Raw genomic sequence first — 112,703 nt, 5'->3', positions numbered from 1 at the left:
CGCCTGCATTCGGGGACAAGGATTTGCTGGCTGATGTTATGGACTAATCTGCTACCCCTTTTTTATTTGTCTGACAAAACCTTCTTTTTTTATGTCATTTTCCGCTGAATTTATGTACGCAATTACTGTAATTCTGCGGTGTGATGCCGCTCTCCTATGGAGAATCAATTTCCCGCTACAACTAACACCAGCACGGGTATCAATCCTTGGCTTTTAAGGTAATACCTTGTTTTACGGCTAAATTACAAAGAATCGTTCGATTTTACCCTACATAAAAGAACGCTAAAGCTGGAGTTAACCATGCACAAATTTACTAAAGCGCTGGCAGCCATCGGTCTGGCTGCCGTTATGTCACAATCCGCTATCGCTGAAACCATGAAGCTCGGTTTTCTGGTGAAACAACCGGAGGAACCCTGGTTCCAGACAGAATGGAAATTTGCCGATAAAGCCGGGAAAGATCTGGGTTTTGAGGTCATTAAAATTGCGGTGCCGGACGGTGAGAAAACCCTGAACGCCATCGACAGCCTGGCGGCGAGTGGGGCAAAAGGCTTCGTTATTTGTACCCCGGACCCGAAACTGGGTTCAGCAATCGTTGCAAAAGCGCGTGGGTATGACATGAAGGTGATCGCCGTGGACGATCAGTTCGTCAACGCGAAAGGTAAGCCAATGGACACCGTACCGCTGGTGATGATGGCGGCCACGAAAATTGGCGAGCGCCAGGGGCAGGAGCTGTATAAGGAGATGCAAAACCGCGGCTGGGATGTGAAGGAAACGGCGGTGATGGCGATTACCGCTAATGAACTGGATACCGCGCGTCGCCGCACATCCGGCTCGATGGACGCGCTGAAAGCTGCGGGCTTCCCGGAAAAACAGATCTATCAGGTTCCAACGAAATCCAATGATATTCCCGGCGCATTCGATGCCGCTAACTCTATGCTGGTTCAACACCCTGAAGTGAAACACTGGCTGATTGTCGGCATGAATGACAACACCGTGCTGGGCGGCGTGCGCGCCACCGAAGGTCAGGGCTTTAAGGCGGCGGACGTTATCGGCATCGGCATTAACGGTGTGGATGCGATCAGCGAACTGTCAAAAGCGCAGGCGACAGGATTCTACGGCTCGTTGCTGCCCAGCCCGGACGTACACGGCTATAAATCCAGTGAAATGCTCTACAACTGGGTAACCAAAGATGCGGAACCGCCAAAATTCACTGAAGTGACCGACGTGGTGCTGATCACCCGTGACAACTTCAAAGAAGAACTGGCGAAAAAAGGTTTAGGCGGCAAGTAACACAAATGCCGGATGGCGACGCGAAAACGGCTTATCCGGCCTGCGAATTGCGTATTCAGTAGGCCGGATAAGGCAACGCCGTCATCCGGCAAAATCCTGACTCACGGAGACGTTATGCAACAGCCCACCCCATATCTCTCATTTCGCGGCATCGGGAAAACGTTCCCTGGCGTTAAGGCGCTGACGGATATCAGTTTTGACTGTTATGCCGGTCAGGTGCATGCGCTGATGGGCGAAAATGGCGCCGGGAAGTCCACACTCTTAAAAATTCTCAGCGGCAACTATGCGCCAACCACGGGATCGCTGGCGATCCGTGGGCAAGAGATGACCTTTGCCGACACCACGGCTGCACTGAATGCCGGTGTCGCCATTATTTACCAGGAACTGCACCTCGTGCCGGAAATGACCGTTGCGGAGAATATCTATCTCGGCCAGCTCCCGCATAAAGGGGGGATTGTTAACCGGACGCTGCTCAACTACGAAGCCGGCCTTCAGTTACAACATCTGGGGATGGATATCTCCCCGGATACCCCGCTGAAATACCTCTCGATTGGCCAGTGGCAAATGGTGGAGATTGCGAAAGCGTTAGCGCGTAACGCCAAAATTATCGCTTTCGATGAACCGACCAGCTCGCTCTCCGCCAGGGAGATCGAGAACCTGTTCCGGGTAATTCGCGAACTGCGCAAAGAAGGGCGCGTCATTCTGTATGTGTCGCACCGTATGGAAGAGATCTTTGCACTGAGCGATGCCATTACCGTGTTTAAAGATGGCCGCTACGTTAAAACGTTTACCGATATGCAGCAGGTTAACCATGACGCGCTGGTTCAGGCGATGGTTGGGCGCGATCTCGGCGATATCTACGGCTGGCAGCCTCGCGCCTGTGGCGCAGAGCGGCTGCGGCTGCAAGAGGTGAAAGCGCCGGGCGTTCGCGCGCCTGTCAGCTTATCCGTACGCAGCGGCGAAATTGTCGGCCTGTTTGGTCTGGTTGGCGCCGGGCGCAGTGAATTAATGAAAGGGCTGTTCGGCGGAACGCGCATCACCGGAGGGCAGGTGTTCATTGATGAGCAGCCCATTGATATCCGCAAACCGGCGCACGCGATTGCGGCAGGCATGATGCTGTGCCCGGAAGATCGCAAAGCGGAGGGGATCATTCCTGTGCATTCGGTTCGCGACAATATCAACATCAGCGCCCGGCGTAAGCATGTGCTGGGCGGGTGCCTGATCAATAACGGTTGGGAAGAGAGCAATGCCGAACACCATATTCGCTCCCTCAATATAAAAACGCCAGGTGCTGAGCAACTCATTATGAATCTCTCCGGGGGGAATCAACAGAAGGCGATTCTGGGACGCTGGTTATCGGAAGAGATGAAGGTCATTTTGCTTGATGAGCCGACGCGCGGTATTGATGTCGGCGCAAAACACGAGATCTACAACGTTATTTACGCTCTGGCGGCGCGCGGTGTGGCCGTGCTGTTTGCCTCCAGCGATCTGCCGGAAGTTCTTGGTGTTGCCGACCGTATTGTGGTGATGCGTGAAGGTGAGATCGCCGGTGAATTACTTCACGAACAGGCGGATGAACGGCAGGCCCTGAGCCTTGCTATGCCTAAAGTCAGCCAGGCTGTCGCCTGAGTAAAGGAGAGTAAGATGTCTTCTGTAACTACATCCGGTTCTGGCGCACCTAAGTCGCCGTTTAGCTTCGGGCGTATCTGGGATCAATACGGCATGCTGGTGGTGTTCGCCGTCCTGTTCCTGGCGTGTGCGATCTTTGTGCCTAACTTTGCCACGTTCATCAACATGAAGGGGCTGGGGCTGGCGATTTCGATGTCGGGTATGGTGGCGTGCGGGATGCTGTTTTGTCTGGCGTCCGGCGATTTTGACCTCTCCGTCGCCTCGGTGATTGCCTGTGCCGGCGTCACCACCGCGGTGGTCATCAATATGACCGAAAGCCTGTGGATTGGCGTGGCGGCCGGGCTGCTGCTGGGCATACTCTGCGGACTGGTGAACGGTTTTGTTATCGCGCGTTTAAAGATCAACGCCCTGATTACCACGCTCGCCACGATGCAGATTGTCCGTGGTCTGGCCTATATCATCTCTGACGGTAAAGCGGTAGGGATTGAAGATGAGCGCTTCTTCACCCTCGGGTATGCCAACTGGTTTGGGCTGCCTGCGCCGATCTGGTTAACGGTAGGGTGCCTGGTTATCTTTGGTTTATTGCTGAATAAAACCACGTTTGGCCGCAATACGCTGGCGATTGGCGGGAATGAAGAAGCGGCGCGTCTGGCCGGGGTGCCGGTAGTACGCACGAAGATCATTATCTTCGTTCTCTCCGGGCTGGTGTCGGCGGCGGCGGGGATTATCCTGGCGTCGCGTATGACCAGCGGCCAGCCAATGACCTCCATTGGTTATGAACTGATTGTGATTTCAGCCTGCGTATTAGGCGGTGTCTCCCTCAAGGGAGGCATCGGAAAAATCTCATATGTGGTCGCGGGGGTGTTGATCCTGGGGACGGTGGAAAACGCCATGAACCTGCTGAACATTTCCCCCTTTGCACAGTACGTCGTGCGCGGCTTAATCCTGCTGGCAGCGGTAATCTTCGACCGTTACAAACAAAAGGCGAAGCGCACCGTTTAATGAAATAAACCGTAACTATTTAGTTTAGCTCCTCCCAATAGCCAGCCGCTACCCCGGCTGGCTATTGTCTTTCTAAATGGCGAGCAGCGTCACACTGTCTATACTTACATGGCTAATGGGGCCGATCCGCGCGCCTCAAAAACGATGATTAAGGAGGAGAACAGGGTGGCAGAACCGTTAACCGTATCCCCCGAACTGTCCGCAAACTATGCTTATTTTTTCGATCTTGATGGGACGCTGGCGGAGATTAAACCACACCCGGATCAGGTGGTGGTGCCGCACAATATTCTCCAGCTGTTACACCGCCTCTCGACGCATAACGCAGGGGCGCTGGCATTGATTTCAGGGCGCTCAATGGCTGAACTTGATGCGCTCTCAGCCCCCTTTTGCTTTCCCCTCGCCGGGGTGCATGGGGCGGAACGCCGTGACATCAATGGTAATACCCATATCGTGCGCCTTCCGCAGGCGATAGCACGCGATGTCAGCGCGCAGCTGCACGCCGCGCTGGGAAATCTTCCAGGGGCGGAACTGGAAGCGAAAGGCATGGCCTTTGCGCTGCATTACCGGCAGGCGCCGCAGCATGAGGCGACGTTGCTGGCGCTGGCGCAGCACATTACGCAGAAATGGCCACAGCTTGCGCTTCAGCCGGGTAAATGCGTGGTGGAGATTAAACCGAAAGGCGCGAACAAAGGGGAGGCCATTGCCGCGTTTATGCAAGAAGCGCCATTTGCAGGGCGTATCCCTGTCTTTGTGGGCGATGACTTGACGGATGAGGCGGGCTTTGACGTCGTCAATAATTTGGGAGGGATTTCAGTCAAAGTGGGTGCCGGGGCGACCCGGGCAACAGGACGTCTGGCAGGCGTTCCTGAGGTCTGGCGCTGGCTGGAAGAAATTAACAATCCACAACAAGAAAAAAAATTAATGAATGACAGGAGAGATGGCTATGGGTCGTTTAGTCGTAGTATCTAATCGAATTGCTCCCCCGGATAATAAAGGCGGCGCGGGTGGCCTGGCAGTTGGCGTACTGGGCGCATTGAAAGCGGCGGGCGGATTGTGGTTCGGCTGGAGTGGCGAGACGGGCAACGAGGATAAGCCGTTAAAAAAGGTCACACGAGGCAATATGACCTGGGCGTCTTTTAATCTGAGCGAGCAGGACTACGAGGAATATTATTGCCAGTTTTCGAATGCGGTCTTATGGCCTGCCTTCCATTATCGACTCGATCTGGTGCAGTTCCAGCGCCCCGCGTGGGAAGGGTATTCACGGGTGAATGCGCTGCTGGCGGATAAGCTGCTGCCCTTACTGAAAGATGACGATATTATCTGGGTTCATGACTATCATTTATTGCCGTTTGCCAGTGAATTGCGCAAGCGGGGCGTGAATAATCGCATCGGCTTTTTCTTGCATATCCCTTTCCCGACGCCGGAAATTTTCAATGCTTTGCCGCCGCATGATACGCTGCTGGAACAACTGTGTGATTTTGACTTACTGGGATTCCAGACGGAAAACGACCGCCTGGCGTTTCTGGACAGTCTGTCAAGTCAGACCAGAGTAACCACGCGCGGCAGTAAGAGCCATTCGGCATGGGGGAAATCCTTCCGCACTGAGGTCTATCCTATTGGCATTGAACCTGACGAGATCGCACAACAGGCTTCCGGGCCGTTACCGCCGAAACTGGCGCAGCTAAAAGCGGAGCTGAAAAATGTGCAAAACATTTTTTCCGTCGAGCGTCTGGATTACTCCAAAGGATTACCGGAGCGTTTCCAGGCGTATGAAGCGCTGCTGGAGAAATACCCCCAGCACCACGGGAAAATTCGCTATACGCAAATAGCGCCGACCTCGCGCGGTGAAGTGCAGGCTTATCAGGATATCCGCCACCAACTGGAGACGGAAGCAGGGCGTATCAACGGTAAATATGGACAGCTTGGCTGGACACCGCTCTACTATCTTAACCAGCACTTTGATCGCAAGCTGCTGATGAAGGTGTTCCGCTACTCGGATGTCGGGTTAGTGACCCCGCTGCGGGATGGCATGAATCTGGTCGCGAAAGAGTTTGTCGCCGCGCAGGACCCGGCAAATCCCGGCGTTCTCGTTTTGTCGCAGTTTGCCGGTGCGGCAAATGAGTTGACGTCCGCGCTCATTGTTAACCCTTATGATCGGGATGATGTGGCCGTAGCGCTCCACCGCGCGTTGACCATGCCGCTTGCCGAACGCATTTCACGCCACGCGGAAATGCTTGAGACGATTATTAAAAATGATATTAATCACTGGCAGCAACGGTTTATTCGCGACCTAAAGGATGTCGCGCCACGTAGCGCAGAAACGCTGCATCGCAATAAGGTCGCCACCTTCCCAAAGCTTGCCTGACGCCCGCTAATCACCGGCAAGCGGAACCAGCAATACATCAACTTCACTGGCGCTAACGACACTTTTCGCTGAGCAGGACGCTCGCGAAAAGAAGCTGTGATTATGATTGCCGCAAATGACCAAATCCACCTGCTGCTTACGACACACATCCAGAATATGCGCGCTTAACTCCCCGTAAGTAATGAATGTTTGTTCAATCGGGTAGTCTGCCTTCGCACTCAGTTTGTCGAGAAAATCCTGCGTCTCTTCATGCATCACCTCCCGCAAATCTTCCAGCATGGGGGCGGCGAATTGATTATACAGCTCGGGATCAGAGGCGAGGGTAATCAGGCTAATGCGGGCATTGACGGGACGAGCAATGGAGACAGCTTTCGCTAACAGCTGCTGACTTTCGGGGGTAACGGCGACGGCGACAAGAATATGCGTATAGCTCATAACTCGCTCCTTATTGCAAGAATATGAGGTTTCTTCTTCAGCTTTACTCTGTTTAGTCGAATTCTGCAATGTTTTCCTGTGACGATAGTGTGAAGGTTATCATAATAATTCATTAATTATTCTTATAAATGGAATAGTGGCATAACGCACATTGTAAACGTTATTACGCGCTTTAACTTAAATCGACCAATTATGAAAACAAAATGTTAATTACGATGTAACAAAAATTAACTTGTTATGCATCATAGATACCGTCTATTGGTTAACCCTGCTTAATATTTAAGTGGTTGTTTAGAAACGATTAAATTATTTTATGTCCCCGGCAGGAATATTCAGGAAGGGGGATATTTTCAGATGTTATTTTAACGGTGCTAAACATAACGCATGAGTGATTATTTACGCACATATTCGTGTATCTGGAATAGAAAAACTGAACGAAAGGCTAAAAAATAATCAAAATAAAAGTTCAACTGATGGATTTATGTTAAGTATTTGGATGATTTATGTGATCTGGGTCACATATTTCTCAAATTCGCAGCCCGGCTCCGTTGTATGTGTTCGTGCTGACGAGTAGAGTTGCGTCGAATTAGGAAAAATCTTAGGCATTTTGTAATAAATCATGTAAACGTGTAAAAACCTGACACCCCATTAAGGGGGGTTTTACTGTATGCATCGGTGCCTGGGCGTGGCTATGCATTTGACCTTTTTGCTTTTTTTACCGGGGATTCCCGGCGACATCACGGGGTGCGGTTACACCGCATAAAAATAAAGTTGGTTATTCTGGATGGGAACAATGCATACATCCGAGTTGCTGAAACACATTTATGACATCAATCTGTCATATTTACTCCTTGCACAGCGTCTGATCGTTCAGGACAAAGCATCCGCGATGTTCCGCCTTGGTATCAGTGAAGAGATGGCGAACACGTTGGGTACTCTGACTCTTCCACAAATGGTTAAACTGGCCGAAACGAACCAGCTGGTATGTCATTTCCGTTTTGACAACCACCAGACAGTTACCCAGCTGACCCAGGATTCTCGCGTTGACGATCTTCAGCAAATTCATACCGGTATCATGCTTTCAACACGCCTGTTACACGATGTGAATCAGGCCGATGATGCGGCGCGTAAGAAAAGGGCTTGATGATGAGTGAAAAAAGCATTGTTCAGGAAGCTCGCGATATCCAGTTAGCGATGGAATTGATCTCTTTGGGCGCCCGTTTGCAAATGCTGGAAAGCGAAACGCAGTTAAGTCGTGGTCGCCTCATCAAATTATACAAAGAGTTACGCGGCAGTCCTCCGCCAAAAGGTATGCTTCCTTTTTCAACGGACTGGTTTATGACATGGGAGCAAAACATTCATGCCTCCATGTTTTGCAACGCCTGGCAGTTCTTACTCAAAACCGGTCTGTGCAGCGGTGTGGATGCGGTCATTAAAGCGTACCGTCTGTATCTGGAACAGTGCCCGCAGGCGGAAGACGGGCCATTGTTGGCGTTAACGCGCGCATGGACGCTGGTGCGTTTCGTGGAAAGCGGGCTGCTTGAATTATCGACCTGTAATTGCTGTGGCGGGAATTTTATTACCCATGCGCATCAGCCTGCGGGGAGTTTTGCCTGTAGTTTGTGCCAGCCGCCGTCCCGCGCAGTAAAAAGACGTAAACTTTCCCAAAATGCTGCCGATATTATTCCACAACTGCTGGATGAACAGATCGAACAGGCTGTTTAACCGATACGGTGTGGACAAACACTCCAGCAGCGGTAAGTAATTACCGCTGCTTTTTTTTGCCTTGCCGACGTGTTATTCGCCCGACTGTACATCCTGTTTTAGTCAACAGCGGAAGGATGATGTCGTGCTTATCTTATTAGGTTACCTGGTAGTTCTCGGTACAGTTTTCGGTGGTTACATGATGACCGGCGGACACCTTGGAGCACTCTATCAACCGGCTGAATTCGTCATCATCGGTGGTGCGGGGATCGGGGCATTCATTGTCGGTAACAACGGCAAAGCGATCAAAGGGACGTTAAAGGCGATCCCGTTACTGTTTCGTCGTTCGAAATACACAAAAGCGATGTACATGGATTTGCTGGCGTTGCTCTATCGCCTGATGGCCAAATCGCGCCAGCAGGGGATGTTCTCGCTGGAACGTGACATTGAAAACCCGAAAGAGAGTGAAATTTTTGCCAGCTATCCGCGTATTCTGGCCGACGCGGTCATGCTTGATTTTATCGTCGATTATCTGCGCCTGATCATCAGCGGCAACATGAATACCTTTGAAATTGAGGCGCTGATGGATGAGGAAATTGAAACCCACGAAAGCGAGGCGGAAGTTCCTGCCAACAGCCTGGCGCTGATGGGCGATTCATTACCGGCATTTGGTATCGTTGCGGCGGTCATGGGGGTTGTCCATGCGCTGGCTTCCGCCGATCGTCCGGCGGCTGAACTGGGGGCGCTGATCGCCCATGCGATGGTGGGGACATTCCTCGGGATTTTATTGGCCTATGGGTTTATCTCGCCACTCGCCAGCGTGCTGCGTCAAAAGAGCGCTGAAACCACCAAAATGATGCAGTGCGTAAAAATCACACTGCTTTCTAACCTGAACGGTTATGCGCCGCCGATCGCCGTCGAATTTGGTCGTAAAACATTGTATTCCAGCGAACGTCCTTCGTTCATTGAACTGGAAGAGCACGTACGCGCAGTGAGAAACCCGAACCAGCAGCAGACGACGACCGAGGAAGCATGAAGAATCAGCCCCATCCAATTATCGTCGTAAAACGGCGGAAACATAAGGGTCACGGCGGGGCGCATGGCTCCTGGAAAATTGCTTATGCCGACTTTATGACGGCGATGATGGCTTTTTTCCTCGTCATGTGGCTGATTTCTATCTCCAGTCCTAAAGAATTGATTCAAATTGCCGAATATTTCCGTACGCCGCTGGCGACAGCGATAACGGGCGGACATCGCATCGCGAACAGTGAAAGTCCGATCCCCGGCGGCGGCGAGGACTACACCCAGCAGCAGGGTGAAGTGAACAAGCAACCCAATATTGATGAACTGAAAAAGCGTATGGAGCAGAGCCGTCTGAGCAAATTGCGCGGCGACCTGGATCAGCTGATTGAGTCCGATCCCAAACTGCGCGCATTGCGGCCGCACCTGAAGATTGACCTGGTTCAGGAAGGGCTGCGCATTCAGATTATCGACAGCCAGAATCGCCCGATGTTTAAGACGGGCAGCGCGGAGGTTGAACCTTACATGCGTGACATTCTGCGTGGTATTGCGCCGGTGTTGAACGGTATTCCTAACCGCATCAGCCTTTCCGGTCATACGGATGATTTCCCGTACGCCAGCGGCGAACGGGGATACAGCAACTGGGAATTGTCGGCCGACCGCGCCAATGCCTCGCGTCGCGAGCTGGTGGTTGGCGGTCTGGATGATGGAAAAGTATTACGGGTGGTAGGCATGGCCGCCACGATGCGTCTGAGCGATCGCGGTCCTGATGACGCCATCAACCGCCGTATAAGTCTGCTGGTGTTGAACAAGCAGGCAGAAGAGGCCATTTTGCATGAAAACGCTGAAAGCCAGAATGAGCCGGTAAGTGTCTTACAACAGCCAGCGGCACTCCCGCCGGTAAGCGTTCCCACATCGCCACCAGCCAATCCGAGGTGATAGCGTGAGCATGGATATTAGCGATTTTTATCAGACATTTTTTGATGAAGCTGACGAGCTGTTGGCTGACATGGAGCAGCACCTGCTTGATTTGGCGCCTGAAGCCCCGGACTCTGAGCAACTGAATGCCATTTTTCGTGCGGCGCACTCCATTAAAGGCGGCGCAGGTACTTTCGGCTTTACCGTTTTGCAGGAAACAACCCACTTGATGGAAAACCTGCTGGATGAAGCCCGGCGCGGTGAGATGCAGCTCAATACCGACATTATCAACCTGTTTTTGGAAACGAAAGATATTATGCAGGAACAGCTCGACGCCTATAAAAGCTCGGAAGAGCCGGATGCCGCAAGCTTCGAATATATCTGCAACGCGTTACGTCAGTTAGCGCTCGAGGCGAAAGGGGAAACCGCTCCGGCGGTGGTTAACGCTGCCAAACTGAGCGTCGTCGACGGTACGGCGATACAGGAAGAGGCAGTCGCACAGGAAAACAGCGCGGAAGAGAGCAAACTGCGCGTGGTTCTTTCGCGCCTGAAAGCCAATGAAGTCGATCTGCTTGAAGAAGAGTTGGGCAACCTGGCCACCTTAACGGATGTGGTGAAAGGCGAGGATTCGCTGTCCGCGACCCTCGACGGCACGATCGCGGAAGATGACATCATTGCGGTGCTCTGCTTTGTGATTGAAGCCGATCAGATAGCCTTTGAGACGGTCTCCTCAGCCCCGGTCGCGCAGGTCGAAGAGCCTGTTGCTGTGGCAACTACGCCGCAACCGACCGCAGTGGTTCCTGTTGCCAAAGCCGCCGCCAGCGAACCGCAGTCCGGGCGCGCTGAGCGTGAAAAGCCGGCCCGCGAGCGAGAGTCAACCAGTATTCGCGTGGCGGTTGAGAAAGTAGACCAGTTGATCAACCTGGTCGGCGAACTGGTGATTACTCAGTCAATGCTGGCCCAGCGTTCTAATGAACTGGACCCGGTTAATCATGGCGATCTCATCACCAGCATGGGTCAGTTACAACGTAACGCCCGCGATCTGCAAGAGTCGGTGATGTCGATTCGTATGATGCCGATGGAGTACGTCTTCAGCCGCTTCCCGCGTCTGGTGCGCGACCTGGCGGGTAAACTGGGCAAACAGGTCGAACTGACCCTCGTCGGCAGCTCGACGGAACTGGATAAAAGTCTGATTGAACGCATTATCGATCCATTAACCCACCTGGTGCGCAACAGCCTCGATCACGGTATCGAGATGCCGGAAACACGCCTTGAAGCCGGGAAGAATGCGATCGGTAATCTGATCCTCTCCGCTGAACACCAGGGCGGCAATATCTGCATTGAAGTGACCGATGACGGCGCGGGGCTGAACCGCGAGCGCATTCTGGCGAAAGCTGTCTCTCAGGGGATGGCGGTCAACGAAAACATGACCGATGAAGAAGTGGGCATGTTGATTTTTGCGCCGGGCTTCTCCACCGCCGAGCAGGTGACGGATGTTTCCGGTCGCGGCGTGGGCATGGATGTGGTGAAACGTAACATCCAGGAGATGGGCGGCCACGTTGAAATCCAGTCGAAGCAGGGGACGGGCACCACCATTCGCATTCTGCTGCCGCTGACGCTGGCTATTCTGGACGGGATGTCCGTCCGCGTGGCGGGCGAAGTGTTCATTCTGCCGCTGAATGCGGTAATGGAATCGCTGCAACCGCGTGAAGACGATCTGCACCCGCTGGCCGGAGGCGAGCGCGTACTGGAAGTGCGCGGCGAGTATCTGCCGCTGGTGGAACTGTGGAAAGTCTTTGATGTCGTTGGCGCCAAAACTGAAGCTACGCAGGGCATTGTGGTGATCCTGCAAAGCGGCGGTCGCCGTTACGCACTGCTGGTTGATCAGCTTATTGGACAGCACCAGGTGGTAGTGAAAAACCTGGAAAGCAACTATCGCAAGGTGCCTGGCATTTCTGCGGCGACGATTCTGGGCGACGGCAGCGTGGCGCTGATCGTTGATGTCTCCGCATTGCAGGGTTTAAACCGTGAACAACGTATGGCGATCACAGCCGCCTGATTGAGTGAGAAAGGTAATTATATGACCGGTATGAGTAATGTAACCAAACTGGCCGGCGAGCCGTCAGGTCAGGAATTCCTGGTATTTACACTGGGAGATGAAGAGTACGGTATCGACATCCTGAAAGTGCAGGAGATCCGTGGCTACGATCAGGTCACGCGCATCGCCAACACGCCTTCTTTTATTAAAGGGGTGACGAACCTGCGCGGCGTGATTGTGCCGATTGTCGATCTGCGCGTGAAGTTCTGCCAGGGCGACGTTGAGTATAACGATAACACGGTGGTCATCGTGTTGAATCTGGGACAACGCGTGGTAGGGATTGTGGTGGACGGCGTGTCTGACGTGCTGTCGCTGACGGCGGAGCAAATTCGCCCGGCGCCGGAGTTTGCCGTTACCCTGTCTACGGAATATCTGACCGGTCTGGGCGCGCTTGGCGAACGTATGTTGATCCTGGTGAACATTGAGAAACTGCTGAACAGCGATGAGATGGCGCTGCTTGATATCGCCGCTTCCCACGTTGCATAACCGTTGACTGCCCGTGCCGGATGGCGCTTTGCTTATCCGGCCTACACATGACTCATCGCCGTATGTAGGCCGGATAAGGTGTTTACACCGCCATCCGGCAAATACATTACCCCACTAACTGCTGCGGAACGCGTTCTTCCGCGTCCTCTTCCAGCAAACCTTCATTCTGCGCCAGCATCGCGGTGGCAATCCCGTTTCCTAACACGTTAATGGCGGAACGTCCCATATCAAGAAAATGGTCAATCCCCATCAGCAACAAAATGCCCGCCACCGGAATATTGAAGCTCGGAATCGTGGCGGCCAGCACCACCAGCGCAGAACGCGGCACGCCTGCAATTCCTTTTGACGCCAGCATCAGCGTCAGCATCAGCACCGTAATTTCCGCAAAAGAGAGATGAATATTATAAGCCTGCGCGATAAACATCGACGCGAAAGAGCAGTACACCATTGAGCCGACGAGGTTAAAGGAGTAACCAATAGGCAGCACAAACGACACGATGTTACGTGAGCAGCCAAACTTCGTCAGTTGTTCCAGCGTTTTCGGGTAAGCGGCTTCAGAGCTGCTGGTAGTAAAGGCGACCAGCACCGGATCTTTCAACATGCTGACTAACCGGAACACCTCTTTTTTCAGCACCATATAGCCCACGGCCAGCAGCACCAGGCAGGTCAGCAGAATCGCCACATAGTAGCCGCCGATAAACGACGCGTAGTTAAGCAGAATCCCCAGCCCCTGGGTGGCGATCACCGAGGAGATCGCGGCAAAAATGGCCAACGGCGCAACGTACATCACGTAGCCGGTCACCTTCAGCATAATATGTGAAACCACATCCAGGGCGGCGACCAGCGGCGCGTTGAATTTCTCGCCAAGCGACGCGCCGCCAATACCGAAGAACATGGAAAACACGACGATCTGCAAAATTTCGTTATTGGCCATCGCCCCGGCAATGCTGGTCGGAATGGTGTGCGACAGGAATCCTTTTAAGCTCATGCCGCCCACCGCAAGTCCGGTGTCGACCGATTCTGCCGGAATTGCCAGATTCAGACCGCTGCCCGGATGCTCAATCATCACGATAAACAGCCCCACCAGAATGGACAACACGGAAGAACTGATAAACCAGACCATCGCTTTACCGCCAACGCGGCCGATAGTGGCGGTTTCGCCCAGACGCATGATGCCCACGGTCAGCGTGCTGAAGACCAGCGGAGCAATCACCATTTTAATGAGCCGTAAGAAAATATCGGTGAGGAGCGTGATGTTATCAGACCAGGCGGCGATCGCCTCCTGTGACGCGTAAGAGTGAATCACCGCGCCTGACAGGATGCCTGCCAGCATGAAGATCACGATAAATAACGTGAGTTTGTTTGCACTTGCCACTGAAAAGCCCTCTGGCTGGATTTAACATGTTGTTGTCAGTAACGCTTTTGTTTTATTTATTGAGTCGCACTGAAATATTCATCATATAAATTGAATTAAAGCGCAGGGGGATACAACTATTTTTTATTATTTATTCATTTTGTTGTGTTCTGACGGCTGTGCTTATGTGATCAGAGTCACATAAGAATCGTTTTTGTCGGCAAAATGCAAACTGTCCAGGAAGGTGATGAATGTTAATATAATGATAATAATGATGTTTTTCTGTCAATGTCTGGTTGCCGCCCCAAAACCGCCAGCCGCGATCTGCCGATCGGCGCTTCCTGCTTCTATTTCCTTTTCGCAAATGTAAAGTTCTCTTCTCTGGTGCCGATAACGTTGATAACTCGTTTTCAGGAAGGTGCCTTATGTTTAACCGTATCCGCGTTGTCACAATGCTGATGATGGTGCTGGGGGTTTTCGCACTGCTACAGCTTGTTTCCGGTGGTCTGTTGTTTTCGTCATTACAGCAGAACCAGCAAAGTTTTGTTATTTCAAATGATTTACGCCAGCAGCAGAGCGAACTGACCTCGACATGGGATCTCATGCTGCAAACGCGTATTAACCTGAGCCGTTCTTCGGCCCGCATGATGATGGATGCCTCTAATCAGCAGAGCAGCGCGAAAAACGACCTGCTGAAAAACGCCAAAAGCACGCTGGAGCAGGCGGCAACGCATTATGCCAACTTCAAAAATATCAATCCGCTGCCGGAGATGGCGGAAGCCAGCGGCAATGTGGATGAAAAATACCAGCAATACCATGCGGCGCTGGCGGAACTGGTTCAGTTCCTCGAAAACGGCAACATGGATGCCTACTTCGCGCAGCCAACCCAGGGGATGCAGAACGCACTTGGCGAAGCGCTGGGCAAATATGCTGGCGTGAGCGAAAAACTGTACAGCAAGGCGTTTGATGAGAGCGCGCGTGACTACCATTTTGCTCAGTGGCAATTGGGTATTCTGCCCGTTGTCCTGGTGCTGATTCTGGTTGTGGTGTGGTACGGCATTCGTCATACCTTGCTGAATCCGCTGGCGCGAGTGATTGCCCATATTCGTGATATCGCCAGCGGCAACTTGACCAATACGCTGACCGTCTCCGGGCGCAATGAGATCGGCGAACTGGCGGGAACCGTTGATCATATGCAGCGTTCGCTGATAGAGACGGTGACTCAGGTACGTGAAGGGTCTGACGCCATCTATTCCGGTACCAGCGAAATCGCTACGGGCAACACCGATCTTTCCTCCCGCACCGAGCAGCAGGCGTCGGCGCTGGAAGAGACGGCTGCCAGCATGGAACAGCTCACCGCGACGGTGAAACAGAACGCCGACAACGCCCGTCAGGCGTCGCACCTGGCGCAAAGCGCCTCCGACACTGCGCAACACGGTGGGAAAGTGGTGGATGGCGTGGTCAACACCATGCATGAAATTGCCGACAGCTCGAAGAAAATCGCCGACATCATCAGCGTTATCGACGGCATTGCATTCCAGACCAATATTCTGGCGCTGAACGCTGCGGTTGAAGCCGCGCGCGCCGGTGAGCAAGGGCGCGGGTTTGCGGTGGTGGCAGGGGAAGTGCGTAACCTGGCGAGCCGCAGCGCGCAGGCGGCGAAAGAGATCAAAGCGCTCATTGAAGATTCCGTTTCGCGGGTGGATACCGGCTCCGTGCTGGTGGAAAGCGCCGGTGAAACGATGAGAGACATTGTCAACGCCGTGACCCGCGTGACGGACATCATGGGTGAAATCGCGTCGGCTTCCGATGAGCAAAGCCGCGGGATCGATCAGGTGGCGCTGGCCGTCTCTGAGATGGATCGCGTCACGCAGCAGAACGCCTCGCTGGTGCAGGAGTCGGCGGCCGCAGCGGCCGCGCTGGAAGAGCAGGCCAGCCGTTTAACGATGGCGGTATCCGCGTTTCGTCTGGCATCTCGTCCATTAACTGTAAAAACAGACCTGAATACAACCGCAGCGGCGCCGCGTACAGCGCAACCGCGCCAGCTTGCAACTGAACAAGATACTCACTGGGAAACATTTTGATCGTCTTTTAATCGTGGCCTTTGCCGCCTAATGGGAGCGTTGATGTTTAATCGTATTCGAATCTCGACCACGCTGTTTTTAATCTTGATCCTCTGCGGTGTTTTGCAGATTGGCAGTAATGGCTTGTCATTTTGGGCATTTCGCGATGGTTTTCAGAGTCTGAACCAGGTTGAGCAGAGTAATCAGCAACGCGCAGCATTGGCGCAAACACGCGCCGTTTTATTACAGGCCAGTACCGCGCTGAATAAAGCCGGAACGTTAACCGCGCTGAGCTATCCACCCGAGGATATCAAACAGCTGATGATCACCGCCCGGGAAAGCCTGGCGCAGTCCGGCGTTGTGTTTAAAGGTTTTATGGCGACAGAGGCGAGTACGGAAGAGGGGAAAGCGTTACAGGCCGCCACGGAAAAAAGTTATACGCAGTGGTATAGCGATCTGGAGCATCAGGCCACCTGGCTTGAAAGCAACCAGCTGTCGGATTTTCTGACCGCGCCGGTACAGGCATCGCAGGACGCCTTTGACGCCAACGTCACTACCTGGCAGCAGAATATCAACCATGTTCTGGAGACGGCCAGCGAACAGGGAAAAGACAATTATCACCGCTCGGCGATCATTTTTATCACGATGGTGATCGTCGCCGCGTTGTTAACCACCGGGGCGCTGTTCTGGTCACGCAAAATGATTGTTCAGCCGTTGGCGATTATCGGCAGCCATTTTGACAGCATTGCGGACGGAAACCTGGCGCGGCCGATCGCCGTGTATGGGCGCAACGAGATTTCCGCTATTTTCGCCAGCCTGAAGGCCATGCAGCAGGCGCTGCGCGAAACGGTCAGCGACGTGCGGCAGGGCAGTTTAGCGATGCATACCGGCATTTCGGAAATCGCGATGGGCAATAACGATCTGTCGTCGCGTACCGAACAGCAGGCGGCGTCGCTGGCGCAAACCGCAGCCAGTATGGAGCAGCTAACGGCAACGGTCGGGCAGAATGCCGATAACGCCCGTCAGGCCTCCGGTCTGGCGAAAAGCGCGGCGGATACCGCGAAAAAAGGCGGCGACCAGGCTTCGCGTATGGCCAGCACAATGCAGGATATTGCTGCCAGTTCGCAGAAAATTGGCGACATCATCGGCGTTATCGACAGCATTGCGTTTCAGACCAATATTCTGGCGCTGAATGCGGCGGTCGAAGCGGCGCGGGCCGGTGAGCAGGGGCGCGGTTTTGCCGTTGTCGCAGGCGAAGTGCGTAACCTGGCGAGCCGCAGCGCACAGGCCGCCAAAGAGATTAAAGGATTGATTGAAGAGTCCGTAAACCGTGTGCATCAGGGATCGCAATTAGTGGACACCGCCGCGAATACCATGACGGAGATCGTCAGTTCGGTAACCCAGGTGAACGACATTATGGGCGAAATCGCCTCGGCCTCCGATGAACAGCGCAGAGGAATTGAGCAGGTGGCGCAAGCCGTCAGCCAGATGGATCAGGTGACGCAACAAAACGCCGCGCTTGTCGAAGAAGCCGCCGCCGCCACCGATCAGTTAGCGAACCAGGCAGACCATCTCTCTGCCCGTGTCGCGGTATTTAAGCTTGAAGAGCAAGTCGTAACACAACAAGAGTCGGCGCCGCCGCAAGCGGTACCCGTTGTATCCTGAATGTGATTGAGAAGGCGCTATGACATCATCGCTGCCCACCGGGCAAACGTCATTATTGTTACAGATGACACAGCGCCTCGCGCTGTCTGACGCGCATTTTCGTCGGATATGTCAATTAATCTACCAGCGCGCGGGAATCGTGCTGGCGGACCACAAGCGGGATATGGTTTACAACCGGCTGGTCCGTCGCCTGAGAACGCTGGGGCTGGATGATTTCGGCCGTTATCTCAGCATGCTGGAAGCCAACCAGAACAGCGCTGAGTGGCAGGCTTTTATTAACTCATTGACCACTAACCTGACGGCCTTCTTCCGTGAAGCGCATCACTTCCCGGTACTGGCGGATCACGCGCGTCGCCGCAACGGGGAATACCGTGTGTGGAGCGCGGCGGCCTCTACCGGAGAGGAACCCTACAGCATCGCCATTACGCTGGCGGATGCCTTAGGGATGGCGCCGGGGCGCTGGAAAGTTTTCGCCAGCGATATCGACACCGAAGTGCTGGAAAAGGCGAGAAGCGGGATTTACCGTCAGGACGAGTTGAAAACGCTGTCGCCACAACAGTTGCAGCGTTATTTCATGCGCGGTACAGGCCCGCATGAAGGGCTGGTGCGCGTGCGACAGGAACTGGCTAATTACGTTGAGTTTTCCACCCTCAACCTGCTGGATAAACAGTACAACGTTCCCGGGCCATTCGACGCGATATTTTGCCGTAACGTCATGATCTATTTTGATAAAACAACGCAGCAGGACATTCTGCGTCGTTTTGTTCCACTCCTTAAGCCTGACGGACTGCTGTTTGCGGGTCACTCAGAAAACTTTAGCAACCTCGTGCGCGACTTTAGCCTGCGCGGACAGACGGTGTATGCGCTAAGTAAGGACAAAGCATGAGTAAAATCAGGGTGTTGTCGGTTGACGATTCAGCGCTGATGCGCCAAATCATGACCGAAATTATTAACAGCCATAGCGATATGGAAATGGTGGCGACGGCGCCCGATCCGCTGGTTGCCAGGGATTTAATCAAAAAATATAACCCCGATGTGCTGACGCTGGATGTGGAAATGCCGCGCATGGACGGTCTCGATTTTCTTGAGAAACTGATGCGCCTGCGTCCGATGCCGGTGGTTATGGTCTCCTCTCTGACCGGGAAAGGTTCAGAGGTGACACTGCGTGCGCTGGAACTGGGGGCGATTGATTTTGTCACCAAGCCTCAGTTGGGCATTCGCGAGGGGATGCTGGCGTACAGCGAGATGATCGCAGAGAAAGTCCGCACCGCGTCACGCGCTCGCCTGGCGGCGCATAAGCCGATGGCTGCGCCTGTGACGCTAAAAGCGGGGCCGCTGCTCAGTTCTGAAAAACTGATCGCGATTGGTGCCTCGACGGGGGGAACCGAGGCCATACGTCATGTGCTGCAACCGCTGCCGCTTTCCAGTCCGGCGGTGATCATCACCCAGCATATGCCGCCCGGTTTTACCCGTTCGTTTGCCGAGCGGTTAAATAAGCTCTGCCAGATTAGCGTGAAAGAGGCGGAAGACGGCGAACGCGTGCTGCCAGGCCATGCCTACATCGCCCCCGGCGACAAGCATATGGAGCTGACGCGCAGCGGGGCGAACTATCAAATCAAAATTCATGACGGGCCGCCGGTTAACCGCCATCGCCCGTCAGTGGATGTGCTGTTTCATTCGGTCGCGAAACATGCGGGGCGCAATGCGGTAGGGGTCATCCTTACCGGTATGGGCAACGATGGCGCGGCCGGAATGTTAGCGATGCACCAGGCTGGCGCCTGGACTATCGCGCAAAACGAAGCAAGTTGTGTGGTGTTCGGCATGCCGCGCGAGGCCATCAATATGGGTGGCGTGAGCGAAGTGGTCGATCTTAGCCAGGTAAGCCAGCAGATGCTGGCGAAAATCAGTGCCGGACAGGCAATACGTATTTAACGAGGAGTATTTTTTTATGGCGGACAAAGAGCTCAGATTTCTGGTTGTGGATGACTTTTCCACCATGCGTCGCATCGTGCGCAACCTGCTAAAAGAGCTGGGTTTCAATAACGTCGAAGAGGCCGAAGATGGCGTTGACGCACTGAACAAATTGCAGGCAAGCGGCTTTGACTTCGTAATTTCTGACTGGAACATGCCCAACATGGACGGTCTGGAACTGCTGAAAACGATTCGCGCTGATGGCGCAATGGCGTCATTGCCGGTGCTGATGGTGACCGCAGAAGCGAAGAAAGAGAATATTATTGCGGCTGCGCAGGCGGGTGCCAGCGGCTATGTGGTGAAACCGTTCACTGCGGCGACGCTGGAAGAGAAACTCAACAAAATCTTTGAGAAACTGGGCATGTGAGGGTCTGAGTATGATGCAACCACAAATTAAACCTGTTGATGAGCATTCAGCAGGGGACATCATTGCGCGCATCGGCAGTCTGACCCGAATGCTGCGTGACAGCCTGCGTGAACTGGGGCTGGATCAGGCGATAGCAGAAGCGGCGGAAGCGATTCCTGATGCGCGCGATCGTCTGGACTATGTTGTACAGATGACGGCGCAGGCGGCGGAACGTGCGCTGAACAGCGTTGAAGCCTCTCAGCCACACCAGGATGAAATGGAGAAGGGCGCCAAAGCGCTGACCAAACGCTGGGATGAGTGGTTCGAAAACCCGATTGAACTCGCCGACGCCCGCGAACTGGTTACGGATACGCGTAAATTCCTCGGTGATGTGCCGGGGCATACCAGCTTCACCAATGCGCAACTGCTGGACATCATGATGGCGCAGGATTTCCAGGATCTCACCGGTCAGGTTATCAAGCGCATGATGGATGTGATCCAGGAGATTGAGCGTCAGCTGCTGATGGTATTGCTGGAAAACATCCCTGAGCAAAATTCACGTCCGAAACGCGAGAATGAAAGCCTGCTCAATGGCCCACAGGTCGACACCACCAAAGCCGGCGTTGTCGCCAGCCAGGATCAGGTGGATGACCTGCTGGATAGCCTCGGGTTCTGATGCGGTAAGGTATCCTCAGGTTGTGCAGACAACCTGAGGAACGTTTAGCGCAGATCCATTTTTACCGTCACATTGCCCTCAAATTCGCCGGGCGCTGGCGTTGCGCTGGTCGTGCTCACCGGTGCGGCTTTGATGTGTACCGCGCCGTTACCTTGCTCATCCATCGTCACCGGAAATTCAAAGGTGCCGTCCAGCGCAACATTTTGGTTGTCCTCACTAAAGATTCTCACTCCCAGGTCGTCTCTGCCGAGCATTTTGGCTATCAGGGGATCGCTGCTGTCTACAACCCCCTGGTCGGCGCTGAGCGTTAGCTTGATTCTGTCGGTATTTCCCACGGCGTTGCCGTCGCAGTGGTAAGAGATATCAACGTTTTTCAGGGCGTAGCCTTCAGGAGGCTGACCCCTGGTGACAAACTGTTTACTCACAATTTTCCCCAGATCAACCTCAATGGTGCTTCCGGCATTAATCGTACAGCTCAGCGGGGCAGAGAGTGAGCCACTCAGCCAGATATTTGATACGTGCTGTGCGCTGCCAGCGTCGCAGCTTCCTGAGCCAAAATAGAGACAGGCGTAGTTTTGCACGAGTATCGTTGGGGGAATGACTTCGATACCGAGAATGGGCTTTTTGATATAAAACGTGGCGGCGATAACATTCCATCTGAACGTTCGCTTCGCGGGGGCGGGCGTGCCAGGATGGGTGCTGTCGCTACAGACGCTAGCGGAACCTTCGGTGGGTTTCATTGACTCGATCACTTTCCCCATCGACGACACCGGCGTCGGATACTGGTTAATGTTGATCTGAATCAGGCCGGTACCGTCCAGAGAATTAACGGCATCGCTATAACCTGCAACATCAATATCTATGTTTTCAGTCAGATAACCGTACCCGGCGATACCGGCATTAAGCGGGCTTCCGGCCAGCGTCAATTCCATTATTGCCGTTGATTCAAACAGATTGCCAGGGCATGTGCAGTTTGCCGCCATTTCAACGCCGTTCCCGACAATATGCTCATCAAATTTAACAATATTGTTGGCCGTGTTGTCGTTTGCGTTGATTTCGTTGCTGAACGTGACGCTGTAATACTGTGGCGCGGTAAAGCAGTCACGCAGAATGGTTGCGGACTGGGCTGTTGCGGACGCCATCAGGCAAAGACCTGCTGCGGACAATGAAAGACGTGCGTATTTTCCCATTTTACTTAACATTTTGCGGTTCCTGCTGACAAGTCGCGCTGAGGTAATGGATGCCGGTCGGGCTGACCGCGTGGTGTTCGCGATCCAGCGTGATGTGGGCTGTGCATTGTTGATCCTGTGAATTTCCCCATTTGACGCTTAACTGAACGTCGTCGGCGACCCCGGCCAGGTAAAGCGTACCCGTATCATCCACGATGCCGCTGATGGCGAGGGCGTCGACCGTCGCCATCGCGCCAAAAGGCACCGTCATGCCATTCGGGCGGGTTAATTTTATGAGCGTGCGATAGCCGACATGCGCATCAAAAGCGGCGGAAACGGCGGCATTGCGCGAAGGAATCACCGTCACGGCGGTTTCACTGGTATCAACGTCCTCCGGCAGGCTGCTGGTGTCGACGCGAATCCGGTTTTCCTGATAGGGGCTTAATGACGGGATGATGGCGTTGCCTTGCCAGTCAGTCTGAATGCCGCGCTGGTTTTGGAAGCGTACGCCCGATGCGCCGTTGGCGTTGACGATAGCAAACTGACTGCCTAAAGGCTGAGCCAGCGTGACGCCGTGTGGATGGGCGACAATCGCACCGCTGACGCCGTAACTCAAGCGCTGCGTATCGTCAGAGGAGGTGTAGTAACCCGCATTGAGGTTGGCGTATTGTGAGCGATAGCTACCGTATACGCTGCTGGTGTCTGCGCCGTCATGGTTGGAATGGCTCTGCTGGAAGGCGTAATTCAGGCGTTCATCGTCCAGCAGCGTACCGTTTAACCCGATATTTTGCTGGGTGTAGCCATGCTTGTTATTGCTGATGTTATAGCTGCTCCAGGCCCCCGGTAGCCACTGACTTAACGGCACGCTGAAGCCGAAGGCGATCATCTGGTCGCTCTCTTCGCCGTTGCTTTTGCTGTAGGTATAAGCAAGGTGGATGCTGATATTTTTAATCGTGGTATTCAGGCCCGCCGAAATACTGCGCTCTTTGTAGGCGGTGCCCCAGTAATCCTGCTGATAACCGTTCAGGTAAAGGCTGGCGCCGGACACGTTCTGGCTTATGCTGGCCTGAATCCGGTTGCGTTTGTTAAAGCGAAACAGCAGATCATCTTCATGATCGTCGTACTTTTGATTCGCGTCGGCGAAACTGTAATAACCACGGGTAGAGTAGCGGTAGCTGGCCAGCGTAAAGTTTGTCTCCGTGGTGTCAATTTTCCCGGAGTAGAGCAGGCGATAAGACTGGCCGGTGTGCTGAGTGTCATCATCAAGCCGGGTTTTCGCCAGCGTCACATCGGCGGAAAGCGACCCGACGATGCCAAGGGAGAGGCCAGCCCCGCTGTTCATCGCCTGATAATCCTGCGCGGCGGTCACGCCGCCGAACAGCGTGACGCTATTGTTCAGGCCATAAATGAGGCTACCCTGCACGAAGTCCGGTTCATTTCGTTCGCTCCCGCTGTCTGCGCGATAGCGACCCGCGGTAACTTCATATTTCATATGTCCAGGACGCTGCATCACGGCGACGCTGGAATAAGGCTGGGTAAAGTGGCGCTCTGTGCCATCGGCCTCTTTTACCGTGACTTCCAGATCGCCGCTGTTGGTCGTGGAATAAAGGTCGTTAATTTCAAATGCGCCGGGCGCGACGTTTTGCTGATAGATGAGATAACCGTTCTGACGTACCGACACTTCGGCGTTGGAGCTGGCGATGCCGCGAATCACCGGCGCGTAGCCGCGCTGGCTGTAAGGCAGCATCTCTTCATCAGAGGTGATATTGACGCCACGGTATTGCAGACTGTCAAAAACGTCGCCCCGGGTGTTGCTTTCTCCCCCGGTAAACTGCGCTTTCAGGGCGTCAATATCGTGCTGCAAATAGGTGTTGATGGTTTCCCAGTGATGGCTGCCGTCAGTGTCGCTCCAGGTGGCGTAATTGCGCAGCCGCCAGCCGCCGATATTGGTGCCGCTGCGCATATTCAGGTACTGGTTAGTGGTGTTGTTTTGCGTGTCGTCCTGGTTTTGTGAACCGGAAAAGGCGTAGTCGACAAAGGCAACGGGGACGCCGTCATCCCAGCGTGACGGATCAATATAGCCTTTACCCGTGCCGGCAATGGCGGCCTGCGGGATGCTAAGGCGCAGCGTCATAACGGAGAAATCGAGCGTTGCCAGCGCCTGTGGGATGTACGCGCTCAGCGGTTCAGGCAGTGGCTTCGCCGCATTGAGTGCGGCTAATTCAGGATATTTATCGACCGCCACGCCCCATTTTCTTAGCATATCCGGCGTGAGCTGCGGCGTCAGTTCGCCGCCAGGCGTGCCGAGGTAGGTGATATCCGCATCATCCAGGCGCACATCGTTAATCATGACCCGGGAAGCGTAGACGCCGGGCAATTGCGCACTGGATTTAGAAAATAAGGAAAGATCGATATCCTGCTGCGTCAGCATATTCCCCTCCAGCGCAGAAGGCGAAAAGCGATACTCGCGCGCGTTCGCGACACAGGAAGAGACCAGCAACATACCGCCAAGGCAACGCACCAGCGGGGTGAGTCGCTGACGTAAAAGAGGTGGGCCAAAAGCCATAAGGTGGTTTAATCCCGAGCCAGAGTGACGGTATATTTGTCAGAGGCGTTGCCGTAATCCGTAATGCAACGCCAGCTAACGGTGTTTCCCGAGGCGCTTTTCGGCACCGGGATTTGCACGCTGGACCTGGGAGTGACCATATCAGCTTTCTCAAGTCTGGTGTTGCCGAGCAGCAGACTGTCAAAGATGCTGTGAAACGCGCCTTCATTGACCACCGTTAACATTTCGCCGTGACGAACAAAATGCAGGTTCTTGCAGGTCTCGGTGGGCGTACCTTGCAAGCCCTTCGGACGCCAGAACAATTTCAGACGCGTTTTGTAAATCAGACGCAACACGTTTTTATCATCGTCTTCTTTGGCCGTACCGGGAATTGTGCGCACATTCATGTAGAACAGGGATTCCCGGTCTGTGGGAAGCGCGGTTCCATTCCAGGCAATACGCAGGCTTTGTTCTTTCTGCGGGTTAAGACGGAACAGTGGCGGCGTGACAATAAAAGGCCCACGCGTTTTACCGTCGCCGGTATCGGACCATGACTGGATCAGCCACGGCAGTTCCTTCTCTTTATTGACCAGCGGAAGGGCGACCTCTTTTTTCCCTGCGTCATAAATAATGCGCGTGCGGCCAACCTGAATTCCAGCGGCATGGCTAAATGATGTTAATATTACAGGGAGGCATAATAAAACCTGAGATACAGTACGCATAACCTTAACTTATATTAAGTGGACATATAAAAGCGGGGGAGATAATAGTCCGGGTCCATTTTCGGACTATTATCAGATTCGCCTTCCTAAAATAAATCTGTTAATGCCAGAAGATGCTATGGATTTTATCAATGAGTAAAGTCAGGTTATTAACGATAAAGTATATTTACGGTCATATCCGCATCGGCCGGGCCCGCAGTGACGGTTTGCGCGAATGATTTATAACGGGCATTGAAATTCGCCTGAACAGAATCGCCCGTCAGAGTGGGTAATTCGATAAACACCTGTCCTTCTCCACCATCCATTGTAATGAGTTGCGTGTCTTTATTTTCCGGGCTAACGGCAATACCGACCCCTGTTGCCGCCGTATCTCCGGCGGTAGTGATTTTACTGACATCCAGTAATGTCGAAGAACCTGTCAGGGCGGTTGTCCCGTTAAACGTTAACTGAACGGCGGGCAGACCATCGCTTTTAAGTGGGCAATCCACTAATACAATGGAAAAGGGGGCAAGCGTTGATTCAGTTCCTGGAGTGGAAAAAAGAGAGGTGGGGTAAGTACCTAATGGCACGATGCTGTTCGTTCCATCATCACCCTGAATCTCACAACTGGGTTCGATAATTTGTCCTGTAAAGTGAATCGTACCGGCATCCATTTCGGCGGCGAAGGTTCCCGTTGACGCCAGTGCCAGCAGTGCGCCTGATATAATATGTCCTCTTGCGTTCATAACTGTAGTTCCTTAACGGTGATATCCATGATATGAAATTGTTCAGTTTCAGATGGGGTGAATTTATTGCAAATAGAAAACGGGGTCAATATTAAATTATATCTATATGTGTGAATTTAAAATATATTCTGTGAATCAATGAAGACTATTATACCGTCAGTGTTGCCTGCTTTCTGTGCATAAATATTGTAATAAAGTATTTTTTCTCTGGTGAAAAGATAAATTGAAGAAATGAAAACCAGGTAATATATTTTAAAGGCTTCTTTAATCTTGATGGCAGAAGGCGAAATTAACCTCCGTAATACAGGTTTATATAAATGCTCATTGTATTTTATGTCAATGAAATGTGATCCCACTTCCCTTATTCCGAAAATAAGACGCCTGACCGGCAGAGAAAATCCGCTTGCTGACAAACAAGACAAAAAGAGGGCGTTATGGGGGCTATTCCGCCTATTGACTGCGGCGTGTTCTGGCATGATCGATGCAACGTAATGGCAGCAGGCGTATGCAGTGGCAGAAGAGAGCGACGACGACAAAACAGAAGCCCCCACACCCCACCGACTTGAAAAAGCGCGGGAGGAAGGGCAAGTCCCCCGATCGAAGGAGTTGACCTCACTGCTGATTTTGCTGGTGGGCGTTTGCATTATCTGGATCGGCGGTGAGTCGCTGGCGCGTCGCCTGGCGGGGATGTTGTCGGCTGGGCTGCGTTTCGATCACAGCATGGTGAACGACCCCAATTTGATCCTCGGGCAGATTATTTTGCTGATTAAAGAGGCGATGATTGCGTTGCTGCCGCTCATCACCGGCGTTGTGCTGGTCGCGCTGATCTCGCCGGTCATGCTCGGCGGCCTGATTTTCAGCGGTAAATCACTGCAACCCAAATTTTCAAAACTGAATCCGCTATCGGGGATTAAACGCATGTTCTCCGCCCAGACCGGCGCGGAACTGCTGAAAGCAATCCTGAAATCGACGTTGGTGGGAAGCGTGGCGGGATTTTATCTCTGGCATCACTGGCCGGAGATGATGCGCCTGATGGCGGAATCTCCGGTTACGGCGATGGGCAACGCGCTTGATTTAGTCGGGCTGTGCGCGCTTCTGGTTGTACTGGGCGTGATTCCGATGGTGGCGTTTGACGTCGTCTTCCAGATCTTCAGCCACCTGAAGAAACTGCGGATGTCGCGTAAAGATATTCGCGATGAATTTAAAGAGAGTGAAGGCGATCCGCACATCAAAGGGAAAATTCGCCAGATGCAGCGTGCGGCTGCGCAGCGTCGCATGATGGAAGATGTGCCTAAAGCGGATGTCATCGTGACTAACCCGACGCATTACTCGGTTGCGTTGCAGTACGACGAAAACAAAATGAGTGCGCCAAAAGTGGTCGCCAAAGGCGCGGGACTGGTGGCGCTGCGCATTCGCGAAATCGGCACGGAACATCGGGTGCCGACCTTAGAAGCGCCCCCGCTGGCGCGCGCCTTGTATCGGCATGCTGAAATTGGTCAGCAAATCCCCGGCCAGCTCTATGCCGCAGTGGCAGAAGTGCTGGCATGGGTATGGCAGCTCAAACGCTGGCGTCTTGCCGGTGGACAACGTCCTCCACAACCTGAAAATCTTCCTGTGCCTGAAGCACTGGATTTTATGAACGAGAAGAATACTGATGGCTAATCTGGTCGCGATGCTGCGCCTGCCCAGCAACCTGAAATCCACGCAATGGCAAATTCTTGCCGGGCCGATCCTCATCCTGCTGATTCTGTCGATGATGGTGCTGCCACTGCCCGCCTTCATCCTCGACCTGCTGTTCACCTTTAATATCGCGCTGTCGATCATGGTGCTGTTGGTGGCGATGTTCACCCAGCGTACGCTGGAATTTGCCGCATTCCCGACAATATTGCTTTTCACCACGCTGTTGCGCCTGGCACTGAACGTGGCGTCGACCCGTATCATCCTGATGGAAGGGCATACCGGCGCAGCGGCGGCGGGGAAAGTGGTCGAGGCGTTTGGTCACTTCCTGGTCGGTGGCAACTTTGCGATCGGTATCGTGGTGTTCGTCATTCTCGTCATCATCAACTTTATGGTTATCACCAAGGGCGCCGGGCGTATCGCGGAAGTGGGCGCGCGTTTCGTGCTGGATGGGATGCCCGGTAAACAGATGGCGATCGACGCCGACCTGAACGCTGGTCTGATTGGCGGAGATGAAGCGAAAAAACGTCGTGCTGAAGTGACGCAGGAAGCGGATTTCTACGGGTCAATGGACGGTGCGAGTAAGTTTGTGCGCGGGGATGCCATCGCCGGTATCTTAATCATGGTCATTAACATCGTGGGTGGCCTGCTGGTGGGGGTCCTGCAACACGGGATGGACATGGGGCACGCGGCGGAAAGTTACACCCTGCTGACGATCGGCGACGGCCTGGTGGCGCAAATTCCGGCACTGGTGATCTCTACGGCGGCGGGCGTTATCGTCACCCGCGTAAGCACCGACCAGGATGTGGGCGAACAGATGGTGGGGCAGCTGTTCAGCAACCCGAGCGTGATGCTGCTCAGCGCATCGGTTCTCGGCCTGCTTGGTCTGGTGCCGGGGATGCCAAACCTGGTGTTCCTGATGTTTACGGCGGCGCTATTGGGCCTTGCCTGGTGGCTGCGCGGGCGTGAACAAAAACCACCGGCAGAGCCGCAGGCTGTCAAGATGCCGGAAAATAATTCGGTGGTTGAAGCCACCTGGAACGATGTACAGCTTGAAGATTCGCTGGGCATGGAGGTGGGCTACCGCCTGATCCCGATGGTGGATTTCCAGCAGGACGGCGAACTGCTCGGGCGAATCCGCAGTATTCGTAAAAAGTTTGCCCAGGATATGGGCTTCCTGCCGCCGGTGGTACACATTCGCGACAATATGGACTTACAGCCAGCGCGCTATCGCATTCTGATGAAAGGGGTAGAAATTGGCAGCGGCGACGCCTATCCGGGGCGCTGGCTGGCGATTAACCCTGGCACGGCGGCGGGAACGCTGCCGGGCGAACAGACTGTCGATCCCGCTTTTGGCCTGGACGCCATCTGGATCGAAAGCGCGCTGAAAGAGCAGGCGCAGATTCAGGGCTTCACCGTGGTGGAAGCCAGTACCGTCGTGGCGACGCATCTTAACCACTTGATTGGTCAGTTTGCCGCAGAGTTGTTTGGTCGCCAGGAGGCGCAGCAACTGCTGGATCGCGTATCACAAGAGATGCCAAAGCTGACGGAAGATTTGGTGCCTGGCGTTGTAACGCTCACGACCCTGCATAAAGTGTTGCAGAACCTGCTGGATGAAAAAGTGCCGATCCGTGATATGCGCACGATTCTGGAAACGCTGGCGGAACATGCGCCGCTGCAAAGCGATCCGCATGAATTAACCGCCGTGGTGCGTGTGGCGCTGGGCAGGGCGATTACGCAGCAGTGGTTCCCGGGCAATGACGAAGTGCAGGTGATTGGTCTGGATACTCCGCTGGAGCGCCTGCTGTTGCAGGCGTTACAGGGCGGTGGCGGCCTTGAGCCGGGGCTGGCCGATCGCTTGCTGGCGCAAACCCAGGAGGCGCTGTCCCGTCAGGAAATGCTGGGCGCGCCGCCGGTTCTGCTGGTGAACCACGCGCTACGCCCGCTGCTGTCGCGCTTTTTACGCCGGAGTTTGCCGCAGCTGGTGGTGTTATCGAACATGGAGCTTTCTGATAATCGCAACATCCGTATGACGGCGACAATTGGAGGGAAATAATGCGTAAATTACTCGGTTTATTGTTATTTCCGCTGGCGGTACAGGCCGCCGGAGAAGGGGCATGGCAGGCCAGCAGTATCGGCATTACCCTGAACCATCGTGGGGTGTCGGCGTCGTCTGCTCCATTGTCGTCAGGCCAGCCGGTGTCCGGTTTAATGACGCTGGTCGCCTGGCGCTATGAACTGAATGGCCCGACGCCGGCGGGGCTTCGGGCGCGTTTGTGTTCACAGTCCCGTTGCGTGGAGCTGGACGGACAGAGCGGAACCACCCACGGGTTCGCGAATGTGCCTGCCGCTGAACCGTTGCGCTTCGTGTGGGAGGTGCCGGGCGGCGGGCGACTGATTCCCGCATTAAAAGTGCAGCGTAATCAGGTGATTGTAAACTATCGTTAACTCCCCCGCGCCAACAGCAGCCAGCAGACAACGTGCTGGCTGCCTCACAATTTTGACCCCATCTTTTGATTCAATAGAAACGCTGTTTTATAAATCGGTGACGCGCGTTGCCAGACTCTTTGTATTTTTGCCATCTCGTCTGATGGCGTGGCAAAAATGAAAAGGTTTCACTTCCTGTTAGCTTTTACTGTGGCCGTGTAAAAACTCCCTTTGGCGAAGCCAATATGCCGGGGGTCTCCCAACAATTTGCAGGGTTAACGGCATGAAAACACGTAAAATTGGATTGGCGAATTATTTAGCCTATGGTTCGGGCGATTTTCTGGGCGCAGGAACCACTGCATTAACCGCCGCATGGTTACTCTATTTCTACACGACCTTCTGTGGCCTTACGCCGATTGAGGCGACATTCATTTTCGCTGCCGCGAGGGTTCTGGATGCGGTCGTCAGCCCGCTGATGGGCTTTCTGACCGATAACTTCGGTTCGACCTGGTTCGGCAGACGCTTTGGCCGTCGTAAATTCTTTATTCTGCTGGGTATTCCATGCGTCTTTAGCTACTCGCTCATGTGGGTTGGCGATATGGGATTCTGGTACTACCTGCTGACTTATCTGCTGTTCGACATTGTCTACACCATGATTCTTGTCCCTTACGAGACGCTGGTGCCGGAAATGACCGATGACTTCAAACAGAAGACCCGGTTCTCCGGGGCGCGTATCTCAATGGCGCAAATGTCTGCGATTCTGGCCTCGTTCCTGCCGGGTATCCTGCTGACTGCCTTTGGTAAAGACAACCCCGTTTCTTTTTTCTATGCCAGCCTGGTGTTCTCGGTGCTGTGCGCGCTGATGCTGACTTTTGTGTGGTTCTTTACCTGGGAGCGCCCGCGCGAAGAGTGGACGGAGGCGGCGCTGCGCGCAGAAGAAGAGAAGAAAAGCCTGACGTTCAGCCAGAGTATGAGCCGTTTGTTTGTTGAGCTGAGCTCGACGCTGCGCATCAAGATTTTCCGCCAGCATCTGGGGATGTATCTTGGGGGATATATCGCACAGGACGTCTTTAACGCCGTCTTTACCTGGTATGTTGTTTTTGTCCTGATGCAGGAAGCCTCACTGGCGTCGAATCTGCTCGGTACGATGGCTATCTTCCAGTTCATTGCGGTGATTGCCATGATCCCGCTGTGCATTCGCTTCGGGCCTGCGCCGTCATACCGGATGGTCGTGGTGCTCTTTGGTCTGAGTTCTCTCTCTTATGCCGTTCTTTATTATGCGGGCTTAAGCGATGTTTATTCGCTGCTGCTGCTGCTGCTGATCTCAGCGCTGGCGGGGCTTGGTCGCGGCGGGATCAACTATGTGCCGTGGAATACCTACACCTATATTGCCGATGTTGATGAGGTGATTACCGGTCAACGGCGGGAAGGGATCTTCGCGGGCATCATGACGCTGACCCGTAAAGCCTCTCAGGCCGGGGCCGTCATGCTGGTCGGGATTGTGATGCAGATGTCTGGTTTTGTCTCAGGGCAGAGCATACAGCCTGACACGGTCAGTCATACCATTCTGCTGATTCTGAGCTGCGGCACGCTGTCCGTGCTGGCCTTTGGTTTCCTGGTTTCTTTGCGTTTCAAACTGAATTTGCAAACGCACGGCACCCTGCGTGAAGAGACCGCCAAAATGCGTGAGTCGGGCCGGGTGATGCCGGAAGCCATCACGCCGCAGGCGCGTGCGACCGTCGAGATGCTCTCCGGTATGCCGTATGAATCACTGTGGGGTAACAACAATATTGGTTATCTGAACCGTAATAAACCTGCGGCGCCTTCGCTTCAACAGGGCGCTGCGCTGAATTCGACATTGAACAGAGGTTAAGGATATGAAAGTTTGGCCCGTCAAACACAGCCCATTATTACGTCAGCCGGCGCGATTTATCTCCCGGGAAGCGCTGCAAGCCTTGATTCAGACGGTGACGAACAATCTGGTCAATATCAGGGATGAGAGCGGACAATTTCTGCTGCGCCTGGACGATGGCCGGGTGATTGATACCAAAGGCTGGGCAGGATGGGAGTGGACGCATGGCGTCGGTCTGTACGGTATGCATCAGTATTATCAACAGACCGGTGATGAGAAAATGCGCGACATTATCGATAACTGGTTTGCCGAGCGTTTCGCCGAAGGCGCGACCACCAAAAACGTTAACACGATGGCGCCATTTTTGACGCTGGCGTATCGCTATGAAGAGACGCGTAATCCGGCGTATCTGCCCTGGCTTGAGTCCTGGGCGGAGTGGGCGATGAATGAGATGCCGCGCACCGATCATGGTGGTATGCAGCACATGACGCTGGCGGAAGAAAACCATCAGCAGATGTGGGATGACACGCTGATGATGACGGTGATGCCGCTGGCGAAGATTGGCAAACTGTTCAACCGCCCGGAGTATGTGGAAGAGGCGATTTATCAGTTCCTGCTGCACGTACAGAATCTGATGGATAAAGAGACCGGTCTGTGGTTCCACGGCTGGAGCTATGATGGACATCATAACTTTGCCAGGGCTCGCTGGGCGCGGGGTAACAGTTGGCTTACCATCGTGATTCCAGATTTCCTGGAACTGGTCGATTTGCCGGAGAAGAACGCGGTTCGTCGCTATTTGATTCAGGTTCTGAATGCGCAGATCGCCGCGCTGGCAAATTGTCAGGATGAGAGTGGGCTATGGCATACCCTGCTGGACGATCCTGATTCCTATCTGGAGGCCTCGGCAACGGCGGGGTTCGCCTACGGCATTCTGAAAGCGGTGCGTAAACGCTATGTTGGGGCGGAATATGCGCAGACGGCTGAAAGCGCGATTCGCGGTATCGTGAAACACATTTCGCCGGAAGGCGAGCTGCTGCAAACGTCCTTTGGCACGGGAATGGGGCACGATCTGGATTTCTATCGCGACATTCCGCTGACATCGATGCCGTACGGGCAGGCGATGGCGATACTGTGTCTGACAGAGTATTTGCGTAAGTATTTTTGAGAGGGACGCCCGATGGCGCTGCGCTTATCGGGCCTACGGTTCGACGCAGTTTGTAGGCCGGATAAGGCGTTTACGCCGCCATCCGGCATGTGCTGTTATTGCGGCGCAAAAAGGTGATCCATGATTTGCCGCATCACCGGCGCGGCGGTCACGCCGTCGCTGCCGCCGTTTTCCAGAATCAACGCCACCGCGACTTTCGGGTTTTTATACGGCGCGAAAGCGGTGTAAAACACATGGTCGCGCAGACGGATGGGGATCATTTTCGCATTATAGGTCTGGTTTTCTTTCAGACTGAACACTTGCGAAGTGCCGCTTTTGGCTGCAATACCGTAGGGCGCGGTGTGGAAGAATTTATAACCGGTGCCGTTCGGCGCATTCGCCATACCAAACATCGCCTGTCGCACCAGCCCCCAATAAGGCGAGGCGGCATCGGCAATCTGCGTTTCCGTCTGAGGTGCCTGCCAGGGCATGACGGTCTTGCCGGACACTTCACTCTGAAGCAGGTGAGGGGCGATCACTTTCCCGTTGTTGATCAGTGCTACCATCGCTTTCACCATCTGGATCGGCGTGGCAATCCAGTATCCCTGGCCGATACCGACTGAAATCGTATCTCCCTGATACCAGGCTTTTTTATGTACTCTCTCTTTCCACTCGCGGCTGGGCAGCAGGCCGTTATACTCTTCATCCAGATCGATACCGGTGGGCTTACCGTAACCAAATTGACCGAGCATGGTGTTAATGCGATCGATCCCCATCATCCAGGCGACCTGATAGAAAAAGGTGTCGGCAGATTCTTCAATCGCTTTGGTGACATCCAGCATACCGTGGCCGGTTTTTTTCCAGTCGCGGTAATGGCGTTGCGTACCGGGGAGCGTCCAGGTCGGCGCGCCGAAGAAGGTGGTTTGCGGCGTGATAACGCCGTTTAACAGCGCAGACATCGCGATATAAGGTTTCACCGTGGAGGCGGGCGGGTACAGCCCCTGGGTGACGCGGTTAATCAACGGCAGATCTTTATCATGCAGTAACCTGCCGTAATCCTGATGGCTGATGCCCTTCACAAACGGGTTTGGGTCATAGCTGGGCGTGGAGACCATCGCCAGTACTGAACCGTCGTGGGGATCTTCGACCAGCACTGCCGCGCGCTGACCGGCAAGCAGGCTTTCTATATATTCCTGTAGATGTAAATCCAGCGTCAGGTGGATGTCTTTGCCGGCAACGGGCGGGACATTTTTTAACAGGCGCACGATGCGTCCGTGGTTATCCACTTCGACCTCCCGGTAGCCCGTTTTGCCGTGCAGATCATTTTCGTAATAGCGTTCAATGCCCTGCTTACCGATGTTGTGATCGGCGGCATAGTTTTCAGCCAGACCTTTTTCATCCAGCGCTTTCAGGTCGCTGTCGTTAATCTTCGACACGTAACCGAGCACATGCGCCAGCTCCGCGCCGTAGGGGTACTGACGGTCTTCATAACTGTTGATCGTCACGCCGTTGAAATGGAACTGGTTAACGGAAAAGCGGGCAATTTCGACGTCCGACAGCGCGTTTTTCAATACCACCGGGCGATAGCGGCTGCCTGATTTCAACGCATGGTGAAAGGCCGCAATATCATCAGGCGTGAGATCCACGAGAGGGGTAAGCTGATGTAACAGCGCGTCCATGTCGGCAATTTTGTATGGGGTGACGGAAATATCATACCAGGTGATATTACGCACCAGCGGAATACCGTTGCGATCGTAGATGATGCCGCGCGTCGGGGCGACGGGCAGCATTTTGATGTCATTTTCGTTTGAACGGGTCGTGTAATACTGATGCTGACGGATTTGTAAATCGTAGAGATTGACAATCAGGACGCCAAAGCAGACAACCACCAGGCCAAAGGCCACTATCACGCGTCTCAGAAAGAGTTTTTCTTCCGCAGCAAAATCTTTAAACGTCATTGTCCACACCCGATAAATTCGCCGCCTAATAATACGGAGGCGTCACCGGCATGACAGACAAAAGATGTTCCATCTCTCTACGGAAATGTGTCATTCCTTGTGAGTCGTTACAAATTACAGTTAACGTAGCCGTTTCTCGTAGGCAGGATAAGGCGTTTACGCCGCCATCCGGCAAGGTGCGCCTTACCGCCTGATGGCGCTTCGCTTATCAGGCCTACGAGGGCGGTCATTCGGGAAAATAAAAAACCCGCGACATAGCGCGGGTTTTCATATCACTCGATGTGATTACATCCGTTCTACGGTCTCAATACCCAGCGTATCCAGACCCAGTTTCAGCGTTTTCGCGGTCAGTTGCGCCAGTTTCAGACGGCTGTTACGAACCTCTTCGTTTTCCGCGCTGAGGATCGGGCAGTGCTCGTAGAAGCCAGAGAACAAACCGGCAACGTCATACAGGTAGGCGCACATCACATGCGGCGTACCTTCACGCGCGACCACGGTCAGCGTTTCTTCGAACTGCAACAGGCGCGCAGCCAGCTGGGCTTCGCGATCTTCACGGATAACGACCGGCGCGCTGGACAGGGCGCTCTCGTCAATCTCCGCTTTACGGAACACGGACAGCACGCGGGTATAGGCATACTGCATATATGGCGCGGTGTTGCCTTCGAACGCCAGCATGTTGTCCCAGTCGAAGATGTAGTCAGTAGTGCGGTTTTTGGAGAGATCCGCATATTTCACCGCGCCGATACCAACCGCGTTGGCCAGTTTTTCCAGCTCGTCGGCAGGCATATCCGGGTTCTTCCCGGCCACCAGACGGCGTGCGCGTTCCAGCGCTTCATCCAGCAGATCGGCCAGCTTCACCGTACCGCCCGCGCGGGTTTTGAACGGCTTGCCGTCTTTACCGAGCATCATGCCGAACATATGGTGTTCCAGCGGCACGGAATCCGGCACGTAACCGGCTTTGCGTACGATGGTCCATGCTTGCATCAGGTGCTGATGCTGGCGGGAGTCGATGTAGTACAGCACGCGATCCGCATGCAGCGTTTCATAGCGGTATTTCGCGCAGGCGATGTCGGTGGTGGTGTAGAGATAGCCGCCATCTTTCTTCTGAATGATCACGCCCATCGGTTCGCCTTCCTTGTTTTTATATTCATCAAGGAAAACAACGGTTGCGCCTTCGCTTTCAACCGCCAGACCCTGAGCTTTCAGGTCGGCGACGATGCCAGGCAGCATCGGGTTATACAGGCTTTCACCCATCACATCGTCACGGGTTAACGTAACGTTCAGGCGATTGTAGGTGATCTGGTTCTGCGTCATGGTGATGTCGACCAGCTTGCGCCACATGTCGAGGAAGTACGGGTCGCCGCCCTGTAGTTTCACCACGTAGTTACGCGCGCGCTCGGCGAACGCTTCGTCTTCATCGTAATGTTTTTTCGCATCACGGTAGAAACCTTCGAGGTCGGCCAGCGCCATTTCACCTGCATTTTCCTGCTGCTGTTTTTCCAGCCAGGCGATAAGCATACCGAACTGTGTTCCCCAGTCGCCGACGTGGTTAGCGCGGATAACGTGATGGCCGAGGAACTCCAGCGTGCGCACGGCGGCATCGCCGATGATGGTGGAGCGCAGGTGGCCGACATGCATCTCTTTCGCGACGTTAGGCGCGGAGTAGTCGATAACCACGGTCTGTTTCGCAGGCTTAGCCACGCCCAGACGTTCAGAAGCCAGCGCCTGTTGAACATGTTCAGCAAGAAATGCCGGGTCGAGGAAAATATTGATAAAGCCAGGACCTGCGATTTCAACCTTGCTGGCGATGCCGTTGAGATCCAGATGAGTCAGCACCTGCTCTGCAAGTTGTCGCGGCGCCATACCCAGTTTTTTAGCAACTGCCATCATGCCGTTGGCCTGATAGTCGCCGAACTGTACTTTTGCTGACTGACGAACCTGCGGTTCGCAATTTGCAGGCGCGCCTGCAACAATCATGGCCTGACTAACTTTTTCTGAGAGAAGAGCCTGAATATTCACCGGAATACCTTACGTGTAAGACGCGGATTAACTGAGTCCGCGCCAGTTTAAGAATTTAGGGCGGGAGTATACTGCAAATGCCCGTTGGCGTCAGCATTGCGCGCGCGCCGTATCGCTGGAAATATGCGCAATAAAATTATGCATAAGCATTCATTTTATATTCAAAGAAATCAGCGGTTGGTTGGCGATGCACAACAGAGTAAATTAGCGACTTTGTACACCGATAAGAGTTTTGATTATGGCGAACTGGCAGACTATTGACGAACTGCATGATATTTCCGCAGATTTACCGCGATTCACTCTGGCGTTCAGAGAACTTTCCACTCGCCTCGGTCTGGATTTCGCACCGCTTGAAGCCGATCACATTTCTTTGCGCTGCCACCAGAATGCGACCGCTGAGCGCTGGCGTCGCGGATTTGAACAGTGCGGCGAGCTGCTGTCGGAAAATATCATCAACGGCAGGCCGATCTGCCTGTTCAAATTACATGAGCCTGTTTGCGTCGAACACTGGCGGTTTTCGATTGTTGAATTGCCGTGGCCGGGTGAAAAACGCTACCCGCATGAAGGCTGGGAGCATATCGAAATTGTCCTCCCTGGCGAGCCGGAGAGCCTGAACGCGCGGGCGCTGGCGCTGTTGTCCGACGAGGGGCTGAGCCAGCCGGGCATTGTCGTGAAAACCAGTTCGCCGAAAGGGGCGCGCGAGCGTCTGCCGAACCCGACGCTGGCCGTGACCGACGGCAAGGTGACCATTAAATTTCATCCCTGGTCAATTGAGGCCATTGTGGCAAGCGAACAGTCAGCCGACTGACGTGACGCGCGAAAACGCTAAAAAGGAGTGAACATGGCGTTACTGGAGATCTGTTGTTACAGCATGGAATGTGCGCTCACCGCGCAGCAAAATGGCGCGGATCGCATTGAATTGTGCGCGGCGCCGAAAGAGGGGGGACTGACGCCGTCGTTGGGTGTGCTGCGCACGGTTCGCCAGCATGTTGCGATTGCGGTGCATCCCATTATTCGTCCTCGCGGCGGCGACTTCTGTTATACCGATGGTGAATTTGCCGCAATGCTTGAGGATGTGCGTACTGTCAGAGAACTGGGATTTCCCGGTCTGGTTACTGGCGTGCTGGATGTCGATGGCAATGTGGATCTCGCGCGAATGGAGAAAATAATGGCCGCCGCCGGGCCGCTGGCCGTCACTTTTCATCGCGCGTTTGATATGTGCGCTAATCCATTCAATGCACTGAAGAATCTCGCGGATTTGGGTGTCGCCAGAGTGCTCACTTCAGGGCAAAAATCAGATGCGGTGCACGGTTTGCCAATAATTATGGAACTTATTGCGCAGGGCGATGCTCCAATCATTATGGCCGGAGCAGGGGTTCGTTCAGAGAATCTGCAACGTTTCCTTGATGCCGGGGTGCAGGAAGTGCACAGCTCCGCAGGAGCGTGGCAAGCCTCACCAATGCGTTATCGCAATCATGGATTGTCCATGTCAACTGACGCACAAGCGGACGAGTATTCGCGCTATGCGGTAGACGGGGCGGCGGTTGCTGAAATGAAAGGAGTCATTGTGCGCCATCAGGCCAATTGATTTTTACCGTTGCATCATGTCGCCCAATATGATGCTTGCTCGTACCAGGCCCCTGCCATTTCAACAGGGGCCTTTTTTTGCGCTTTTTATGCCTGATGGCGGCTGTGCCTTATCAGGCCTACGGGGTTTGTAGGCCCGGTAAGCGTAGTGCCACCGGGCAATCAATTACGGCTTGCGCGCAATTAGCACCGCGCGCAGCGGGGCAGGGTAACCTTCGACGGTTTTACTGTGGTCATTCGGATCGAGGAAATCAGCCAGCGACTCGGTGACCATCCACCCGGTGCGACGCTGCTCCTCGGTGGAGGTCACGCAGACATCGGCAATCCGCACATCGACAAAACCACATTTCTCCAGCCAGTTTTTCAGCGCCAGCGCGGAAGGGATAAAGTAGACGTTGCGCATCTGCGCATAGCGGTCGCCTGGCACCAGCACGGTGTTTTCATCGCCTTCCACCACCAGGGTTTCCAGCACCAGTTCGCCGTCTTTCACCAGTTGATCTTTCAGTTGCCAGAGATGTTCCAGCGGAGAACGACGGTGGTAAAGCACGCCCATTGAAAAGACGGTATCAAACGCATTCAGCGCCGGAAGCTGCTCGATGCCCAGCGGCAACAGATGCGCGCGCTGGTCGTTGCCCAACAATTTTCGTACCGCTTCAAACTGACACAGGAACAACTGCGTCGGGTCGATTCCCACGGCAAGATGCGCGCCCGCGCCAATCATGCGCCACATGTGATATCCGCTGCCGCAGCCGACATCCAGAATAGTGCGGCCGGTCAGATCGGACAGGTGCGGCAAAACGCGATCCCATTTCCAGTCGGAGCGCCATTCGGTATCAATATTGATGCCATACAGAGAGAACGGGCCTTTACGCCACGGCATCAGGTTTCGCAGCAGGGTGTCGATACGCTTAAGCTGGCCTTCGCTCAACGGCGTTTCGCTTTCGGCAGTGACGCTGTGCAATAAATCCAGACGGTACGGCGTTAATTCCGGCAGAAACTCCACCGCGTTCGACCACTGCTTAAACAGACCATGCTGATCGCGCTGCCAAGTCGCGATTTGCGCAGGCAGGGTTTCCAGCCAGTGAGAAAGCGGGCTTTTGGCAATCAGCTGATAAAAATTACCGAACTCGATCATGCGGGCACCCCGGACTTCAGCGCCACCAGCGAACCAAAGTTGAAGCACTGGAACCACAGTTCGCTATGCTCGAAACCGGCCTGATGCAGACGCGCTTTGTGGGTTTCAACCGAGTCGGTCAGCATGACGTTTTCCAGCATACTGCGCTTCTGGCTGATCTCCAGTTCGCTGTAGCCGTTGGCGCGTTTAAAGTCATGGTGCATATTGAACAGCAATTCGCCAACCCTTGTGTCTTCAAAGCTGAACTTTTCCGACAGCACCAGCGCGCCGCCCGGATTCAGACCCTGATAAATCTTATCCAGCAAGGCCTGGCGCTCAAGCGGCTCAAGGAATTGCAGGGTAAAATTCAGCACCACCATTGAGGCGTTTTTGATGCTGATGTCGCGAATATCGCCTTCCACAATCTCAACCGGGGTCGGGGCTTTGTAAGCGTCGATATGACGGCGGCAGCGTTCAATCATCGCCGGGGAGTTGTCGACGGCGATGATTTTACAGTTGGCATGATGAATATTACGACGCACCGAGAGCGTCGCAGCGCCCAGTGAACAGCCTAAATCGTAGACCTGCGTATTGGGTTGTACGAAGCGTTCGGCCAGCATGCCAATCATGGAGATGATATTGGAATAGCCGGGAACAGAGCGCTGGATCATATCCGGGAAGACTTCAGCTACCCGTTCATCAAAGGTCCAGTCGCCCAGACTGGCGATAGGCGCAGAAAAAAGCGTGTCGCGGTGAGACATAACGTAAAAATCCGGGAAAAATAAAGTGGCGTATTGTGCGCTAATGCAAGGAGAAAACCAACTCCCAGGGCATATACCAAAGATTCGCCAGCACCATCAGCAACAAGGCGCACCAGGTCGCACTCATCCCGGAGCGCCGCCAGCGAAACAGACGGTGGTGGAAACCGTAATAATGCATCAGCCGACCAGCGATTAAAATAATCCCGCAGATATGCACCATCCATGTTTCGGCGCCGTTCATTTCCATAAACAGCAGCAGCGCGACAGCGATAGGAATATATTCCACCGCATTACCGTGAATGCGGATGGCGCTTTGTAGTTCGCTAAAACCGCCGTCACCGTAGGCAACGCGATACAGCATCCTTAGTCGGACAACATCAAAAGAGAACTTCATCAACAACAACGCACCTAATACGGTATATAGCGCGCTTACCATACAAACTCCCTTTAAAATGCCTGATGGCACTGTCTATGATAGGTGGCAATTTCAGAAAAGAGAAGATTGCTGTGGAATAGACGGTGCGGTTCCAATGCCGGGCAAGGCCGCGCGTAAATCTTCCCATAATGTATTCACTAACTCGGGAGCCTGCGCGATATCTGGCGTGTGTAGAAAAAGATACGGCGTAGAGGTCGTTTCCCACCGCGGGAGTTTCGCCAGCCAGTCGGCAAAAAATGTCTGATTTTGCACCATATTGTCGCTGCCGATGAACCTGATCAACGGATGCTTCGCGGTCACGATGGCATGGACCGGCACTTTAGGTTTTTTGCGTTGCGCTTCGCGAATGGCCTGGTTATGAGGATGCGCGGCGTGTACCGGGCGGCTGTCGAGGATCACCCGATTCACCCCGCGTTCAACCAGGCCGCGATTGAGCTGTTGTTCTTCCTCGCCTTTGGCGAAAAACACGGGATGGCGCACTTCGACGCCATAGGTGAATGCCTTTGGCAACGCGTCAAGAAAGCGCCAGAGCGCAGGGAGGTCGCGCGGTGAAAACGTCGCGGGGAGTTGCAGCCAGTACTGACCAATTCTTGCCTCCAGCGGCGACATGCGGGTAAAAAATTCCTGCACAAGATCGTCGCAGTTACGCAGCGCGGCCTGATGCGAAATCGTCGCGGGGAACTTAAAGCAGAAGCGAAAATCGTCCGTTGTTTGCGCATGCCAGCGTTCGACAATTTCTGCTTTCGGCAGCGCATACAGGGTGGTGTTGCCCTCCACACAGTTAAAGTGGCGGGCATACTCTTCAAGACTGGTGATACCCAGACGCACCCATTTAGGATGCGACCATTGCGGTAATCCGATGTAGATCATAACGCGTTAAGGATCTCCTCCACGCTGCGCACTCTGGCGATACGCGGAAAAATATGTGTCATGCTGCTTTGATGCTGTTCTGTGCTGGCGGCGCTACAGGCATCTTCGGCGATCACCAGACCAAAACCCAGCTCCCAGGCGTTACGCGCGGTGGATTCTACGCCGATATTGGTGGAGATGCCGCACAGCACGATGGTGTCGACTCCCCGGCGGCGTAATTGTAACTCAAGATCGGTGCCATAGAACGCGCCCCATTGACGCTTGGTGACTTCCAGGTCACTGTCGCCTTTACCGAGCGCCGCCGGATAACGCCACCAGTTTTCCGGCAGCGCGTTGGCTGGCGCCCGGGCATCGACGGGTTGCTTTAACGCGTCGGCATAATCGTCGGACCAGCCGACGCGAACCATCACCACCGGCGAGCCGTTTGCCCGACATTTTTCGGCCAGTTTCGCTGCGCGGGCGACAACATCGCTTGCCGCATGGGGGCCGCCAGCGAAAGGTAAGATCCCTTCCTGTAAATCAATAACGACCAGGGCAGTGGTTGCGGCGTTCAGTTCCAGCATGATGACTCCTGTAAAATAGATGATTCCGCTACACCTTAAGCGCGTTCCCGAAGGAAAGTGACGACAAATATTGTTAATTTTTGTGAGAATACGCAATAACCGCGTAGCAAACACGCGTACAGTCAGTATCGGACTTATCGTGCGGCAGAATTTCCAGTATAATAGCCGCCTTTTTTCATTCAGTTGTGACATTCAGCTAAAGCTGCGACAACGTCGCCTGTAAAGCAGGCAACAATCCGCCAGCGGCTAAGTTAAGGGATATCTCATGCGTACAGAATATTGCGGACAGCTACGTCTGTCCCACGTGGGGCAGCAGGTGACTCTGTGTGGTTGGGTCAACCGTCGTCGTGATCTTGGTAGCCTGATCTTTATCGATATGCGCGACCGCGAAGGTATCGTACAGGTCTTCTTTGATCCGGATCGTGCGGATGCGTTAAAGCTGGCTTCTGAACTGCGTAATGAGTTCTGCATCCAGGTGACCGGCACCGTGCGTGCGCGTGACGAGAAAAACGTCAACGCCGACATGGCGACGGGCGAAATCGAAGTGCTGGCGTCCGATTTGACGATCATCAACCGTGCAGATTCTCTGCCGCTTGACTCTAATCACGTCAATACCGAAGAAGCGCGTCTGAAATACCGTTATCTGGATCTGCGTCGCCCGGAAATGGCTCAACGCCTGAAAACCCGTGCCAAAATCACCAGCCTGGTGCGTCGTTTTATGGACGACCACGGCTTCCTCGACATCGAAACCCCGATGTTGACCAAAGCGACGCCGGAAGGCGCGCGTGACTACCTGGTGCCTTCGCGCGTTCATAAAGGTAAATTCTACGCGCTGCCGCAGTCTCCGCAGTTGTTCAAACAGCTGCTGATGATGTCCGGTTTTGACCGCTACTATCAGATCGTAAAATGCTTCCGTGATGAAGATTTACGTGCTGACCGTCAGCCTGAATTTACCCAGATCGACGTCGAGACCTCCTTCATGACTGCGCCGCAGGTGCGTGAAGTGATGGAAGCGCTGGTACGCCATCTGTGGCAGGAAGTGAAAGGCGTGGATCTGGGCGACTTCCCGATCATGACCTTCGCCGAAGCCGAGCGCCGTTACGGTTCCGATAAACCGGACCTGCGTAACCCGATGGAGCTGGTGGACGTTGCCGACCTGCTGAAATCTGTAGAATTCGCCGTCTTTGCCGGCCCGGCTAACGATCCGAAAGGTCGCGTAGCGGCTCTGCGCGTGCCGGGTGGCGCAAGCTTAAGCCGTAAGCAGATCGACGACTACGGCAATTTCATTAAGATCTACGGCGCGAAAGGGCTGGCTTATATTAAAGTCACCGAACGCGCGAAAGGTCTGGAAGGCATCAACAGCCCGGTGGCGAAGTTCCTTAACGCGGAAATCGTGGAAGCGATTCTGGATCGTACCGCTGCGCAAGACGGCGATATGATTTTCTTCGGCGCCGACAACAAAAAAGTGGTTGCCGATGCGCTGGGCGCGCTGCGTCTGAAAGTGGGTAAAGATCTGAACCTGACCGACGAAGCCAAATGGGCGCCGCTGTGGGTTATCGACTTCCCGATGTTTGAAGATGACGGCGAAGGCGGCCTGACGGCGATGCACCATCCGTTCACCTCACCGAAAGACCTGACCGCCGCCGAGCTGAAAGCTGCGCCGGAAAACGCGGTTGCTAACGCCTACGATATGGTGATCAACGGTTATGAAGTCGGTGGTGGTTCCGTGCGTATCCACAGTGGCGACATGCAGCAGACCGTGTTTGGTATTCTGGGTATTAATGAACAGGAACAGCGCGAGAAATTCGGCTTCCTGCTGGATGCGCTGAAATACGGTACGCCGCCGCATGCGGGTCTGGCGTTTGGTCTGGACCGTCTGACTATGCTGCTGACCGGCACCGACAATATCCGTGACGTTATCGCCTTCCCGAAAACGACTGCCGCTGCCTGTCTGATGACCGAAGCGCCAAGTTTCGCGAACCCGGCAGCGCTGGCTGAGCTGGGTATTGATGTCGTTAAGAAGGCCGAGAATAACTGATATGGCATACAAACAGCCTGTCTCGGTGTTAGTCGTGATTTATGCAAAGGACACCGGGAGAGTGCTGATGTTACAGCGACGCGACGATCCTGATTTCTGGCAGTCGGTTACCGGCAGTCTGGAAGAGGGCGAAACCGCGTCGCAAGCCGCTATGCGCGAAGTAAAGGAAGAGGTCACAATAGATGTTGCAGCAGAGCAACTGACCTTAATTGACTGTCAGCGCACGGTGGAATTTGAGATTTTTTCACATTTACGTCATCGCTACGCGCCGGGAATTGAGCGTAATACTGAATCCTGGTTTTGCCTGGCACTTCCCTCTGAACGAGAGATCGTGTTCACCGAACATCTGACCTATCGTTGGGTTAATGCGGATGAAGCCGCGCAGTTAACCAAGTCGTGGAGTAACCGGCAGGCGATTGAAGAGTTTGTAATTAACGTCGCCTGAGAAGGCGCGCTTTTTGGAGATATTATTTATGGCAGGTCATAGTAAATGGGCCAACACCAGACACCGTAAAGCAGCGCAGGATGCTAAACGCGGTAAAATTTTCACCAAAATCATTCGTGAGCTGGTGACGGCGGCCAAACTGGGCGGCGGTGACCCGGACGCTAACCCGCGTCTGCGTGCGGCAGTCGATAAAGCGCTGTCGAACAACATGACCCGCGATACGCTGAATCGTGCGATTGCGCGTGGCGTCGGCGGCGATGATGATGCGAACATGGAAACCATCATCTATGAAGGTTACGGTCCTGGCGGCACGGCTGTGATGGTTGAGTGCCTGTCTGACAACCGTAACCGTACCGTTGCGGAAGTGCGTCACGCTTTCAGCAAATGCGGCGGCAACCTGGGTACTGACGGTTCCGTGGCTTACCTGTTCAGCAAAAAAGGGGTGATCTCCTTCGAACAGGGCGACGAAGACACCATCATGGAAGCCGCGCTGGAAGCCGGTGCGGAAGACGTTGTGACCTTTGATGACGGCGCGATTGACGTCTACACCGCATGGGAAGAGATGGGCAAAGTGCGCGACGCGCTGGAAGCTGCGGGTCTGAAAGCGGACAACGCTGAAGTGTCCATGATCCCGTCCACCAAAGCGGATATGGATGCGGAAACCGCGCCGAAACTGATGCGTCTGATCGATATGCTGGAAGACTGCGACGACGTGCAGGAAGTTTACCATAACGGTGAGATCTCTGATGAGGTTGCGGCTACGTTATAATGACGTGGTTTAATTCCGTTCTAATCGGAGGCGCGTGATGTCTATTATTCTCGGTATCGACCCGGGTTCACGCGTCACGGGTTATGGCGTGATTCGTCAGGTGGGCAGGCAACTGACTTACCTGGGCAGCGGGTGTATCCGCACGAAAGTGGATGATTTACCGTCTCGTCTGAAGCTGATTTATGCGGGCGTGACGGAAATCATCACCCAGTTCCAGCCGGACTATTTCGCGATTGAACAGGTGTTTATGGCGAAGAACGCGGACTCCGCGCTTAAGCTGGGTCAGGCGCGCGGCGTGGCGATTGTCGCGGCGGTAAACCAGGATCTTCCGGTGTTTGAGTATGCCGCCCGTCAGGTGAAGCAAACCGTTGTCGGGATCGGCAGCGCGGAGAAAAGCCAGGTACAGCACATGGTGCGCACGTTGCTGAAACTCCCGGCAAATCCCCAGGCGGATGCGGCGGATGCGCTGGCTATCGCCATCACCCACTGCCATGTTAGCCAGAACGCGATGCAAATGAGTGACTCGCGGCTCAATCTGGCGCGTGGGCGGCTACGATAATGACAAATGAGGCTGGATATCTATCCAGCCTTTTTTTATGATACCACTTTACTTTTTCGGCCCCAACGCAGGAGCGCAATGTGATAGGCAGACTCAGAGGCATTATTCTGGAAAAACAACCCCCGCTGGTATTACTTGAGGTGGGCGGCGTAGGCTATGAAGTCCATATGCCGATGACCTGTTTTTATGAGCTCCCGGAATCTGGAAAAGAAGCGACCGTATTCACCCATTTTGTGGTGCGTGAAGATGCGCAATTGCTGTACGGGTTTAACAATAAACAGGAGCGAACCCTGTTTAAAGAACTGATCAAAACGAACGGCGTTGGGCCGAAACTCGCGCTGGCGATCCTCTCCGGGATGTCGGCTCAGCAGTTTGTGAATGCCGTTGAGCGCGAGGAGCCCGCCGCGTTGGTGAAACTGCCGGGTATTGGTAAAAAAACCGCAGAACGCCTGATCGTTGAAATGAAAGATCGCTTCAAGGGCCTGCACGGTGACCTCTTTACGCCGGCCGCCGACCTGGTGCTGACCTCTCCGGCAAGTCCGGCAACGGATGATGCGGAGCAAGAAGCGGTTGCTGCGCTGGTGGCGCTGGGCTATAAACCACAGGAAGCCAGCCGCATGGTGAGCAAAATTGCCCGCCCTGACGCCAGCAGTGAAACATTGATTCGCGAAGCACTCCGCGCCGCGTTATGAGGTAAAGGATGATAGAAGCAGATCGCCTGATTTCAGCAGGTGGAACCCAGGTGGAAGAGGTTGCCGATCGCGCCATTCGCCCGAAGTTGCTGGAAGAGTACATTGGTCAGCCTCAGGTGCGTTCGCAAATGGAGATCTTTATCCAGGCGGCAAAGCTGCGCGGCGACGCGCTCGATCACCTGCTGATCTTTGGCCCGCCGGGGCTGGGGAAAACGACGCTGGCTAACATTGTCGCCAATGAAATGGGCGTGAACCTGCGCACCACGTCTGGCCCGGTGCTGGAAAAGGCGGGCGATCTGGCGGCGATGCTGACCAACCTTGAACCTCATGATGTGCTGTTTATCGATGAGATCCACCGTTTATCACCGGTGGTGGAAGAGGTGCTGTATCCGGCGATGGAAGATTATCAGCTGGACATCATGATTGGCGAAGGGCCTGCTGCGCGTTCGATAAAAATCGATCTGCCGCCTTTTACGCTGATTGGCGCCACCACGCGAGCCGGGTCATTGACGTCGCCGCTGCGTGACCGTTTCGGTATTGTTCAGCGTCTGGAGTTTTATCAGGTGCCTGACCTGCAACACATCGTCGGGCGTAGCGCGCGGTTTATGGGGCTGGAAATGAGCGATGAAGGTGCGCTGGAGGTTGCCCGCCGCGCTCGCGGTACGCCGCGTATCGCCAACCGCCTGTTGCGTCGCGTACGTGATTTTGCCGAAGTGAAACATAACGGCGCCATCTCTGCGGATATCGCCGCTCAGGCGCTGGATATGCTGAATGTCGATGCGGAAGGGTTTGACTATATGGACCGCAAGCTGCTGCTGGCCGTAATCGATAAATTCTTTGGCGGCCCCGTCGGTCTCGATAACCTGGCCGCAGCCATTGGCGAAGAGCGTGAAACGATTGAGGACGTACTGGAACCGTATTTGATTCAGCAGGGCTTTTTGCAACGAACCCCGCGCGGGCGAATGGCGACGGTGCGGGCGTGGAATCATTTTGGAATAACGCCGCCGGAAATGCCTTAATTTATGTGCGTTAGGCCGGATGGCGGCTGCGCCTTGTCCGGCCTGCCGTAGGCCCGGTAAGCGGGGCGCCACCGGGAAACACACGCTTAGCTCGCCTGCTTCTTCATCATACTGAAAATAAACAGCAGCGCGGCACACAGCACCACTGACGGGCCTGCCGGCGTGTCGTAAAACGCAGAAAATGTCAGACCGCCTGTAACCGCTATCATACCCATTCCTACTGCGACACCCGCCATCTGCTCCGGGGTGCGGGCAAAGCGACGCGCCGTGGCGGCAGGAATAATCAGCAATGAGGTGATGATCAACGCGCCAACGAACTTCATCGCCACGCCGATAGTCAATGCGGTGACCAGCATCAGCAGGAGCTTAACGCGCTGTAACTTCACGCCATCGACAAAAGCCAGATCCGGGCTAATGGTCATCGACAGCAGATTACGCCACTGCCAGAAGAGGATCGCCAGCACGATAACCACGCCGATGGCGATGAAAATCAGGTCTTCCGGCGTCACGGCCAGCAGGTCGCCAAACAGATAAGCCATCAAGTCCACGCGAATGTTGGACATCAGGCTGACGACCACAAGACCTAACGACAGGGCACTGTGCGCCATAATGCCGAGAAGCGTGTCGATAGCGAGGTGAGGGCGTTTCTCCAGCCACACCAGACCGGCTGCCAGCATCAGCGTAACGGCGATCACCGCATAGAACGGGTTGATGTCCAGCAGCAACCCAAAAGCGACTCCCAGCAGCGAGGCGTGCGCCAGCGTATCGCCAAAATAGGACATTCGACGCCAGACCACGAACGAGCCCAGCGGGCCAGCGGCGCAGGCCAGCATGATCCCGGCTAACCAGCCAGGCAATAACAGTTCAATCATGAGTGTCCATTTCCCCGGCGCAGTACGATACGACCTTGTAAATCGTGGCGATGATTATGATGATGACGGTAAATTCCCAACTGTTCTGCGCCGCGCGGCCCGAACATAGAGATGAATTCAGGATGCATGGAAACGATTTCAGGGGTGCCGGAGCAACAGATATGGTGATTCAGACACAGCACCTCATCCGTTTTCGCCATCACCAGATGCAGGTCGTGCGAGACCATCAGCACCGCGCAATCCAGCTCGCGCCGCAGCTGGTCAATGAGATCGTACAGGGCGACCTGACCATTGACATCCACGCCCTGAGTCGGCTCATCCAGTACCAGCAGCTGTGGTTGATTCAGCAGCGCGCGGGCTAACAAAACGCGCTGGGTTTCACCGCCGGACAGCTTTTGCATGGGGGCGTCAATGAGGTGTCCGGCCTGAACGCGTTTCAGGGCCGGAAGAATGTCGGTTTTTTGCGTACCGGGGCGTAAGCGTAAAAAGCGGCTTACCGTCAGCGGCAGCGTGGTGTCGAGATACAGTTTTTGCGGGACGTAGCCAATACGCAACTGCCCGTTGCGCTTGATCAGCCCTTCATCAGGCGCTACCAGCCCTAATACTACGCGTACCAGCGTAGACTTCCCGGCACCGTTTGGGCCGAGAAGCGTCAAAATTTTTCCTGGTCTGAGTTCAAGCGACACGTCAGAAAGGACGCGGCGTTGACCGAAAGAGACCGAAACATTTTCCAGTGAAACCAAAGTCGTCATGTCAATTTTAGGCTTGCAGAAGTCATAGAATGTTATAATATCACATTTCTCACATTCATTACGATGATTAGTCGCATTATGTTACATAAAAATACGCTTCTTTTCGCAGCATTATCCGCTGCGCTATGGGGTGGTGCAACACAGGCCGCAAATGCCGCCGTTGTCGCCTCTCTCAAGCCCTTAGGTTTCATCGCTTCCGCCATTGCCGATGGCGTCACGGACACCCAGGTTTTATTGCCGGATGGGGCGTCTGAGCATGATTATTCACTGCGTCCGTCTGACGTAAAACGCTTACAGGGCGCGGACTTAGTTGTCTGGATCGGCCCTGAGATGGAAGCGTTCATGGAAAAGTCAGTAAAGAACATTCCTGACGGAAAACAGGTAACGATTGCGCAGCTCGCCGACGTGAAACCGTTACTCATGAAAGGCGCTGATGACGACGATGACGATCACGATCACGGGCATGCGCACGGTGAAAAAGGTGACGCACATCACCATCATGGTGATTACAACATGCATCTTTGGCTTTCCCCAGAGATAGCGCGGGCTTCAGCGGTTGCAATCCATGAAAAATTAGTGGAACTTATGCCGCAAAGTCGAGCCAAACTTGACGCCAACCTGAAGGATTTTGAGGCACAATTAGCCGCAACCGATAAGCAGGTAGGTAACGAGCTCGCACCGCTCAAGGGGAAAGGGTACTTCGTTTTTCATGACGCCTACGGCTACTACGAAAAACATTATGGGCTAACTCCGCTTGGTCACTTTACCGTGAACCCTGAGATTCAACCTGGTGCGCAGCGTTTACATGAAATAAGAACACAGTTGGTTGAGCAAAAAGCAACCTGCGTTTTTGCTGAGCCACAGTTCAGGCCAGCGGTCGTTGAAGCCGTTGCGAGAGGGACATCCGTTCGAATGGGAACGTTGGATCCCCTCGGAACGAACATTAAACTGGGTAAAACAAGCTATTCAGCGTTTCTGAATCAATTAGCCAACCAGTATGCGAGCTGCCTGAAAGGAGATTAATGAGGAAGTGAATACGTGCAACAGATAGCCCGCTCTGTCGCCCTGGCATTTAATAATCTGCCCCGACCCCACCGCGTTATGCTGGGGTCGCTTACTGTTCTGACACTGGCCGTCGCGGTATGGCGGCCTTACGTTTACCACCCTGACTCTGCGCCCATCGTCAAAACCATCGAACTGGAAAAGAGTGAAATTCGTTCGCTGCTGCCTGAGGCCAGCGAACCGATTGATCAGGCGGCGCAGGAAGATGAAGCGATCCCACAGGATGAGCTGGACGACAAAACGTCTGGCGAAGTGGGCGTGCATGAATATGTTGTCTCCACCGGCGATACGCTGAGCAGCATTTTGAATCAGTATGGCATTGATATGGGCGATATCAGCCGACTGGCCGCTGCGGATAAGGAACTCCGTAATCTGAAAATCGGCCAGCAGATCTCCTGGACGTTGACGCCGGACGGCGATTTGCAACGTCTGACCTGGGAAGTCTCACGCCGCGAAACGCGTACCTACGATCGTAGCGGAACGGGTTTCAAAATGAGCAGCGAAATGCAGCAGGGCGACTGGGTCAATAGCCTGATGAAAGGCGCGGTTGGCGGAAGCTTTGTCGCCAGTGCGAAAGACGCCGGTTTGACCAGCGCAGAAGTCAGCGCCGTCATTAAAGCGATGCAGTGGCAGATGGACTTCCGTAAGCTGAAAAAAGGCGATGAATTCTCTGTGTTGATGTCGCGTGAAATGCTGGATGGCAAACGTGAACAGAGCCAGCTTCTGGGCGTGCGTCTGCGTTCAGATGGAAAAGATTATTACGCGATTCGCGCGGAAGACGGTAAGTTCTATGACCGAAACGGCACAGGGCTTGCGAAAGGATTCCTGCGCTTCCCGACGGCGAAGCAGTTCCGCATTTCGTCAAACTTTAATCCGCGTCGTCTGAACCCGGTGACCGGTCGCGTTGCGCCGCATAAAGGCGTCGATTTTGCGATGCCGCAAGGTACGCCCGTGCTATCGGTTGGTGACGGCGAGGTCGTGGTAGCGAAACGCAGCGGCGCGGCAGGTTATTATGTCGCTATCCGTCACGGCCGTACTTACACCACGCGTTATATGCACCTGCGTAAGCTGCTGGTGAAACCTGGGCAGAAAGTGAAACGTGGCGATCGTATCGCGCTGTCAGGCAATACCGGGCGTTCTACCGGGCCGCATCTGCATTATGAAGTCTGGATTAACCAGCAGGCTGTTAACCCGCTGACGGCAAAACTGCCGCGTACCGAAGGGCTGACAGGTTCTGACCGCCGTGCTTATCTGGCGCAGGTCAAAGAAGTCCTGCCGCAGTTGCGCTTCGATTAATAAATACGCTTATGGAGCCGGTACGCGATGCGTACCGGCTTTTTTATTTTGTGTGGCGCACAGCGCGCCGCTACACTATCAACAGATTTACTTTTCGTGGCATCAAACACTGGAAAAGCATGGAAACGAAAAAAAATAACATTGAGTACATCCCTGAGTTTGAGAAATCTTTTCGTCATCCTCGCTATTGGGGTGCCTGGCTGGGCGTGGCCGCAATGGCGGGTATTGCATTAACGCCCGCGTCGTTTCGCGATCCTTTACTGGCGAAGCTGGGACGTTTTGCCGGACGTCTGGGGAAAAGCGCCCGGCGTCGCGCGCTGATCAACTTATCTCTGTGTTTTCCTGAGTACAGCGAAGCAGAGCGTGACGCTATCGTCGACAGAATGTTTGCGACCGCGCCACAGGCGATGACCATGATGGCTGAGCTGGCGATTCGTGGGCCTGAAAAACTGCAAAAGCGCGTCGACTGGCAGGGGCTGGAGATCATTGATGAGCTGCGGCGGAATAATGAAAAGGTGATCTTTCTGGTGCCGCACGGGTGGGGCGTGGATATTCCCGCGATGCTGATGGCGTCCCAGGGGCAGAAAATGGCGGCGATGTTCCATAACCAGGGCAACCCGGTATTTGACTATGTCTGGAACACGGTCCGTCGTCGTTTTGGCGGTCGTCTGCATGCGCGCAATGATGGCATCAAGCCGTTTATCCAGTCTGTCCGTCAGGGCTACTGGGGATACTATCTGCCGGATCAGGATCATGGCCCGGAACACAGTGAGTTTGTTGATTTCTTCGCAACCTACAAAGCGACGCTGCCAGCCATTGGCCGGTTAATGAAGGTGTGTCGTGCTCGCGTGGTGCCGCTTTTCCCGGTTTATGATGGTAAAACGCACCGTCTGACCATCCTGGTGCGACCGCCGATGGACGATCTTCTGACTGCGGATGACCACACTATCGCCAGACGGATGAATGAAGAGGTGGAGATTTTTGTCAGACCGCATCCTGAGCAATATACCTGGATTCTGAAACTGCTCAAAACCCGCAAACCGGGTGAAATTCAGCCGTATAAGCGCAAAGAGTGGTATCCCATCAAATAAAAAAAGCCTCTCGTCAGAGAGGCTTTTTTGTTACCCGGCCTGTAAGCCTGATAAGCGAAGCGCCATCAGGCTCATCACCAACGATTACTCGACGGTCAGGATACGCGTGGTATTGGTGGAGCCGATGGTGCTCATCACGTCGCCCTGGGTCACGATAACCAGATCGCCTGAAACCAGATAGCCTTTATCGCGCAGCAGGTTAACCGCTTCACTTGCCGCGACAACGCCGTCCGCCGCGCTGTCAAAGTGAACCGGCGTAACGCCGCGGTAAAGAGAAGTCAGGTTCAGCGTGCGTTCATGGCGGGACATGGCGAAAATCGGCAGGCCGGAACTGATACGCGAAGTCATCAGCGCCGTACGACCGGATTCGGTCATGGAGATAATCGCCGTTACCCCTTTCAGGTGGTTCGCCGCATACATGGCGGACATTGCGATCGCTTCTTCAACGTTGTCGAACTGGACATCCAGGCGGTGTTTAGAGACATTGATGCTCGGGATCTTTTCTGCGCCCAGGCAAACGCGCGCCATTGCCGCAACGGTTTCTGCCGGGTATTGTCCTGCCGCCGTTTCCGCCGACAGCATGACGGCGTCGGTGCCGTCCAGCACGGCGTTCGCCACGTCCATCACTTCCGCGCGGGTCGGCATTGGGTTGGTGATCATCGATTCCATCATCTGCGTGGCGGTAATCACCGCACGATTCAACTGACGAGCGCGGCGAATCAGCGCTTTTTGAATCCCGACCAGTTCAGGATCGCCAATCTCAACGCCGAGGTCGCCACGCGCAACCATCACCACGTCTGATGCAAGAATAATGTCGTCCATTGCGTTCTGGTCGCAGACGGCTTCCGCGCGCTCTACTTTCGCGACGATTTTGGCGTCGCAACCTGCATCGCGCGCCAGGCGACGCGCATAATTCAGATCTTCGCCGCAGCGCGGGAAGGAGACCGCCAGATAATCCACGCCGATCTGCGCTGCGGTAACGATATCCGCTTTATCTTTCTCGGTCAGCGCTTCGGCGGAGAGACCGCCGCCCAGCTTGTTGATCCCTTTATTGTTAGAGAGCGGGCCGCCGACGGTCACTTCGGTGAAGACTTTCATGCCCTGAACTTCCAGCACTTTTAGCTGTACGCGACCATCATCAAGCAGCAGGATGTCGCCAGGCACGACGTCAGCAGGCAGGCCTTTATAATCAATACCGACTTTATCTTTGTCGCCTTCGCCTTTGCCCAGGTTGGCATCAAGAAGGAATTTATCGCCGATATTGAGGAAAACTTTGCCTTCTTTAAAGGTGGATACACGAATTTTTGGCCCCTGGAGGTCACCCAGAATCGCCACATGACGCCCCAGTTTGGCGGCAATCTCACGAACTTTATCCGCGCGCACTTTGTGATCTTCCGGCGTGCCGTGAGAGAAGTTCATACGTACGACGTTCGCGCCAGCAGCGATAATCTTTTCAAGGTTGTTATCGCGGTCAGTTGCCGGGCCTAACGTGGTAACGATTTTGGTTCTGCGAAGCCTTCTGGACATGTAATACTCCGTTGACTGAAACAACTTGGTGTTGCGTGAACATTGATCCGGTCGTTCTGAGACCTTAACGGTTAAAAATGAACGTATCCGAATGACGAAAAGGATAGAACATTGTTATTGCTTTTAGCTGTCATTACTCTTGATGAGTAATTCTTTATCAAAACGCGATTCCTTGAGCGCTTCCTTGACACGCTTCAAGTTATCTCTGAATTTTGCCCCACGACGCAAAGTAAATCCTGTTGCCAGCACATCTATCACGGTCAGTTGAGCAAGTCGAGAGATCATGGGCATATAAATGTCAGTATCTTCCGGCACATCAAGGGTAATTGCCAGCGTTGCTTCTCGTGCCAGCGGCGTTCCGGCAGAGGTTAGCGCAATCACCATCGCATCGTTTTCGCGCGCCAGCTGCGCCAGTTCCACCAGACTTTTGGTTCGGCCGGTGTGGGAAATGAGCACGACCACGTCATCATCGCTACAATTCATACAACTCATACGTTGCAGGACAATGTCGTCGGAGTAGATCACCGGCACGTTGAAGCGAAAAAACTTGTTCATGGCGTCGTGCGCCACGGCCGCAGAGGAACCCAGGCCAAAAAAGGCGATTTTCTTCGCCTGGGTGAGCAAATCGACGGCACGGTTTATCGCAGATTTATCCAGCGACTGGCGAACGTGGTCCAGACTGGCCATCGCAGACTCGAAGATTTTCCCCGTATAGGACTCAACGCTGTCATCTTCATCCACATTGCGATTAACATAAGGGGTACCATTCGCCAGACTTTGTGCCAGATGCAGTTTAAAATCAGGGAAGCCGCGCGTATCCATGCTGCGGCAAAAACGGTTCACGGTAGGCTCACTGACGTTCGCTTCCTGGGCCAGCGTAGCAATACTTGAATGAATCGCGCGGTCGGGGGAGGCAACGATAACATCGGCTACTTTACGTTCTGACTTGCTCAAATGTTCCAGTTGAGACTGGATTTTTTCTAGCATATTCATGATGTAGAAAAGCTCACAGTTAATAACGATTTCAATGATGTGAGAAATCGAGATGCGATTTTGTTAGATATTACCCCTGAGCATCCGGGAAGGGGGCAAAATGGATAGAATAGTTGTTGTTTTTTTTCATTACATGATCGGTGTCTGATTTTAGCTGTCTGTTACATGTACGAAAACGACAATTTTTTTATCTGTTTTACGGCTATTTACCGCGGGAAAACCGAAGATCGCCCGAATCGCACGGGTGGATAAGCGTTTACAGTTTCGGGATTCACGTAAAAGCAGTACAGTGCATTGTAATAAAATTACAACTATACCCTGGCAAAAGCACCGGGATATTTAACTGAGGAGAATGACATGGCGGTAACGCAAACAGCCCAGGCATGTGACCTGGTCATTTTCGGCGCGAAAGGCGACCTGGCGCGCCGAAAATTGCTGCCTTCCCTGTATCAACTGGAGAAAGCCGGTCAGATTAACCCGGATACCCGTATTATCGGGGTGGGTCGCGCGGACTGGGACAAAGATGCTTATACCAAAGTGGTTCGCGAAGCGCTCGAAACCTTCATGAAAGAAAAGATTGATGAAGGCTTGTGGGATACCCTGAGCGGCCGTCTGGATTTTTGCAATCTGGACGTTAACGACACTGAGGCGTTCGGTCGTCTGGGGGCCATGCTGGATCAAAAATCGCGCACCACCATTAACTATTTTGCGATGCCGCCGAGCACCTTTGGCGCCATCTGTAAAGGTCTGGGTGAAGCGAAGCTGAACGCTAAACCGGCTCGCGTGGTAATGGAAAAACCGCTGGGCACCTCGCTGGCGACCTCGCGTGAAATCAACGATCAGGTAGGCGAGTACTTTGAAGAGTGCCAGGTTTACCGTATCGACCACTATCTGGGCAAAGAGACCGTTCTTAACCTGCTGGCGCTGCGTTTTGCCAACTCGCTGTTCGTGAATAACTGGGACAACCGCACGATTGATCATGTGGAAATTACCGTTGCGGAAGAGGTGGGTATTGAAGGTCGCTGGGGCTACTTCGACCAGGCGGGCCAGATGCGCGACATGATTCAGAACCACTTGCTGCAAATTCTGTGCATGATTGCGATGTCGCCGCCGTCCGATCTGACGGCCGACAGCATTCGCGATGAGAAAGTGAAAGTGCTGAAGTCGCTGCGCCGCATCGATCGCTCGAACGTGCGCGAGAAAACGGTTCGCGGGCAATACACCACCGGTTTTGCTCAGGGCAAAAAAGTGCCGGGCTACCTCGAAGAAGAGGGAGCGAACAAGAGCAGCAACACCGAGACCTTTGTGGCGATTCGCGTGGACATCGACAACTGGCGCTGGGCGGGCGTACCGTTCTACCTGCGCACCGGTAAACGTCTGCCGACCAAATGCTCTGAGGTTGTCGTCTACTTCAAGACGCCTGAGCTGAACCTGTTCAAAGAATCCTGGCAGGATCTGCCGCAGAACAAGCTGACCATCCGTCTGCAACCTGATGAAGGTGTGGATATCCAGGTGCTTAACAAAGTGCCGGGTCTGGACCACAAGCATAATTTGCAGATCACCAAACTGGATCTGAGCTATTCCGAAACCTTCAATCAAACGCATCTGGCGGATGCTTACGAGCGTCTGTTGCTGGAAACCATGCGCGGTATTCAGGCGCTGTTCGTGCGTCGTGATGAAGTTGAAGAGGCCTGGAAGTGGGTGGACTCCATCACTGAAGCCTGGGAAATGGATAATGATGCGCCAAAACCGTATCAGGCGGGGACCTGGGGGCCGGTCGCTTCGGTGGCGATGATCACCCGTGATGGCCGTTCCTGGAATGAGTTTGAGTAAAATTCCATCTAGCCCATAGGTGTTATTTTACCGGTAACATGATCTAACACAGATTGTAGAACAATTTTTGCACTTTTAAGCCTCGCGTGGATTCACCCGCGGGGCTTTTTTTATTACACTGCCGGAAGTGATTTTGCCCCAGTGCGCCATATAACAAGCGATTCAGCAATATTTAACCTTACTGAAACTCTTTGTTAATCGGCGGCACAGACAAATAAATTTCAGGAGACTCTATGAATCCAGATTTGTTACGCGTAACAAAGCGCATTGTCGAACGCTCGCGTGAGACACGTTCTGCCTACCTCGCCCGTATTGAACAAGCGAGAACATCCACTGTTCATCGCTCGCAGCTGGCATGCGGTAACCTGGCGCACGGCTTTGCCGCCTGCCAGCCTGACGATAAAGCGTCACTGAAGAGCATGTTGCGTAACAATATCGGGATCATCACCTCTTACAACGACATGCTTTCCGCTCATCAGCCGTATGAGCACTATCCAGAGATCATCCGCAAAGCGCTGCATTCTGCGAATGCGGTAGGCCAGGTCGCCGGCGGCGTTCCTGCGATGTGTGATGGCGTGACGCAGGGGCAGGACGGTATGGAGCTTTCTCTGCTGAGCCGCGAAGTGATCGCAATGTCGGCGGCGGTGGGACTGTCTCACAATATGTTTGATGGCGCGCTGTTCCTTGGCGTGTGTGACAAAATCGTCCCCGGTCTGGCGATGGCGGCGCTGTCATTTGGCCACCTGCCGTCTGTTTTCGTGCCTTCCGGCCCGATGGCAAGCGGTCTGCCTAATAAAGAAAAAGTGCGTATCCGCCAGTTATATGCGGAAGGGAAGGTCGATCGCATGGCGCTGCTGGAATCTGAGGCGGCCTCTTACCACGCGCCAGGCACCTGTACGTTCTACGGCACCGCCAACACCAACCAGATGGTGGTGGAGTTCATGGGGATGCAGTTGCCCGGCTCATCCTTTGTTCACCCGGACGCGCCGTTGCGTGAAGCGCTGACCGCTGCCGCCGCGCGCCAGGTGACGCGCCTGACCGGTAACGGCAACGAATGGATGCCGATCGGTAAGATGATTGATGAAAAAGTGGTCGTGAACGGCATTGTGGCGCTGCTGGCAACCGGCGGTTCAACCAACCACACCATGCACCTCGTCGCGATGGCGCGGGCGGCAGGCATCCTGATTAACTGGGATGACTTCTCCGATCTGTCGGAAATCGTACCGTTGATGGCGCGTCTGTATCCGAATGGCCCGGCAGATATTAACCACTTCCAGGCGGCAGGCGGCGTACCGGCACTGATGCGTGAACTGCTGAATGCGGGACTGCTGCATGAAGATGTGAATACCGTGGCGGGTTTTGGTCTGTCTCGCTATACCTTCGAACCGTGGTTGAACAACGGCGAGCTGGACTGGCGCGAAGGGGTGGCGAAATCCCTGGACAGCAGTGTGATTGCCACCTTTGATAAGCCGTTCTCCCACCACGGCGGAACGAAAGTGCTGAGCGGCAACCTTGGCCGCGCGGTCATGAAAACGTCTGCGGTGCCGGTTGAAAATCAAATTATTGAAGCGCCAGCGGTTGTTTTTGAAAGTCAGCATGATGTTTTACCGGCTTTTGAAGCGGGTCTGCTTGACCGCGATTGCGTGGTGGTTGTACGCCATCAGGGACCAAAAGCGAACGGAATGCCAGAATTACATAAACTCATGCCGCCACTTGGTGTATTATTGGACCGTTGTTTCAAAATTGCGTTGGTTACCGATGGACGGCTTTCCGGTGCTTCAGGTAAAGTGCCTTCAGCAATCCATGTAACCCCGGAAGCCTATGATGGCGGGCTGCTGGCGAAAGTACGCGATGGCGACATTATTCGTGTGAATGGACAGACAGGCGAACTGACGCTGTTGGTTGATGATGCGGAACTTGCCGCTCGCCAGCCTCACATTCCTGACCTGAGCGCATCGCGCATCGGTACAGGCCGTGAGATGTTCAGCGCGTTGCGTGAAAAACTGTCCGGCGCCGAGCAGGGCGCAACCTGTATGACGTTTTAAGACGACAAATTTTGTACTCAGGCGAGAGAAAACTCTGATGAAAAACTGGAAAACAAGTGCAGAAGCAATCCTGACCACAGGCCCGGTTGTACCGGTGATCGTGGTGAACAAACTGGAACACGCGGTGCCGATGGCAAAAGCGCTGGTTGCAGGCGGTGTGCGCGTTCTGGAAGTGACTTTACGTACCGCGTGTGCGATGGATGCCATCCGCGCTATCGCGAAAGAAGTGCCGGAAGCGATCATCGGTGCGGGTACGGTTCTGAACGCGCAACAGCTGGCGGAAGTGACGGAAGCGGGCGCGCAGTTTGCTATCAGCCCGGGCCTGACGGAGCCTCTGCTGAAAGCGGCGACCGAAGGCACCATTCCGCTGATTCCAGGTATCAGCACTGTTTCCGAACTGATGCTGGGTATGGACTACGGCCTGAAAGAGTTCAAATTCTTCCCGGCGGAAGCTAACGGCGGCACCAAAGCGTTGCAGGCGATCGCAGGTCCGTTCTCTCAGGTACGCTTTTGCCCGACTGGCGGTATCTCTCCGGCGAACTACCGTGACTACCTGGCGCTGAAAAGCGTTCTGTGTATCGGGGGTTCCTGGCTGGTTCCGGCTGACGCGCTGGAAGCGGGGGACTACGATCGCATCACGAAACTGGCTCGCGAAGCGGTAGAAGGCGCGAAACAGTAAGCTCAAATGCCCGGTGGCGCCGACGCTTACCGGGTCTACGTTTTATAGGGTTGTAGGCCGGATAAGCGCAGCGCCATCCGGCATTTTTTTACCCCGCGACTTTCACCTGCGCCGCCGCGTATTTTGCACGCTCAACGGCCTCTTCGACGCGTTCCGCTGTCGCCAGCGCGACGCCTAACCGACGGGTTCCGTCGATGTCCGGCTTGCCGAAGAACCGCACCTGTAAACCCGCTCCGACGGCCGCTTGTACATTATCAAACGTTACATTCTGGCTGGTGAGCGTCGGTAAAATAACGGCGGACGCGGCAGGGCCATACTGACGAATTTCGCCCACGGGCAGGCCGAGGAAAGCGCGAACGTGCAGGGCAAACTCTGACAGATCTTGCGAAATCAACGTCACCATGCCGGTATCATGCGGTCGCGGGGAGACTTCGCTAAAGACCACCTCATCGCCGCAGACAAAAAGCTCGACGCCAAATAACCCATAGCCGCCTAACGCCAGAACAACCTTGCGGGCGATCTCCTGCGCGCGCGCCAGCGCCAGATCGCTCATCTGCTGCGGTTGCCAGGATTCACGATAATCGCCGTCTTCCTGACGATGGCCGACAGGGGCGCAAAAATGGACGCCGTCTATGGCGCTGACGGTCAGCAGAGTGATTTCAAAATCGAATTTAACCACGCCTTCGACAATCACGCGCCCTGCGCCAGCGCGGCCGCCCTGTTGGGCATATTCCCATGCCTGCGACAGTTGGTCGGCGCTGCGGATGAAACTCTGTCCTTTACCAGAAGAACTCATCACCGGCTTCACGATGCAGGGAAAACCGATCTCCGCCACCGCCTCGCGAAAGCGTTCTTCGCTGTCGGCAAATCGGAAAGAAGAGGTCGGCAACGCCAGCTCTTCTGCCGCCAGACGACGGATGCCTTCACGGTTCATCGTCAGTTGCGTCGCCCGGGCGCAAGGCACCACATTCAGTCCTTCCTGCTCCAGTTCTACCAGCATGTCCGTCGCGATAGCTTCAATTTCCGGCACAATGAAATGCGGCTTTTCGCGTTCAACCACGCGGCGCAGCGCTTCGCCATCCAGCATATTGATGACGTGTGAACGGTGGGCGACGTGCATCGCAGGCGCATCCGGGTAACGATCCACCGCGATAACTTCCACACCCAGACGTTGGCATTCTATCGCCACTTCTTTTCCCAGTTCGCCTGAACCCAATAACATTACGCGCGTAGCCGCCGGACGCAGCGCGGTGCCTAATAACGTCATAAAATATATCCCCTGATTTAACTGGGCGCAGTATATACGAAAACGTTTGCGTCTGTCTTTATTGCCAGGTTGATTTCATTACTGAAAAGTAATACACTGTACATAATTACAGGTAATTGAGAGGCTGCAAAAATGGCGGTTGAAGTTAAATACGTGGTCATTCGGGAAGGTGAGGAAAAAATGTCGTTTACCAGCAAAAAGGACGCCGATGCGTATGACAAAATGCTTGATACGGCAGACCTGCTCGACACATGGCTTGAGCAGTCTCCGGTAGCGATGGAAGACGAACAGCGCGAAGCGCTTTCTCTGTGGCTGGCTGAACAAAAAGACGTATTGAGCACGATCCTGAAAACCGGCAAATTGCCGTCGCCGCAGGTGGTTAAAAGCGATGCGACGGCGGAGGATGACACGCAAGCGGCCTGAGTCTGACTTGCGCTCCCGACGTTTTGTACCATGCTTTTTCCTGAATCATTGTGCTATGCCCGTGGATTTCGCGTTGCAAACATGCAGCCTGAAAGACGAAGGAGATATAAGGAGAAAAAGTATGAATAAAAAAAGAGGAGCGCTGTTGAACCTGCTGTTGTTGTCCGCCAGCGTATCGGTCTTCGCTGCCGATACGGCCAGCAAATCGGTGAAATTCCCGACCTGTGAAGGGCTGAACGCTGATGGGATCGCCGCCAGCGTGAAGCGCGATTATCAGCAAAACCGTATCGTACGTTGGGCTGATGACCAAAAAAAGGTCGGACAGGCGAATCCGGTAGTGTGGGTCAACACTCAGGATATTACCGGCAAAGAGGGTAACTGGACGGTTCCTCTGACTGTTCGCGGGAAAAGTGCCGATCTTCATTATCTGGTAAAGGTTGATTGCAAAGCCGGAACCGCGGAATACCAGCCCCGCTAATGGCAAATTTGCGCATCTTTTGCTGAATTAGACACTTCCTGACATCCCCTCAAGTACGCTTTGACGATTCATCGTTTGTATTTGAGGGGTAAAATGGCTAACTGGCTAAACCAATTACAATCTCTTCTCGGGCAAAACGGAGCCTCTGCATCTTCTTCAGGCGAACAAGGGCTGAGTAAACTGCTGGTTCCCGGCGCGTTAGGCGGTCTGGCCGGTTTACTGGTCGCCAATAAATCTTCCCGTAAGTTACTGACTAAATATGGCACCAGCGCCCTGTTGGTTGGCGGCGGCGCGGTGGCAGGCACCGTCTTATGGAACAAATACAAAGAGAGGGTACGTGCTGCGCATCAGGATGAGCCGCAATTCGGCGCGCAGAGTACGCCGCTGGACCAACGAACCGAGCGGTTGATCCTCGCCCTGGTGTTTGCGGCGAAAAGCGACGGGCATATCGATAGCCAGGAGCGTGCAGCCATCGAACGCCAGTTGCGTGAAGCCGGGGTGGAGGAGCAGGGACGTGTGCTTATCGAACAGGCGATTGAACAGCCGCTCGATCCGCAGCGTCTGGCGCAAGGCATCCGTAATGAGGAAGAGGCGCTGGAAATTTACTTCCTGAGCTGTGCCGCCATTGATATCGACCATTTTATGGAGCGCAGTTATCTGAATGCGTTGGGCGATGCGCTGAAAATTCCTCAGGATGTGCGGGACGGCATCGAGCAGGATCTGCAACAGCAAAAACAGGCTCTGCCAGGCTAACGTAATCCCCTGCATAGCATGTTTCGCTTGCATCGTGCGTGACTTTTGCCACCCTTATAGGGTGTTTAAAGACAAAAGAACAAAGACATGCTACCAAAAGCCACCCGTATTCCGCACACCATGACGCTGCATGGCGACACCCGTGTCGATAACTATTATTGGCTGCGAGACGACTCCCGCTCGCAGCCTGATGTCCTTGACTATCTGCATCAGGAAAACGCCTATGGACATCAGGTCATGGCGTCACAGCAGGCGTTACAGGATCGCGTGCTGAAAGAGATTATCGATCGCATTCCGCCCAGAGATGTTTCCGCACCTTACGTCAAAAATGGTTATCGCTACCGGCAAATTTATGAGCCAGGGTGTGAATATGCTATTTACCAACGCCAGCCGGCGCGAAGTGAAGAGTCGGATGCGTGGGATTTATTGCTGGATGCGAATCAGCGAGCGGCTCACAGCGAGTTTTATACTCTCGGTGGAATGGCCATTACGCCGGACAACACCATCATGGCGCTGGCGGAAGATTATCTTTCCCGTCGTCAGTATGGGCTGCGTTTTCGTAATCTTGAAAGCGGTAACTGGTACCCGGAACTGCTGGATAACGTGGCGCCAGAGTTTGTCTGGGCGAATGATTCGTTGACGCTTTACTACGTGCGTAAACACGGCACCACGTTGCTGCCTTACCAGGTATGGCGTCATACCGTGGGTACGCCGGCCACGCAGGATCAACTGGTCTATGAAGAAAAGGACGACGCTTTTTACGTCAGTTTGCACAAAACCACCTCTCAGCATTATGTGGTGATCCATCTCGCCAGTGCGACCACCAGTGAAGTGCTGTTGCTGGATGCTGAACTGGCCGATGCGGAACCCTTCTCGTTTTTACCACGGCGTAAAGATCATGAATACAGTCTCGATCATTACCAGCATAAGTTTTATCTGCGTTCCAATCGCCACGGAAAAAACTTTGGTCTGTATCGCAGCCGGGTACGTGATGAAAATGCCTGGGAAGAGCTGATTGCGCCGCGCGAGAGCATCATGCTGGAAGGGTTTACCCTTTTTACCGACTGGCTGGTGGTGGAAGAACGCCAGCGTGGTTTGACCAGCCTGCGGCAGATTAACCGTAAAACGCGTGAAGTTACGGGGATTGCGTTCGACGATCCGGCCTACGTCACCTGGCTTGCCTATAACCCTGAACCGGAAACGTCCCGCTTACGTTATGGTTATTCATCGATGACGACGCCGGACACCTTGTTTGAGCTGGACATGGATACCGGCGAGCGGCGCGTGCTCAAACAAACGGATGTGCCGGGATTTGACGCTGCGAATTATCAGAGCGAGCACCTGTGGATTGTCGCCCGGGATGGCGTAGAGGTTCCGGTTTCGCTGGTTTACCATCGAAAACACTTCCGTAAGGGGCAAAATCCACTGCTTGTCTACGGCTACGGTTCCTATGGCGCCAGCATGGATGCCGATTTCAGCAGCAGTCGGTTAAGTTTGCTGGATCGCGGATTTGTTTACGCCATCGTGCATGTTCGCGGCGGCGGTGAGTTAGGTCATCAGTGGTATGAAGACGGTAAGTTTCTGAAAAAGAAAAATACGTTTAATGACTATCTTGATGCCTGCGACGCGTTGCTGAAACTGGGCTACGGCTCGCCTTCATTTTGCTATGGCATGGGCGGCAGCGCGGGCGGCATGTTGATGAGCGTCGCGATTAACGAACGTCCTGAACTTTTTCATGGCGTCATCGCGCAGGTGCCGTTTGTTGACGTCCTGACGACAATGCTTGATGAGTCTATCCCTTTAACCACGGGAGAGTTCGAAGAGTGGGGAAATCCGCAGGATGCGGAATACTACGCGTATATGAAAAGCTACAGTCCGTACGACAACGTCACCGCGCAGGACTATCCGCATCTTCTGGTTACCACCGGGTTACATGATTCGCAGGTGCAATACTGGGAGCCCGCCAAATGGGTCGCTAAACTGCGCGAACTGAAAACGGATGACCACCTGCTGTTGCTGTGTACGGATATGGATTCCGGGCATGGCGGGAAGTCCGGGCGTTTTAAAGCGTATGAGGGAGTGGCGCTGGAATTCGCTTTTCTGATTGGTCTCGCTCAGGGCACGTTGCCAGGGCAGGCAGGCGCTCAGGCGTCGCTCAGATAGTGTTTAAGCGTTAAACGCAGCTCCGGGCTCATGTTGTCAAGGTTATTAAATAACCAGCGCAGATAGCCCGGATCGCGCTCGGCGACTTCAGAAACGGCTTTGCCGCGATATTTGCCAAACGTAAATGTCGTTAACAGGGCCGGGCGTCCGGTAATGTCGACCATTTGTTCCGCCGTCCAGCCTGACGTGTTCATAATATCGATCAGCAATGCCGCCGTGATATAGCAGTCATACAATGCGCGGTGATGATGAAGGCCGGGCGGTGTTTGCACGCTTAGCTTACGGGATTTGTAGAGCGCCATGTTGCTGTATTTGATCCCCGGCCATAACCGGCGGGACAGCTTCATGGTACAAATCCACTCTCCGGGCATCTCTGGCAGTACACGCCGGTCGAAACTGGCGTTATGCGCGACATACCATTCGCTTCCGTGATAGAGCGGAATGATATCTTCGATCCAGGGTTTATCGGCAACCATCGATTCACTGATACGGTGAATCGCCATCGCCTGCGGGCTGATGGGGCGGTCAGGACGAACCAGATGGCTCATTGGATTGACAATTCTCCCCGCCACCACATCGACAGAGGCAATCTCAACAATCCCGCCCTGTAGTCCGCAGGTTTCCGTATCTATAACTCGCAACATGGGGTGCTCCCGACCGAAAACACCTAGCGTAATGGAATGATATCGCCTTGCCAACCCCGTGTCGTATGCTGACCTGTTAACAACAGAGAACCGCTGTCCGCGCGGACAATGAGTTGGCCGCTTTCATCCCATAGCGCGCTGCTGCCTCCGGCGTTTGCCATCAACACGGCAATGGCGAAGCGATGCGAAAACCGTTGCAGCCGGGAGGTGGAGGTAAATAAATCATGTTCGCTGACGCACTGGCTGGTGGTGAATAACGAAAAGGCGGGATCGATATCAATGCCTTCCGGCTGCTCATCCATCACGCTTATCGTTTTCCGGTGGCGGGCCACGCAGGCGCCGTGGCTTTGATGAAAGATCAGCGGCGATGTCACCCAGGGGGCGAAAATGGCAATGCCTCTGACTAACTGGCCGTTATGCTCAACCGGCAGCCCGGCAATAATCGTCATGCGGTATGCGGATGCCGCATAAGCAAGCGGCTGTAATAAGGACTCATCGGGCGGGACAGGGAGCGCCTGCGCCGTATCGTTGCATCCGGTTAACGACAGGGAAGGGAATACCAGGAGTTCGCATTGCTGGCTGGCAGCAATCTCAACAAATTGCAGATGGTGCGCGACATGTTCTGCCAGCGTGGCGCGAGGTGGTTCATACTGCGCCGCCGCGATTTTCCAGTGTGACATAATGATTTCCTTTTCATAGTGTCTACAATCATCCTTAAATCTTAGTTTAAGAATGTACTTATACTGTAGCAACTCATGTGTAAGGAAGTGTAACGCTATATAAGTTTATTTAACTTTAGGTTCGTAAGGTAAGCGTGACAGGGAAACCGACGCCAGACGGTGGGCAATCAGACGTTCACGAAACCATTCGCGCAGGTGTTCTGGCTGTTCACGCTCAACGACTTCTGCCACGACGGGCATATTGTAACGCTCTTTAAACGCCACACCGGCTGCGGCCAGGTCAACGTTGATCTTATCCATGTCAGCTTGTTCAAGTTGAGCCAGGTTCGTTTGCATACGCTTCTCCTTATCATCAATGGCGCGCAAAAGTTACTAAGAGTGCGCCTCAATGGCAAGCCGGAAATGATGATTCTCGACTCGACCATTATAGAAGGTTATTCTCTGTAAATCAGACATAACAAAAAGGAATAATTGATATGGCTTCTACTGCACCTTCTTTGCGCTATGCTCTCCTTTTCCTCGCCTCAACGCTGGCGGCGCCTGCGGCCTGGGCACATGCACATCTGACGCATCAATACCCGGCGGCTGACGCTGAGGTGACTGCCGCGCCGCAGGCATTGACGCTGAATTTCTCCGAAGGCATTGAGCCTGGCTTCAGCGGGGCGACGCTGACCGGGCCAAAGCAGGAAAGCATCAAAACGCGGCCTGCGAAGCGCAATGAGCAGGATGCGAAACAGCTCATTATTCCTCTGGATCAGACGCTTAATCCCGGAACCTATACGGTTAACTGGCATGTGGTGTCGGTTGACGGTCATAAGACAAAAGGGCAATACACCTTTAGCGTGAAGTAATCATGCTGACGTTTACCTGGGTAGCGCTTCGCTTTATCCATTTTAGCGCCATGATGCTGGTGTTTGGCTGCGCGTTATATGGCGCGTGGCTGGCGCCGGTTTCTGTTCGTCGCCTGATGACGCGCCGCTTTCTGCGCCTGCAACAGCACGCTGCCGTGTGGAGCTTTGTCAGCGCGACGCTGATGCTGGCGATCCAGGGGGGACTAATGGGGGCGGGCTGGCAGGACGTGATCTCGGTTTCGATATGGGGCGCGGTTTTACAGACCCAATTTGGCGGCGTATGGCTGTGGCAGATTATTCTCGCGTTTGTCACGTTGGTCATGATGCTGGTTGTGCCGAGAAATTTACCGCGTCTGCTGCTCATCCTGATGATTGCCCAGTTTATGTTGCTGGCAGGCGTTGGCCACGCCACGCTGAATGATGGCGTGGTGGGCGCGGTACAGCAGATTAACCATGCGACTCATCTGGTGTGCGCTGCGGCCTGGTTTGGCGGCCTGCTGCCGGTTATCTACTGTATGCGCATGGCGCAAGGTCGCTGGCGACAACAGGCCATCGAAACAATGATGCGTTTCTCCCGCTATGGTCATCTGTTTGTCGCGGGCGTATTGTGCACCGGCATCGCAAATGTGCTTTTTATTACGGGGTTTTCCGCCCCCTGTCATACCGCGTACGGGCAGTTTCTTTTGTTAAAATGTGTCCTTGTCCTGCTAATGTTGGCAATTGCGCTAACGAACCGGTATGTTCTCGTACCACGTATGCGGCAGGAAAATCGCCGCGCGAATCTCTGGTTTATCTGGATGACTCAGATTGAATGGGGAATTGGAGCCGTTGTGCTGGCGATTGTCAGCCTGTTCGCAACCCTGGAACCCTTCTGATGGACTGGCAAAACTCATGAAAAAAATGATTCTCTCTCTGCTGTTGTTGGCAAGTTCAGGCGCTGCGCTGGCGGCGCCTCAGGTTATCACCGTGAGCCGCTTTGAAGTGGGTAAAGACAAGTGGGCGTTTAACCGCGAAGAGGTGATGCTGACCTGCCGACCGGGCCATGCCCTGTATGTCATCAACCCGAGCACGCTGGTGCAATACCCGCTGAACGATGTTGCAGAGCAGCAAGTTGCAAGCGGCAAAACCAACGCGCAGGCTATCACCGTCATTCAGATTGACGATCCGGCAAAACCGGGTGAAAAAATGAGCCTGGCACCGTTTATTGAACGCGCGGAAAAGCTCTGCTAATTACCAGAAGTATCTTTCTGATTTCCAATAAAAAACCGCAAGCCTCATGCAGAGGAACTTGCGGTTTTTTCGTTGTTGCGGCTGACAACGGTCGTTTTTTACCGGCCACTTTCGTCGTGGACTGGAAAACCTGGCGTCGTCATCTATTCTTAAAGGGCAAGGCGACTTAGCCTGCATTAATGCCAACTTTTAGCGCACGGCTCTCTCCCAAGAGCCATTTCCCTGGACCGAATACAGGAATCGTATTCGGTCTCTTTTTATTTTCCTTTAAAATCAAATGTTTATGTATCTTCCCTCGAAATTCCTCGAAATTTCCTCGAATTTCCGTATCCGGTCTTTTTCCCTTATACCACAACAAAATTAGATTTAACATTTTTTAAACTGAAAATCAGAGCATCATATACGCCTTTTCATCACGCTCATCGAGATACATTTTTGTTGTGTTCTCTGATGTATGCCCCAGCAGCTTCTGGGCGAAATCTTCGCCGTAGGCGTCTTTGTACAGTCGCCCGGACAAGCTGCGGATTTCATGAAACGGCGGCGGGTTTTCGCTGAATGCAATGTCAGTTAATTTCCTGGCAGCGACAAACTTTTTCGTCAGGCTGTCAGGGTGAATACTCCCGTCCGGGCTGTTCTTCCTGACCCCTGCGCTGATCAGATAGTCAGTCCTGCTCACAAGTCGGCAGCGATCGACCACCGTTCCGAGGCGCAGGCCGACGGATGGGAGACTGAGCGACAACGGTAACGCTATTTTCATCCCTGTTTTGATCTGTTTTACATATAGACGGTCATCAATAATATTACTGAATCGCATGCAGGAAACATCTTCGCGACGCTGACCAGTGATCAACGCGAGATCCATAGCCAGAGGAAACCATGTCGGCAGTTTCTCTGCTGCTGCACGAATTTTTCTATACACGTCCAGTCTCAGACGATCACGCGCAACCTCGATTTTGGGCGCGCGGGTTGGCTCAACCGGATTCTGTGTTATATGCCCCTCAACAACCGCCTCCCTGAACATATCTGATAAGACAGATCGCATTGCTCCCGCCATAGTATTCTTCCCTCCTTCAATCCACGTTTCCAGAAATGTAGCAATATGCTTTGTGGTCACTTCCGCCAGGAGCATTCCGCCCATTTTGTCCCGTATAGTCGCTAACTGGTTGCCACGGATCTTGTATGTGTTCGCCGACAGATTGCGACGCTGTAACAGTACCTCATAGCGCTCGATCCACTTTGTGACAGTAAGCGAGTCCAGACCTTTAAGTTTTTCAATCAGCGCAACAGGGGTGTAATTCTGCGCGATGAAGTTGTTGGCCTCGATCGCCTGTGCGACCGCATCCCTGCGGGAAATTTGCCCCAACACAATTTCTTTTTTAGTCAGCGGATTACGCCAGTAAAACGCTCTGTCATTTTTACGATAGGTGAGGTTCTTGGGTAGATTAGCGTCGTATCTTTTTTGACTCATTTATTAACTGCTCCAGCAACGCACTTTTTTTACCAGTTCGCCCGTTGGGATGGTGCTGTTGCAGCACTTTTCCCGCTTTGTTGGGCTTGATATAAAACGCTTCCGGGTTAACGCGGTATTCACGCCCATGAAGCTCGGGGGGCGGGTAGATGTTTCCGTTCCTCGCCCAGCGTCTGAGGGTCACTCGCGCCGGGGGATTGTCGGGATAAATCTTCGCTGCCCAGGTGGTCAGAGTTACGTATGACATCTCGTTACCTCATGACAGGCTGCATTATCGATATACAGCCCGTTTAAAACTGATTTTCATAAATCACTTAAATGGACACGCCGCGTTGATAGCTGTGCTGACTGTTTACGGCCTGGCTCTCAGCTTTCTGACGCATGCGTTACGACGCTGGGCGATCAGCGCTACTCCGGTAGCTGTGTTTTGCATCGCGACAAGCTCAGTTAGTAACGTCTGGGCGCGACGAAATAACCCGCGTTGTTCAAGTTGAGCTATTTTCTCTTCCAGATCTTTTATTTCGTCATAACTGCACTTCGGCGGAGGGGCATCAGGAATAATCGTCGGGGAATAACCCGGCGCGGCGCTGAACAGGCTTATTTTACCTTCTCTTTGTCGAATAACTTTTCCTTCACCGATCAATTTGCTTAGTAAGTTACTGCAACTACTGTTATTTCCCATGCCTGATATTTCGGTAATAACAGAAAGGGGGGAACGGGGGTTGTGATATACGAAATTAGTGATGATTTCTTTTTTTGAAAGTTTCATAGCCATTAATGGCCCCGAAGGGCCACCTCCAAATTACCGAACCTGTAATGACTCCGCACCAATTTCTAAATGTGCGCCTTTAATTTCTTTGCCGGATTCAATAGCTTCTTTGATTTTTTTCTTATCAGGAGCAACAACAGTAGCAATGTCCACTAACTCATCCGGCAATTGATCAACGTTATCGATCACTACTGATACTGAACCTTTGCGCACTGTCAGGGTGTTGCGCTCGGTCTTGAAGTTCTTAAGTTGCGCCGCTTGTAGGCACTGGAGAATATACGCTTTAAGGTTTTTAGCCTGGTTTTCAAATGATTTTTTACGGTCACTGAGGCGTTTAACTTCTTCCGCTAAAGTGTTTGCCTGGCCTTCAATGTTTCGCACCAGAGACATAATTCCGTCGAACTTATCACCGAGTTGCATTTCCACATCTTCAAGAGTGTCGGCGATATCTTCGGAGGTAAATTCACCGTTCTCAACTAAAGCGAGAAGCTTTGTCATGTTTGCGGCGATAGAAATAGCGGTATTATTCTGGATCATATAATTGTTGCCTCTACATTGTTTCCGTTCGTTATCTTTACAAATGACCGCTCGCAATGCGGACAGGTTGAAATTGTGTCCCAGATCTCCCCAGCAGGGGCTGGCAGGGTTTTTATGACACGTCTGCAATCAGGGCATTTGAAGGTGATTAGCTTTCTTCCATTCTGTTCAACCCTGCGCACGTATTTCAGGTAATCAGCCATTAACTGTCTCATGCCGATTGCTCCTGTTTTGTAACGTTCTCCAGCTCGCTGACTTTCTGCTCTACGGCACGGTGCAGAACCAGCAGACGCTTTTTCAGATATGCATCAAATTCGTTATCTGCTTTTGCCTGGGCATCTTTGCGGTACACATCCACTTCACGAGTGATTGTGCTGTAAACGCCTTTTGCTTCATTCGTTGTAACTGCTGAGCGAATGATTTCGAGGTTTCTCTCGATTCGTTCATCAAGCTCTTTACGTAAACGAATGGTGTCACCAGCTTTATCCGAAGCGTTTTTAATTGCGAACTCTGTGCGGTTCTCTTCCTGGTATTCTGGCTGGTCATAGAGACCGAGCCACACGTCGGCGCTGAAGCCGAGCAGTGAAAGACCTTTTTTGATCGCATCGGTCAGTGATTTTTTCTGCGCTTCACCGTCGCACTTGAGTCCGTGTTTGGTTCTGTACAGGTACGGCGTGGCGCCATAGGAGTAAACACTTCCCTCATCGGTTTCGGTCTGATACCAGAGACGGATTTTAATGCTGTGATTTTGCTCAAACAGCAGGGTTCCGTCGGCATCGCGCAGCATACGGTTGCAAATAAATTTCTTATCTTCGTAGATCGCTTCACTGAGTGGGGCGCCGGGGAGCATGCGATCTTCCAGAATTTCAAAACCCCAGCGGCTTCCGATCGGGCCAAATAACTCTGTTGCGCGCATAACCATGTATTCAGCGTTAATACTGGTTCCTTCAAACCCTGTGCCGCTCAGTTCCTTAGTGAAGCGCGGATCTGTACGCATAACGTTGCGCCAGATATTGAGGTTGTCCTGCGCTGTAGCAGGTTTCTCCGACAGCTCTTTCTCCAGGCTGTCACCAACACTCTGGAAATCAGCAGAAGGTTGACGCGGTAGAGTTTCTTCGGTGTCATTTTCCGTTTTTTCCCCCTCATTTGAGGGGGATGTATCCTGATGATCTTCATTTTTCGGCTGCTCAGCCATCAGGGAATCAACGGAGTAGATCCCATTGCCGTGGCTTTTAACCTCAGGTTGTTCGTGACGCGGCTCTACGTTCTCCTGAGGTGCTTTGTACGTGCCGTTCTTACGTGCCTGATACTCTTCCTGGCTGATTTCAGTGCAGCCATCGGAAAGCGCTTTGTTCAGGCCGGGCAGTTTGTTTGCACGACCAACCTTTTCACCGTCCGGGAACAGGAAATAAAACGGCCCCTGACGTTCGGTTACTACTTCCTTGCCTTCCTGAGGCTGCTCAGTAGATTGTTCCTGCTCCACTGGATCTGATTCAGACGGATCATCAGCCAATTCATCCGCATTCTGTGGTTCCTGTGCTTCGCTTTCATTTTCTTCACCGTCCGGCAGGTAATCAGGTAACAGTTCGTGACCTGCAAAATGTTCCCGTACATACGCACGGCGGGCATCATCATCTTTGATCAGGGACAGATCTTTCATTCCGTCCAGGGTGAGGGCATACAGCTCGCTTTCAGGAAACAGGTAAATCCCCGGAATACCGATAAGCGTTGTACGCCATGCGCGCCACGCAGGATCACGCGATTCTTTTATGTGTTTTGCGTGTTTTACCTGTGTCGCATTGGCGGTTTCGGGATCAAGCCCCATAACGAGCAGCGCAACAACAGTGTCGAAACGGTCAGGATCACCGCTACCAACTTTCGCTTTTTCTTCTATCTGCTGAATGGTCTGGTTTGCTGCCTTTTCTCTTGCAATTTCGACAATGGATTTTGACGGGCCGGTTTCCTTCCTCTCGGAATCCTGGCGCTTTTTCCATGCGAACAGTTCGGCTTTAATTTCAGGCCATTTTTTATTTTGTGAGCATTTGTGCTTAACCCATCCGATAGCGAACAGCTTACGCTCAGGGTACATAGCGTTAATCTCAGGTGTTTTGTTGAGCGCTTCAACAATATGACCTTCGAATGTGCCAGCTTCATCCTGCGTTAACTCCAGTGCGGCAGGGAGCATATCTTTTGTGATTTCGGTTGTGTCGAATTTAACGAGAACCGCGTTTTGCATTACTGTAGACAGCTTTCCGAAGTCAACTGGTTCCGGTTCATTCTTGCGTAATACGGGATGGCCGATATCTTCCGGCCAGTCGTTTTTATAAAGAAATTCGTCATCCCACACGCCACGAACAGGGCGGCATGGAACATCGGGAGTATCTTCGCAAATGAGGATTTTATATGCTGCATCCTGTGAGCCTGGATATTCTTCCAGAAACAGGAATGAAGCTTTTGCTCTCGCGTGTTTCATATCTTTTGCATTGAATGCAGTTGCAACACGGCGAGCGCCAAACTCCTCAACTGATTTATCATCAGGAATATAACCAGCAATGAAAATTTTCTGTTCAGACATAATTTACTCCTTAATTAAAACTGTCATTCAGTAGCCAGGAAAAACGGTTTTCCCATTCTTGTTCTGCACGGTCATATGCAGCGACTGTTATAAAGTCGTTATAAGCTTCTATAGTTTTTGAAGATTGAAGCCCCATTCGAATATCGTTAGATAAATGAGTCGAAGCGAAATAGGCTGGTTCGGTTGGATATTCAGCTTTTATCTCTGCGGCTCGTTTATCTATCCACTCGTCGCGCGTAAGATCTGCGTTATCCTCTTTGTCCTGCCGTTCCTTTATTTGGTCTTGAATTAAATAAGCTGGCATTATTCAGTACCTTTTAATGCCCCGTTTCCGGGGCGGTAACAATCAATGTACGCGTGAGTTAGCACCTTCTGAGAAAGTACGTTTATAAGCGGGGTAATCCATACCGGAAACTTCGCGTGCATCTTCGATTTGCATACGAAGAAACGAAATGTTTTTCACCGCTTCATTTTCATTATGAAACTTACCCAGCAGATATCCGCCATCAAGAAAAACGGTGTATGGGCCGTTCTCAGAAGGTGAGTGAATTACCCCTGATAAGTTTTCACCGCAATCAAATGATGCAAACTCATTAGTGAGTAGTTCCAGATTAATTTTTACAGATACCACTTTAACTTTTAACATACGATGCTCCTGATTTTAGGTTGATAAATACCCTGCCCGTTAGGGCATAAATAAAATTGTTTCTATGCTTAGTTAATTAATGCGTCTCCGCGACCATCCAGAAGAATGGTTATCCAGATATCTTTAGTTAGGGTGCTTTCCCTCATGTTATTTAAATAAAGTTTTCCGCCGCGATTCGCTGATGCTTTCCATATTTGGTTTTTATATAAAACCATCATACCTGCACGAACACATCCGCGAATTACTTCCTCTGTGCCGTAATGCTGATGTTTCATAATGCCTCCGCCAGCATTTTTACGCGGATCGCCTGCTTTACTTCTTCGACGATCTCAAGGTGGCGGGGTAGAGCACCACAAAACCAGTGGGATGCTTGTCCAAAAATTGCCCGGTACACGCAACCCCTCTCGGGGTCGTAAGTAAAATCGGCAGTGGTTGTTTTCCAGGTTACAGGTTTAGCGCTCATAAGCTTTCTCCCATCGTGGCCTTAACGCGGCTAACGGAACATTTTTCTGAGTAATCACTGTGCTGTGATTGCTGTTGATGGGGTAACTTTAGTTTTCTCATGTTGCAAGGTCAAGAAAAATTATGAGAAAACTCAATATTTATGACGTGAGAAAACGCAACACATTGAATGTGAAGAGATTAAATTTTATTTCGAAGGTTTGTTAGGGCTGATTATTACGCTTTCTGGCTTCAAGAAGTTCATTGAACAGGCGGTTAAAATTCTCAACACGCGCTTTCATTCCTTCAATTTGGGTGATCTGTTCTGATTCAGGCAATGCCCGATAAAGACGAAGAAGTTCTTGCTCATCTTCTTTTAGCACGGATGCGGTATCAGTAGGGCGTGGTTCTTCTGGAGTCTGGTCGGTATCACCAAAAAGTAGCCATGTTGGTGAGCACTGTAACGCCGAGGCTAGTTTGTGCAGATTCGCGCCACGCGGGGCAGTGTTATCACTTTCCCACAGCGAAACGGAAGATTCAGAAACGCCAGCTGTTTTACTTAACTCATTCTGACTTAAGCCGATCTGCTTGCGTCTCTGTCTAATTCTTTGACCTAAAGTTATCTCACTCATTGAGTTATCTTAATATTTCTTGACTTGAGATTCCTTGCCTGCTTAAACTTGAGAAAACTCATGATAAGGTGCAAGTAATGTTGAAATCTGAAGTCATCAAATTCTACGGAACTAGGGTCAAGGTTGCGCGCGCAGCTGGTGTTGATCCGTCTGCTGTTTCTCAATGGGGTGAACTCGTACCGGAGAAAAACGCTGCTCGTTTGCAGCTTGATTCCGGCGGTGCCCTGCAATACGACCCTGAAATTTATATTCGCCATGCTAAAGCAAAGCGATCTGGAGAACTGAATCATGAAAATCAGTCCTCCGATTGATGTTGTTGCCGCAGAACTGGAAGCATGGGCGCTTGAGGCTGGCTGGAAGGCCGTTGGCCTGGCCGTTGCTGAGCAATATCACTTAACGGGTGGTGGCGACATTCTGCCAGTAACCAGCACCGCGAAGGGACTGAATAACGCAACGCAGCGCGTTAAACGGATCTTCCGTGGATTTGATGGCCCGAGATATGCGCCGCAGGCCGAAGGTCTGAAAGCCGCAGCTCTGGCGGCACTACCGACAGAGCGCCGTGCGCGACTGGAATATCCGGGCGATCCCGTCTTTCTGGCGGCGGTGGCCGCTAAAGAAGGGATAGAGGCGATTAACGCCGTGAACCTCGGCGCGGCGCCAGCATTAGTAATTCAGGCAATTAACGAAGCGATCGCCGCGTTCCTGGCTATTAAAGCTGCTGTTGAGCGACTGTTGTGCGGCGAGACGAACGAAGCTTACAGGGGGCGGTATGCGTAATTGTATTCACGACTTTGCTGCTTCTTGCAGACCAGTTATCAAGGCCTCCAAGTCGGTTTTGTGTACGCGAATGGTATTGAGGTTGTCATCGTCCATTGAGCCGTCGCTTTGGGAAATTTCGACGAAGCCCTCATCGTTAACTTCGATGCTGATTTCATTACGTTGAGGCACGGTGAATGCAAATGTTCCCATGTGATAACTCCCTGAGCAATTTAAGTTTTATGCACATTCTTGGCATGTTCTTAGCCAAGAGACAAGGTGAAGTATATGGCAAACGCTATGCCTAAGACAAAGGCAAACAATGAGCCTTATCGCAAGGTAAAGATCACTATGTGGGATGACCCTAAATTTCGGTCTCTATCCCCGTTGCCACCGAGTGGGCAGAGTTTGTTTATTTATCTGCTAACAAGCCCATTTACCGGGATTATACCAGGCCTTTTTAAAGCTGGGCGTGCGGCAATGGCCGAGGAGCTGGGATGGGAAGTGGAAGCCTTCGACTTAGCCTTAGGCGAAGCCTTAGCGTTAGGTATCGTTAAAGCCGACCTTCAAGCCAGAGTTTTTTGGCTTCCAAACGCGGCAAAACATAATCCGCCAGTTTCGATAAATGTCATCAAATCATGGGCGAAAGCATTCAATTACCTCCCTGAATGTCCTCTTAAATGGGAGGCGTGGGAATCGCTTAGAGCCGCATGTTACGGGGTTTCTAAGGCTATGGGTAAGGCATTCGATGAGGCATTACCTTTGCCTAAGGATAAGCCTACGCCTTTGTCATCAGGTATCCAGAAAGCAGTAAACAGTAAACAGATCTTAAAAGATCAAAACATATTGTCTCATGGCGAAAAAAACGCCACGAGACCAGATGAACAAAATAATTCGACTGCTGCTGGTGGTGAGAAAAATAAACCCAAGCGTCAGTTTGAATATCCCGATGACTTCGAAGAGGCCTGGAAAGAATATCCACGTCGGCCCGGTAGCCCGGATAAGCGAGGGGCATTCAATGCCTGGAAAGCCCGTATTCGTGAAGGTGCCAGGGTCGAGGAAATTCTTGCCGGAGTTAAACGTTACGCGGTGTATATCCAGGCAACTGGAAAGTCTGGAACAGAATTTATCAAGCAGGCCAAAACATTTTTTGGTCCATCGTGCCACTACGAGGACGAATGGAATATTCCGGCTGACTACAAGGGCAGAAGAGACGTAAACGCAATTTCTCAACCCGATAACACAATTCCTGATGGTTTCAGGGGGTAAGCATGAAAGACATTTCAGCAGTTGGCGGCGCGCTGGAACGACTGAAACGGATTATTCCGGCAGGCGTTCAGCCAAAGTTTACTACCGCCGAAGAATGGCGGAACTGGCAGCAGGAAGAAGGGCGTAAACGCTCTGCTGAGGTGGACAAACTGAACCAGAAAGCGCGTGCAGAAAAGATCCTGGGGCGATCTGGCATACAGAATCTGCACCGGAACTGCACATTCAAAAATTACGAAGTAACTGGCGATTCGCAGCGCCGCGCACTGAGCCTTGCAAAAAGTTACGCCATGAATTTCGGTTCTGGATTTACCAGTTTTGTATTCAGCGGAAATCCGGGCACCGGGAAAAATCATCTGGCGGCAGCAATCGGGAATTACTTACTCCAACAGGATCGCTCCGTTCTGATTGTTACGGTTGCCGATCTGATGCTGCGCGTTCGGGCGTGTTACGACGGGGGGCAATCGGAAGCAGCTCTGCTTGATGAGCTGGGCCATGTCGATTTGTTGGTTCTTGATGAAGTCGGGATCCAGAAGGACTCCCAGCACGAAAAAATAATCCTGAATCAGATTATCGATCGCCGCCTGGCATCCATGAAGCCGGTCGGTGTACTGACAAATCTGAACTATGACGAACTAGCCAGAACATTAGGGGAGCGTGTTGTTGACCGCCTGAAAATGGATTCTGGCATGTGGGTAAATTTCGACTGGGGCAGCTATCGCAAGAACGTTAGCCACCTCCGGTTAGTTAAATAATCGCTAAGGAGCGGAATCAGTGAAAATTATCAAGTTAAACCAGCAGGTAACGATTGAACGCCAGGAGGCCAACAAATGACTTATCCGAAAATCGGCGGTGTTTTAAAAAAGAAAAAAAATACCAGCGCAAAATGCAAATGTGGTGCGGTTGCAAAATATAAAACCACGGTACAAGTGAACATATTTCGCGGTGATGACGAGGTTTTTTGGGCTTGCGATGAGCATAAAAACGACAGTTTATTTTTGCTTACAGATATCAGCAGGGAGATAGCCCAATGAGCACTGGTATCAAACACCCAGCCATTCGCTACCACGGCGGAAAATTCCGCCTGGCATCGTGGATTACCAGTTATTTCCCGGAGCATCGCTGCTATGTTGAACCGTTCGGCGGCGCTGCATCCGTCCTGCTGCGTAAGGAACCCAGCGAGGCCGAGGTATATAACGATCTTGATTGTGATGTGGTGAACCTGTTCAGTGTCCTGCGTGATCCTACTGCCAGTCGTGCGCTTATCGAAGCATGCGCATTAACGCCTTATTCCCGAACTGAGTTCCAGTGCGCTTACGAACCAACCGACGATCGTGTAGAGCAGGCTCGACGTCTTATCGTCCGCGCCACTATGGGCTTCGGGAGTGCTGGCGCCACGAAGGGAACTACAGGATTTCGCCTTGATACTAAACGCAACAGCAGCACCGCACAGCGTGTATGGGCTCGCCAGCCTGACAACCTCGCAGCGGTCGCCAGCCGGTTCGCTGGCGTCCTCGTTGAGAACCGACCGGCTATTCAGTGTATGCAGGACCATGACACGCCGACCACGCTCCACTTTGTTGATCCGCCGTATGTCCATGACACCCGGACAGGTTCAACAAAAACAAGCGCGTACCGCTTCGAAATGACGAACGGCGAGCATGTAGAACTACTCGACGCGCTGAAATGCTTGCAGGGGATGATCATCGTCTGCGGCTATGACAGCAAACTTTATAACGATGCACTGGCAGGCTGGCTGCGCGTCACGCGCACCACGGCGGCAAATGGTCATTCAGGCTCAGTACAACGTACCGAATGCCTCTGGATCAACCCGGCAGCACAGAAAAAACAGGAGCGTGCAGCATGACAGACAAACAGGCGCTGCGTGATATCGCAGAGAAAACAAAAATCGCTGGCGAAGCTCCGGTTATGCCGTTCGAGCAACGAATCAATGCGCTGAATGATTTCATGAAGCACTTTACCCCGGCAACTGCGCTGGCGCTGCTGGATGAGCTGGAAGCCAAAGACAGGCGCATTGTCAAGTTATCCACTAAACGTGCAAGGGATGTCGAAACGCTCCAGAGCGAATTGATACAGGCAAGAATCCGAGCTGAGGACGCAGAGAAACGGATTGCTGAGTCTTCTGGTCAGAAACGGCTGATTGGGTGGCGGGCGTCAGATTACACCGATGAGACATCAGACCCTGAGTTAGCTAAAAACTGGGCTTCGGCGATTGGTGTGCTGCCTATTTTTGAAGGCGACGTGAATACCAAACTTAGCGCCGCTGGCATCGGTATCAAAGGAGAAAGCAATAATGGCTAAAACAGAATTAAATCGCCTTAATCGCGAGTTCCGTAAAGAAACACGTCACTGGATGGGACACCCTGACGGATTCACTAATAAAAAACAGTGGAAAGACTGGTGCCGTGAGAATGCTGTCATTCTTCATTCGGCGCGTAATGTTGAGCAATTGCCAAATGATGAAGTTATCAATGATCAGTTAGATGCAGATAGCGCTGTTATTGAAGAAATGAGCAACTGGTAAAGGGCGGTAACAAAATGGCAAAAGTAACTTTTTTAGATGAACTGGCAAAAATCTACACTGAAAAAAAACGCTCTCAGGTTGAGCGGGCTTATTCAGTGTACAAAAATAAATCCGACTCATTACACTGGTCGCAAGTTGTTGAAGCCCGAAATCGCAAAGTAATTCGTAAGATACGCCGTAGCGCAGGTAAATCCAATCGTCTCGGTGGTCGTGCTACGGCTTACGGTCGCGTTGCTGCAATGAGCGAAGTAGATATGTGGGCGAAAATTTGCCGTACGAATCGACGTCTTGGGGGATTAAATGACCAATAACAAACTAACAGGCCTCGGCGCGGATCATCCTGCTAACGGCCCGCTTACAACCGAGCGATTGCACCAGTTGCGCGACGCGTTCCTGCGTACTCTTCACTACTCGAACGGCGGCGGGATGGATTACATCATCGCTGACGCTGTGAAAGCGATTGATGAATTGCTTGAGGTGCGGAATGCTGAGCCTGTCGGATACTATCGAAAAGGTAGTGATGGATTTTATTTTGCAAGCCCTACAGAGCAACGACCCGGAACCATTCCGCTCTATCGCCACGCGCAGCCAGAGCCGGTAGCTGATGGTTGGTTCGTTGACGCGAAAAGACTGGCAGAACTCCACGGAACCAGCTTCGTAGTATTCCGTCATGGTGATGAGCCTCAGTGTGCTAATCCGACAGAAGTGGTGATTTCTCTCACTGATAAAGGTTAGATAAGACTTATCAGCACCGCAGTTTTGTGTATCAGAAAAAGCTGAAAGAACATCGGAAAGATAGTAAAATCCGCCAAAACAGCGAGTTATATATTAACGCTTTGTTCGCATCTGCTGGATGCTGTAAACGTAAAAGAAGGATCAAATGACCTACGCAATCTGTTTGGTTATCTACGTTCTGGGATTTGTTGCAATGTATTTTTATTCTTTGAAGCGTGATGTTGTGTGTGATCTCCCCAGAAATCCGCGAGAAGCGTTCTGGTTTGCAATATTCTGGCCGGTGCTTGTCGTGTTTATGGTAATCGCTATTTTTATTGAAAAAGTCGTTGGTTTGGTCCGTGCAGGATATCGTCACTGTAAAAAATCTGGAAAATCATAGTGATGAAAAGTAATATTGCTGCGGGTGCTTGAGGCTATCTGTCTCGGGCATGAACACCAAAGGCAGATAGAGAAAAGCCCCAATCGACTATAAATCGACTGAGGCCAATCTGATGCTTGAACAACTGAAGATTAGCTTCTTAACAGAAAAAAATCAACTGAGGAAGCTATATGCGCAGGAGCTATGTGTATTGCCTGGTGGTGGTTTGTATCACCGTCCTGGTGTTTGTCTGGATGGTTCGCGGTTCGCTTTGCGAGCTGCACATCAAACAGGGGAACACAGAGCTTTCTGCGTATTTAGCCTACGAAGTTGAACAACGTTAAGAGCACCGGCGGGGAGAAATCCCCGCCACTCTTTTCTCGTTTTTGCAGCCTCAACGCGCCCACACTACTAACCCGCCGCTGGCGGGTTTTTTTATGCCTGTCGAAAAAAAACCATGAGAAACAGGTAACTGGCTTTTGCAAAAAGTGCTCTATGCAGGTTGATCATTTTATATTTTAGGTGTACTGTTTTTATATCCAGTATGTTTATTTATACAGTTATTTTGTGAATGAGGAGATCACGCTATGGCAGTTGATAAGAAAAAAACTGCTCTTTCCGATAAGTCAAAACCAGCATCAAAGGAAGAAAAAGAGAAAGCGCTGACATCTGCTATTGCGCAGATTGAAAAAACATTTGGTAAAGGGGCGATTATGCGTCTGGGCGCTGAGAGCGATCTGAACGTAGAAACTATCTCCTCTGGTTCCCTGACTCTGGATATTGCGTTGGGCGGCGGACTTCCGACGGGGCGTATTGTAGAAATTTATGGCCCGGAGTCGTCCGGTAAAACAACAGTTGCATTATCAGCCATTGCCAGCGCCCAAAAACAGGGGCTTCAGTGCGCTTTTATTGATGCTGAACATGCGCTGGATCCTGTATACGCCAAAAAACTTGGCGTTGATATTGATAGCCTGCTGGTTTCACAGCCTGATACTGGTGAACAGGCGCTGGAAATTACCGATGCGCTGGTGCGTTCCGGTGCTGTGAATATCATTGTTGTGGATTCTGTTGCGGCGCTCACGCCTAAGGCTGAGATTGAGGGTGAAATTGGTGACTCTCATATGGGGTTGCACGCTCGCATGATGAGCCAGGCAATGCGCAAGCTGAAAGGGAACATCAACAACAGTAAAGCCATTGTTATTTTTATTAATCAGATCCGCATGAAAATTGGTGTGATGTTCGGTAACCCGGAGACGACAACTGGCGGTAATGCCCTGAAATTCTACGCATCTGTGCGAATGGATGTGCGGAGAATTGGTCAGGTAAAAAATAAAGACACAGATGTTATTGGTAGCGAAACCCGAGTTAAGGTGGTCAAAAACAAGGTGGCGCCGCCGTTCAGACAGGCTGAATTCCGCATCATGTATGGCGAAGGTATTTCCCGGATTGATGAGATATTAACCCTGGCTGAGGGTTGCAAAATCATTACGAAGGCTGGCGCATGGTTCAGCTACGGTGGTGAACGTCTTGGACAAGGGCGCGACAATACGATCGAGTGGTTGAAACAAAATCCTGTGCTGCTGGCCGACATTGAGCAGCAGGTCAGAGAGAATTATCTGCGTCCTGACGCCACACCCCCCCAGATTACAGGCAAGCGTGAGTCATCAGTTGATGATGAACCTCAGCCTGAATACGAAGAACACGACAATTAATACGCGGGGAGGGATGAGCAATGAAAATCGAAGTGACGATCGACCGCACTAAGCAATTGCCTGATGGCGCAGTACCGGCTCTGGAACAGGAGCTACTCCGTCGGCTGGAGCGGAACTTTGACGGCTGCAATCTGATAATCCGGCGCGCTGGTTCTGATGGCCTCAGTATCATCGGTGGGGCCGACGATGATAAAAAACGTATTGAAGAGATCCTGCAAGAGACCTGGGAAAGCGCCGACGACTGGTTTTATTGAGTAATCCTTTTTGTTGACGGGTGCAGCCGCCAGCTATCTGAAAATTACTACTCCTGTTGTCATTGTTGGGTGTAGGACCACCGTAGGGGCATCCCATGCATATTCCAGATGATTTGATCCCTGGACTACCGGCATTAACTGGCCCGGTGCTTATTTATTTTGTTAAGGGCAAGGCTGAACGGGGATTTGCGCTGCGCAAAGATGAGTTCGTAACGTCATTGCGAGCTCTGGAAGAAGCACGAAAAAAAGCTGGTTTGAAAGTATCAGAAGCAGAGTAACATCAGTTATAATCAACGAACAGGTCTGAACAACCTGCTGAGTAACACTGTGCCACGGAGAACAACCGATGGCACAGATCCAACTACAAAAGATTGGCCCAACTATCCTGACCCCGGCAACGCCCGAGGCCAGTGAATTTTTGCAACGTATTAAACTCGGTGAGTGGATACACGCCGACTTTAAACGTGTCCGCAACTATCAGTTTCACAAGCGCTTTTTCAAACTTCTACAGCTCGGATATGACTACTGGACACCCACCGGCGGTCTCATCCCTGATGAAGAACGCAGAATTGTTAACGGTTTTGTAGATTTCCTCTGCCAGCAGGTTGGTCAGCAGCATAGTATTGCGCTTTCTGACGCCGCAGAGTTGTATCTGTCTGATCGTTCGTATATCAGCGCCGCCGATATTGCTCTTCTAAAATCTTTCGATGCCTATCGCGAATGGGTGACTGTTGAAGCTGGGTATTATACCGAGCACATTTATCCTGATGGGAGCAGCAACCGCCGCGCCAAATCCATATCATTCGCAAAGATGGATGAACTGGAGTTTCAGCAACTCTACAAATCAGCGCTGAATGTATTATGGAATTATATTTTGTTCCGTAAATTCAAGACCGTTTCAGAAGCCGAAAACGTAGCCATGCAGCTACTGGAGTTTGCTGCATGAGAGCTGTCACGTATGGATCTATTTGCAGCGGAATTGAGGCTGCAAGTGTGGCATGGGAACCGCTTGGCTGGAAACCTGTGTGGTTTGCTGAGATCGAGCCTTTTCCTTGCGCTGTTCTTAATTCTCGTTGGCCTCAGGTTCCCAATCTGGGAGATATGACAGCCATTGCTGAACTGGTGGACATTGGCGTCATTGCACCGGAAATAATTGTGGGCGGTACGCCATGTCAGGCGTTTAGCGTGGCTGGCCTTCGTAATGGCCTCGCCGACGAGCGCGGTCAGTTAACTCTTTCATATGTGGAGCTGGCAGATGCCATCGATGACAAACGCCGCGAGCGCGGTGAAGAAGAAGCAATCTTTGTCTGGGAAAATGTACCAGGAGTCCTTAGTAGCAAAGACAATGCCTTCGGCTGCTTTATTGGCGCACTTGCCGGAGAAGAATGCGAATTGCAGCCATCAGGGGAAAAATGGACGAACGCTGGTTGTGTGTATGGACCCTCGCGTGTTGTCGCCTGGCGAATCCTTGATGCTCAATTTTTCGGAGTGGCCCAACGACGCCGCCGTGTGTTTGTTGTCGCAAGTGCTCGAGAAGGATTTGATCCCGCAAAAATACTTTTTGAGCTCGACAGCATGCGCCGGAATTCTCCGACGAGCAGAACACCGCAAGCGCCAGCTTCCGCCGATGCTGGAAAAAGTCCTGACCTCGGTAGCCACTGGGACAACCCTGACAACCCACATCCAACCCTGAACCAGTCCAGCAATATCGGTGGTATTGGTCAGAGTAATCAGGAAATTTTTTCTCAGCGTTGTTCAGGTCTTGTAAGCGAAACTCAATACGGTAAAGAGCTGGCCGGAACATTAACTGCACGACATGATTCATCACCGTGCGCAGATCGTGGAATGAATGTTGTTGGTACGTATCGAATGACAGCATTCGGTGAATATGCAGATGATGAAACAGCATCAACTGTTAAGGCTCGTGATTACAAAGATGCAACTGATCTTGCTGTTATGTCTGTTCACGGCACACAGGATCCTGACACGCTTAAAGATATGGCTCACACGCTAGGGCGCAATTACGGGCAGGAAAATGCTGTTATCGCCTTCAGCTCGAAAGACAGTGGTCAGGATGCCACCAGTGATCTATCGCCAACCCTACGCTCCTGCAACAGCATAAATAGCAATCAAAATGCAGGAGGTCCGCCAGCGGTCGCCTATGGGTTCAAAGGTGGTCAGGGGGCTAAAGCGGGAGGTATCGGCTATGCAGAAGAGCTATCACCAACGCTCACCAGCGCCAGCAGCGGATCCAATTTATCGCCTACAGTGATGCAAAATATGTTAGTTCGCCGCCTCACGCCAGTGGAATGTGAACGTCTACAGGGCTTCCCCGACAATCACACTCTGATCGGCTGGCGTGGTAAGAATGCGGCTGAATGTCCCGATGGGCCTCGCTACAAAGCGATTGGAAACAGCATGGCTGTTCCTGTTATGCGCTGGATAGGACAGAGAATAGCGGGGGCCTTGAAGTGAAGAAAATAGATCTCCGTAAACAAGCGCGCGGGCGTGAATGTACTGTGCGTATACCAGGAATCTGCAATTTTAACCCAGAAACCAGCGTACTGGCGCATTACCGGCTTGCCGGAACCTGCGGCACGGCCTGTAAACCCGATGATATGCAGGGGGCGATCGCCTGTAGCGCATGCCATGACCTGATCGATGGTCGAGCCAAAACAAAAGAATTTACCCGTGATGAACTTCGGCTGATGCATGCCGAGGGTGTGTTGCGTACTCAACAAATCTGGAGAGAAGAGGGCTTTATATGATTTACCCAACGAATATAGGTAAGGCAGAGGAAATGATCCGCCTGAATACTCTCGAAAGTATGATGGTACAGGGCCGCTTAAAAATGTGGGGGCGGTGGTCATATATCGGCGGCGGACGAGCCGGGAATATGTTCAACCAGTTATTGGTAAATAAAAAAATAACAAAGACAGCTATTAATGAAGCACTGCGCAGGATGAAGAAGGCAGGAATAAGCAAACCTGAGTTGGAAATATTTCTGCGCGAAATGATGACCGGGAATAAAAAGAGTCACTTGGCTCACTGTACCGATGCTGAGGCTTTGATTATCGATCGCGTCGTGGGGACAGTTTTAGCTGATCACCCGGCTCTGATTGAGTTACTACACGAGCGTTATGATGGAAAAGGGAAAAGCAAAAAGAAACTGGCGCGGGAATTGAACGATAAACACCCTGAATGGTGCCTGAGAACCTGTGAAAGCCGTATTGATGTTTGGCTGCATACGGCAGAATATATGCTTTATGTACCATTATGTGATGCTTTCGGTACAGATAGCAGCAAATTTCGCTTGCGGGCTTGCGCGGAAACTGCTTAAATTCATATATGCTTCGCAAAGCTGTATCGCAAGCGACAAGAAATTTTCAAAACCCGCCATTGCGCGGGTTTTGTCGTTTCTGGCTAGGTTTTCGGCTTGTAATCCCCGGAGACGATCTTGATAGCGAGGTTACAAGTCTCAGCTAATTCTCTGTCCATTCCTGGTTTTGCTAATCTCATTGTTTCGTCAACCACCCGTTGCTGGATAATTTCATAATTAATGTAAGAGTTTTCTTTGATTAGTTGGTGGACGATTTCGCCTATAAGCTGGTGCGCATTCATATTGCCAATTCCTTAGATAAATTGAGTCAGTAGCTTACCGGAAATCAGAGCAAGAAATGTAGATAGACTCGCAATATTTGGGCTTCGGCATTCGCCGGGCCTTCTCATTTAAGGCCGCTGACAGGTCCGTTTAGTGCAACGCCTTTCCCCGTTCTCCGCTCCTGGATTTTCGGGGATTTTTTATTCCCTCAATTAGCACCCGCAATATGCGCGAGGTGAGAGATCATGAAAATGCCTCATAACCCTAATACCTGGCCGGACTGGTTGGAATTATTCCAGAGCTGGTGGCGTGGAGATACGCCGCTGGGCGCTGTCTTGATGTCACTTATCGTTGCTGGTCTACGAATTGCGTATTTTGGTGGCAATGGAGGCAAAAAGAAAAAGGCGCTCGAAATCCTTCTCTGTGGTGCCTTGACGTTGACGATTTTCTCTGCCCTTGAGTTTCTGGGCTTACCTAAATCTCTGTCTGTCAGCATCGGCGGTAGCGTTGGTCTGATCGGTGTGGATGCAATCCGCAGTTTCGCAATGAGATTTATCGGTGGACGTGTTGGTGGTGACAATAACAAGGTGTGATTATGACAACTCAGACTTCGCGCGGGATCCGCAACAATAACCCTGGAAATATTCGCTGGGGTGATGACTGGAAAGGCCTGGTTCCAAAAGATCAACGAACCGACAAATCATTTTGTCAGTTTACAACTCCAGAATATGGCATCCGGGCGATGATCATCATTCTGCGTAATTATCAGCGTAAATATGGGCTGAACACCGTAACCGGCATTATCAAACGCTGGGCGCCGCCAAACGAGAACGATACGCAGGCATATATAAACAGCGTGGCGCAGGCAACCGGTGTTTCTCCTGAACAGAAAATTGATACCAGCGACAGCCGATTTATGATGAAGCTGTTGCAGGCCATCATTAAGCACGAGAACGGTAGCCAGCCTTATAGCTTTGATACGTTTGTTCGTGCAGTCGAACTGGCGGGTTAATTATGGATCTCGCGCTGATACGAAAATACTGGAAGCCACTGGCGATCACTTTGCTGGTGGCTTTTTTGTTATGGCGAGCATACAGCGCGGGGTTTGACTCTGCGGATTCAGACTGGAAAGGGAAGTGGTTACAGCGCGATCTTGCTGACTCTACCGCTGCGCTGCACAGGGATGTATCCGAACGGGCAGAAGAACAGCGCCGCCAGCGCGCCGTAGATGAAGAACGGGAAAGGGCAGATGAAGAACTGGCAAAAGTGCAGGCTGATGTTGATGCTGCTAACCGTGCTCGTGGCGGGCTGCAACAGCAGCTCACAATCTTACAACGGCAACTCGCCAGAAGTGAAACCGGCCGCATTTCCGCCCTTGCAGCAGCAGGCGCGGCAAAAGCCGAGGTCGCCAGCTTGCTCGCCGAGCTGCTCAGCGAAGCTGACGCAATGGCGGGAGAATTCGCAAAAGAGGCTGATGAGCGTTATGTCGCCGGAAGTACCTGCGAGCGCACCTACGACAAAGTAACGGGGAACGGTAATGGAAATTAAGTTGATTAAATGCTGGAAGGTTGAATTATTTGATGCCCCCAGATCCAACTCTGTGATTAGTGAAATGATTTCCTGTGAAGAAAGGAGACCTTTTTTTACAGGATACTCCAATATCCAATTTGACCTGAGAAAAGCAGTCATGAATGGGGAAAATTTTATCACCCTTTTTTGTGAGCCCGATTCACTGAAAACTCGATCCGTCCGCATCAGTCGCGTTCATGAATTCAGATGTACGCCGATTTATGAGAACGACGGCACTTTTCAGGAAGCTGCTAATCCGCTGATTAAATGGCTGGCTGAAAACGTACATCCACACCACCAGGCTATTGTGACCAGTACGCATGCTGAGTTACTGGAAAGTCAGTATGTGGTGAAAACGGATGAGTTTGTGAAAGACTAAGGCATTACAGCAGGCATTCCCTGAGTGTCTGCGATAATGCAAAGCTGAATGTTGTTTCCTACCGCGCACCCTGCGCATGACAGCATGCAGCTTTTTATTTTCTTCTGATTTCCCGGCAGGTTTGGCGCTCACGGCAGCATAAAGGATCTGTTTTCGATCTTCTCGTTCTCACGTATTGCCGGAGTAATAGTTTTCAGACCAGAGGATTATTCTGTATGTCCAGAGTGAACTGGGAGGAACGATTATCCCTGTTCGCTGATGAATGGAAGCGGACGGGAATATCTCCTAAGGAGTGGTGCGAAAGAGAGGGTTTTTCGTGGGGAACTGCGAAAGCGTATATCTCGATAAAAGCGGCGAAAGCATTGCTGGCTGGTGGGGGAGATAAAACAGAAAAATCGGAGCGAAAATCGCGAAAAAAAACTCCGAAAAAAAGTGCGAATTCGGAGTCGGTAAAACGCGAAGAAAAAAACGCTGATAAGGGGGAAACCGCAGAAAAATTATCAGCGTCGCGGTCTGTGCACGAGGATAACGAAACGCCTGATGATTTCGGACTTTCTGACCAGTTAATGACGTTCGCGCAATTTGTGGTGGATGGAAAAACCAGAGTCGAGGCTTACCGGCTGGCCGGGTACAAAGGCGAAGGAAACACAGCATATTCCAATGCATCCCGCATGCTAAGAAATGCCAGGGTTTCTCGTTATGTTCACCACCTCAGGAACGAGCGACAGAAACGCTACTCCGCCGAGCTGGATGATGTGATTACTCAGCTCGTCGCCATTATCAACGCCGACCCCAATGAAATAGCGCAATACAGGCGCGTCAATTGCCGTTATTGCTGGGGGGAGAATCACAAATACCAGTGGCGTGATTTAGAAGAGCAGATAAGGGCAGAAAAAAAAGCCGAGTCGGAAAATAAACCGCCGCCGGATCTTTCCGGTGGAATTGGGTTTGTCGATAACGCTGATCCTAACCCTGATTGTCCTCGATGCAACGGGGAGGGAAAGGGGGAGGCTTTCTTTGCTGATACCCGTGATTTAGAGGGCGATGCGCGTTATCTGTTACAGGGCGTGAAGCTCGGTAAATTCGGCATCGAAATAAATACTGCGGATAAGGATGCTGCTCGTCGTGAATTAGCCAGATTGCTTGTTGCTCGTGGCCCAGGAACGGGCAAGGAAAAAGGAAATGGCAAAGGCAACGAGCCAACGGTGATCATTAAACTGGTGAATTCCCCTGATGGCGACTGAACACGTTATTGAGTTCCTGCCGTTCCATGCAGGGCAAAAGAAAATTTATCGTTCTCCGGCTAAGCGAAAAGTTATCCGCGCCGGGCGCCGCTTCGGTAAAACCACCATGCTTGAACAGGCTGGCGGTAACTGGGCGGCGCGGCAGATGCGCGTAGGCTGGTTTGCGCCATCTTATAAAATCCTGTTGCCGTCGTTTAAAACTATCCGCGATTTATTACGCCCGATCACAACGAGCTCAAGCAAGACCGATTCCATCATTGAAGTGATGGGCGGCGGGCTGGTGGAGTTCTGGACGCTGGATAACCCTGATGCGGGGCGTTCCCGTAAATACCACAAAGTCATTATTGATGAGGGAAGCCTCGTTAAGAAGGGCATGCGTGATATCTGGGAACAGGCAATAGAGCCGACACTGCTCGACTTTGACGGCGATGCAGTAATGGCCGGTACGCCGAAAGGCGTTGATGACGAGAATTTTTTCTATCAGGCCTGTAACGATAAATCTATGGGCTGGGAGGAGCATCACGCGCCGACAGGTGCAAACCCTACGATTAATCCGGCGGCGCTGGCGCGAATTATTGACGGTCGCCCGCCGCTGGTGGTTCAGCAGGAATACAACGCTGAATTCGTTGACTGGCGCGGGCAGAACTTCTTCAAACTCGACTGGTTACTGGAGAACGGCGCGCCTGTCGATTATCCGTTTTCCTGTGACACGGTTTATGGCGTCGTTGACTGTGCGCAAAAAGGGCAACTCCAGAACGATGGATCTGCGTGTATCTGGTTTGCGCTTGATAACCTGCCATCTCCACACCTCATCATTCTGGACTGGGACATTATCCAGATTGACGGATATTTCCTGAAAGACGTTGTGCCGCAGTGGATCGGAAAGTCCAAACAACTTAGTGAAATTTGCCGCGCCCGCATGGGGACTACCGGCCTGTTTATCGAAGATAAGGCAACCGGCATCACGCTTTTACAGCAGGGCGCTAACGAGGGCTGGAACGTTCACCCTATCGACAGTGATTTAACGTCACTTCCCAAAGAATCCCGCGCCATCAACATTTCTGGTTATGTGGCGTCCGGGAAAGTACGCATTTCTAAATACGCTTTTGACAAAATCGTAGAGTACAAGCAGTCGAAGAAAAACCATCTTCTTACTCAGGTGCTCCGGTTCATCATTGGCGAAGAAAACCAGGACGACGATCTTTTTGACTGCTTTAACTACGGCGTCGCGCTTGGTCTTGGTAACGGAGAGGGGTTCTGATGCAGGACGACGACGATATTTGCATGGGTAGTAATGCTGGCGTCCTCAGTAAGATTCTGGAGGGCGGAAACATTGAACCCGGTGCACAGGCGGGGTATGAACTCTGCAAGTTGATTTACTTGTTTCACCCGCTGGGCGGAAAGATGGTTGATCGCCCGATCAAACTTGCTATGTCAGAACCGCGAACCGTGCATGTTACGCGCGGGCCAGAAAAGCGGTTGCGGGAGGCGTTCGAACGGGAATGGAAAGCCATTAAAGCCGATCGCATTATTGCCAACGTCGCGCGCCAGTCGCGTATTTACGGTGTTGGCGCGGTAGTGATGCTGATTGATGGCGAGCCGACTAACGAGGCCGCAGAATTCGACACGCTGTATAAGAAGCCCATCACTTTTAACGTGCTGGATCCAATGAATACAGCCGGTTCTGTTGTGCTTAATCAGGATCCTAATGCTGCTGATTTCCAGAAAGTGGGAAGCGTCACTGCGGCGGGACAACCTTATCACCAGAGTCGTTGCTGCGTGATGATGAATGAAGATCCGATTTACTTGGCTTATACGCCGTCGTCTTTCGGGTTCGCCGGGCGCAGCGTTTATCAGCGTGCGCTTTACCCCCTGAAATCATTCATTCAGTCGATGCGTGCCGATGACATGGTGACGATTAAAGCCGGGCTACTGGTGGCATTCATCCAGCAGGCCAGTTCCATCGTCAATAACATGATGCAGAAAATGTCCGGTATTAAACGCTGGATGCTGAAACGCGGCGGTAACGGTGATGTATTGCAGGTTGGCCCGAGTGACAAGATTGAATCACTCGACATGCAGAATCTTGAAAAGCCGCTGGATACTGCCCGAAATCACATTCTGGCGAATATCGCGACGGCAGCAGATATGCCCGCGATTCTGCTCAACAGTGAGACGTTCACGCGCGGGTTTGGCGAAGGTACAGAAGATGCAAAAGCGGTTGCACAGTACATCGACGATGTGCGCAAAGATTTGCAGCCGCTTTATGATTTTTTCGTTCGCATCGTTCAGTACCGGGCGTGGTCACCTGAGTTTTTCGATGCACTGAAAAATGATTTGCCTGAGTACAAAAGCCTCAGTTGGGAGACCTCTTTCAGCTCCTGGGTGAACAATTTCGATTATGTCTGGCCGTCGTCTCTGAAAGAGCCGGAAAGCGAGAAAGTGAAAGTCGATGAAACGCGTTTTAAAGCGATCACTGAGATGCTTAACGTTCTGTTGCCGCAACTTACCAAAGACCCGGAGAACAGGGCGACGCTCATTAAATGGGCTTGTGAGAACGCCAACATGAACGAAAACCTGTTTGCGGATCGCCTGGAACTGGATTACGAGGTGCTCGAAGCTAACCCGCCGGATGTACCACCGCCGCCGGATGAAGGGGGAGGCGATGACTTCATTTCTGAAAGAGCTGCGTGACGCGATTAAATTCTTTCTGGAGCATGGCTACAGCAGTGAAGAAAGTCTGCTGATGTGGACTGAGCGCCTGCGTAATGCCACAGAGGATAAAATCGGCGGCAGTGATTTTTATAAATATGTCTCCCGGCGCTTAACAGCGGCTTACGATCTGGAAGTTGGCAGGGAAAGGGCGCTTAAACGTCATCCTGGCGTCAGCCGGTTCACGCTCAATTATCTGGAGCCAAAACTGCGGGCAGAGCTGGACAGGCGGATCATGGCATCGGCAGACCTGATAAAGCTGAACCGCACACAGGCAGTGGATCGGACAATTCAGCGTTTCAGCGGCTGGGCTACCAGTATTCCCCCCATCACATCAATAAGTCCCGGTTTGTCTGCTTCATCGCGTTCCGGGGTGGTTGCCACGAGTCAACATATCGCCAAATCAGCGCGGCAGATTGATTTTGAGCAACGCCGTGTGATGGTGGATCAGACGCATAAGCTGGTTGCTAACATCGATAACATCATTGCGACCGACGGCGGAGCAATCGCGGCGGTATGGCATAGTCACTGGCGCCAGCCAAATTATGATTATCGGGATCCACACAAGGATCGTGACCTTAAAACCTATGTGATACGCGGCAACTGGGCGTTGAAGAAAGGTTTTATGAAGGTGGGGCCGGATGGCTATCTTGATGAAATTACCCAGCCTGCCGAAGAGGTATTTTGTCGTTGCTATCTCACCTATATCTACAACGTCCGAAGCCTCCCTGATGAGATGAAAACCGAAAAATGGCGGAAGTTCGTCGAGGGGAATAAATCTGTCGGTCGTCGTTCTGCAAACTTTGAGGCCATAAAAAACGGAGGATAAGTGAAAACCTACGCTGCCGGGATCCTGTTTAAATCTGGCGGGAAAATATTTCTGGTTAAGCGTGGGGATGATGGTTCGTGGGCTGTGCCGGGTGGGAAGCTGGAAGAGGGGGAAACGCCGGAGTCTGCTGCAAGGCGTGAAGTGCTGGAAGAGTGCGGGTTTGATTATTCTGCACCATTGACGCCGCACACCCTGATTGATGGCTATGTCACCTATCTTGCCAATGATGCCGGGATGTTTGATGCGGTTCTGAATGAAGAAAATCAGGCGTGTGGCTGGTTTTCTCCTGATGAACTTCCCGAGCCGCTTCATCCTGGCATGGTGGCGATGCTTGACGCTGAACCGCTCAATGAAATTGACGTTGCCAGCCTTATCGCTGGCGGGCAACTCACATCCCCGCAATTTTTCAGAAATATGTACCTGTGGGCGCTGCGTATCACCGGAACGGGTGTTACATGGCGATCCAAATTCAGGCAATACGCCTACCGATCACCTGAAAATTATCTGACGGATGAATTTATCGCCCGGTGCGCTGGCCTGCCGGTTATCTGGTGGCATCCAGAAAAAAACACACTCGACAGCGAAGAATTCGCGTCCAGGACGATCGGAACCATCACGTTTGCCTGGATACAGGGTGATGAGGTGTGGGGAATGGCCCGCATCTATGACACCGACGCCGCCGCGAACCTTTTAACGCGGCAACTGAGTACATCCCCCACGGTGGTGGGCGGCGATGACGTTCTGATCAACGTTGACGGTGAACCGCTGCTGCTGGAAGGAACCCCGGAATTACTGGATCACCTTGCGATTTGTGAGCAGGGCGTCTGGGACAAGCTGGGGGAACCGACGGGAGTTAAATCCGACAAACTAAACGAGGTCCAGAAAATGGATGAAGAAAAATTATTAGCACTCATTAACCAGGCGCTGGACGCTCGCGAAGCCCGCGCAAAGGCTGACGCAGAGGAAAAAGCGAAAGCAGATGCGGAGGCCGCAGAAAAAGCCAAAGCGGATGAAGATGCTGCCCGCATCAAGGAAGAAGAAGAAAAGGCGAAAGCTGACGCAGAGGAGAAAGCTAAAGCCGATGCTGAAGCCGAAGAAAAAGCCAAAGCGGATGCCGAACTGGACAAGATCCGCGCAGACATGGAAGAAATGAAAAGCCGTGTACCTCAGGAACTCAGCGACGAAGAACGTAATGAGATTGCTGATACCCAGTGCAAGGCCGACAGTGTTTTTGCTTCTTTCGGCGAACGCGCGCCGCAGCCTATGGCGGGGGAACGTGCGATGCCGTATCGCCGCCGCATCATGACCCGCCTGCAAAAATACTCTCCCGATTATAAAGAAGTGGATCTGCATGCGATCGCAGACAGCCAGCTTCTGAGTATTGCGGAGAAAAAAATCTATGCCGATGCGCAGGCATCAGCGGCATCCAGTCTGGAACCCGGCGCGGGGCTGCGTGAAATCGTCCGCACTGACGCAACCGGGCGCCGTATCAGCACTTTTATCGGCGATCCGTCTGCGACATGGGCTCCTTTCCAGGCTGTCACCCGTAAAGTCGTTGGCATTAAACAGTAATCAACCGGAGAACAAAAAACATGGCGAGTGCATTGTCAGTTAACCCAATGCAGACCACTAACGCGTATGGCACTTTTTACGCGAAATCTGATGGTCTTATCCAGGGCGTGGCGCTGGATGATCCGGCAGCACGTTACGCGCTGGCATCAGGCACCCTTTCCGGCGATGAAGTAAAGCCTCTCTGGGGCGGTCTGGCCGTAAATGAACTGGTGCCGGGCGCTTCTTCTGCTCCGCGAGGCAGCGTCATCAAGCGGGCGGTCACACTTTCACAAATTGTGGGATTTTCCGTATTCAACCAGGCACATAACGGCCTGACCACGCCGCAATCACCGGTTCCGATTTTCCTCAGTAACATGAGCGTGTCTTTTTATCGCCTGGGGTCCGGGATGCGCGTTCCGGTTAAAGCATCTGATGCCGTTATCTCTCTGGCCAGCGCTGGTATTTCCGTTAATCAGCCGCTGGTATGGAACTTTGTTGACGATTGTCTGGATGTATTCAGCACAGTGGCAGAAGAAGTTGCTACAACCGATATCACCTGGACTGCGCCCACCGGAACTACGGCAGGCTTTGCAACCGCGACGACCGACGACGCTCATGGTCTGAAAGTTGGGTCGTATGTGGACATTACGGGGGCGGTTCCGGCGGCTTATAACGGTACTGTTCAGGTTCTTAGCGTGACGTCGGCGACAACTTTCACTTTTACCCCGGTTTCAGTGCCTGCGGGCAATGCAACCACTCAGGGAACCGTAGGCGCGGCTCAGGTAAAGGACGTTGCCCTTCCGGTAAAAATCATCGAAATGCAGATGGGTAACAGTAAAACCGTTTCTTACGATCCGGCTACTGGCTTTGTTACCTGGAACGACAGCGGAAACGCTGCGTTAATTCTGCTGTAATCAGGAGAGGCTAAAAGATGCCAGCTATTACACCCGCTTATCAAATTGTAAGTCCGTCGTACATCATGCCGGAAATGATCCTGTCATATCAGCAGGCTTCCGGCGCGTTCTCTGTCATGGCAAGCGGTAACCCGCTGGTTCGCCTGGCAGATGGCGACCAGTACGTTTATATGAAACGCCTGGATATTCGTACCCAGGTAACATCCAGCCAGTCAGGTAACGCAAACCAGCTTCCATCCGTTGCACTTGATGCGCGAATGGTCAGCACGCCGACATACATGTTCCGCGCACGCGCTATTTACGATCATCACGATATGGCCGCAGCCGGAAACTGGGGGATTGCGCTTCCTGAAGCCCAGCGCCTCGGCACCCGGCAGGCTATTTTCCAGCAACTGCGAAATGCAGGGCTTTACGGTATGAACCCGGCGGGCGGTGAAGGTATCCTGAACACCAACGGCGCGACCACGATCAGCCTGCCAGCAGACAGCGGCGGCAATACTACCGTCCTGACTTACGATCATGGCGAAATGGCAGTATTCCTGCTGGCGCAGATTCAGGCGATCCGCACCCGTACCATGCAAATGGGACGGGCTTCACGCATGGTTATCCTCGGACCTCAGCGCACGCTGGGTACGATGGAAATGCAGCAAATCGTCCAGTTGACCAGTTACCAGCGTCCTGGCGGTGGTACTGCTACAGTGAAAGGCACTGTTAACAACGTGGCGGATGATGCAGATTGTGAGATCGAGTGGGCTTATGACGATACGCTGATTGGCGCTGGTGCTAACGGTACTGATGCAGTTGTTATCGCTATGCCAGAAGTCGAGCGTCCCGAGGTTAACGCGAAGATCAACACCAACGAATTCGCGAAACTGAGCCCGTCACTGGAAGCCACCACGTTGATGTTGTGTGATATGGCTGCACCGCGTGAAATTCCTACCCCTATTGCGGGCGGGGCGATCGATGTGCTTTCCGAGCTGCGTTCTACCTCCGGCTGGGTGCTTCGTCCTGAAGCGCTGACCATTATTTCGATGAAATACAGCGATTAATTTTCCCTCGCTGATTCCCTGCGTGTCTGATGGCACGCGGGGATTTTTTTACCCAGGAGTAAACATGAAACTGTACATCGCCAATACAACCAAACAGCGCCACGATTTTGCATATCGCAAACCTGAAACCGGGCGCCTTGTGTATCACCCGATTAATGCCGGTTCCCAGGCTGTTGTTATCGACGGCACCCGCGCAGAGATTGATCTTATTATTCAGCAGCATGCTGAGTATGGCCTGATTGATGCGACAAAGATCGACCAGAACCGCGTTTATATCGGTCTGTGCTACAGCATTGATAAGCCCGTAGCGTCAAAAGTCATCGAGAAGGCTATGCGTGATAACGACAGTCACCTGAACCGTGCGGCTCATGATCGTCGTCAGGCATCCGTGCTGGCAATAAATAACGCGCTCAACGAGCAGGAAAACGGTTATCTCGGCGAGCTGGAAGTCAGCGCAGAACAGCGCCTGAGCGCTACTGATGATCGTGACGAAACGGCGTTTATCGATGAGACGCTGGCTGTTAGCACAGGCGCTAAAAAGAAAAAATAAGCGAGGGTTGTTATGCCTGAACTGGCCGGATTTATCCTGTTTATTCGTAATACGATGGAGGTTAGCGCCGACGATTTACCTGATGATGATCCGGCCATTATTCTTGCATGGTCAATGTCGCTGGACTGGGTAAACCGACAGATCGCCTGTATCAGCCCGGTTCTTTATTCTCAGGCTGTTTATAACCTTGCGGCATCTTTCCTGATCAACTTCGGTCCCGGTGCTGTCTTCGGTTCGGTACGCGAAAAACTGGGTATCAACAATTTCACTGCTGGTGTTATCAGTGCGTCCTCTGATGAATCAACAAGCCAGACGCGGGTTGTCAGTGATGCGTTGAAAAATCTCTCTCTTGCCGACCTGCAACAACTCAAAGATCCCTATGGCCGGTGGTATCTGGCAATTGCACAGCAATACGGTGATCTCTGGGGGCTTACATGAAACTTCATCTGGGCGTTATGGATATTCCCTATGAAAACGAGAATACGACCACTGGCGATGTGGCTGAAATTCTTGAGGGGAAATACCGGATCATGCAGACATTCTTTGACCGTCACGGCGAAGAAATTGCGCAGATGATGAGTGATGACCTTGCGGCAGGTCTCGAAATCATGCTGGCCGGCGCGCCGCTTCCTGCGGATCCTTTCGCTGAGTCCATGTATCAGGTACATCACCTTTTTGTCGCTTTTCTCGATAACGCAGAGATGAACGGCACAGAAGGTGTGCCGACGGCCCGCGCGCTGGAGGGGATTAGCAAGCGTTTTAAAAACAAGAAAGGGGAGCCGCGCCCCTCTTTTATTGATACAGGCATGTTTCAGGCGTCAATGCGCGCCTGGGTAAGTGGGGTGTTGAATGCCTTCCCTCAATGAATTGTCTCAGGCAAAAACAGAACTCAATGCTTCACTGGTGCAGGGGCTGGAGGATATCAGCCGCTCGGCTTCTGTCACATTCACAAAATATGTCCGTAAAGTTCTTCCGCTTGATGGTTTTGTTTTTTGGGTAAAAGCCTCAATTCTTGCCGAAGATCCGAACAGTGAACCAGACACGAGAGAGGTAAAAGGCTATCTGCACCTGACGACCGAAACGATCCAGGATGAAGAACAGCTCTATGATAAAAACGTGGTTACCTTCACTGCGCAGGCAGATATTGACCCGTTTAACGATATTGGTTCAGAGGTGCTCTACATTGGGGAGTTTTACGGTATTCAGTTTGCTTTTTCCCGCCGTTCCGGGCTGAACGAACCGGCAAACATCTACCATTACACCGGGCATGCAATTTACCCGCATATGTTGTCGCAGATTATTAACTCTGTTGATGATATCGATCTGACTGATGTTGTGGTTTCAAATTCGCTCCCCATCTGGTTATCTCTTAATCATTTTATGCCTATGTATCCTGCGATGCTGTCATTGCAGAATCTGGCGCCGCCGTATGCCACGGTTAAATGTGGGGATCCGGTTCCTGTGGCCGGGGCATTTTATCTGGATGAAAAGTCCAACCAGTATCAACTGGTTTCAGAAGAGGTGACGATTTATATCACCGGGCTTCGTAATGCAGCGGCAGAGGATTTCCTGCGTTATGTCCAGAACTATACGTTAAGTGATGATGCTGAAATGGGCGTGATGAATATTCCGGTTATTAAAGATGACCGGGTGACGCAGAACGAACTAAATATCATCGCCATGCGGAAAATCGTCAAATTCAAAATCAATTACTACCAGCAGCGGATGAGGAATGTCGCCCGCAGGCTGATCACGTCTGCAATTCCGTCCATTTACGTGGAGAAATAATTTAAATGGCAATTGTAAATATCAATGTGTCGGTGACTAATCCGCCGAAACCATCCCAGTTATTGAAGTCTGGCGCGCTGGTATCAACCGGGGGGACAACTCTGGCGGCAGGAAGTTACCAGTTGCTTACGTCAAAAGATGATCTCAAGAATATTCTTGCGCCGGAGAAAAACATTTCATCTGTTTCGTGGGAAGAAAATACGGTCACGGTAACGCTTTCCGAAGCGCATGGGTGGAATACTGGTGATCAGATTCCAGCCATTATTGCTGGCGTTACTCCCGCTGAGTATAACGGCGTGTTTGTCGTCACGATTACCAGCGATACCGATTTTACTTATTCACTCAGTAACGATCCGGGTGCCGCAACGGTCATGGGAACAGTAACTGCTGTTGCTGCCGGAGAAATCCAGCAAATGAACACCACTTACTGGGCGCAGGGGACCAGCCGCGCTGTTTACGTTCTTGAGCTGGGAGAGATGAACGTTGCGTCAGCGGTTTCCGCGTTGAGTTCCTTCATTGATGAGGATATTTCTCTGGGGAACACGTACCAGAAATTTTTCTCTTACCTTGTGCCGCGTGAATGGGACACAGAACCGACGTTTAAAACGCTGGCGAACAATTACACATCGCCGGGGGCACTGGTTAAATTTTTCGTGACCACCACGATTTCGACATACCAGGACTGGGCGTCAGGCAAATATCCTAACGTTTTCGCAGGGATTGAGGCCCCCGCAATTGGCGCGACAGAATTCTCTATGGCGGCGCCGTTCCAGTCCTCTCTGTCAAACGACCCTGGTTCCTCAAATATGGTTCCGCCAATGTCCTATCGGTTTATGTATGGCGTTACGGAATATCCGGCGGCGGGTAACGGTACGCTGCTGAAAACTTTGCAGGATAATAATATCAATTATATCGGTACGGCGGCAGAAGGTGGCCTGAGCAATAAGATGCTGGTAGCCGGTCACATGCTTGATGGCATGCCGTTTAACTACTGGTACTCAGTTGCCTGGTGCGCAATCAATCTTGAACTGGATCTGGCTAATGAAGTTATTAACGGTTCGAACACCACCGTTAACCCGCTTTATTACGATCAGCAGGGTATTGGTCGCTTGCAGCGCCGCGCGCTTAAAACTCTCCGTTCCGGTATCAGTTACGGGTTAATTCTGGGGCAGGTGATTGACACACAGCTCACGCAGGATCGTTTTAACGAAGAGTATGAGAAAGGCGCTTATGCGGGGAACGCAGTTATTAACGCTGTACCATTCGCCAGCTATACCAGCCTGAACCAGTCTGATTACGCAGATGGAAAATATAACGGCCTTAGCGCGGTTGTTACGCCGCGTCGAGGTTTTGAGTCCATTACGTTTAATCTCAACGTAACCAACTTTGTGGGAGCGTAATAAATGCCAAATCCATTAGTACCGCAGGGGTTTCTGAACCGCGTCAGGGGCGCTGTGACCGTCACTGATATCCCGGAACTGAACGTTACTGCGTCATATCTGGGGAAAGATGCGATCAACATGCGGCCGGATTCTGCTGCAACGGACATTATTCCCACACTGACCGGGACAGTCGGGAGCCAGGCCCCTTATCAGCAGGTAACGATCACCGTGCATTTGCTGCGGACGCAGGGGCTGGCGGCAAGCTATCAGAAACGCTTCGCCTCTGATACATCGCTGGGGGAAGTCGTTATTACGCCGGATGCCAGCACTTTTGGAAACTACACGGTTCTGAATGCGTATCTGGTTAACTTCAACGAACTGCCGATCACCGGTATGGATGCGGGGTATGTCGTGACGATTTCCGGCTACCTGATCACCAACGATAAAATGTGGGATTAATTTACGTGAAAATTGACAGAAAACTGAATTTCGTCAGCACCATTACCCGGGATGATGGTTCGCTGGTGTATCTGCATGTTGTGCCGTTCCCGTATGAAATCGTTGAGCAAAATTGTGTGCTGCTGGGGAATTTGTTCAACAACTTTTTCTCCCTTGTGGGTTCTGTTGGCGCGCCGCGAGTTGCAGCGATGATGTTGCGTAACATCATCAAATCACGACAGGAAGCGGGAGATCTTAAGCCGGGAACGCCGACTATTGTTGATGATATCCAGCGTCTGACGACGGTCATCTGGAACGATCAGGGGGTATGGAAAACGTCGTCACTTGATGCTGCATTTAAGCAGGAAATCATCACCGATGATGAGTACAGGGAAGTTGAGGGAGAAGTGGTTTTTTTTATGGTGAGCTCTGCTATTCAGAAAGCGAACCTGATCGCCCCGACGGTGGGGAAAGCGCTCGATATGTACAGTGGGCGACTCGTGTCATTGAGCGCTACGGCGTATCGCGATTCTTTACCGACGTCGAAAACGGTTACCGATACCCCGATCCCGGAAGTCCTGCCGGAACCATCACACATACCCTCCTGACATGGGCCTCCTGTGAAGGCTTCAGTCACCTCTGCCGTGAACTGGATTGCGGCGAATACAAAAGCCCTCTCCATTTCCGGCAGCGGTTCATGCTGGAGGAAATAAGACGCAAGGGGTATTTCAATGGCAGCTAAATCCATTGTTGAAATTGATGTTCAGGACGAAAAATTTCAGTCGTTCCTGGAAAAATTCAATGAATACCAGAAAGCGCTCAGTGAGTTACCGGAACAATGGCGGGGGGCGGTTCATGGCCTCGGTGAAACCGCAAAGGAAACAGAGCGGGTTCGTGATGGCACCGAAGCCATTACAAAAGCGTTTACCGATGGTGTGGCCGCAATTGCTTCTGTCAATGATGGCCTTGATCGCCTGAATGGTAATCTGGAAAAGGCCACAAAAACCCAGGCGGAATTCAGCAAGAATTCCAGCGGCGCCCGCAACTTCCTGAATAAAGCCAGCAAGGATGCAAAATCACTGGCCGGTCATATCAAAGATGCCACAAGCAGCCTTTTTTCATGGGGAACTGTGCTGGGCCTCTTTTCCGGGCTGGCTGGCGCTGGTGGGTTGTGGGGGCTTAATCGTCTTGCAGGAAATGCTTCCGCGCAGCGTTTTACGGCTTTGGGGCTGGGTACAACTGCTGGCGGGCTGAGTGCGAGCGCTGTCAATTATCAGAAGGCGCTGGGTAACCCGACAGGTACGCTTGGTGCGATACGTGATGCTCAACTGGATTTGAGCAAACGCTGGCAATTCCAGGCTATGGGGATTGATAACCCGAATCAGGATCCGGCGGAGCTGTTACCGCAGATGATCCGCAGCGCACGGGATATTTTTGTACGTAACGGCAGTACGCAACAGGGGGCAGAAGCCTACAGTCTGACGAACTACTTCTCTCTCGATGACCTGAATCGCTTTAAAAATATGAGCGATGCGGAAATCGATGCGATGGCGAAACAGGCGCAGAAAGATACCCTGCGCCTGCAACTGACCGATCAGCAGCTCCGTCAGTGGCAGGATTTTAACGTTCAGCTCGATCGCAGCAAAGTCAGTATCGGTAATACCTTTATCCGTGGTCTGGCTCCACTGGCGCCAGAACTGGACAAGCTTTCTGATGCGTTTTCCGGCGCGATAGAAACGGTTTTACAGTCACCGGAACTAGGAAAATGGATCGATGGCCTTTCTGATGGTATCCGGCGCTTTGGTAACTATCTGGCTTCGCCTGAGTTAAAAAAGGATGTTGAGGCGTTTATGTCAGGTGTCGAACGGCTTGCGCACATCATCGGTAAAGTTATTGACTGGATTGCAGGAAAAACAAGTCTGTCAGTTGACGACGTGGCGCCGGGATCGTCCATTCTTGGAGATAAGCCGGTAACTGATGAAAAAACGGGGCAAAGTTACGTTCCCGGCAGCGAAAGCGATCCGCGTGTCTGGGGATGGCTGAAATCTGCAAAACGCGCCTCAGGCGTTGCACCTACCACCTATGATGAGTATTTCGAAGAGGCTGCGAAAAAATACGACCTCGATCCGAAATTGCTTAAATCAGTGGCCGCAGCGGAATCATCATGGGATCAGAATGCTGTCAGCAAAGCTGGCGCACAGGGTCTGATGCAGGTGATGCCTATGAATTTTCAGCCCGGTGAAGATCCTTTTTCCCCTCGCGATAACATCATGGCGGGCGCGCGGGTTATGTCGTGGGCGAAAGGCCAGGCGGGAGACGATGTTGAAGAGATGCTGCGCTGGTACAACGGCGGAAAGAACAGGGGAAGTAAGGAGAATCGCGAATACCCCGGGCGTGTACGTGAGAAATATGTCGCTCTTTACGGTTCTGATATGCCCGGGACAAACCAGAGTGCGCCGGTGGCGCCGCAGGCTCAGCCAGGTTCGGGAAAAACTGACCAAATCCTGCAACAAATTCTGGACAACCAGAAGCGTGGTAATGCTCAGGGTCTTGTCGTTTATAACAACACTGGTGGTAGTGCGATTGTCTCCAGTACACAACTTGGAGGGTTCGGTTAATGTCATTTACCCGCGAGCTCTACAAGCTCGGTTTTGAAATATCCCCGGTAATTCTTTGCGATGGTGTTGCACAGAGTATTCCCGGCGGTATGTTACCGATAGTTGCCCTTACCCAGAGTGCCAGCTATGTTTCTGGCCTTTTGGGTGGGGCTATCGAACTTACAGACCTGGATAAGTATTTTTGCCACTGGCGAGCTGCGCCCGGCGCGACAATGATTGATTACGATATCGGTCGCTACCCGTTTGCAAATCAGGCAGTGGCAGCAAATGCGCTACTTTCTCAGCCTCTGCGCATTCCTATGCTGATGGATGCGCCAGTAAACGAAAATACTGGCGCTATGACAAAACTTGTCACCCTGAGTGCATTGCAGGCAGTTTTGCAGGCGCATGCGAATCTTGGCGGAACATTTATCGTTGCAACACCGGGCATAATTTACAGCAACTGTATACTGAGAACGGTGCGCGATGTTACCGGCTCAAATGACACCTTACCGCAACGGCAATGGCTCTGGGATTTTGAGCAACCCCTGATTTCTGAAACGGGCGCAGATCAGGCTATTAACAGCTATTTGAGCAAAATAGATAACGGTGATAAGGCGACGGAAAGCGCCTGGACAAGCACCGTTTCGGCGATCGGTAACACCTCATTGGGTAGCAGTGTATCAGGTGCTGTAATTGGCTTGATCGGTAAACTGAGCGGGGCGTTTAATCTATGAGCACTTCGTTTTATCCCTTTTCTGGTAATGAACAGAAAAGCATGGTTTTTACTCCCATTCTTGATGGCGAGGTTTATAACTGCCAGACAAAATGGAATATCGCTGCCCAGCGCTGGTATCTCAACATTACGGATAACTCAGGTCGGCGACAACTGACAATTCCAGTAATTGGCTCTCCCAATAATTACGACATTAATTTGCTTGTTGGGGCATTCAGTACAACAAAAATGGTGTGGCGTATTTCTGATGGTCAAATAGAGGTTATTAACTGATGCGTTTTTATGACATTCAGATTTTTAATAATCCTGATACCAATGGAAACCCCGGAACGCTGTACAGGCAGTATACCAGTCTTAAAAACGGGGTATATAACCCCGGTTGTCTGATGATTGAATTTGATCTCCTTCGTTTTGGTGAATCGACCCCGAAAGGGCAGAGTTGCATCACCATCTGGGGGATCAGCCCGCAGGATATGCAGCAGGCCAGACAGGATATGTTTGGCATGACGATAAAAATGTGGGTCGGAATGTCAAAGGGGTTACCACTGGCGAAACCGGAGCAACAGGGGCTGGTACTGGAGGGGACAATCTGGCAGGTTCTGGGTAACTGGCAGGGTACTGAATTGCGTATGGATCTCATTGTTACCGCCGGGCCAGTGTCGAACGTTAACCCGATGCCTCTGGCACCAGTCAATTTAACGGTGCCGTGGAATAAAGGGATTAAACTCTCTGTTGCGTTGACACAGTGTTTTCAGACGATGGGAGGCGATTATCGATACTCGATCAGCATCAGCGATCGGTTAATCAACAACTACGATAATAATATGTTTTGCGGAAGCCTTACTGAGCTTGCAACAAAACTCAAAACGCTGAGCAAAAGCATTATTAAAGACAATAATTATTCTGGCGTTGAAATAGCAATGGTCAACGGTAAAGAGATCCGTGTATTTGATAACGATTTTGCTAACCACCAGGATAAAGATTCGAAAAAAAGCGCATCGTACAGGAGTAAAAACCCAGTCCAGATCGAATTTACCGATCTCGTCGGCCAACCTACGTGGATTCAGTTTGGTACGGTGAGCATCCCGTGTGTCATGCGTAGCGATATTCAGGTAGGGGATTATATCCGTATGCCTGAAAAATTAAGAACGATGATCCAGGCCTCCTCTTATTCCCAGTTTCGCGATGATTCTGCCTTTACTGGCGATTTCCTTGTGTCCTCGGTAAGGCTGGTAGGTAACAGCAGGCAACCGGACGCTAACAGTTGGGTAACCGTGCTGGAGGCACATCCGACAGGAGGGCTTGCAGCGACATGAGTATTGATAAGAAGCTAAATTTCGGCGGCAATATGCATAATTTTGCTGACCAGAAAATTGCTGATGCTATGCAAATGGCCGGTAAGGTATTACCCGCATCAGTCGTTAAACAATCCGGGAAGATGATTACCGTATCTTTTCTGCTCCGCGATATTCCCTACACATTGCCACAACTGACAATCCCCTTGTTTGGTCCCCAGTACATCCGGTATCCGATGCAAAAAGGGGACAGGGGGATCGTTATTCCTGCTGATACGTATCTCGGTGGTGCAAGCGGCCTGGGAGGGGGAACCGCTGACCTGACGCCTCCGGCGAACCTCAGCTCGCTGGTATTTTTACCGATCAGCCATACAGAGTGGGAGGATGTTGACGGGCAGGTTTTAACCCTCTACGGGCCGGAGGGCGTGACAATCCGGGACGCCAAAAGTAACACCACGTTTCTTCTGACACCGGACAGCATCACGATCGCTACGCCGAAACAGTTCAAAGTGACGGTAGGTAATACTGTGCTGACTCTGACAGCGGGCATGTGGTCTCTCACAGGGCAGAGCGGAAAACTCCAGGACAGCGCGGCCAGCACAAGCCCGCAAATCATGCATGAGGGCTGGCAGCAGCTTCTTCAGTGGCTTAATTCCCATCAGCACTATAACGGCAACAACGGAAATAACACCGGAGGGCCGATCTCAACGTTTAACGGGAGTATCACAGAATGAGAACTTACGGGCGGGATGAATCCGGCAGATGGGTTACGGTTACCACCGATGAAAACGGTTATAATGATTCTGTTTACCTCACGACACTGGTTCAGAATCTCAAGCTTGCTCCTCAGGAGTCCCCTTTTTATGCTAATCACGGCATACCTGCGAATGGTTCTGTGATCCAGCAGATTCTGCCTACCTTCTATGTAAACAGGCTCCAGCAGCAGTTCAGCAAATATTTTTCCTCTCTCCAGATAGCACTGATGGGGGTTGATCCCCCGGTCTACAATATTTCAGTGATTACCAACTCAGGCTCTAAAATTGTGGCACAGGTATACGTATGAGTGATTTACCGATCAGTTATGATATTGCCGGTCCTGTTCCTAAAACGACGGATGAACTACGGCAGCTTGTTATTGATACTGCGACAGCTCTTTCGCCGGGCATCACAACGGATTTACCCGGCTCTTTAGTTGAAGATATGGTCAGTACGAGTGTCGGTGCGCTCGTCGTGTGTGACCAGGCGCGTGTTGATTTGATCAACTCCTGTAGTCCGTATGCTGCGAACGTTCACCTGCTTGCACAACTGGGCGGCATGTATGGCGTGCAGAAAGGACAGGGAACTAACACTTCCGTTTACGAAGTGTTCAGCGGTCCACCGGGATTTGCTATCCCGAAAGGTTTTATGGTCGGAGATGGGTCATATACTTATGCAGTCCAACGGGACACGATGATCCCTGAAAGCGGGCAAACTGAGCCGGTTTATTGCCTGGCAACAACTGAGGGAACATGGGCGGTGCCTGCGGGTTCTGTGAACCAGATAAAAACGTCTGTTCCTGACTCGTATAACCTGACATGTACCAACCTGACGGATGGTCTGCCCGGTGCGCCGGAACAATCATTTTCATCCTACAGAGCACAGGTTTTTCAGGCCGGTATGTACGGCGTACAGGGAACGCCGGACTGCTACCGGATTGAACTGAAAAACGTCTACGGCGTACAGGAGAACCTGATCTCATATCGACAGGCATCACTCGGATCATGGGTTGCGGTCGCTGGTGGCGGGGATCCTTATGAGGTGGCTTATGCTATCTATAAGTCAGTACCGGACATATCTGCACTGACAAATGATGTATCGAATCCGTCCGGTTCCCCCGTTGAGAAAAAAACGATACCGATCATTGTGTATCCTGATACATATCAGGTGCCTTATGTCGTGCCATCGTCGCAAAATGTTTCAGTGATAATTACATGGAATACCGTATCAACAACCTATGTTGATCCTACGGGGATAGAGAAAGCAGTACAGCCAGATATTGCTGATTACATCAATGCGATCGCAGTCGGCGAACCTGTCAACATTTACCAGATTCAGGATCTATTTCTTAAGTCGGTACAGGGGCTTGTTTCCGCATCTCTTGTTTCTATGATCGACGTTCAGATCGGAATTAACGGGCAAATAGTGCCTCCTGTTGCTGATTCAAGTCTGGTGTATGGTGATACATACGCGTATTTCTCTACCTCCGCATCACAAATTCAGGTTAAGCAATATGCCAGCACCTCTTGATAAAATTATTCCGGCTTACCCGTATACTCAGTACAACGACGATCCAAATATTTCAGCCTTGTTTGACGCTTATAATCAACTGGCGCAGGGATACCTTGATTATCTCAATAACCTGAATCTTCCATGCTGGACGTCTCCTGCTATTACTGGTGATCTGCTTGACTGGATCGCACTGGGTATATACGGCGAAACACGTCCATTGCTCCAGATTTCTGAGGATGCTATTGCGCGTGGGGCTTATAACACGGTTGAGTATAACAACGTTGCTTATGCAAAACTGAAGAATTATGTTCCGGGTTCGGCATCTTATGTTCCTGATGATTACTTTAAACGGATCCTGACCTGGAATTTTTATAAAGGCGATGGTTCTCATTTCTGCATAGACTGGCTAAAACGCCGACTGGCACGATTTATACATGGGACTAATGGGGTAGATCCTCCAGTCCAGGATACTTTTGATATTAGTGTGACGCCCGATAAGGGCGTTTTTTATATCTCTATTCCTGACTATGGCGATGGTGTCGGTTTTTTTCTAAAAGATGCAATTAGCCAGTCTCTTGTGAAACTCCCATTTATTTACACCTACAATGTAACGGTGGTTGAACAATGATTATTGGATTTGGAAATAATGTCGTTTCCTCTCTGGCCGCAGATATCACTGCCAGCCAGACGACTATTCAGGTTATGCCCGGTACGGGGGCGATGTTTGCTAATCTGCTTACTTATGATTATGCAAATAACTCAAATACGCTTAAAACTTACGCCAAAATAACGCTCACAGATGCGAAAGAAACAGTTTTCGAAATCTGTCATCTGAAATCAGTCAGCGATGATACCCTGACTGTAGTGCGCGGGCGAGAGGGAACGACAGCGAAAGGTTGGTCATTAAATGATGTGATCGCTAATTTCGCAACTCGCGGTTCAGAAAATCAGTTTGTTCAAATTGAACATTTACAGAGCGGGCACTATACGGCGGGCGTCGCAGGAGGGACGGCGAACGCTCTCACCCTGGCACTACCAGCCACGTATTTTGTCGATAACGCTACTGAATGGGCGTTACGGACGCCGATCGTTGTCTATCCCGCACAGAATAATACTGGTGCAGCGACGCTACAGCTTACATTAGGTGGTAAAGCGCTCGGCACGTTTCCTCTGTATAAGGGAAATAAAGCCCCGCTGGTGGCTAACGACATTTTAAAAGACGTGGCGCTTGTCTGTCTGATGGATAAGACGAAAACGTTCTTTAACGTCGCTAACCCCGGCGCGATTTATGCGGGGCTGGGAACCGCTGCGTTCAAAGATATTGTAACCTCAATGACGGATATTACCGCAGGGCGTATTCCCGTTGTTGGTTGGCAGGGAATTGGTGGCGACGCAATAATTAATCAGAATTTGGGGACTATCAACGCAACGGGGATAATTGCAGGAACTACCGGTTCCCCTGTCGCTACCGTCACATATATGGGAATTAACATCAGACACTCCACGACATATCAGTTTACGCTTGTCGGGAGGTCTAAACGGTATTTTGCGCAGACGTGGGAGGCTGGTGTTGCTCAGGGATGGGACGAGTTCTATACAACAGCTAATAAACCAAAAGCATCAGATGTTGATGCTGTATCTGCAACTAATGGCGGCGTTTTTAATAAAACAGTCAGATTTAATGATGGGCTTACTCTCAGGGGGAGCAAAGTCGGCGATGCCGGAATGGTTGGTATATCTCCGGGCTCTGATGCTGCCAGTTTTGATGGCGCGAATTTGTTATTACAAAGCTGGTATGGAATAGGCTTTTATAGTTCTTTTCCTGCTGATGCTCCACGCGGCATCATGGGTTATATAGATGTCCGTATGGGGCGACTGGCAATGAAAGAACAAGTCATTCCAGGCAATTATACGAACTTTGATGCGCGTTACCAGGCGAAAGGCAATTACACCCCTGCTGGCGAAGCTTACACAAAGGCCGCATCTGATGCGCGTTACGTGCAGAATATACGCGTAAGTGCGACCCAAACCCGCTCATTTACCGATGGTGGTGGCTTTTCATCAAATGACGCGGCATTCGCCACTGCGATCCAGATGGTCGGCGGATCATCAAACGTGGGTTCTCTGCTTGTCCGATATGTTCAAAAAAATATTAACGGCACCTGGGTTAATATCACGACTTAAGTCATGAGGGGAAATAACATGCAACACCTTAAGAACCTGACGAAATATACTCCTGATGACGCATATAATCTGTTTTTGATGGACGAACACAATGCGGAATTTTTCATCTCTGATGATGGACGTGACTGGTATGAGTCCCAGGCTGATTTTCTACCGGATACACTGAAAGTTGCTTACGATAAATCAGGGGTTATTTGCTGTATCAGCAAAGATGTGTCGAGCATTTACCCGCGTGATTTCAGCGTCGTAGAAGTCGAAATTACCCCGGAAAATCAGGATGTGGACATTATGGGGGGATGGGTATTCAAGGACGGGAAAATTCAGCCGCGCCAGTATTCGCAGGAAGAGTTACGAGTGCAGGCCGAAGAAAAGAAAGCTGAATTACTTGCTATAGCTGATGCTGCAATAGCTCCGCTTTCCCGTGCCGTAAAACTGAAAATGGCGACAGATGAGGAAGCCGGAAAGCTCGAAGAATGGGAGCGATACAGCGTATTTCTTAATCGGGTAAAACCGGAAGATGCGCCGGATATTAACTGGCCGGAGAAACCTGAATAGGGGGATAATCTGAGGTGCGATAGATGTGTTTATCACGTCTATCGCAAGGTGCTCGTGTTACACCAGAGTAGTTTGATTCATTATTTCTGCTGCGCTCGCAAAGGGAATTACTTCATATGGTATAGCAGTTTTACTGGAAAGGTTGAAAATGTTTCCACGATGTTTTTTCATCAGGAAAACAAAAGATTTCAATATGAAATCAAAATCTGTAGGCAATGTTGTCGGTTGCGGTTGAGCTTCGCTGTAGAACCTCTCGAATTTCCCGCTCAGGTCTAATCCTGAGAAGAAAATGTTATTGAATTTTAGTGTGATCGCTAGTTGTAGCGCACTAAATGCAACCGTCGCACTGCCAAAATGTCCGTGATATATATCAGTGGAAAATGCGATTGTTTTTTCTTTCCTTGATGCAGAACACTTGATAAAAACACTTCTGTTAATTGCCGATTTTATTGTATATCTTATTTTTCTTCCCGGCCCGCCTCGTGATTTGCAGATATCATTTAACACAAAACATGTGTTGAGTAGTTGCTCTTTTTCTGAAGTATTTGCACGTTTGAGAACGTCATTACTAATAAAAGTATATCTGGCATAAGATGAGTATTTTAAGAATAGTGTTTTATTCTTTTCATAAAATGAACCATCGCAGACAATATATGCAAACACTGGAATATCGTTTTCCAGTAAGTAACCTGTGCTACCGTTCACGCTGATGATACTTTTGGCGCGTAATAGCTCCAGTGGAGTATCTAACGATGATGGTCCAGACAGATAAATGATACAATCATCAGAAACGGTTTCTTTCATTACTTGTAGTTCTTTGCGTGTAATTTTCATTTGACTACCATGAAAAAGAAAAACGAATAATAAAATTATTATATTAGCGCTGCCTAACTGAACATTTTATCAACAGTTTTTGAATCGTTCTTGTCAAAGAGTGCTATGCGCAACAGGGGGGATCTTCGTCGGTGATGTGGAACGACAACCCTTTCGCTGGAGTGTCGTACCGAAATATCACCGAATAAAAACGAAAAAAGTGGTATGTATTTGATTATAAAAGCACATGAAAAGATGTATTTTTGGCTAAAAGATGCGCTATATTGTGTCTATCTATTTGAATTTATTGATTTTGTTTGTGTGCTGGCGATAACAGGAATCGTATTCGGTCTCTTTTTATCTGTTTGTTTTGAAGTGTGTTTTCAGATACTAACCCGAAACCACACGAAAGTTACTCGAATTTTCCATATCCTGTCCAAACCATAACATACTCTGTACCGAGTGCGTCCAGGGTTTTTTGATTGGTATGTTAATTTTTGTGCGTCAGAGTGCCGTGTGAAGCCAGGTTTACATGGATGAACGTTTATGAATCATGCTCGATGAGTTACTCATGCTGTGCACAGAAGGCGCGCAGGATGAGGATGACGGGGGTAAAAATCAGAGTGACATAAAACAGTATGATCAGCACCGCGTCTAATGCGTGATAATTCAAAATGAAATAGATAACATTCCCAATAGATATCAGGATAAAGGTGTATTTACTAGGGAAGGTGCGAACAAGTCCCTGATATGAGATCATGTTTGTCATCTGGAGCCATGGAACAGGGTTCATCATGAGTCAT

123 protein-coding genes and 1 pseudogene are annotated in these 112,703 nt (G+C 52.0%); 90 read left to right on the top strand and 34 right to left on the bottom strand.

Annotation, left to right across the window (positions count from 1 at the left end; translation table 11 throughout):
• Window positions 1-300 precede the first annotated feature (300 nt).
• From araF to otsA, 5 genes are all read left to right on the top strand, one after another.
• A complete protein-coding gene (araF, locus tag OGV50_RS08090; RefSeq protein WP_112001987.1) occupies window positions 301-1,290 on the top strand; it encodes an arabinose ABC transporter substrate-binding protein AraF in 990 nt (329 codons plus the stop codon).
• A gap of 114 nt (window positions 1,291-1,404) precedes the next feature.
• The gene (araG, locus tag OGV50_RS08085; RefSeq protein ID WP_024130241.1) at window positions 1,405-2,919 is read left to right on the top strand and encodes an arabinose ABC transporter ATP-binding protein AraG; all 1,515 of its coding nucleotides are present in this window, start codon (window positions 1,405-1,407) and stop codon (window positions 2,917-2,919) included.
• A gap of 15 nt (window positions 2,920-2,934) precedes the next feature.
• On the top strand, window positions 2,935-3,921 hold the full coding sequence (gene araH, locus OGV50_RS08080; RefSeq protein WP_024130242.1) for an arabinose ABC transporter permease AraH: 987 nt from the start codon (window positions 2,935-2,937) through the stop codon (window positions 3,919-3,921).
• Between the two features lie 165 nt (window positions 3,922-4,086).
• A complete protein-coding gene (gene otsB, locus OGV50_RS08075; RefSeq protein WP_024130243.1) occupies window positions 4,087-4,890 on the top strand; it encodes a trehalose-phosphatase in 804 nt (267 codons plus the stop codon).
• Window positions 4,865-6,286, top strand: coding sequence for an alpha,alpha-trehalose-phosphate synthase (gene otsA / locus OGV50_RS08070; protein ID WP_024130244.1), 1,422 nt, complete (start codon window positions 4,865-4,867; stop codon window positions 6,284-6,286). The genes otsB and otsA overlap by 26 nt, the downstream gene beginning before the upstream one ends.
• A 6-nt stretch (window positions 6,287-6,292) precedes the next feature.
• Here otsA and uspC read toward each other — a convergent pair whose 3' ends face one another.
• Complete coding sequence (gene uspC, locus OGV50_RS08065) at window positions 6,293-6,721, bottom strand: universal stress protein UspC (protein ID WP_012131952.1); 429 nt, start codon at window positions 6,719-6,721, stop codon at window positions 6,293-6,295.
• Window positions 6,722-7,514: 793 nt separating this feature from the next.
• Here uspC and flhD point away from each other — a divergent pair.
• The 6 genes from flhD (at window position 7,515) to cheW (ending at window position 12,947) form a co-directional block, all read left to right on the top strand.
• Entirely contained in the window at window positions 7,515-7,865 is a 351-nt protein-coding gene (flhD, locus tag OGV50_RS08060; protein ID WP_024130245.1) for a flagellar transcriptional regulator FlhD, read from the top strand.
• Window positions 7,866-7,867: 2 nt separating this feature from the next.
• A complete protein-coding gene (flhC, locus tag OGV50_RS08055) occupies window positions 7,868-8,446 on the top strand; it encodes a flagellar transcriptional regulator FlhC (protein WP_024130246.1) in 579 nt (192 codons plus the stop codon).
• 124 nt (window positions 8,447-8,570) lie between these two features.
• On the top strand, window positions 8,571-9,461 hold the full coding sequence (motA, locus tag OGV50_RS08050) for a flagellar motor stator protein MotA (protein WP_047463125.1): 891 nt from the start codon (window positions 8,571-8,573) through the stop codon (window positions 9,459-9,461).
• A complete protein-coding gene (motB, locus tag OGV50_RS08045) occupies window positions 9,458-10,384 on the top strand; it encodes a flagellar motor protein MotB (RefSeq protein WP_012131957.1) in 927 nt (308 codons plus the stop codon). Before motA ends, motB begins: the two co-directional genes overlap by 4 nt.
• Before the next feature lie 4 nt (window positions 10,385-10,388).
• Window positions 10,389-12,422: a chemotaxis protein CheA gene (gene cheA / locus OGV50_RS08040; RefSeq protein WP_047463131.1), complete on the top strand. Its 2,034-nt coding sequence runs from the start codon at window positions 10,389-10,391 to the stop codon at window positions 12,420-12,422.
• A 21-nt stretch (window positions 12,423-12,443) separates the two neighbouring features.
• Complete coding sequence (gene cheW / locus OGV50_RS08035) at window positions 12,444-12,947, top strand: chemotaxis protein CheW (protein WP_024130249.1); 504 nt, start codon at window positions 12,444-12,446, stop codon at window positions 12,945-12,947.
• Window positions 12,948-13,053: 106 nt separating this feature from the next.
• Here cheW and OGV50_RS08030 read toward each other — a convergent pair whose 3' ends face one another.
• Window positions 13,054-14,322, bottom strand: coding sequence for a dicarboxylate/amino acid:cation symporter (locus OGV50_RS08030; protein ID WP_114847784.1), 1,269 nt, complete (start codon window positions 14,320-14,322; stop codon window positions 13,054-13,056).
• 404 nt (window positions 14,323-14,726) lie between these two features.
• Here OGV50_RS08030 and tar point away from each other — a divergent pair, with 404 nt between their 5' ends.
• The 6 genes from tar to cheZ are packed head-to-tail and all read left to right on the top strand — an operon-like array spanning window position 14,727 to window position 21,022.
• Window positions 14,727-16,385 (top strand): methyl-accepting chemotaxis protein II, encoded by a 1,659-nt coding sequence (gene tar, locus OGV50_RS08025; protein ID WP_200090714.1) that lies wholly within the window; start codon window positions 14,727-14,729, stop codon window positions 16,383-16,385.
• Between the two features lie 42 nt (window positions 16,386-16,427).
• A complete protein-coding gene (tap, locus tag OGV50_RS08020) occupies window positions 16,428-18,029 on the top strand; it encodes a methyl-accepting chemotaxis protein IV (protein ID WP_115625625.1) in 1,602 nt (533 codons plus the stop codon).
• A gap of 19 nt (window positions 18,030-18,048) precedes the next feature.
• On the top strand, window positions 18,049-18,915 hold the full coding sequence (gene cheR / locus OGV50_RS08015) for a protein-glutamate O-methyltransferase CheR (RefSeq protein WP_047463139.1): 867 nt from the start codon (window positions 18,049-18,051) through the stop codon (window positions 18,913-18,915).
• Window positions 18,912-19,961 carry a protein-glutamate methylesterase/protein glutamine deamidase gene (gene cheB / locus OGV50_RS08010; RefSeq protein WP_012131966.1) on the top strand — a complete coding sequence of 350 codons (1,050 nt, stop codon included), beginning with the start codon at window positions 18,912-18,914 and terminating at the stop codon, window positions 19,959-19,961. The genes cheR and cheB overlap by 4 nt, the downstream gene beginning before the upstream one ends.
• A gap of 16 nt (window positions 19,962-19,977) precedes the next feature.
• Window positions 19,978-20,367 (top strand): chemotaxis response regulator CheY, encoded by a 390-nt coding sequence (cheY, locus tag OGV50_RS08005; RefSeq protein ID WP_012131967.1) that lies wholly within the window; start codon window positions 19,978-19,980, stop codon window positions 20,365-20,367.
• A gap of 10 nt (window positions 20,368-20,377) precedes the next feature.
• The gene (gene cheZ, locus OGV50_RS08000; protein ID WP_012131968.1) at window positions 20,378-21,022 is read left to right on the top strand and encodes a protein phosphatase CheZ; all 645 of its coding nucleotides are present in this window, start codon (window positions 20,378-20,380) and stop codon (window positions 21,020-21,022) included.
• 44 nt (window positions 21,023-21,066) lie between these two features.
• On the opposite strand, the gene OGV50_RS07995 is transcribed toward cheZ, so the two are convergent.
• From OGV50_RS07995 to OGV50_RS07980, 4 genes are all read right to left on the bottom strand, one after another.
• Complete coding sequence (locus tag OGV50_RS07995; protein WP_286488458.1) at window positions 21,067-22,224, bottom strand: fimbrial protein; 1,158 nt, start codon at window positions 22,222-22,224, stop codon at window positions 21,067-21,069.
• Entirely contained in the window at window positions 22,214-24,757 is a 2,544-nt protein-coding gene (locus OGV50_RS07990; RefSeq protein WP_286488457.1) for a fimbria/pilus outer membrane usher protein, read from the bottom strand. Before OGV50_RS07990 ends, OGV50_RS07995 begins: the two co-directional genes overlap by 11 nt.
• Window positions 24,758-24,765: 8 nt before the next feature.
• Window positions 24,766-25,458: a fimbrial biogenesis chaperone gene (locus tag OGV50_RS07985; protein ID WP_286488456.1), complete on the bottom strand. Its 693-nt coding sequence runs from the start codon at window positions 25,456-25,458 to the stop codon at window positions 24,766-24,768.
• Window positions 25,459-25,607: 149 nt separating this feature from the next.
• The gene (locus tag OGV50_RS07980; protein WP_200090712.1) at window positions 25,608-26,183 is read right to left on the bottom strand and encodes a fimbrial protein; all 576 of its coding nucleotides are present in this window, start codon (window positions 26,181-26,183) and stop codon (window positions 25,608-25,610) included.
• A gap of 510 nt (window positions 26,184-26,693) precedes the next feature.
• Here OGV50_RS07980 and flhB point away from each other — a divergent pair.
• The 5 genes from flhB to bglB all read left to right on the top strand — a co-directional run bounded on the left by flhB (window position 26,694) and on the right by bglB (window position 33,304).
• The gene (flhB, locus tag OGV50_RS07975) at window positions 26,694-27,845 is read left to right on the top strand and encodes a flagellar biosynthesis protein FlhB (protein WP_286488455.1); all 1,152 of its coding nucleotides are present in this window, start codon (window positions 26,694-26,696) and stop codon (window positions 27,843-27,845) included.
• Window positions 27,838-29,916 carry a flagellar biosynthesis protein FlhA gene (flhA, locus tag OGV50_RS07970; RefSeq protein ID WP_286488454.1) on the top strand — a complete coding sequence of 693 codons (2,079 nt, stop codon included), beginning with the start codon at window positions 27,838-27,840 and terminating at the stop codon, window positions 29,914-29,916. Before flhB ends, flhA begins: the two co-directional genes overlap by 8 nt.
• Entirely contained in the window at window positions 29,916-30,308 is a 393-nt protein-coding gene (gene flhE / locus OGV50_RS07965; RefSeq protein ID WP_012131977.1) for a flagellar protein FlhE, read from the top strand. Before flhA ends, flhE begins: the two co-directional genes overlap by 1 nt.
• A 262-nt stretch (window positions 30,309-30,570) precedes the next feature.
• Window positions 30,571-32,160 (top strand): MFS transporter, encoded by a 1,590-nt coding sequence (locus OGV50_RS07960; protein WP_286488453.1) that lies wholly within the window; start codon window positions 30,571-30,573, stop codon window positions 32,158-32,160.
• A 4-nt stretch (window positions 32,161-32,164) separates the two neighbouring features.
• Window positions 32,165-33,304 (top strand): beta-galactosidase BglB, encoded by a 1,140-nt coding sequence (gene bglB, locus OGV50_RS07955; RefSeq protein WP_286488452.1) that lies wholly within the window; start codon window positions 32,165-32,167, stop codon window positions 33,302-33,304.
• A 95-nt stretch (window positions 33,305-33,399) separates the two neighbouring features.
• On the opposite strand, the gene mrdA2 is transcribed toward bglB, so the two are convergent.
• Window positions 33,400-35,241, bottom strand: coding sequence for a peptidoglycan DD-transpeptidase MrdA2 (gene mrdA2 / locus OGV50_RS07950; protein ID WP_275155651.1), 1,842 nt, complete (start codon window positions 35,239-35,241; stop codon window positions 33,400-33,402).
• A 285-nt stretch (window positions 35,242-35,526) separates the two neighbouring features.
• Window positions 35,527-37,260: an arginine--tRNA ligase gene (gene argS, locus OGV50_RS07945; protein ID WP_214143259.1), complete on the bottom strand. Its 1,734-nt coding sequence runs from the start codon at window positions 37,258-37,260 to the stop codon at window positions 35,527-35,529.
• Between the two features lie 238 nt (window positions 37,261-37,498).
• On the opposite strand from argS, the gene OGV50_RS07940 reads away from it, so the two are divergent.
• Together OGV50_RS07940 and cutC are read left to right on the top strand one after the other, a co-directional pair.
• Complete coding sequence (locus tag OGV50_RS07940; protein WP_200053887.1) at window positions 37,499-38,068, top strand: VOC family protein; 570 nt, start codon at window positions 37,499-37,501, stop codon at window positions 38,066-38,068.
• Window positions 38,069-38,101: 33 nt separating this feature from the next.
• The gene (cutC, locus tag OGV50_RS07935; protein ID WP_012131985.1) at window positions 38,102-38,848 is read left to right on the top strand and encodes a copper homeostasis protein CutC; all 747 of its coding nucleotides are present in this window, start codon (window positions 38,102-38,104) and stop codon (window positions 38,846-38,848) included.
• A 165-nt stretch (window positions 38,849-39,013) separates the two neighbouring features.
• Here cutC and cmoB read toward each other — a convergent pair whose 3' ends face one another.
• The 5 genes from cmoB to OGV50_RS07910 are packed head-to-tail and all read right to left on the bottom strand — an operon-like array spanning window position 39,014 to window position 42,591.
• Entirely contained in the window at window positions 39,014-39,982 is a 969-nt protein-coding gene (cmoB, locus tag OGV50_RS07930; RefSeq protein ID WP_049010369.1) for a tRNA 5-methoxyuridine(34)/uridine 5-oxyacetic acid(34) synthase CmoB, read from the bottom strand.
• Complete coding sequence (gene cmoA, locus OGV50_RS07925; RefSeq protein ID WP_286488451.1) at window positions 39,979-40,722, bottom strand: carboxy-S-adenosyl-L-methionine synthase CmoA; 744 nt, start codon at window positions 40,720-40,722, stop codon at window positions 39,979-39,981. Before cmoA ends, cmoB begins: the two co-directional genes overlap by 4 nt.
• 40 nt (window positions 40,723-40,762) lie before the next feature.
• Window positions 40,763-41,158, bottom strand: a complete 396-nt coding sequence (locus tag OGV50_RS07920) for an MAPEG family protein (protein ID WP_012131989.1) — start codon at window positions 41,156-41,158, stop codon at window positions 40,763-40,765.
• Between the two features lie 51 nt (window positions 41,159-41,209).
• Window positions 41,210-42,028, bottom strand: coding sequence for a DUF72 domain-containing protein (locus tag OGV50_RS07915; protein WP_114847790.1), 819 nt, complete (start codon window positions 42,026-42,028; stop codon window positions 41,210-41,212).
• A complete protein-coding gene (locus OGV50_RS07910; protein WP_153258903.1) occupies window positions 42,025-42,591 on the bottom strand; it encodes a hydrolase in 567 nt (188 codons plus the stop codon). Before OGV50_RS07910 ends, OGV50_RS07915 begins: the two co-directional genes overlap by 4 nt.
• 265 nt (window positions 42,592-42,856) lie before the next feature.
• Between OGV50_RS07910 and aspS the strand changes: the two genes are divergently transcribed.
• The 6 genes from aspS (at window position 42,857) to ruvB (ending at window position 48,113) form a co-directional block, all read left to right on the top strand.
• Complete coding sequence (gene aspS / locus OGV50_RS07905; RefSeq protein ID WP_012131992.1) at window positions 42,857-44,629, top strand: aspartate--tRNA ligase; 1,773 nt, start codon at window positions 42,857-42,859, stop codon at window positions 44,627-44,629.
• Window position 44,630: 1 nt separating this feature from the next.
• A complete protein-coding gene (gene nudB / locus OGV50_RS07900; protein WP_012131993.1) occupies window positions 44,631-45,074 on the top strand; it encodes a dihydroneopterin triphosphate diphosphatase in 444 nt (147 codons plus the stop codon).
• Between the two features lie 28 nt (window positions 45,075-45,102).
• Window positions 45,103-45,843: a YebC/PmpR family DNA-binding transcriptional regulator gene (locus OGV50_RS07895; RefSeq protein ID WP_012131994.1), complete on the top strand. Its 741-nt coding sequence runs from the start codon at window positions 45,103-45,105 to the stop codon at window positions 45,841-45,843.
• A 37-nt stretch (window positions 45,844-45,880) separates the two neighbouring features.
• Window positions 45,881-46,402, top strand: coding sequence for a crossover junction endodeoxyribonuclease RuvC (ruvC, locus tag OGV50_RS07890; RefSeq protein ID WP_012131995.1), 522 nt, complete (start codon window positions 45,881-45,883; stop codon window positions 46,400-46,402).
• Window positions 46,403-46,482: 80 nt separating this feature from the next.
• A complete protein-coding gene (gene ruvA / locus OGV50_RS07885) occupies window positions 46,483-47,094 on the top strand; it encodes a Holliday junction branch migration protein RuvA (RefSeq protein WP_012131997.1) in 612 nt (203 codons plus the stop codon).
• Between the two features lie 8 nt (window positions 47,095-47,102).
• The gene (gene ruvB / locus OGV50_RS07880) at window positions 47,103-48,113 is read left to right on the top strand and encodes a Holliday junction branch migration DNA helicase RuvB (RefSeq protein WP_012131998.1); all 1,011 of its coding nucleotides are present in this window, start codon (window positions 47,103-47,105) and stop codon (window positions 48,111-48,113) included.
• Window positions 48,114-48,199: 86 nt separating this feature from the next.
• Here the strand turns inward: ruvB and znuB are convergent, their stop codons facing one another.
• Complete coding sequence (gene znuB / locus OGV50_RS07875; RefSeq protein WP_012132001.1) at window positions 48,200-48,985, bottom strand: zinc ABC transporter permease subunit ZnuB; 786 nt, start codon at window positions 48,983-48,985, stop codon at window positions 48,200-48,202.
• Entirely contained in the window at window positions 48,982-49,737 is a 756-nt protein-coding gene (znuC, locus tag OGV50_RS07870; RefSeq protein WP_012132002.1) for a zinc ABC transporter ATP-binding protein ZnuC, read from the bottom strand. Before znuC ends, znuB begins: the two co-directional genes overlap by 4 nt.
• 78 nt (window positions 49,738-49,815) lie before the next feature.
• Between znuC and znuA the strand changes: the two genes are divergently transcribed.
• From znuA to lpxM, 3 genes are all read left to right on the top strand, one after another.
• Entirely contained in the window at window positions 49,816-50,760 is a 945-nt protein-coding gene (gene znuA / locus OGV50_RS07865; protein ID WP_047463184.1) for a zinc ABC transporter substrate-binding protein ZnuA, read from the top strand.
• A gap of 15 nt (window positions 50,761-50,775) precedes the next feature.
• The gene (mepM, locus tag OGV50_RS07860) at window positions 50,776-52,095 is read left to right on the top strand and encodes a murein DD-endopeptidase MepM (RefSeq protein ID WP_049008838.1); all 1,320 of its coding nucleotides are present in this window, start codon (window positions 50,776-50,778) and stop codon (window positions 52,093-52,095) included.
• 119 nt (window positions 52,096-52,214) lie between these two features.
• The gene (gene lpxM / locus OGV50_RS07855; protein ID WP_110494907.1) at window positions 52,215-53,186 is read left to right on the top strand and encodes a lauroyl-Kdo(2)-lipid IV(A) myristoyltransferase; all 972 of its coding nucleotides are present in this window, start codon (window positions 52,215-52,217) and stop codon (window positions 53,184-53,186) included.
• Window positions 53,187-53,270: 84 nt separating this feature from the next.
• On the opposite strand, the gene pyk is transcribed toward lpxM, so the two are convergent.
• The gene (pyk, locus tag OGV50_RS07850; protein WP_012132007.1) at window positions 53,271-54,713 is read right to left on the bottom strand and encodes a pyruvate kinase; all 1,443 of its coding nucleotides are present in this window, start codon (window positions 54,711-54,713) and stop codon (window positions 53,271-53,273) included.
• Window positions 54,714-54,836: 123 nt separating this feature from the next.
• Complete coding sequence (gene hexR, locus OGV50_RS07845; protein WP_012132008.1) at window positions 54,837-55,706, bottom strand: DNA-binding transcriptional regulator HexR; 870 nt, start codon at window positions 55,704-55,706, stop codon at window positions 54,837-54,839.
• 357 nt (window positions 55,707-56,063) lie between these two features.
• Between hexR and zwf the strand changes: the two genes are divergently transcribed.
• From zwf to kdgA, 3 genes are all read left to right on the top strand, one after another.
• Window positions 56,064-57,539, top strand: a complete 1,476-nt coding sequence (gene zwf / locus OGV50_RS07840) for a glucose-6-phosphate dehydrogenase (protein ID WP_012132010.1) — start codon at window positions 56,064-56,066, stop codon at window positions 57,537-57,539.
• 233 nt (window positions 57,540-57,772) lie between these two features.
• Window positions 57,773-59,584: a phosphogluconate dehydratase gene (edd, locus tag OGV50_RS07835; protein ID WP_101744119.1), complete on the top strand. Its 1,812-nt coding sequence runs from the start codon at window positions 57,773-57,775 to the stop codon at window positions 59,582-59,584.
• Between the two features lie 37 nt (window positions 59,585-59,621).
• On the top strand, window positions 59,622-60,263 hold the full coding sequence (kdgA, locus tag OGV50_RS07830; RefSeq protein WP_012132013.1) for a bifunctional 4-hydroxy-2-oxoglutarate aldolase/2-dehydro-3-deoxy-phosphogluconate aldolase: 642 nt from the start codon (window positions 59,622-59,624) through the stop codon (window positions 60,261-60,263).
• A gap of 88 nt (window positions 60,264-60,351) precedes the next feature.
• On the opposite strand, the gene purT is transcribed toward kdgA, so the two are convergent.
• Entirely contained in the window at window positions 60,352-61,530 is a 1,179-nt protein-coding gene (gene purT / locus OGV50_RS07825) for a formate-dependent phosphoribosylglycinamide formyltransferase (RefSeq protein ID WP_071258714.1), read from the bottom strand.
• Window positions 61,531-61,662: 132 nt separating this feature from the next.
• On the opposite strand from purT, the gene yebG reads away from it, so the two are divergent.
• The 4 genes from yebG (at window position 61,663) to ptrB (ending at window position 65,347) form a co-directional block, all read left to right on the top strand.
• Window positions 61,663-61,953 (top strand): DNA damage-inducible protein YebG, encoded by a 291-nt coding sequence (gene yebG, locus OGV50_RS07820; protein ID WP_058669278.1) that lies wholly within the window; start codon window positions 61,663-61,665, stop codon window positions 61,951-61,953.
• Between the two features lie 121 nt (window positions 61,954-62,074).
• Entirely contained in the window at window positions 62,075-62,431 is a 357-nt protein-coding gene (gene yebF, locus OGV50_RS07815; RefSeq protein ID WP_200090708.1) for a protein YebF, read from the top strand.
• Window positions 62,432-62,524: 93 nt separating this feature from the next.
• Window positions 62,525-63,184, top strand: coding sequence for a tellurite resistance TerB family protein (locus OGV50_RS07810; RefSeq protein ID WP_058669276.1), 660 nt, complete (start codon window positions 62,525-62,527; stop codon window positions 63,182-63,184).
• 87 nt (window positions 63,185-63,271) lie between these two features.
• Window positions 63,272-65,347, top strand: a complete 2,076-nt coding sequence (gene ptrB / locus OGV50_RS07805; RefSeq protein ID WP_200090707.1) for an oligopeptidase B — start codon at window positions 63,272-63,274, stop codon at window positions 65,345-65,347.
• On the opposite strand, the gene exoX is transcribed toward ptrB, so the two are convergent.
• From exoX to OGV50_RS07790, 3 genes are all read right to left on the bottom strand, one after another.
• Window positions 65,329-65,991 carry an exodeoxyribonuclease X gene (gene exoX / locus OGV50_RS07800; protein ID WP_012132019.1) on the bottom strand — a complete coding sequence of 221 codons (663 nt, stop codon included), beginning with the start codon at window positions 65,989-65,991 and terminating at the stop codon, window positions 65,329-65,331. The two genes, ptrB and exoX, sit on opposite strands and share 19 nt — an antisense overlap.
• A gap of 23 nt (window positions 65,992-66,014) precedes the next feature.
• Entirely contained in the window at window positions 66,015-66,671 is a 657-nt protein-coding gene (locus OGV50_RS07795) for a carbon-nitrogen hydrolase family protein (protein WP_024130258.1), read from the bottom strand.
• 105 nt (window positions 66,672-66,776) lie between these two features.
• The gene (locus tag OGV50_RS07790) at window positions 66,777-67,007 is read right to left on the bottom strand and encodes a DNA polymerase III subunit theta (RefSeq protein WP_024130259.1); all 231 of its coding nucleotides are present in this window, start codon (window positions 67,005-67,007) and stop codon (window positions 66,777-66,779) included.
• Window positions 67,008-67,147: 140 nt separating this feature from the next.
• On the opposite strand from OGV50_RS07790, the gene yobA reads away from it, so the two are divergent.
• The 3 genes from yobA to OGV50_RS07775 are packed head-to-tail and all read left to right on the top strand — an operon-like array spanning window position 67,148 to window position 68,752.
• Window positions 67,148-67,522 (top strand): CopC domain-containing protein YobA, encoded by a 375-nt coding sequence (gene yobA / locus OGV50_RS07785; protein ID WP_012132022.1) that lies wholly within the window; start codon window positions 67,148-67,150, stop codon window positions 67,520-67,522.
• On the top strand, window positions 67,522-68,397 hold the full coding sequence (gene copD, locus OGV50_RS07780; protein WP_200090983.1) for a copper homeostasis membrane protein CopD: 876 nt from the start codon (window positions 67,522-67,524) through the stop codon (window positions 68,395-68,397). The genes yobA and copD overlap by 1 nt, the downstream gene beginning before the upstream one ends.
• 16 nt (window positions 68,398-68,413) lie before the next feature.
• Window positions 68,414-68,752 (top strand): YebY family protein, encoded by a 339-nt coding sequence (locus OGV50_RS07775; RefSeq protein WP_012132024.1) that lies wholly within the window; start codon window positions 68,414-68,416, stop codon window positions 68,750-68,752.
• Between the two features lie 388 nt (window positions 68,753-69,140).
• Here OGV50_RS07775 and OGV50_RS07770 read toward each other — a convergent pair whose 3' ends face one another.
• The 11 genes from OGV50_RS07770 to OGV50_RS07725 form a co-directional block, all read right to left on the bottom strand.
• Window positions 69,141-70,220 (bottom strand): tyrosine-type recombinase/integrase, encoded by a 1,080-nt coding sequence (locus OGV50_RS07770; RefSeq protein WP_194208836.1) that lies wholly within the window; start codon window positions 70,218-70,220, stop codon window positions 69,141-69,143.
• Window positions 70,195-70,467: an excisionase gene (locus OGV50_RS07765; RefSeq protein WP_194208835.1), complete on the bottom strand. Its 273-nt coding sequence runs from the start codon at window positions 70,465-70,467 to the stop codon at window positions 70,195-70,197. The genes OGV50_RS07770 and OGV50_RS07765 overlap by 26 nt, the downstream gene beginning before the upstream one ends.
• Window positions 70,468-70,572: 105 nt before the next feature.
• Entirely contained in the window at window positions 70,573-70,995 is a 423-nt protein-coding gene (locus OGV50_RS07760; protein ID WP_194208834.1) for a PerC family transcriptional regulator, read from the bottom strand.
• A gap of 27 nt (window positions 70,996-71,022) precedes the next feature.
• Window positions 71,023-71,526, bottom strand: a complete 504-nt coding sequence (locus OGV50_RS07755) for a siphovirus Gp157 family protein (RefSeq protein ID WP_228099620.1) — start codon at window positions 71,524-71,526, stop codon at window positions 71,023-71,025.
• Window positions 71,523-71,729 (bottom strand): hypothetical protein, encoded by a 207-nt coding sequence (locus tag OGV50_RS23625; RefSeq protein WP_502873422.1) that lies wholly within the window; start codon window positions 71,727-71,729, stop codon window positions 71,523-71,525. The genes OGV50_RS07755 and OGV50_RS23625 overlap by 4 nt, the downstream gene beginning before the upstream one ends.
• 8 nt (window positions 71,730-71,737) lie before the next feature.
• Window positions 71,738-74,101: a phage-associated endonuclease gene (locus tag OGV50_RS07750; RefSeq protein WP_286488450.1), complete on the bottom strand. Its 2,364-nt coding sequence runs from the start codon at window positions 74,099-74,101 to the stop codon at window positions 71,738-71,740.
• Window positions 74,102-74,111: 10 nt separating this feature from the next.
• Window positions 74,112-74,405, bottom strand: coding sequence for a host nuclease inhibitor GamL (gene gamL, locus OGV50_RS07745; RefSeq protein WP_286488449.1), 294 nt, complete (start codon window positions 74,403-74,405; stop codon window positions 74,112-74,114).
• 42 nt (window positions 74,406-74,447) lie between these two features.
• A complete protein-coding gene (locus OGV50_RS07740) occupies window positions 74,448-74,747 on the bottom strand; it encodes a DNA breaking-rejoining protein (RefSeq protein ID WP_194208831.1) in 300 nt (99 codons plus the stop codon).
• A 68-nt stretch (window positions 74,748-74,815) separates the two neighbouring features.
• Entirely contained in the window at window positions 74,816-75,022 is a 207-nt protein-coding gene (locus OGV50_RS07735; RefSeq protein WP_194208830.1) for a cell division inhibitor protein, read from the bottom strand.
• Window positions 75,019-75,210, bottom strand: a complete 192-nt coding sequence (locus OGV50_RS07730; RefSeq protein WP_286488448.1) for a hypothetical protein — start codon at window positions 75,208-75,210, stop codon at window positions 75,019-75,021. The genes OGV50_RS07735 and OGV50_RS07730 overlap by 4 nt, the downstream gene beginning before the upstream one ends.
• 202 nt (window positions 75,211-75,412) lie before the next feature.
• Window positions 75,413-75,820 carry a helix-turn-helix domain-containing protein gene (locus tag OGV50_RS07725; RefSeq protein WP_194208828.1) on the bottom strand — a complete coding sequence of 136 codons (408 nt, stop codon included), beginning with the start codon at window positions 75,818-75,820 and terminating at the stop codon, window positions 75,413-75,415.
• Window positions 75,821-75,897: 77 nt separating this feature from the next.
• Here OGV50_RS07725 and OGV50_RS07720 point away from each other — a divergent pair, with 77 nt between their 5' ends.
• Window positions 75,898-76,131, top strand: a complete 234-nt coding sequence (locus tag OGV50_RS07720; RefSeq protein WP_194208827.1) for a Cro/CI family transcriptional regulator — start codon at window positions 75,898-75,900, stop codon at window positions 76,129-76,131.
• Window positions 76,109-76,597, top strand: a complete 489-nt coding sequence (locus OGV50_RS07715) for a toxin YdaT family protein (protein ID WP_286488447.1) — start codon at window positions 76,109-76,111, stop codon at window positions 76,595-76,597. Before OGV50_RS07720 ends, OGV50_RS07715 begins: the two co-directional genes overlap by 23 nt.
• Before the next feature lie 6 nt (window positions 76,598-76,603).
• Here the strand turns inward: OGV50_RS07715 and OGV50_RS07710 are convergent, their stop codons facing one another.
• On the bottom strand, window positions 76,604-76,789 hold the full coding sequence (locus OGV50_RS07710; protein WP_202781231.1) for a hypothetical protein: 186 nt from the start codon (window positions 76,787-76,789) through the stop codon (window positions 76,604-76,606).
• Window positions 76,790-77,056: 267 nt separating this feature from the next.
• Between OGV50_RS07710 and OGV50_RS07705 the strand changes: the two genes are divergently transcribed.
• From OGV50_RS07705 to OGV50_RS07485, 45 genes and pseudogenes are all read left to right on the top strand, one after another.
• On the top strand, window positions 77,057-77,845 hold the full coding sequence (locus tag OGV50_RS07705) for an LvrA C-terminal domain-related protein (protein ID WP_286488496.1): 789 nt from the start codon (window positions 77,057-77,059) through the stop codon (window positions 77,843-77,845).
• A gap of 2 nt (window positions 77,846-77,847) precedes the next feature.
• Window positions 77,848-78,597: an ATP-binding protein gene (locus tag OGV50_RS07700; protein WP_202781230.1), complete on the top strand. Its 750-nt coding sequence runs from the start codon at window positions 77,848-77,850 to the stop codon at window positions 78,595-78,597.
• Window positions 78,598-78,672: 75 nt separating this feature from the next.
• Window positions 78,673-78,876: a hypothetical protein gene (locus tag OGV50_RS07695; RefSeq protein WP_286488446.1), complete on the top strand. Its 204-nt coding sequence runs from the start codon at window positions 78,673-78,675 to the stop codon at window positions 78,874-78,876.
• Window positions 78,873-79,709: a DNA adenine methylase gene (locus OGV50_RS07690; RefSeq protein WP_286488445.1), complete on the top strand. Its 837-nt coding sequence runs from the start codon at window positions 78,873-78,875 to the stop codon at window positions 79,707-79,709. Before OGV50_RS07695 ends, OGV50_RS07690 begins: the two co-directional genes overlap by 4 nt.
• Window positions 79,658-80,164: an ead/Ea22-like family protein gene (locus OGV50_RS07685; RefSeq protein WP_502873420.1), complete on the top strand. Its 507-nt coding sequence runs from the start codon at window positions 79,658-79,660 to the stop codon at window positions 80,162-80,164. Before OGV50_RS07690 ends, OGV50_RS07685 begins: the two co-directional genes overlap by 52 nt.
• On the top strand, window positions 80,157-80,387 hold the full coding sequence (locus tag OGV50_RS07680; protein WP_286488443.1) for a hypothetical protein: 231 nt from the start codon (window positions 80,157-80,159) through the stop codon (window positions 80,385-80,387). The genes OGV50_RS07685 and OGV50_RS07680 overlap by 8 nt, the downstream gene beginning before the upstream one ends.
• Before the next feature lie 14 nt (window positions 80,388-80,401).
• Window positions 80,402-80,698, top strand: coding sequence for a hypothetical protein (locus OGV50_RS07675; protein ID WP_286488442.1), 297 nt, complete (start codon window positions 80,402-80,404; stop codon window positions 80,696-80,698).
• On the top strand, window positions 80,688-81,122 hold the full coding sequence (locus tag OGV50_RS07670; RefSeq protein ID WP_286488441.1) for a hypothetical protein: 435 nt from the start codon (window positions 80,688-80,690) through the stop codon (window positions 81,120-81,122). The genes OGV50_RS07675 and OGV50_RS07670 overlap by 11 nt, the downstream gene beginning before the upstream one ends.
• A gap of 145 nt (window positions 81,123-81,267) precedes the next feature.
• Window positions 81,268-81,501, top strand: a complete 234-nt coding sequence (locus OGV50_RS07665; protein ID WP_286488440.1) for a hypothetical protein — start codon at window positions 81,268-81,270, stop codon at window positions 81,499-81,501.
• Window positions 81,502-81,671: 170 nt separating this feature from the next.
• Complete coding sequence (locus OGV50_RS07660; protein WP_200089928.1) at window positions 81,672-81,824, top strand: Hok/Gef family protein; 153 nt, start codon at window positions 81,672-81,674, stop codon at window positions 81,822-81,824.
• A 243-nt stretch (window positions 81,825-82,067) separates the two neighbouring features.
• Window positions 82,068-83,192: a recombinase RecA gene (gene recA / locus OGV50_RS07655; protein ID WP_286488439.1), complete on the top strand. Its 1,125-nt coding sequence runs from the start codon at window positions 82,068-82,070 to the stop codon at window positions 83,190-83,192.
• Between the two features lie 20 nt (window positions 83,193-83,212).
• Window positions 83,213-83,446, top strand: a complete 234-nt coding sequence (locus OGV50_RS07650; RefSeq protein WP_286488438.1) for a DinI-like family protein — start codon at window positions 83,213-83,215, stop codon at window positions 83,444-83,446.
• 95 nt (window positions 83,447-83,541) lie between these two features.
• A complete protein-coding gene (locus tag OGV50_RS07645; protein WP_194208815.1) occupies window positions 83,542-83,724 on the top strand; it encodes a hypothetical protein in 183 nt (60 codons plus the stop codon).
• Between the two features lie 68 nt (window positions 83,725-83,792).
• On the top strand, window positions 83,793-84,392 hold the full coding sequence (locus tag OGV50_RS07640) for a DUF1367 family protein (RefSeq protein WP_286488437.1): 600 nt from the start codon (window positions 83,793-83,795) through the stop codon (window positions 84,390-84,392).
• Window positions 84,389-85,903 (top strand): annotated as a pseudogene (locus tag OGV50_RS07635) (DNA cytosine methyltransferase); the annotation flags it as partial. The gene OGV50_RS07640 and the pseudogene OGV50_RS07635, both read left to right, overlap by 4 nt.
• A 23-nt stretch (window positions 85,904-85,926) precedes the next feature.
• Window positions 85,927-86,214 (top strand): DUF1364 domain-containing protein, encoded by a 288-nt coding sequence (locus OGV50_RS07630; protein WP_286488495.1) that lies wholly within the window; start codon window positions 85,927-85,929, stop codon window positions 86,212-86,214.
• A complete protein-coding gene (locus OGV50_RS07625) occupies window positions 86,211-86,786 on the top strand; it encodes a DUF1133 family protein (protein WP_286488435.1) in 576 nt (191 codons plus the stop codon). Before OGV50_RS07630 ends, OGV50_RS07625 begins: the two co-directional genes overlap by 4 nt.
• Before the next feature lie 506 nt (window positions 86,787-87,292).
• Window positions 87,293-87,640: a phage holin, lambda family gene (locus OGV50_RS07620; RefSeq protein WP_181574319.1), complete on the top strand. Its 348-nt coding sequence runs from the start codon at window positions 87,293-87,295 to the stop codon at window positions 87,638-87,640.
• Window positions 87,641-87,642: 2 nt separating this feature from the next.
• Entirely contained in the window at window positions 87,643-88,059 is a 417-nt protein-coding gene (locus tag OGV50_RS07615) for a structural protein (RefSeq protein WP_286488434.1), read from the top strand.
• A gap of 2 nt (window positions 88,060-88,061) precedes the next feature.
• Window positions 88,062-88,595, top strand: coding sequence for a DUF2514 family protein (locus OGV50_RS07610; RefSeq protein WP_286488433.1), 534 nt, complete (start codon window positions 88,062-88,064; stop codon window positions 88,593-88,595).
• The gene (locus OGV50_RS07605; RefSeq protein WP_286488432.1) at window positions 88,585-88,995 is read left to right on the top strand and encodes a hypothetical protein; all 411 of its coding nucleotides are present in this window, start codon (window positions 88,585-88,587) and stop codon (window positions 88,993-88,995) included. Before OGV50_RS07610 ends, OGV50_RS07605 begins: the two co-directional genes overlap by 11 nt.
• Before the next feature lie 215 nt (window positions 88,996-89,210).
• Window positions 89,211-90,239 carry a terminase small subunit gene (locus OGV50_RS07600; RefSeq protein ID WP_286488431.1) on the top strand — a complete coding sequence of 343 codons (1,029 nt, stop codon included), beginning with the start codon at window positions 89,211-89,213 and terminating at the stop codon, window positions 90,237-90,239.
• Window positions 90,229-91,500 carry a hypothetical protein gene (locus OGV50_RS07595; RefSeq protein WP_286488430.1) on the top strand — a complete coding sequence of 424 codons (1,272 nt, stop codon included), beginning with the start codon at window positions 90,229-90,231 and terminating at the stop codon, window positions 91,498-91,500. Before OGV50_RS07600 ends, OGV50_RS07595 begins: the two co-directional genes overlap by 11 nt.
• Complete coding sequence (locus OGV50_RS07590) at window positions 91,500-92,933, top strand: anti-CBASS protein Acb1 family protein (protein WP_286488429.1); 1,434 nt, start codon at window positions 91,500-91,502, stop codon at window positions 92,931-92,933. Before OGV50_RS07595 ends, OGV50_RS07590 begins: the two co-directional genes overlap by 1 nt.
• A complete protein-coding gene (locus OGV50_RS07585) occupies window positions 92,905-93,780 on the top strand; it encodes a hypothetical protein (RefSeq protein ID WP_286488428.1) in 876 nt (291 codons plus the stop codon). Before OGV50_RS07590 ends, OGV50_RS07585 begins: the two co-directional genes overlap by 29 nt.
• Window positions 93,781-95,352, top strand: coding sequence for an NUDIX hydrolase (locus tag OGV50_RS07580; protein WP_286488427.1), 1,572 nt, complete (start codon window positions 93,781-93,783; stop codon window positions 95,350-95,352).
• A gap of 20 nt (window positions 95,353-95,372) precedes the next feature.
• A complete protein-coding gene (locus OGV50_RS07575) occupies window positions 95,373-96,245 on the top strand; it encodes a hypothetical protein (RefSeq protein WP_286488426.1) in 873 nt (290 codons plus the stop codon).
• 17 nt (window positions 96,246-96,262) lie between these two features.
• On the top strand, window positions 96,263-97,294 hold the full coding sequence (locus OGV50_RS07570; RefSeq protein ID WP_194208798.1) for a major capsid family protein: 1,032 nt from the start codon (window positions 96,263-96,265) through the stop codon (window positions 97,292-97,294).
• A 64-nt stretch (window positions 97,295-97,358) separates the two neighbouring features.
• A complete protein-coding gene (locus tag OGV50_RS07565; RefSeq protein WP_194208797.1) occupies window positions 97,359-97,844 on the top strand; it encodes a hypothetical protein in 486 nt (161 codons plus the stop codon).
• A 12-nt stretch (window positions 97,845-97,856) separates the two neighbouring features.
• The gene (locus OGV50_RS07560) at window positions 97,857-98,282 is read left to right on the top strand and encodes a hypothetical protein (protein ID WP_194208796.1); all 426 of its coding nucleotides are present in this window, start codon (window positions 97,857-97,859) and stop codon (window positions 98,280-98,282) included.
• The gene (locus OGV50_RS07555) at window positions 98,279-98,710 is read left to right on the top strand and encodes a hypothetical protein (RefSeq protein WP_286488425.1); all 432 of its coding nucleotides are present in this window, start codon (window positions 98,279-98,281) and stop codon (window positions 98,708-98,710) included. Before OGV50_RS07560 ends, OGV50_RS07555 begins: the two co-directional genes overlap by 4 nt.
• Window positions 98,694-99,632 (top strand): hypothetical protein, encoded by a 939-nt coding sequence (locus tag OGV50_RS07550; protein WP_286488424.1) that lies wholly within the window; start codon window positions 98,694-98,696, stop codon window positions 99,630-99,632. The genes OGV50_RS07555 and OGV50_RS07550 overlap by 17 nt, the downstream gene beginning before the upstream one ends.
• A 5-nt stretch (window positions 99,633-99,637) precedes the next feature.
• The gene (locus tag OGV50_RS07545; RefSeq protein WP_286488423.1) at window positions 99,638-101,032 is read left to right on the top strand and encodes a hypothetical protein; all 1,395 of its coding nucleotides are present in this window, start codon (window positions 99,638-99,640) and stop codon (window positions 101,030-101,032) included.
• Between the two features lie 3 nt (window positions 101,033-101,035).
• Window positions 101,036-101,473, top strand: a complete 438-nt coding sequence (locus OGV50_RS07540) for a hypothetical protein (RefSeq protein ID WP_194208792.1) — start codon at window positions 101,036-101,038, stop codon at window positions 101,471-101,473.
• Complete coding sequence (locus OGV50_RS07535) at window positions 101,473-102,060, top strand: hypothetical protein (RefSeq protein ID WP_200090081.1); 588 nt, start codon at window positions 101,473-101,475, stop codon at window positions 102,058-102,060. Before OGV50_RS07540 ends, OGV50_RS07535 begins: the two co-directional genes overlap by 1 nt.
• A gap of 123 nt (window positions 102,061-102,183) precedes the next feature.
• Window positions 102,184-104,070: a lytic transglycosylase domain-containing protein gene (locus OGV50_RS07530; protein ID WP_286488422.1), complete on the top strand. Its 1,887-nt coding sequence runs from the start codon at window positions 102,184-102,186 to the stop codon at window positions 104,068-104,070.
• On the top strand, window positions 104,070-104,786 hold the full coding sequence (locus OGV50_RS07525; protein ID WP_286488421.1) for a hypothetical protein: 717 nt from the start codon (window positions 104,070-104,072) through the stop codon (window positions 104,784-104,786). The genes OGV50_RS07530 and OGV50_RS07525 overlap by 1 nt, the downstream gene beginning before the upstream one ends.
• A complete protein-coding gene (locus tag OGV50_RS07520) occupies window positions 104,783-105,058 on the top strand; it encodes a hypothetical protein (protein ID WP_194208789.1) in 276 nt (91 codons plus the stop codon). The genes OGV50_RS07525 and OGV50_RS07520 overlap by 4 nt, the downstream gene beginning before the upstream one ends.
• Window positions 105,058-106,101 (top strand): hypothetical protein, encoded by a 1,044-nt coding sequence (locus OGV50_RS07515; RefSeq protein ID WP_286488420.1) that lies wholly within the window; start codon window positions 105,058-105,060, stop codon window positions 106,099-106,101. The genes OGV50_RS07520 and OGV50_RS07515 overlap by 1 nt, the downstream gene beginning before the upstream one ends.
• A complete protein-coding gene (locus tag OGV50_RS07510) occupies window positions 106,098-106,814 on the top strand; it encodes a hypothetical protein (protein WP_286488419.1) in 717 nt (238 codons plus the stop codon). The genes OGV50_RS07515 and OGV50_RS07510 overlap by 4 nt, the downstream gene beginning before the upstream one ends.
• Window positions 106,811-107,143: a hypothetical protein gene (locus tag OGV50_RS07505; RefSeq protein ID WP_286488418.1), complete on the top strand. Its 333-nt coding sequence runs from the start codon at window positions 106,811-106,813 to the stop codon at window positions 107,141-107,143. Before OGV50_RS07510 ends, OGV50_RS07505 begins: the two co-directional genes overlap by 4 nt.
• The gene (locus OGV50_RS07500; RefSeq protein ID WP_194208785.1) at window positions 107,140-108,366 is read left to right on the top strand and encodes a baseplate J/gp47 family protein; all 1,227 of its coding nucleotides are present in this window, start codon (window positions 107,140-107,142) and stop codon (window positions 108,364-108,366) included. Before OGV50_RS07505 ends, OGV50_RS07500 begins: the two co-directional genes overlap by 4 nt.
• Window positions 108,350-108,976: a hypothetical protein gene (locus OGV50_RS07495; protein WP_286488417.1), complete on the top strand. Its 627-nt coding sequence runs from the start codon at window positions 108,350-108,352 to the stop codon at window positions 108,974-108,976. The genes OGV50_RS07500 and OGV50_RS07495 overlap by 17 nt, the downstream gene beginning before the upstream one ends.
• Entirely contained in the window at window positions 108,973-110,532 is a 1,560-nt protein-coding gene (locus tag OGV50_RS07490) for a tail fiber protein (protein WP_286488416.1), read from the top strand. The genes OGV50_RS07495 and OGV50_RS07490 overlap by 4 nt, the downstream gene beginning before the upstream one ends.
• Window positions 110,533-110,550: 18 nt before the next feature.
• Window positions 110,551-111,087, top strand: a complete 537-nt coding sequence (locus OGV50_RS07485) for a tail fiber assembly protein (protein WP_286488415.1) — start codon at window positions 110,551-110,553, stop codon at window positions 111,085-111,087.
• A 57-nt stretch (window positions 111,088-111,144) separates the two neighbouring features.
• Here OGV50_RS07485 and waaZ read toward each other — a convergent pair whose 3' ends face one another.
• Window positions 111,145-111,921 carry a 3-deoxy-D-manno-oct-2-ulosonate III transferase WaaZ gene (gene waaZ / locus OGV50_RS07480; RefSeq protein ID WP_286488414.1) on the bottom strand — a complete coding sequence of 259 codons (777 nt, stop codon included), beginning with the start codon at window positions 111,919-111,921 and terminating at the stop codon, window positions 111,145-111,147.
• Window positions 111,922-112,703 lie beyond the last annotated feature (782 nt).

The organism is Citrobacter sp. CK180, from assembly GCF_030333655.1.
Lineage (GTDB): Bacteria > Pseudomonadota > Gammaproteobacteria > Enterobacterales > Enterobacteriaceae > Citrobacter_B > Citrobacter_B koseri.
The sequence above is the reverse complement of the archived record's forward strand: the minus strand, read 5'-3'. Positions and strand labels throughout refer to the sequence as shown.

Excerpts from the sequence above, each read along its gene's own strand:
- araF (WP_112001987.1), top strand. The coding sequence starts at position 301 with ATGCACAAATTTACTAAAGCGCTGGCAGCCATCGGTCTGGCTGCCGTT.
- araG (WP_024130241.1), top strand. The coding sequence starts at position 1,405 with ATGCAACAGCCCACCCCATATCTCTCATTTCGCGGCATCGGGAAAACG.
- araH (WP_024130242.1), top strand. The coding sequence starts at position 2,935 with ATGTCTTCTGTAACTACATCCGGTTCTGGCGCACCTAAGTCGCCGTTT.
- otsA (WP_024130244.1), top strand. The coding sequence starts at position 4,865 with ATGGGTCGTTTAGTCGTAGTATCTAATCGAATTGCTCCCCCGGATAAT.
- uspC (WP_012131952.1), bottom strand. The coding sequence starts at position 6,721 with ATGAGCTATACGCATATTCTTGTCGCCGTCGCCGTTACCCCCGAAAGT.
- flhD (WP_024130245.1), top strand. The coding sequence starts at position 7,515 with ATGCATACATCCGAGTTGCTGAAACACATTTATGACATCAATCTGTCA.
- flhC (WP_024130246.1), top strand. The coding sequence starts at position 7,868 with ATGAGTGAAAAAAGCATTGTTCAGGAAGCTCGCGATATCCAGTTAGCG.
- motB (WP_012131957.1), top strand. The coding sequence starts at position 9,458 with ATGAAGAATCAGCCCCATCCAATTATCGTCGTAAAACGGCGGAAACAT.
- cheW (WP_024130249.1), top strand. The coding sequence starts at position 12,444 with ATGACCGGTATGAGTAATGTAACCAAACTGGCCGGCGAGCCGTCAGGT.
- tar (WP_200090714.1), top strand. The coding sequence starts at position 14,727 with ATGTTTAACCGTATCCGCGTTGTCACAATGCTGATGATGGTGCTGGGG.
- tap (WP_115625625.1), top strand. The coding sequence starts at position 16,428 with ATGTTTAATCGTATTCGAATCTCGACCACGCTGTTTTTAATCTTGATC.
- cheR (WP_047463139.1), top strand. The coding sequence starts at position 18,049 with ATGACATCATCGCTGCCCACCGGGCAAACGTCATTATTGTTACAGATG.
- cheB (WP_012131966.1), top strand. The coding sequence starts at position 18,912 with ATGAGTAAAATCAGGGTGTTGTCGGTTGACGATTCAGCGCTGATGCGC.
- cheY (WP_012131967.1), top strand. The coding sequence starts at position 19,978 with ATGGCGGACAAAGAGCTCAGATTTCTGGTTGTGGATGACTTTTCCACC.
- cheZ (WP_012131968.1), top strand. The coding sequence starts at position 20,378 with ATGATGCAACCACAAATTAAACCTGTTGATGAGCATTCAGCAGGGGAC.
- OGV50_RS07995 (WP_286488458.1), bottom strand. The coding sequence starts at position 22,224 with ATGTTAAGTAAAATGGGAAAATACGCACGTCTTTCATTGTCCGCAGCA.
- OGV50_RS07990 (WP_286488457.1), bottom strand. The coding sequence starts at position 24,757 with ATGGCTTTTGGCCCACCTCTTTTACGTCAGCGACTCACCCCGCTGGTG.
- OGV50_RS07985 (WP_286488456.1), bottom strand. The coding sequence starts at position 25,458 with ATGCGTACTGTATCTCAGGTTTTATTATGCCTCCCTGTAATATTAACA.
- OGV50_RS07980 (WP_200090712.1), bottom strand. The coding sequence starts at position 26,183 with ATGAACGCAAGAGGACATATTATATCAGGCGCACTGCTGGCACTGGCG.
- flhA (WP_286488454.1), top strand. The coding sequence starts at position 27,838 with ATGGCTAATCTGGTCGCGATGCTGCGCCTGCCCAGCAACCTGAAATCC.
- flhE (WP_012131977.1), top strand. The coding sequence starts at position 29,916 with ATGCGTAAATTACTCGGTTTATTGTTATTTCCGCTGGCGGTACAGGCC.
- OGV50_RS07960 (WP_286488453.1), top strand. The coding sequence starts at position 30,571 with ATGAAAACACGTAAAATTGGATTGGCGAATTATTTAGCCTATGGTTCG.
- bglB (WP_286488452.1), top strand. The coding sequence starts at position 32,165 with ATGAAAGTTTGGCCCGTCAAACACAGCCCATTATTACGTCAGCCGGCG.
- mrdA2 (WP_275155651.1), bottom strand. The coding sequence starts at position 35,241 with ATGACGTTTAAAGATTTTGCTGCGGAAGAAAAACTCTTTCTGAGACGC.
- OGV50_RS07940 (WP_200053887.1), top strand. The coding sequence starts at position 37,499 with ATGGCGAACTGGCAGACTATTGACGAACTGCATGATATTTCCGCAGAT.
- cutC (WP_012131985.1), top strand. The coding sequence starts at position 38,102 with ATGGCGTTACTGGAGATCTGTTGTTACAGCATGGAATGTGCGCTCACC.
- cmoB (WP_049010369.1), bottom strand. The coding sequence starts at position 39,982 with ATGATCGAGTTCGGTAATTTTTATCAGCTGATTGCCAAAAGCCCGCTT.
- cmoA (WP_286488451.1), bottom strand. The coding sequence starts at position 40,722 with ATGTCTCACCGCGACACGCTTTTTTCTGCGCCTATCGCCAGTCTGGGC.
- OGV50_RS07920 (WP_012131989.1), bottom strand. The coding sequence starts at position 41,158 with ATGGTAAGCGCGCTATATACCGTATTAGGTGCGTTGTTGTTGATGAAG.
- OGV50_RS07915 (WP_114847790.1), bottom strand. The coding sequence starts at position 42,028 with ATGATCTACATCGGATTACCGCAATGGTCGCATCCTAAATGGGTGCGT.
- OGV50_RS07910 (WP_153258903.1), bottom strand. The coding sequence starts at position 42,591 with ATGCTGGAACTGAACGCCGCAACCACTGCCCTGGTCGTTATTGATTTA.
- aspS (WP_012131992.1), top strand. The coding sequence starts at position 42,857 with ATGCGTACAGAATATTGCGGACAGCTACGTCTGTCCCACGTGGGGCAG.
- nudB (WP_012131993.1), top strand. The coding sequence starts at position 44,631 with ATGGCATACAAACAGCCTGTCTCGGTGTTAGTCGTGATTTATGCAAAG.
- OGV50_RS07895 (WP_012131994.1), top strand. The coding sequence starts at position 45,103 with ATGGCAGGTCATAGTAAATGGGCCAACACCAGACACCGTAAAGCAGCG.
- ruvC (WP_012131995.1), top strand. The coding sequence starts at position 45,881 with ATGTCTATTATTCTCGGTATCGACCCGGGTTCACGCGTCACGGGTTAT.
- ruvB (WP_012131998.1), top strand. The coding sequence starts at position 47,103 with ATGATAGAAGCAGATCGCCTGATTTCAGCAGGTGGAACCCAGGTGGAA.
- znuB (WP_012132001.1), bottom strand. The coding sequence starts at position 48,985 with ATGATTGAACTGTTATTGCCTGGCTGGTTAGCCGGGATCATGCTGGCC.
- znuC (WP_012132002.1), bottom strand. The coding sequence starts at position 49,737 with ATGACGACTTTGGTTTCACTGGAAAATGTTTCGGTCTCTTTCGGTCAA.
- znuA (WP_047463184.1), top strand. The coding sequence starts at position 49,816 with ATGTTACATAAAAATACGCTTCTTTTCGCAGCATTATCCGCTGCGCTA.
- lpxM (WP_110494907.1), top strand. The coding sequence starts at position 52,215 with ATGGAAACGAAAAAAAATAACATTGAGTACATCCCTGAGTTTGAGAAA.
- pyk (WP_012132007.1), bottom strand. The coding sequence starts at position 54,713 with ATGTCCAGAAGGCTTCGCAGAACCAAAATCGTTACCACGTTAGGCCCG.
- hexR (WP_012132008.1), bottom strand. The coding sequence starts at position 55,706 with ATGAATATGCTAGAAAAAATCCAGTCTCAACTGGAACATTTGAGCAAG.
- zwf (WP_012132010.1), top strand. The coding sequence starts at position 56,064 with ATGGCGGTAACGCAAACAGCCCAGGCATGTGACCTGGTCATTTTCGGC.
- edd (WP_101744119.1), top strand. The coding sequence starts at position 57,773 with ATGAATCCAGATTTGTTACGCGTAACAAAGCGCATTGTCGAACGCTCG.
- kdgA (WP_012132013.1), top strand. The coding sequence starts at position 59,622 with ATGAAAAACTGGAAAACAAGTGCAGAAGCAATCCTGACCACAGGCCCG.
- purT (WP_071258714.1), bottom strand. The coding sequence starts at position 61,530 with ATGACGTTATTAGGCACCGCGCTGCGTCCGGCGGCTACGCGCGTAATG.
- yebG (WP_058669278.1), top strand. The coding sequence starts at position 61,663 with ATGGCGGTTGAAGTTAAATACGTGGTCATTCGGGAAGGTGAGGAAAAA.
- yebF (WP_200090708.1), top strand. The coding sequence starts at position 62,075 with ATGAATAAAAAAAGAGGAGCGCTGTTGAACCTGCTGTTGTTGTCCGCC.
- OGV50_RS07810 (WP_058669276.1), top strand. The coding sequence starts at position 62,525 with ATGGCTAACTGGCTAAACCAATTACAATCTCTTCTCGGGCAAAACGGA.
- ptrB (WP_200090707.1), top strand. The coding sequence starts at position 63,272 with ATGCTACCAAAAGCCACCCGTATTCCGCACACCATGACGCTGCATGGC.
- exoX (WP_012132019.1), bottom strand. The coding sequence starts at position 65,991 with ATGTTGCGAGTTATAGATACGGAAACCTGCGGACTACAGGGCGGGATT.
- OGV50_RS07795 (WP_024130258.1), bottom strand. The coding sequence starts at position 66,671 with ATGTCACACTGGAAAATCGCGGCGGCGCAGTATGAACCACCTCGCGCC.
- OGV50_RS07790 (WP_024130259.1), bottom strand. The coding sequence starts at position 67,007 with ATGCAAACGAACCTGGCTCAACTTGAACAAGCTGACATGGATAAGATC.
- yobA (WP_012132022.1), top strand. The coding sequence starts at position 67,148 with ATGGCTTCTACTGCACCTTCTTTGCGCTATGCTCTCCTTTTCCTCGCC.
- OGV50_RS07775 (WP_012132024.1), top strand. The coding sequence starts at position 68,414 with ATGAAAAAAATGATTCTCTCTCTGCTGTTGTTGGCAAGTTCAGGCGCT.
- OGV50_RS07770 (WP_194208836.1), bottom strand. The coding sequence starts at position 70,220 with ATGAGTCAAAAAAGATACGACGCTAATCTACCCAAGAACCTCACCTAT.
- OGV50_RS07765 (WP_194208835.1), bottom strand. The coding sequence starts at position 70,467 with ATGTCATACGTAACTCTGACCACCTGGGCAGCGAAGATTTATCCCGAC.
- OGV50_RS07760 (WP_194208834.1), bottom strand. The coding sequence starts at position 70,995 with ATGGCTATGAAACTTTCAAAAAAAGAAATCATCACTAATTTCGTATAT.
- OGV50_RS07755 (WP_228099620.1), bottom strand. The coding sequence starts at position 71,526 with ATGATCCAGAATAATACCGCTATTTCTATCGCCGCAAACATGACAAAG.
- OGV50_RS23625 (WP_502873422.1), bottom strand. The coding sequence starts at position 71,729 with ATGGCTGATTACCTGAAATACGTGCGCAGGGTTGAACAGAATGGAAGA.
- OGV50_RS07750 (WP_286488450.1), bottom strand. The coding sequence starts at position 74,101 with ATGTCTGAACAGAAAATTTTCATTGCTGGTTATATTCCTGATGATAAA.
- gamL (WP_286488449.1), bottom strand. The coding sequence starts at position 74,405 with ATGCCAGCTTATTTAATTCAAGACCAAATAAAGGAACGGCAGGACAAA.
- OGV50_RS07740 (WP_194208831.1), bottom strand. The coding sequence starts at position 74,747 with ATGTTAAAAGTTAAAGTGGTATCTGTAAAAATTAATCTGGAACTACTC.
- OGV50_RS07735 (WP_194208830.1), bottom strand. The coding sequence starts at position 75,022 with ATGAAACATCAGCATTACGGCACAGAGGAAGTAATTCGCGGATGTGTT.
- OGV50_RS07730 (WP_286488448.1), bottom strand. The coding sequence starts at position 75,210 with ATGAGCGCTAAACCTGTAACCTGGAAAACAACCACTGCCGATTTTACT.
- OGV50_RS07725 (WP_194208828.1), bottom strand. The coding sequence starts at position 75,820 with ATGAGTGAGATAACTTTAGGTCAAAGAATTAGACAGAGACGCAAGCAG.
- OGV50_RS07720 (WP_194208827.1), top strand. The coding sequence starts at position 75,898 with ATGTTGAAATCTGAAGTCATCAAATTCTACGGAACTAGGGTCAAGGTT.
- OGV50_RS07715 (WP_286488447.1), top strand. The coding sequence starts at position 76,109 with ATGAAAATCAGTCCTCCGATTGATGTTGTTGCCGCAGAACTGGAAGCA.
- OGV50_RS07710 (WP_202781231.1), bottom strand. The coding sequence starts at position 76,789 with ATGGGAACATTTGCATTCACCGTGCCTCAACGTAATGAAATCAGCATC.
- OGV50_RS07705 (WP_286488496.1), top strand. The coding sequence starts at position 77,057 with ATGGCCGAGGAGCTGGGATGGGAAGTGGAAGCCTTCGACTTAGCCTTA.
- OGV50_RS07700 (WP_202781230.1), top strand. The coding sequence starts at position 77,848 with ATGAAAGACATTTCAGCAGTTGGCGGCGCGCTGGAACGACTGAAACGG.
- OGV50_RS07695 (WP_286488446.1), top strand. The coding sequence starts at position 78,673 with ATGACTTATCCGAAAATCGGCGGTGTTTTAAAAAAGAAAAAAAATACC.
- OGV50_RS07690 (WP_286488445.1), top strand. The coding sequence starts at position 78,873 with ATGAGCACTGGTATCAAACACCCAGCCATTCGCTACCACGGCGGAAAA.
- OGV50_RS07685 (WP_502873420.1), top strand. The coding sequence starts at position 79,658 with ATGCCTCTGGATCAACCCGGCAGCACAGAAAAAACAGGAGCGTGCAGC.
- OGV50_RS07680 (WP_286488443.1), top strand. The coding sequence starts at position 80,157 with ATGGCTAAAACAGAATTAAATCGCCTTAATCGCGAGTTCCGTAAAGAA.
- OGV50_RS07675 (WP_286488442.1), top strand. The coding sequence starts at position 80,402 with ATGGCAAAAGTAACTTTTTTAGATGAACTGGCAAAAATCTACACTGAA.
- OGV50_RS07670 (WP_286488441.1), top strand. The coding sequence starts at position 80,688 with ATGACCAATAACAAACTAACAGGCCTCGGCGCGGATCATCCTGCTAAC.
- OGV50_RS07665 (WP_286488440.1), top strand. The coding sequence starts at position 81,268 with ATGACCTACGCAATCTGTTTGGTTATCTACGTTCTGGGATTTGTTGCA.
- OGV50_RS07660 (WP_200089928.1), top strand. The coding sequence starts at position 81,672 with ATGCGCAGGAGCTATGTGTATTGCCTGGTGGTGGTTTGTATCACCGTC.
- recA (WP_286488439.1), top strand. The coding sequence starts at position 82,068 with ATGGCAGTTGATAAGAAAAAAACTGCTCTTTCCGATAAGTCAAAACCA.
- OGV50_RS07650 (WP_286488438.1), top strand. The coding sequence starts at position 83,213 with ATGAAAATCGAAGTGACGATCGACCGCACTAAGCAATTGCCTGATGGC.
- OGV50_RS07645 (WP_194208815.1), top strand. The coding sequence starts at position 83,542 with ATGCATATTCCAGATGATTTGATCCCTGGACTACCGGCATTAACTGGC.
- OGV50_RS07640 (WP_286488437.1), top strand. The coding sequence starts at position 83,793 with ATGGCACAGATCCAACTACAAAAGATTGGCCCAACTATCCTGACCCCG.
- OGV50_RS07625 (WP_286488435.1), top strand. The coding sequence starts at position 86,211 with ATGATTTACCCAACGAATATAGGTAAGGCAGAGGAAATGATCCGCCTG.
- OGV50_RS07620 (WP_181574319.1), top strand. The coding sequence starts at position 87,293 with ATGAAAATGCCTCATAACCCTAATACCTGGCCGGACTGGTTGGAATTA.
- OGV50_RS07615 (WP_286488434.1), top strand. The coding sequence starts at position 87,643 with ATGACAACTCAGACTTCGCGCGGGATCCGCAACAATAACCCTGGAAAT.
- OGV50_RS07610 (WP_286488433.1), top strand. The coding sequence starts at position 88,062 with ATGGATCTCGCGCTGATACGAAAATACTGGAAGCCACTGGCGATCACT.
- OGV50_RS07605 (WP_286488432.1), top strand. The coding sequence starts at position 88,585 with ATGGAAATTAAGTTGATTAAATGCTGGAAGGTTGAATTATTTGATGCC.
- OGV50_RS07600 (WP_286488431.1), top strand. The coding sequence starts at position 89,211 with ATGTCCAGAGTGAACTGGGAGGAACGATTATCCCTGTTCGCTGATGAA.
- OGV50_RS07595 (WP_286488430.1), top strand. The coding sequence starts at position 90,229 with ATGGCGACTGAACACGTTATTGAGTTCCTGCCGTTCCATGCAGGGCAA.
- OGV50_RS07590 (WP_286488429.1), top strand. The coding sequence starts at position 91,500 with ATGCAGGACGACGACGATATTTGCATGGGTAGTAATGCTGGCGTCCTC.
- OGV50_RS07585 (WP_286488428.1), top strand. The coding sequence starts at position 92,905 with ATGACTTCATTTCTGAAAGAGCTGCGTGACGCGATTAAATTCTTTCTG.
- OGV50_RS07575 (WP_286488426.1), top strand. The coding sequence starts at position 95,373 with ATGGCGAGTGCATTGTCAGTTAACCCAATGCAGACCACTAACGCGTAT.
- OGV50_RS07570 (WP_194208798.1), top strand. The coding sequence starts at position 96,263 with ATGCCAGCTATTACACCCGCTTATCAAATTGTAAGTCCGTCGTACATC.
- OGV50_RS07565 (WP_194208797.1), top strand. The coding sequence starts at position 97,359 with ATGAAACTGTACATCGCCAATACAACCAAACAGCGCCACGATTTTGCA.
- OGV50_RS07560 (WP_194208796.1), top strand. The coding sequence starts at position 97,857 with ATGCCTGAACTGGCCGGATTTATCCTGTTTATTCGTAATACGATGGAG.
- OGV50_RS07555 (WP_286488425.1), top strand. The coding sequence starts at position 98,279 with ATGAAACTTCATCTGGGCGTTATGGATATTCCCTATGAAAACGAGAAT.
- OGV50_RS07550 (WP_286488424.1), top strand. The coding sequence starts at position 98,694 with ATGCCTTCCCTCAATGAATTGTCTCAGGCAAAAACAGAACTCAATGCT.
- OGV50_RS07545 (WP_286488423.1), top strand. The coding sequence starts at position 99,638 with ATGGCAATTGTAAATATCAATGTGTCGGTGACTAATCCGCCGAAACCA.
- OGV50_RS07540 (WP_194208792.1), top strand. The coding sequence starts at position 101,036 with ATGCCAAATCCATTAGTACCGCAGGGGTTTCTGAACCGCGTCAGGGGC.
- OGV50_RS07530 (WP_286488422.1), top strand. The coding sequence starts at position 102,184 with ATGGCAGCTAAATCCATTGTTGAAATTGATGTTCAGGACGAAAAATTT.
- OGV50_RS07525 (WP_286488421.1), top strand. The coding sequence starts at position 104,070 with ATGTCATTTACCCGCGAGCTCTACAAGCTCGGTTTTGAAATATCCCCG.
- OGV50_RS07520 (WP_194208789.1), top strand. The coding sequence starts at position 104,783 with ATGAGCACTTCGTTTTATCCCTTTTCTGGTAATGAACAGAAAAGCATG.
- OGV50_RS07515 (WP_286488420.1), top strand. The coding sequence starts at position 105,058 with ATGCGTTTTTATGACATTCAGATTTTTAATAATCCTGATACCAATGGA.
- OGV50_RS07510 (WP_286488419.1), top strand. The coding sequence starts at position 106,098 with ATGAGTATTGATAAGAAGCTAAATTTCGGCGGCAATATGCATAATTTT.
- OGV50_RS07505 (WP_286488418.1), top strand. The coding sequence starts at position 106,811 with ATGAGAACTTACGGGCGGGATGAATCCGGCAGATGGGTTACGGTTACC.
- OGV50_RS07500 (WP_194208785.1), top strand. The coding sequence starts at position 107,140 with ATGAGTGATTTACCGATCAGTTATGATATTGCCGGTCCTGTTCCTAAA.
- OGV50_RS07495 (WP_286488417.1), top strand. The coding sequence starts at position 108,350 with ATGCCAGCACCTCTTGATAAAATTATTCCGGCTTACCCGTATACTCAG.
- OGV50_RS07490 (WP_286488416.1), top strand. The coding sequence starts at position 108,973 with ATGATTATTGGATTTGGAAATAATGTCGTTTCCTCTCTGGCCGCAGAT.
- OGV50_RS07485 (WP_286488415.1), top strand. The coding sequence starts at position 110,551 with ATGCAACACCTTAAGAACCTGACGAAATATACTCCTGATGACGCATAT.
- waaZ (WP_286488414.1), bottom strand. The coding sequence starts at position 111,921 with ATGAAAATTACACGCAAAGAACTACAAGTAATGAAAGAAACCGTTTCT.